We start from the raw sequence: 92,572 nt of genomic DNA, 5'->3' as shown, positions 1-92,572 counted from the left end.
ATTACCCCACCTACTAGCTAATCCCATCTGGGCACATCTGATGGCAAGAGGCCCGAAGGTCCCCCTCTTTGGTCTTGCGACGTTATGCGGTATTAGCTACCGTTTCCAGTAGTTATCCCCCTCCATCAGGCAGTTTCCCAGACATTACTCACCCGTCCGCCGCTCGTCACCCAGGAGCAAGCTCCCTGTGTTACCGCTCGACTTGCATGTGTTAGGCCTGCCGCCAGCGTTCAATCTGAGCCATGATCAAACTCTTCAATTTAAGTTTGATGCTCGTGAATTAAACTTCGTAATGAATTACGTATGTTCACTCAGAGACTTGGTATTCATTTATTGTCCGAAGACATTAAGAATCCATGTCACTTTGAGTGCCCACACAGATTGTCTGATAAATTGTTAAAGAGCAGTGCCGCTTCGCTTTTCGCAGCGGCGCGGGGTGTGCATATTACGCTTTCCCGCTTCAGAGTCAAGCGTTTATTTTCGCTTTTCTCTGCTGGCGTTCATCTCTGAACCCCGCTAACCCGGCGGCCTGTAAGCCGTTGTTCCGTGTCAGTGGAGGCGCATTATAGGGAGTTATTCCGATGTGACAAGAGGAAATTTAAAAAAAGATTCTGTCCGCGTTTTTTTTCACCAATAGAGGTGAAATCAAGCTACAAATTGTTCTATTTGATGTATCTGCAACCACAATCACATTCGAGGTGGCATAATTATCAGCATGAATCTTTAAGGAATAAAAGCGATGCCATTAAGCGCACAACAGCTGGCCGCCCAAAAAAACCTGTCGTACGTGCTGGCAGAAAAGCTGGCTCAGCGGATTTTAGCGGGTAAATATGCCCCCGGTAGCATCCTGCCGGGTGAGATGGAGCTGGGTGAGCAGTTTGGGGTGAGCCGTACCGCCGTGCGCGAAGCGGTGAAAACCCTGACGGCAAAAGGTATGGTGCTTCCACGTCCTCGTATTGGCACACGCGTGATGCCCCAGAGTAACTGGAATTTTCTCGATCAGGAGCTGCTCTCCTGGTGGATGACGGAAGATAACTTTCATCAGGTCGTCGATCACTTCCTGGTGATGCGCAGCAGCCTTGAACCTCAGGCGTGTCTGCTTGCCGCCACGCTAGGAACAGCAGAACAGAAAGCACAGCTTAACGCGCTAATGGAAGAGATGGTGTTCCTGAAAAAGCACTTCAACCGCGAACGCTGGGTTGAGGTCGATATGGCCTGGCATGAACACATCTATATGATGAGCGCCAATCCGTTCCTCACCTCTTTTGCCTCTTTATTTCATTCGGTGTACCACACCTACTTTACCTCTATTACACAAAACGAAGTGGTAAAACTGGATTTGCATCAGGCGATAGTGGATGCCATTCAGGAAAGCGACGGGCAGCGAGCCCTGAGTGCGTGCCAGGCATTGCTGGCCGCGCCAACCCACCAGCAGGTAAATAAATGACAAAGAAAAAAGCGCGCAGCATGGCCGGATTGCCGTGGATTGCAGCCATGGCGTTTTTTATGCAGGCACTGGATGCCACCATCCTCAACACTGCGCTTCCCGCTATTGCACAAAGCCTTAATCGCTCCCCGCTGGCGATGCAGTCCGCCATCATCAGCTACACCCTGACGGTCGCAATGTTAATTCCGGTCAGCGGCTGGCTGGCCGACCGCTTTGGCACCCGCAAAATTTTCATGCTGGCCGTAACGCTCTTTACGCTCGGTTCGCTGGCCTGTGCGCTCTCCTCATCCTTAACAGAGCTGGTTATCTTCCGCGTATTACAGGGCATTGGCGGCGCGATGATGATGCCGGTGGCGCGCCTTGCCTTGCTGCGAGCCTACCCCAGGAGCGAACTGCTTCCCGTGCTCAACTTCGTCACCATGCCAGGCCTGGTCGGCCCGATTCTAGGCCCGGTACTCGGTGGCGTGTTTGTCACCTGGGCAAGCTGGCACTGGATCTTCCTGATTAATATTCCGATTGGCGTTGCGGGGCTGCTGTATGCCCGTAAATATATGCCGAACTTCACCACGCCAAGGCGCAGCTTCGACATGGGCGGCTTTTTCCTGTTTGGCCTGAGCCTGGTTCTGTTCTCCAGCGGGATGGAATTGTTCGGTGAGAAAATCGTGGCGACGTGGCTGGCCCTGTCCGTCATCCTCGCCGGGATTCTGCTGTTCCTTCTTTATATACGTCACGCGCGCCGTCACCCGACGCCGTTAATCTCCCTCAGGCTCTTTAACACCCGAACGTTTTCCGTAGGGATTGCGGGCAACATTGCTTCACGTCTGGGAACAGGCTGCGTACCGTTCCTGATGCCATTGATGCTGCAGGTGGGTTTCGGCTACCCGGCTCTGATTGCCGGCTGCATGATGGCGCCTACGGCGATGGGCTCGATTCTGGCAAAATCGACCGTGACGCAGGTACTACGCTGGTTTGGCTATCGTAAGACGCTGGTCGGCGTGACGGTCTTTATCGGCCTGATGATTGCGCAGTTCTCGCTGCAATCCGCGGCGTTACCCGTCTGGATGCTGATCCTGCCGCTGTTTGTGCTGGGGATGGCGATGTCAACGCAGTTCACGTCGATGAACACCATCACCCTTGCGGACCTGACCGACGAGAACGCCAGTAGCGGCAACAGCGTGCTGGCGGTAACGCAACAGCTGTCGATCAGTTTAGGGGTTGCCGTGAGTGCAGCAGTGCTGAGGTTTTATGAGGGTTTCGACAGCGCAAATACCGTTGAGCAGTTCCACTATACCTTTATAACCATGGGCGCACTTACCGTGGTATCGGCGCTGGTCTTTATGCTGTTAAAACCGAAAGACGGCCGAAACCTGATTAAAGAGCGTCACAAAGAGAAAGCTAAACCGAACCGCGTTCCATCAGAACAGGAGTAAGCTGCAGGCGTTGCTGCTGCAGCGTGGGCTGCGCCATACGGTGGATCAACACATCGATGGCCAGCTCGCCCAGTTCATCCTTCGGCTGATGAATAGTGGTCAGCGGCGGCGTCATGTAACGGGCAAGTTCGATATCATCGTAGCCAATCACCGCCATATCGTCCGGCACGCGTAGTCCCGCCTGGTACAACGCCTGATAGGCACCAAACGCCATTGCATCGTTACCAATAAAGACCGCCTGCGGGCGCTGCGCTTGTGTCAGCAGTTTCTGCATTGCCTCGAAGCCACCGTTAAATTCAAAGTCGCCGGTGATCCGGTAGCCATCAGGAATGGCGAGTCCTGCTCGTTCCATGGCGGAGAGATACCCTTCCAGACGCAAACGCGCCGGGGTTTTATCCAGCGGGCCGGTAATACAGGCGATGCGGGTATAGCCTTTATCAATCAGATGCTGAGTCGCCATATCACCGCCCAGCAGGGAGTTATCCTGAATGAGATCGCTGGTTCCATCGAACGGCGCCCAGTCCATCATCACTGTGGGAATCGAGGGATAGCGCTGGATGATCTCTTTCGAAGGCTGGTGCGTTTCGGTGCAGAGCAGGAGTAGCCCGTCGACGCGTTTTTGCATCAGCGTCTCCAGGTTACGATTCATACGCTGCTCGTCACCCTCGGTATTGCACAGCACCAGGCTGTAGCCACGCTCGAAGCAGCTGCGCTCCACGCCGCGAACCAGTTCTGAATAAAAGGGGTTGGTACTGGCGGTGATCAGCATACCGATGGTGCGCGTCTGGTTGAGCTTAAGGCTGCGCGCCAGCGCAGACGGCGCATAGTTGAGATCTTTTACCGCAGCTTCAACTTTCTCCCGAATCGCCTCGCTGACGAAGCGATCGTTGTTTATAACGTGAGAGACCGTCGAGGTAGAAACGCCCGCCATGCGGGCGACATCTTTCATTGTGGCCAAGCGTTACCCCTGCTGACTTAAGAATTCATCGATCTCTTTACGCCACGGAACGGAAGGCTGGGCCCCCTTGCGCGTCACCGCAATCGCGGCGGCAGCGTGGGCGAAGCGGATAGCGTCATCCATTCTTTTGCCTTCCAGCAGCGCGGTCACCAGTGCACCATTGAAGGTATCTCCCGCCGCGATGGTATCAATCGCTTTGACCTTAAAGCCCGGCACGCGACGGCCTTCGCCATTGACGCTTGCCCACACCCCACGACTCCCCAGGGTGATAATCACGGTGCCGATGCCTTTATCGTGCAGCGCACGCGCGGCTCGCGCGGCATCGTCATCATTTTCTACGCGAATTCCCGTCAGCTTTTCGGCTTCGGTTTCGTTCGGCGTAATGATGTCCACCAGCGCCAGCAGCTCGTCTGATAATACACGCGCTGGGGCCGGGTTAAGTACGACAGTGGTATGATTTTCATGCGCAATTTTGGCAGCGGCCAGCACGCTTTCAACCGGTGACTCCAGCTGCATCAGCAGGGCTTCCGCTCCGGCGATGATTCCACGCTGCGCTTCGACGCGCTCCGTCGTTAACGCGGCATTAGCCCCAGCATGAATACCGATGACATTCTCACCTTCCGCGTTGACGAAAATCAGCGCCACGCCGGTCGATTCCCCTGCAACCACGCTGACCGGTGCGATATCAATGTTGTCGCTCGCCAGCTGCTTGCGTACGCGCTCACCGGTATCGTCATCCCCCGTGCAGGCGATAAAGGCAATGTTCGCCCCGCTGCGACCGGCAGCGACAGCCTGGTTTGCGCCCTTACCGCCGAAGGCCACCTGGTACTGGTTACCCGTGACGGTTTCGCCCGGTGTAGGGAACGATTCAAGGTTAAGAATGTGATCGGCATTGATACTGCCAAGGACGACGAGGTTGCCTGCGGTTTTCATGGTTGGGTTGTCCATCTGAGAGCGCCACCGGTATTACCCGGTGGCGTATGCCACACTTTTCTTTATTGGTGTCCCTCAGGCAGCCAGCGACTGCCTGATTCGCCTTTTTACTGCTTGATGACCAGCTTCAGGTCAACCGGGTATTTGGCCTGAACTTTTTCGCCCTTCAGCACTTTGTCGGCAGTTTCAACGCCAGTGGCGCCAATCTGCTCAGGCAGCTGAGCGATGGTCGCAGCCAGTTTGCCATCGTTTACTGCTTTTTCACCATCCGGCGTGCCGTCAAATCCGACAACCATCACATCAGATTTACCTGCGGTCTGCAGAGCACGCAGCGCGCCGAGCGCCATTTCGTCGTTCTGTGCAAACACGGCCTGCACGTCAGGATGCGCGGTCAGCAGGTTCTGCATAACGTTCAAGCCTTTAGTACGGTCGAAGTCGGCCGGCTGGCTGGCCAGCACGTTGAATTTATGTGCAGCCACAGCCTGCTGGAAGCCTTCACCACGTTCACGGGCCGCGGAAGTCCCGGCAATCCCCTGCAGTTCGATAACTTTCGCGCCTTCACCGGCTTTCTTCGCGATGTAGTCACCGGCGATTTTACCGCCCAGCACGTTATCAGACGCAATATGGCTCACAACTTCGCCTTTGGTTGCCTGACGGTCCAGGGTGATTACCGGGATCTTCGCCTGGTTTGCCATCTTCACGGCGTTGCCTACGGCATCAGAATCGGTTGGGTTGATCAGCAGAATTTTGGTGCCGCGAACGGTTAAGTCCTGAACGTTAGCCAGCTCTTTCGCCGGGTTGTTCTGTGAATCCAGAACCACCAGGTTGTAGCCCAGCTTGTCCGCTTCTTTCTGCGCGCCATCCTTCAGAGAGACGAAGAACGGGTTGTTCAGGGTAGAGACAACCAGCGCGATGGTGTCTTTCGCCATGGCGTTAGCACTTACGGTTGCGCTCAGCGCGACAGCGGAAACCAGGGTAGCCAGTTTTTTCATGTTCATATCTAAGATGTCCTGTAGTGTCGTCAGTTACTGTTTTTTGTTGTCTACCAGTACCGCCAGCAAAATCACCACTGCCTTAACGATCATCTGGTAATAGGAGGAAACACCTAACAAATTCAAACCATTATTCAGGAAACCGAGGATAAGTGCGCCGATCAATGTCCCAACAATGCGACCTTTACCGCCCGCAAGACTCGTACCGCCCAGAACCACTGCCGCGATAGCATCCAGCTCATACCCCGTACCCGCCGTCGGCTGCGCGGAGGAGAGGCGCGCCACTTCGATGATACCTGCCAGTGACGCCAGCAGACCGCACAGGGAGTAAACGATAATTTTGACTTTATTAACGCTGATACCGGACAGGCGCGTTGCCGCTTCGTTACCGCCCAGCGCATAGATATAACGGCCCAGACGGGTGTGGTGCAGCATGTACCACGCCGCCAGGAAGACGATAGCCATGATCCAGACCGGGGTCGGAACACCCAGCGGGCGCCCGATACCGAACCAGCCAAACAGATCCGCGTTATCGGTAAAGCCCGTATTGACCGGGCTGCCGTTGGTGTACACCATGGTCACACCGCGCAGCAGCAGCATCATCACCAGCGTGGCGATGAACGCCTGAACGCGGCCTTTTGCCACAATCACGCCGGTTACGGCACCAATCGCCGCGCCTGCTGCCAGGGCAGCGGCCACGGCTACAAGGGCGTTGACTTCAATGCCGACAATCGAAGCGGCGATCGCACCGGTGAGCGCCAGCAGGGAACCGACGGACAGATCGATACCTGAGGTCAAAATCACCAGCGTCATGCCGACCGCCATAATGGCGTTCACCGATGTTTGCTGCAGAATGTTGAACAGGTTATTAACGGTGAAAAAGTTCGGGCTCATGGTCGACACAATCGCAATCAGCACCAGCAGGGCAATCAGCGATTTTTGTTCCATCAGCCATGCCTTTGTGAAATAGCGGCGACCAGAAACAGCCTGGGTAGTCATCTTCTTACTCCTGATTCACGCGATTAAGCTTGCCCACAGCGGCAGCCATCAGAACTTCCTGGGTGGCCTGCTCGCGAGTGAATTCACCGCCGAGATGCCCTTCATGCATGACGATAATGCGATCGCTCATGCCTAATACTTCTGGCATCTCGGAAGAGACCAGAATGATGCTCAGACCGTCGGCCTTGAACTGGTTAATCAGCTGATAGATCTCTTTCTTCGCGCCCACGTCTACGCCGCGGGTTGGCTCGTCGAGGATCAACACTTTCGGGCGCGTCATCAGCCCGCGCGCAATGGCCACTTTCTGCTGATTACCACCGGACAACAGGCCAATAGCCTGCTCCATCGACGGGGTTTTGACGTTAAAGAGGCGGATAAAATCGCTCACCGCCTGCTGCTCATCTTTATGCTTCAGGCTTCCGCCGCTATGGCTGAAATAGCGCAGCGCGGTCAGGGACATGTTCTCTTTTACCGACATCCCCAGCACCAGGCCGTCGCGTTTGCGGTCTTCAGAGATATAGACGATGCCGTTCGCCAGACCATCCTGCGGAGAACGGGTGACCACTTCATGACCGTCGAGGGTGACATAACCGCTGGTGCGCGGCAGTGCGCCGTACAACACTTTCATCAGCTCGGTACGTCCGGCCCCCATCAGGCCCGCCACGCCCAGGATCTCGCCCTGGCGCAGGGTAAAGGTCACGTCGTTCACGCCCGGACCGCAGAGGTTGTCCACCTTCAGGCGGATCTCACCCGGCGCTTTCTCCAGATGCGGATACTGATCTTCGAGCTTACGTCCCACCATCATTTCGATGAGCGTATCTTCGGTCAGCGTAGCGACTTCGCGCTCGGCAATAAACTGCCCGTCGCGGAAGACGGTGACGTCATCGCAGATTTCGAAGATCTCTTTCATGCGGTGAGAGATATAGACAATCCCGCGCCCCTGCGACTTCAGCTCGCGGATCACGCGGAACAGGGATTCAGTTTCGGTGTCGGTCAGGGCGTCGGTGGGTTCATCCATAATGATGACCTTCGACTCAAAGCTCAGCACCTTGGCGATCTCCACCATCTGCTGATCGCCAATGGAGAGATCGCCCACCAGGCGGTCGCTCTTAAAGCGCAGGTTCAGCTTCGCCAGCAGCTTGTCCGCTTCGGCGTACATGGTTTTCCAGTCGATTTTGCCGAACCGGTTAACAAACTCGCGGCCGAGGAAGATGTTTTCCGCAATGGTGAGCTGCGGGATCAGGTTCAGCTCCTGGTGAATAATACCGATACCCGCTTCCTGAGAGGATTTCGGGCCATTGAAGGTGGTCTCTTTACCCAACCATAAGAGCGAACCGGCATCGCGTTGATAGATACCCGTCAGCACTTTCATCATGGTGGATTTGCCGGCACCGTTTTCGCCCACCAGCGCCATCACGCGCCCGGGGTAGACGTTCAGCGCCGCACCGGAGAGGGCTTTTACGCCCGGGAACGACTTATCGATCCCTTTGAGTTGCAGTAATGCGTCCATGATGGCCTCAGAAGGTGACGCCAGCACAGAGAATGATATTCGCATACGGGGAACACTCCCCGCTGCGAATCACCGCCTGACTGTCTGCGGTTTGTTGTTTGAACTGCTCGTGCGTTGTGTAACGAATTTCTATGGTGTTTCCCTGGTGTTGTTGCAGTTGCTCAATGTGGCTGAGCAACGTTTCGTGGAGTTGCGGATTATGTTGTTTGATTTCCGCCGCGAGAATGGCCGCCTCAACCTGCATCTCCGCCGTCACGACTTCCAGTACCTGCATAAACGAAGGAACACCCTGCGTTAACGCCATATCAATACGGGTTGTGCTGCGCGGAACCGGTAAGCCTGCATCGCAAACCACCAGCGTATCGGTATGCCCAAGACGGGAAATAACCGATGAGATTTCTGAGTTGAGTACAGTGCCTTTCTTCATTTTCTTGCTCCACTAGCGAAACGTTTCGCTAAAAGTAGTGTAGCGCCAGAAATGTTCAGAAAACCATCATGACGTAACGGAATTGTGATCGCCGTCGAAACGTTTCGCTAAGTGAAATGGAGTGGAGGTAAATGCAAAACGGTAACCCTCAGGTTACCGTTTTTTATGTTTGCGCCCTCTCCCACAGGGAGAGGGTTGGGGTGAGGGCATCAGGCCGCACGAAGACTTAAATCTCGACCTGCGTTCCCAGCTCAATCACGCGGTTAGGCGGGATCTCAAACTGGTCAGGCGCGCGCAGGGCGTTACGCTGCAGGATGAGGTAAAGCTTGCCACGCAGGCGCAGATACCACGGGCGCTTGCCGATGATCAGCGACTCGTGCGACATAAAGAACGACGTCTCCATCATCCGGCAGCTCAGCCCTTCCAGGCCGCAGCGGTGGAATACCTCTTCCACGTTAGGCGTTTCACGCCAGCCGTAGCTCGCCACCACGCGCCAGAAGGTCGGCGACAGCTGCTCGATTTGGACGCGACGGACGTTGTGCACATACGGCGCATCTTCGGTGCGCAGCGTCAGCAGGATCACGCGCTCGTGCAGCACTTTGTTGTGCTTGAGGTTATGCATCAGCGCGAACGGAATAACATTCAGCGCGCGAGACATATATACCGCGGTACCCGGCACGCGAACCGGCGGGGATTTCTCCAGAGAGGCGATCATCGCCTCCAGAGAATTCCCGTGCTCATGCATACGACGCAGCAGGCGGAAGCGCTCGCTTTTCCAGGTGGTCATGACAATGAACATCACCAGACCCAGCGTCAGCGGCAGCCAGCCACCGGAGACAATTTTATCGAGGTTCGCAGAGAACAGCGGCACGTCGATGCACAGGAAGCCTACCAGAATCATCGCCACGAGGAATTTATTCCAGTGCCAGTTTCGGTACGCCACCGTGGTGGAGAGAAGCGATGTCAGTACCATCGTACCGGTTACCGCAATACCGTACGCCGCCGCCAGGTTACTGGAGTGCTCGAAGCTGACGATAACAATGACAACAGCGAAATAGAGCAGCCAGTTAACGAACGGGATGTAGATCTGACCCGACTCCATCTCTGAGGTATGGATGATGCGCATCGGTGACAGATAGCCCAGACGCACGGCCTGGCGCGTCAGAGAAAACACGCCGGAAATCACCGCCTGGGAGGCAATGACGGTCGCCAGCGTCGCCAGGATCAGCATCGGCACCAGCGCCCAGTCAGGCGCCAGCAGGAAGAACGGGTTCTTGATCGCTTCCGGGTTTTTAAGCAGCAGCGCTCCCTGACCGAAGTAGTTCAGCACCAGCGAGGGGAGCACCACAATAAACCATGCCACGCGGATAGGCAGTTTCCCGAAGTGGCCCATGTCAGCATACAGCGCTTCCACACCGGTGATGGAGAGCACAACGGCCCCCAGCGCCACAAAGGACACCACTTTGTATTCAAGGAAGAAATGCACGGCCCAGTAAGGGTTCAGCGCATGCAGCACTTCCGGGTTCGCGATAATGCTGCGCAAGCCAAGCGCCGCCAGGATCAGGAACCAGGCCAGCATAATCGGTGCAAACAGTTTACCCACCAGCCCGGTGCCGTGCTTTTGAATAGCGAAAAGCAGCGTCAGGACAATGATAGCGAGCGGAACCACCCACGTATCCAGCTGTGGCGCGATAATCTCCAGCCCCTCTATTGCCGACAGCACCGAGATAGCTGGCGTTATCACCACTTCCCCGTAGAAGAAACTGCCGCCAATCAGGCCGATAATGACCAGCACTGAGGTCATTCTGGCCGAGGTATTACGCCCGGCAAGGGACATCAGGGTCAGGATACCGCCTTCGCCCGCGTTATCAGCGCGCATAACGAAGGAGAGATATTTAACGGAAACCACCAGGATCAGCAGCCAGAAAATGAGGGACAGGAAGCCAAACACGGCATCGCGTTCAACACCAAAGCCAAACTGGCCGGACAGACATTCACGAAGCGTATAAAGCGGGCTGGTGCCGATATCACCGTAGACAACCCCGATCGCCGCAAGCGTTATTGCGGGTAATGATTGCTTATTATCAGTGCTCATAGACTAGTCTTTTCGTTTAAATAACAAATGTGTTCCCGGTCCCTTGGCCCACAAAAAGCGCACAGTATGCACGATTCATTGCAAAATCGTACCCCTAAATGCAACCGCATTAATGTAGCGCAAAGAAAATTGCGCCGCACTTCAGTCTATTACCAGCCCTGACTGAAACGTCTATACTCGCTTCAATTGGCCGCCACGACGGCGAAAGGATGCAAAACTATTATGGCTCACTCACATTTATTAGCAGAAAGAATTTCCCGCCTCAGCAGCGCGCTGGAGAAAGGCCTTTTCGAGCGTAGCCACGCCATCCGCCTCTGTTTACTGGCGGCGTTGAGCGGTGAGAGCGTGTTTTTGCTGGGACCGCCGGGCATTGCCAAAAGCCTGATTGCCCGCAGGCTAAAATTTGCTTTTCAGAACGCCCGCGCCTTCGAATATCTCATGACCCGGTTTTCCACCCCAGAAGAAGTTTTTGGCCCGCTCTCCATTCAGGCATTGAAAGATGAGGGGCGCTATCAGCGTCTTACAGAAGGGTATCTTCCGGAGGCTGAGATTGTTTTTCTCGATGAGATCTGGAAAGCGGGACCGGCTATTCTGAACACCCTGCTCACGGCGATAAACGAACGTCGGTTCCGTAACGGTGCCAGTGAAGAGAAAATCCCGATGCGCCTGCTGGTGGCCGCCTCTAACGAACTGCCTGAAGCCGACAGCAGTCTGGAAGCGCTGTATGACCGTATGCTGATCCGCCTGTGGCTGGACAAAGTGCAGGATAAGGCCAACTTCCGCTCCATGCTGGTCAGCCAGCAGGATGAAAGTGAAAACCCGGTATCCGCTTCGCTGCAGGTGACGGATGAGGAGTATCACCAGTGGCAGCAGGATATTGGCAAAATCAAGCTGCCGGACGCGGTCTTCGAGCTGATCTATCTGCTGCGTCAACAGCTTGATCTCCTCCCTTCTGCGCCCTATGTCTCCGATCGCCGCTGGAAAAAAGCGATCCGCCTGCTGCAGGCCAGCGCCCTGTTCAGCGGACGTGATGCCGTTGCGCCAATCGACCTGATCCTGCTCAAAGACTGCCTCTGGCACGATGCAGAAGGCATGAACCTGATGCAGCAGCAGCTTGACGTTTTGATGACCGGACACGCCTGGGGGCAGCAGGCAATGCTCAACCAGCTAGGGGCGATTGCCCAGCGGCGCATCCAGCTTCAGCAGCAGCAAAGTGATAAAACTGCGCTGAAAGTGAACCGCCTGGGAGGAATGTTCGCCCGCAAACCGCACTATGAATTACCCGCCGAGCTGACCAGCCCGACGCTGACGCTGCTGCTCCAGCAGCCACTCAAACTTCATGACATGCAGGTGGTCCACATTACGATTGAGCGCGAGGCGCTGGCGCAGTGGCTGGATAAGGGCGGTGAGATCCGTGGAAAACTCAACGGCATTGGTTTCGCGCAGCCGCTGACGATGGAAGTGGACAGCAGCCAGCATCTGGTGCTCCGCGACGTCAGCCTGCAGGGATCGCGTCTTGCTCTGCCGGGAACCGCTTCCGATAGCGTTCCGGAAGAGATTAAGCAGCAGCTGGAAGCGCTGGATACCGAATGGCATCAGCAGCACACCCGCTTTAGCGAGCAGCAAAAATGCCTCTTTATTCATAGCGACTGGTTAGGTCGCATCGAAGCCAGCCTGCAGGACGTCAGCGCGCAGATCAAACAGGCGCGTCAATGCTAACGCTGGATACGCTTAACGTCATGTTGGCCGTCAGCGAAGAAGGGTTGATCGAAGAGGTGGTCATTACCCTTCTGGCTTCGCCTCAGCTGGCAGCGTTCTTTGAAAAATTCCCGAAGCTTAAAAAAGCGATGACGGACGATCTGCCGCGCTGGCGGGAAACCCTTCGCCAGCGGTTCAAGGAAACCGAGGTTCCCCCAGAGTTAACGGAAGAAGTAGCTTGCTACCAGCAGTGCCAACGGCTGTCGACACCGCAGTTTATCGTCCAGCTACCGCAAACCCTTACGCTGCTTGATAAAGTCCACTCTCCTTTTGCCAGCCAGGCGCGGGCGCTGGTCACGGATAACGCCACGTTTACCCCGGCGCTGCATACCCTGTTTTTACAGCGCTGGCGGCTGAGCCTGGTCGTTCAGGCCACAACCCTTAACCAGCAGCTGCTGGATGAAGAGCGCGAACAGCTGCTTAGCGAAGTTCAGGAACGGATGACGCTCAGCGGCCAGCTTGAAGAGGTGCTGGTAGAAAATGAAAACGCCGCAGGACGTCTCTGGGATATGAGCGCTGGTCAGTTGAAGCGCGGTGACTACCAGCTGATCGTCAAGTACGGCGACTTTCTAACGCAACAGCCCGAGCTAATGAAGCTTGCAGAACAGCTGGGGCGCTCAAGGGAGGCAAAGTCGGTCCCAAAGAAAGATGCCCCGATGGAAACCTTCCGCACCCTGGTGCGCGAACCGGCCACCGTGCCCGAGCAGGTGGATGGATTGCAGCAAAGCGACGACATCTTACGACTGCTGCCGACCGAGCTAAGCACGCTGGGGATGACCGAACTGGAATATGAGTTCTATCGTCGGCTGGTGGAAAAGCAGCTCCTCACCTACCGGCTGCATGGCGAATCCTGGCGCGAGAAGCTTAGCCAGCGGCCGGTCATTCATCAGGATTTTGATGAACAGCCGCGCGGGCCATTCATTGTTTGCGTGGATACATCCGGATCGATGGGCGGGTTTAACGAGCAGTGTGCGAAGGCGTTCTGTCTGGCACTGATGCGCGTGGCGCTCGCCGATCGGCGCCGCTGCTTCATCATGCTCTTCTCCAGCGAGGTGGTGGGCTATGAATTGACGAACCAGCAGGGTATCGAGCAGGCGATCCGCTTTTTGAGCCAGCGTTTTCGCGGCGGCACGGATCTGGCCAGCTGCTTTCGCAGCATTGTAGAGCGTATGCAGGGCGGCGACTGGTACGACGCTGACGCGGTGGTGATTTCCGATTTTATTGCCCAGCGGCTGCCGGATGACGTGGTGAATAAAGTGAAGGAGTTACAGCGGGTGCATCAGCACCGTTTTCATGCGGTAGCGATGTCCGCCCATGGAAAGCCCGGCATCATGCGCATCTTCGATCATATCTGGCGCTTTGATACCGGGTTGCGTAGCCGCCTGCTCAGACGCTGGCGGCGTTAATTACAGAAGAGAACCGACGCTTTCACGCACCTGCTGCGGCCAGACGCCACACTGAACCTGGCCGATATGGGGTAATTGCAGCAGCAGCATGGTCAGACGGGACTGCCCGATACCGCCGCCGATGGTCTGTGGCATTTCACCGCGCAGCAGCGCCTGGTGCCACTCGAGTTTGAGACGATCTTCATCACCGGTGACCGCCAGCTGGCGCTTCAGCGCATCAGCATCCACGCGGATCCCCATAGAAGAAAGCTCGAATGCGTCTTCCAGTACCGGGTTCCACACCAGAATATCGCCGTTCAGCCCGGCAAATTCACCCTCACTCACCGTGCTCCAGTCATCGTAATCCGGCGCGCGAACGTCGTGACGTTTGCCATCAGTTAGTTTGCCGCCGATACCCATCAGGAAGACCGCGCCCAGCTCTTTGGCGATCGCACGCTCACGGCCTTTGGCATCCAGATCCGGGTAGCGGCTCAGCAGTTCCTGGCTGTGTACAAAGTGGATCGTATCCGGCAGGAACGGTGCCAGACCAAACTCTTTGCTTACGGCTGCTTCGGTCGCTTTAATCCCGGCGTAGATCGCCTCAACGGTAGACTTCAGCGTGCCGACGTGACGCTCACCGTCACCCATTACGCGCTCCCAGTCCCACTGGTCAACGTAAACGGAATGAATCGGAGAAAGGCGATCTTCATCGGGGCGAAGGGCTTTCATATGCGTGTAGAGCCCTTCACCCGCGCTGAAGTCGTGTTGTCCCAGGGTTTGACGCTTCCACTTCGCCAGTGAATGAACCACTTCGAACTGAGCGTCGGGCAGTGTTTTCACTTTCACCTGTACCGCTTTTTCGCATCCAGACAAGTTATCCTGGGTCCCGTCACCCACGCGGCTCAGAATCGGCGCCTGGACTTCAATTAGCCCAAGCTTATCTTCCAGCTGGCGGGAAAAATGGGATTTAACGAAACTGATCTGGCGTTGTTTTGCGATGTAAGCGGTTTTCATTTTTTTATACTCCTGCGTCCTGTTGATATTGATTAAGCAACAGAAACGGCATCGGATTCAATAACCCATCAACAAAAAGCCACCTTCACTTTTGATTCAATAAAATTAAACGCTAGAATAGAGTGATTCATTAATCTTCATAAGAAAAAGCTATGGAAAATTATCAGATCGACAATCTCGACCGCGGCATCCTGGAGGCGTTAATGGCCAATGCCCGTACCGCCTATGCCGAACTGGCGAAACAGTTTGGCGTTAGCCCGGGAACCATTCACGTTCGCGTAGAGAAGATGAAACAGGCGGGGATCATTACCGGCGCACGCATAGACGTCAGCCCTAAACATCTGGGTTATGACGTCTGCTGCTTCATCGGCATCATTCTTAAAAGCGCCAAAGACTATCCTTCCGCCCTGGCGAAGCTGAACGCGCTGGATGAGGTCACCGAGGCGTATTACACCACCGGGCACTACAGCATCTTTATTAAGGTCATGTGCCGATCCATTGACGCCCTCCAGCAGGTACTTATCAACAAGATCCAAACAATCGATGAAATTCAGTCCACCGAGACATTGATCTCCCTGCAAAACCCGATCATGCGTACCATCCGCCCGTGATCGGGCAAATTCATTCCCACATTTTCCACAGGTAGATCCCAGCTCGTTCACAGCGTACAATGGCCGTCTCTTTATCTGGGCGAGCGATCAATGGCGGACATTACCCTTATCAGCGGCAGCACCCTTGGTGGTGCGGAATACGTAGCGGAACACCTGGCTGAAAAGCTGGAAGATGCGGGCTTTTCCACACAAACCCTGCACGGCCCGTTGCTTGAAGATCTCCCGGCTGACGGGGTCTGGCTGCTGATCACCTCCACGCACGGCGCGGGCGATCTGCCGGATAACCTGCAACCTTTATATGACGAACTGCTGGAACAACAGCCCGACCTGTCAAACGTCCGTTTTGGCGCAGTGGGGATCGGCAGTCGCGAATATGACACTTTTTGCGGGGCAATAGAGAAAGTTGAAGCCGCCGTAACCTCCTGCGGAGCAAAACAGCTGGGTGAAACGCTCAAGATCAACATCCTCGATCATGACATTCCGGAGGATCCAGCCGAGATCTGGCTCGCGGAATGGAAAAATTTACTCAAAAACGATTAAAGATCGCGCGAACAGATGTGGATAACTCTGGTTAAAAGCTCGTATTAACCCGTAGTTATCCAAAGAACAACTCTTGTATCGTTTTTGACCTGTGCATAAAGTCGCGATCTGATCCCAGCTTATACTGTTCAGGATCACCGATCATTCACAGCAAACGATCCTTTCTAACTGCATGATCTTCTTTATGAGATCGGACTTATCCACACATGTCCGCGATCCTAATAAGAGATCACAATAGAACAGATCTCTAAATAAAAAGATCTTCTTTTTAATAGCCCAGGATCCCAATGCTTTCTCGAAAGACTAAAGTTGAGTAGAATCCACGGCCCGGGCTTCAATCCATTTTCTTACCGCTTTACGCGAGGCAGACCACCATGTTTTATCAGGATCCTTTTGACGTCATCATCATTGGCGGGGGTCACGCAGGCACTGAGGCCGCAATGGCCGCAGCGCGAATGGGTCAGCAGACCCTGCTTTTGACACACAATATCGACACGCTGGGACAGATGTCCTGTAATCCGGCGATTGGCGGCATTGGGAAAGGACACCTGGTAAAAGAAGTGGATGCACTTGGCGGCCTGATGGCGAAAGCGATCGATCAGGCTGGCATCCAGTTTAGGATACTAAACGCGAGCAAGGGACCGGCTGTTCGGGCGACCCGTGCACAGGCAGACCGCGTGCTTTACCGTCAGGCGGTGCGTACCGCGCTGGAGAACCAGCCGAACCTGATGATCTTCCAGCAGGCGGTTGAAGATCTTATCGTTGAGAACGATCGCGTTGTAGGTGCCGTGACCCAGATGGGCCTCAAATTCCGCGCCAAAGCCGTGGTGTTGACCGTGGGGACATTCCTGGACGGTAAAATTCATATCGGCCTGGATAACTACAGCGGTGGCCGTGCCGGCGATCCGCCGTCTATTCCTCTGTCCCGTCGTCTGCGTGAACTGCCGCTGCGCGTCAGCCGCCTGAAAACCGGCACGCCGCCGCGTATTGATGCGCGCACCATTGATTTCAGCGTGCTGGCGCAACAGCACGGTGATAACCCAATGCCGGTCTTCTCGTTCATGGGCAATGCAGCGCAACATCCGCAGCAGGTGCCGTGCTACATCACGCATACCAACGAGAAAACCCATAACGTGATCCGCAATAACCTCGATCGCAGCCCCATGTATGCTGGCGTGATCGAAGGGATCGGCCCGCGCTACTGTCCGTCGATCGAAGACAAAGTGATGCGCTTTGCCGATCGTAACCAGCACCAGATCTTCCTGGAGCCGGAGGGGCTGACCTCAAACGAAATTTATCCGAACGGCATCTCCACCAGCCTGCCGTTCGATGTGCAGATGCAAATTGTTCGTTCAATGCAGGGGATGGAGAATGCGAAAATCGTTCGCCCTGGCTACGCTATTGAGTACGATTTCTTCGATCCGCGTGACCTGAAGCCAACCCTGGAAAGCAAATTCATCCACGGTCTGTTCTTCGCGGGGCAGATTAACGGCACCACAGGCTACGAAGAAGCGGCTGCACAGGGTCTGCTTGCCGGTCTGAACGCCGCGCGTTTCTCTGCTGAGAAAGAGGGCTGGGCGCCAGGCCGTTCTCAGGCTTATCTGGGCGTGCTGGTTGACGATCTCTGCACGCTGGGAACCAAAGAACCGTACCGTATGTTTACCTCTCGCGCGGAATATCGCCTGATGCTGCGCGAAGATAACGCCGACCTGCGTCTGACCGAAATGGGCCGCGAGCTGGGTCTGGTCGATGACGAGCGCTGGGCGCGCTTTAACGAGAAGCTGGAGCGCATTGAACAGGAACGTCAGCGCCTGAAAACCACCTGGGTCAATCCGCAGGCGGAAACCGCTGCCGAAGTAAACGCTCACTTAACCGCGCCGCTGTCGCGCGAAGCCAGCGGGGAAGATCTGCTGCGCCGTCCTGAAGTCACCTACGAGAACCTGGTCAAACTGACCGCGTTCGCGCCGGGCCTGGAAGACGCTGAAGCGGCAGAGCAGGTTGAGATCCAGGTGAAGTACGAAGGTTACATCGCGCGTCAGCAGGATGAGATCGAAAAGCAGCAGCGTAACGAAAACACGCTGCTGCCGGAAATGCTGGACTACCGCCAGGTGACGGGCCTTTCCAACGAAGTGATCGCCAAGCTGAACGATCACAAACCGGTGTCGATCGGCCAGGCATCACGCATCTCGGGGGTGACCCCTGCGGCGATTTCGATCCTGCTGGTCTGGCTGAAAAAGCAAGGTATGTTGCGCCGCAGCGCGTAATTGACATTGCTTTTGGCGGGTGGCGCTTCGCTTACCCGCCCTACTTATTCGTAGGCCCGGTAAGCGGCAGCGCCACCGGGCGAAAAATCGCTAAACAGGTATTCACCGTGCTCAACAAACTCTCTCGTCTGCTGGATCAGGCAGGTATTTCGCTCACCGATCACCAGAAAAATCAGCTGGTGGCCTATGTCGATATGCTGAACAAATGGAACAAAGCGTACAACCTGACGTCGGTACGTGACCCCAGCGAGATGCTCGTTCGCCATATTCTCGATAGCATTGTGGTTGCGCCATATCTGAAAGGTGAGCGTTTCATCGACGTGGGAACGGGCCCGGGTTTACCGGGCGTTCCGCTGTCGATTGTTCGCCCTGAAAGCCATTTCACGCTGCTGGACAGTCTTGGCAAGCGCGTGCGCTTTTTACGTCAGGTTCAGCATGAGCTGAAGCTTGAGAACATTACGCCCGTACAGAGCAGGGTAGAGGAATTCCCGGCAGAGCCGCCGTTTGATGGGGTTATCAGCCGTGCTTTTGCGTCGCTCAACGATATGGTGAGCTGGTGCAAGCACTTACCGGCAGAGAACGGACGCTTTTATGCGCTGAAAGGGCAGTTGCCAGGCGATGAGATTGAACAGCTTCCGGACGGATTTGCTGTTGAATCCATCGAGAAATTAAACATTCCTCAGCTCGATGGGGAACGTCATCTGGTGATAATTAAGCCAAACAATTTTTAAAAATTTAATAAAAAATGTGGAATTTGTGCTGTTCCTGGCATGTTAAAAAACAGCACAACTACCGGGGATTTACCGGTGAGCCTTTAACCTCTTTTTCACTCAGGGTTTTCTTCCGGTTAACGTAATGTCTATTGTTCACCGTGAAGATAGTCATCTGTGAAAATATAAGTCTGCTAAAAATGGAAGGCAGTAACCAGAACGCAATGTTAATTATTTATTAAGAATGTCAATAAAAGGTTTTTATTGTGTACTGGGCTGTTTTGAAAATAGTTACGACGTTTTGCTTTTAATTTCATAAAGATAAATTTACGCGATTTGCGCCTTTGATAAATACAACCTTATCGCAAATGTGTGTTTTGTGATCTCGTGCACGCTTTATCGTCAACGTTTTCGCGCTGTTTGCAGTTTTGCTCGAAGGTTGACGCTTTCGGCGAAAGTTAAAAAATAGCGGTGGGGAAAAATATTTAAACATTTATTCACCTTTTCGCTACTTAATGTTTGAAATCACGGGTGCGCACCGTATAATTTGACCGCTTTTTGATGCTTGACTCTGAGCCTTAAAGGACGTTTTATACGACACGCGGCATACCTCGAAGGGAGCAGGAGTAAAAACGTGATGTCTGTGTCGCTCTTGAGTAGAAACGTTGCTCGTAAGCTTCTGTTCGTTCAGTTTCTGGCTGTGATAGCAAGTGGACTGCTGTTTAGCCTCAAAGACCCCTTCTGGGGCATCTCCGCCGTGTGCGGGGGTTTGGCGGTTGTGCTGCCAAACGTGTTGTTTATGATTTTTGCCTGGCGTCATCAGGCGCATACACCCGCCAAAGGCCGCGTGGCCTGGTCCTTCGCCCTCGGCGAAGTGTGTAAGGTGTTGCTGACCTTTGCTCTACTGGTGATGGCGCTGGCGGTTTTGAAAGTGGTCTTCATGCCGCTGATAGCAACGTGGGTTTTGGTGCTGGTGGTACAAGTTCTGGCTCCAGCTGTAATCAATAACAAAGGGTAAAAGGCATCATGGCTTCAGAAAATATGACGCCGCAGGATTACATAGGTCACCATCTGAATAACCTTCAGCTGGACCTGCGTACATTCTCGCTGGTGGATCCACATAACCCCCCGGCCACCTTCTGGACGATCAACATCGACTCCATGTTCTTCTCGGTGGTATTGGGTCTTCTGTTCCTGGCCATGTTCCGCGGTGTTGCTAAACGAGCGACCAGCGGTGTACCAGGGAAATTCCAGACCTTCATCGAAATGATCATCGGCTTCGTCCATGGCAGCGTCAAAGACATGTACCATGGTAAGAGCAAGCTGATTGCTCCGCTGGCCCTGACCGTGTTCGTTTGGGTCTTCCTGATGAACCTGATGGACCTGCTGCCAATCGATCTGCTGCCGTTTATCGGCGAGCACATCTTCGGCCTGCCTGCACTGCGCGTGGTTCCGTCTGCTGACGTGAACATCACCCTGTCGATGGCGCTGGGCGTATTTATCCTGATTCTTTTCTACAGCATCAAAATGAAAGGCGTAAGCGGCTTTGTGAAAGAGCTTACCTTGCAGCCGTTCAACCACTGGGCGTTTATTCCGGTCAACCTGATCCTGGAAGGCGTTAGCCTGCTGTCCAAACCTGTTTCACTGGGTCTGCGACTGTTCGGCAACATGTATGCGGGTGAGCTGATTTTCATTCTGATCGCGGGTCTTCTGCCGTGGTGGTCACAGTGGATTCTTAATGTGCCATGGGCCATTTTCCACATCCTGATCATTACGCTGCAAGCCTTTATCTTCATGGTTCTGACGATCGTCTATCTGTCGATGGCGTCTGAAGAGCACTGATTTTTTACCAACACTACTACGTTTTAATTGAAACAAACTGGAGACTGTCATGGAAAACCTGAATATGGATCTGCTGTACATGGCTGCCGCTGTGATGATGGGTCTGGCGGCTATCGGTGCTGCGATCGGTATCGGCATCCTCGGGGGCAAATTCCTGGAAGGCGCAGCGCGTCAACCTGATCTGATTCCTCTGCTGCGTACTCAGTTCTTTATCGTTATGGGTCTGGTGGATGCAATCCCAATGATCGCTGTAGGTCTGGGTCTGTACGTGATGTTTGCTGTCGCGTAGTAGTAGTTTTAAAACCCTAAGCCACAGAAATTAAAGAGGTATTGTGCTGTGAACATGAACGCAACAATCCTCGGCCAGGCCATCGCGTTTATTCTCTTTGTCTGGTTCTGCATGAAGTATGTATGGCCGCCTTTAATGGCTGCCATCGAAAAACGTCAGAAAGAAATTGCTGACGGTCTGGCTTCCGCAGAACGCGCTAAGAAAGATTTGGACCTTGCACAGGCCAACGCGACAGACCAGCTGAAAAAAGCGAAAGCTGAAGCTCAGGTTATCATCGAACAGGCTAACAAACGCCGTTCGCAGATCCTGGACGAAGCCAAAGCTGAAGCAGAACAGGAACGTACTAAGATCGTGACACAGGCTCAGGCAGAAATTGATGCTGAGCGTAAACGTGCTCGTGAAGAACTGCGTAAGCAGGTTGCGATTCTGGCTGTTGCTGGCGCCGAGAAGATCATCGAACGTTCCGTGGATGAAGCTGCTAACAGCGACATCGTGGACAAACTTGTCGCTGAACTGTAAGGAGGGAGGGGCTGATGTCTGAATTTGTTACGGTAGCTCGCCCCTACGCCAAAGCAGCTTTTGACTTTGCTGTCGAACACCAAAATGTCGATCGCTGGCAGGATATGCTGGCGTTTGCCGCTGAGGTGACGAAAAACGAACAAATGGCTGAGTTGCTTTCTGGTGCGTTAGCACCTGAAACTCTCGCCGCGTCGTTTATCGCCGTGTGCGGAGAGCAACTGGATGCCAATGGCCAGAACCTGATTAAGGTGATGGCAGAAAATGGTCGTCTCCGTGTGCTCCCGGATGTTCTCGAGCAGTTTGAGCACTTACGTGCCCTTAGTGAAGCAACCGCTGAAGTCGAAGTGACTTCTGCGACTGAACTGAGTAACGAACAGCTTGCGAAAATCACCGCCGCGATGGAAAAACGTCTGTCACGCAAAGTTAAGCTGAATTGCAAAATCGATAAGTCTGTAATGGCAGGCGTAATCATCCGTTCGGGTGATATGGTCATTGATGGCAGCGTACGCGGCCGTCTTGAGCGCCTTGCAGACGTCTTGCAGTCTTAAGGGGACTGGAGCATGCAACTGAATTCCACCGAAATCAGCGAACTGATCAAGCAGCGCATTGCTCAGTTCAGTGTTGTGAGTGAAGCTCACAACGAAGGTACTATTGTTTCTGTAAGTGACGGTGTTATCCGCATCCACGGCCTTGCCGATTGTATGCAGGGTGAGATGATTTCCCTGCCGGGTAACCGTTACGCTATCGCACTGAACCTGGAGCGCGACTCCGTAGGTGCAGTTGTGATGGGCCCATACGCTGACCTCGCCGAAGGCATGAAGGTTAAGTGTACTGGCCGTATTCTGGAAGTACCGGTTGGCCGTGGCCTGCTGGGCCGCGTTGTTAACACCCTGGGTGCGCCAATCGACGGTAAAGGTCCGGTTGAGCACGATGGCTTCTCCCCAATCGAAGTTATCGCACCAGGCGTTATCGACCGTCAGTCCGTAGATCAGCCAGTGCAGACTGGTTATAAGTCCGTTGATGCCATGATCCCAATCGGTCGTGGCCAGCGTGAACTGATCATCGGTGACCGTCAGACCGGTAAAACCGCGATGGCAATCGACGCCATCATTAACCAGCGTGACTCCGGTATCAAATGCGTGTACGTGGCCATCGGCCAGAAAGCGTCCACCATTTCCAACGTGGTTCGTAAGCTGGAAGAGCACGGCGCACTGTCTAACACCATCGTTGTGGTAGCGACCGCGTCTGAATCTGCTGCACTGCAATACCTGGCGCCATACGCCGGTTGCGCAATGGGCGAATACTTCCGTGATCGCGGTGAAGATGCGCTGATCGTATACGATGACCTGTCTAAACAGGCTGTTGCTTATCGTCAGGTTTCCCTGCTGCTCCGTCGTCCACCTGGACGTGAAGCGTTCCCTGGCGACGTATTCTACCTCCACTCTCGTCTGCTGGAGCGTGCTTCCCGCGTTAACGCGGAATACGTCGAGAACTTCACTAAAGGTGAAGTGAAGGGTAAAACGGGCTCTCTGACCGCTCTGCCGATCATTGAAACCCAGGCGGGTGACGTTTCTGCGTTCGTTCCGACCAACGTAATCTCCATTACCGATGGTCAGATCTTCCTGGAAACTAACCTGTTTAACTCCGGTATTCGTCCGGCGGTTAACCCGGGTATCTCCGTATCCCGTGTTGGTGGTGCTGCTCAGACCAAGATCATCAAGAAACTGTCCGGTGGTATCCGTACCGCGCTGGCACAGTATCGTGAACTGGCTGCGTTCTCTCAGTTCGCATCCGATCTGGACGAAGCAACCCGTAAACAGCTGAGCCACGGCCAGAAAGTGACCGAGCTGCTGAAGCAGAAACAGTACGCACCAATGTCTGTTGCTCAGCAGGGCCTGGTACTGTTCGCGGCTGAACGCGGTTACCTCGAAGATGTGGAACTGGCGAAAATCGGTAGCTTCGAAGCCGCTCTGCTGGCTTACGTCGACCGTGATCACGCTCCGCTGATGCAAGAGATCAACCAGACCGGTGGCTATAACGACGAAATCGAAGGCAAGCTGAAAGCTATCCTCGATTCCTTCAAAGCAACCCAATCCTGGTAATCGTCCGGCGGCTTGTCTCAGGACAAGCCGCCTGGCATTGAGGAGAAGCTCATGGCCGGCGCAAAAGAGATACGTAGTAAGATCGCAAGCGTCCAGAACACGCAAAAGATCACTAAAGCGATGGAGATGGTCGCCGCTTCCAAAATGCGTAAATCGCAGGATCGCATGGCGGCCAGCCGTCCTTATGCAGAAACCATGCGCAAAGTGATTGGTCACCTTGCAAACGGTAATCTGGAATATAAGCACCCTTACCTGGAAGAACGCGACGTTAAGCGCGTGGGCTACCTGGTGGTGTCGACCGACCGTGGTCTGTGTGGCGGCTTGAACATTAACCTGTTCAAAAAACTGCTGGCGGATATGAAAGCATGGTCTGAAAAAGGCGTTCAGTGCGATATCGCAATGATCGGCTCTAAAGGCGTCTCTTTCTTTAACTCCGTTGGTGGCAACATTGTCGCTCAGGTGACCGGTATGGGTGATAACCCGTCCCTGTCCGAACTGATCGGCCCGGTTAAAGTGATGTTGCAGGCCTATGATGAAGGCCGTCTGGACAGACTGTACGTTGTCAGCAACAAATTCATTAACACCATGTCTCAGGTTCCAACGCTCACTCAGATGCTGCCGTTACCGGCATCAGAAGATGACGAGCTGAAGCACAAAGCCTGGGATTACCTGTATGAACCCGATCCGAAACCGCTGCTGGATACCCTGCTGCGTCGTTACGTTGAATCTCAGGTTTATCAGGGCGTTGTAGAAAACCTGGCCAGCGAGCAGGCCGCACGAATGGTGGCGATGAAAGCCGCGACCGATAATGGCGGCAGCCTGATTAAAGAGCTGCAGTTGGTTTACAACAAAGCTCGTCAGGCCAGCATTACTCAGGAACTCACCGAGATCGTCTCGGGGGCCGCCGCGGTTTAACCAGGTTTACGAATTACGTAGAGGATTCAAGATGGCTACTGGAAAGATTGTCCAGGTAATCGGCGCCGTGGTGGACGTCGAGTTCCCTCAGGACGCCGTACCACGCGTGTACGACGCGCTTGAGGTACAGAATGGTAACGAGAGCCTGGTGCTGGAAGTTCAGCAGCAGCTCGGCGGCGGTATCGTGCGTACCATCGCAATGGGTTCTTCCGACGGTCTGCGTCGTGGTCTGGAAGTCAAAGACCTTGAGCACCCGATCGAAGTCCCGGTAGGTAAAGCAACACTGGGTCGTATCATGAACGTATTGGGTCAGCCAATCGACATGAAAGGCGACATCGGTGAAGAAGAGCGTTGGGCTATCCACCGCGCGGCACCTTCCTACGAAGAGCTGTCCAGCTCTCAGGAACTGCTGGAAACCGGTATCAAAGTTATCGACCTGATGTGTCCGTTCGCGAAGGGCGGTAAAGTCGGTCTGTTCGGTGGTGCGGGTGTTGGTAAAACTGTAAACATGATGGAGCTGATCCGTAACATCGCGATCGAGCACTCCGGTTACTCTGTGTTTGCGGGCGTAGGTGAACGTACTCGTGAGGGTAACGACTTCTACCACGAAATGACCGACTCCAATGTTCTGGACAAAGTATCCCTGGTTTACGGCCAGATGAACGAGCCACCAGGAAACCGTCTGCGCGTTGCGCTGACCGGTCTGACTATGGCTGAGAAGTTCCGTGACGAAGGCCGTGACGTTCTGCTGTTCGTTGATAACATCTACCGTTACACCCTGGCCGGTACTGAAGTATCTGCACTGCTGGGTCGTATGCCTTCAGCGGTAGGTTATCAGCCTACGCTGGCGGAAGAGATGGGTGTTCTTCAGGAACGTATCACCTCTACCAAAACCGGTTCTATCACCTCCGTTCAGGCGGTATACGTACCTGCGGATGACTTGACTGACCCATCTCCAGCAACCACCTTTGCTCACTTAGACGCAACCGTGGTACTGAGCCGTCAGATCGCGTCTCTGGGTATCTACCCGGCCGTTGACCCGCTGGACTCCACCAGCCGTCAGCTGGATCCACTGGTAGTTGGTCAGGAACACTACGACACCGCGCGTGGCGTACAGTCCCTGCTGCAGCGTTACCAGGAACTGAAAGACATCATCGCCATCCTGGGTATGGATGAACTGTCTGAAGAAGACAAACTGGTGGTAGCACGTGCGCGTAAGATCCAGCGCTTCCTGTCCCAGCCATTCTTCGTTGCGGAAGTATTCACCGGTTCCCCAGGTAAATACGTTTCCCTGAAAGACACCATCCGTGGCTTTAAAGGCATCATGGAAGGCGAATACGATCACCTGCCGGAGCAGGCGTTCTACATGGTTGGTTCCATCGACGAAGCCGTGGAAAAAGCCAAAAAACTTTAACGCCTTAATCGGAGGGTGATATGGCAATGACTTACCACCTGGACGTCGTCAGCGCAGAGCAACAAATGTTCTCTGGTCTGGTCGAGAAAATCCAGGTAACGGGTAGTGAAGGTGAACTGGGTATTTTCCCAGGTCACGCACCGCTGCTCACCGCCATTAAGCCTGGTATGATCCGCATCGTTAAACAGTTCGGTCACGAAGAGTTTATCTATCTGTCTGGCGGCATTCTTGAAGTGCAGCCTGGCAGTGTGACCGTTCTGGCCGATACCGCTATCCGTGGACAGGATCTCGACGAAGCGCGAGCCCTGGAATCGAAGCGTAAGGCTGAAGAGCACATTAGCAGCTCTCATGGTGACGTGGATTACGCTCAGGCGTCTGCGGAGCTGGCCAAAGCGATCGCGAAACTGCGCGTTATCGAGTTGACCAAAAAAGCGATGTAACACCGGCTTGAAAAGCACAAAAGCCAGTCTGGATACCAGGCTGGCTTTTTTTTTCGGCCTTAATTCATGATTAAAAAGATGTAGAATTTTAAGCATCAAACGTTTTTACTTCACACTCAAACTACCGTCAGGATGCGTATGTCAAACAGTGCGATGAGCGTGGTGATCCTTGCCGCTGGCAAAGGGACCCGCATGTATTCCGATCTGCCTAAGGTGCTCCACACGCTTGCAGGAAAGCCAATGGTGCAGCATGTCATTGATGCAGCGAATGAACTGGGTGCCAGTCAGGTTCATCTGGTCTACGGCCACGGCGGCGATCTGCTTAAAAAGACGCTGAGCGATGACAAGCTCAACTGGGTGCTTCAGGCAGAACAGCTGGGCACAGGCCATGCGATGCAACAGGCTGCGCCCTTCTTTGCGGATGACGAAGACATTTTGATGCTCTACGGCGATGTCCCGCTGATCTCCGTTGAAACACTGACTCGCCTGCGTGAAGCCAAACCGCAGGGTGGCATCGGTTTGTTAACCGTCGTGCTGGACGATCCAACCGGTTATGGCCGCATCACCCGTGAAAACGGCAACGTCACGGGGATTGTTGAGCATAAAGATGCCAGCGACGAGCAGCGCCAGATTCAGGAGATCAACACCGGTATCCTGATTGCCAATGGCGCGGATATGAAGCGCTGGCTGTCCAAACTCAACAACAACAACGCGCAGGGTGAATACTACATCACCGACATCATTGCGATGGCCTACCATGAAGGGCGTGAAATTGCCGCCGTTCATCCGGCGCGCATCAGCGAAACGGACGGCGTCAATAACCGCCTTCAGCTTTCCCGTCTTGAGCGTATTTATCAGTCCGAGCAGGCCGAAAAACTGCTGCTGGCAGGCGTGATGCTGCGCGATCCGGCGCGTTTCGATTTGCGTGGTTCGTTATCTCACGGGCGTGACGTTGAAATTGATACTAACGTTATCCTCGAAGGTCACGTCACGCTGGGCAATCGCGTCAAAATTGGCGCCGGCTGCGTGATTAAAAACAGCGTCATCGGTGACGACTGCGAAATCAGCCCGTACAGCGTGGTAGAAGATGCCCGTCTGGATGCCGCCTGTACCATCGGCCCGTTTGCGCGTCTGCGCCCGGGCGCTGAGCTGCTGGAAGGCGCTCACGTGGGTAACTTCGTGGAAATGAAAAAAGCGCGTCTGGGTAAAGGCTCGAAAGCCGGTCATCTGACCTATCTGGGCGATGCGGAAATTGGTAATAACGTGAATATTGGTGCAGGGACTATTACCTGTAACTATGACGGCGCCAATAAGTTTAAAACCATCATCGGTGATGATGTGTTTGTTGGCTCCGATACGCAGCTGGTGGCGCCTGTTACCGTGGGTAATGGGGTGACCATTGCCGCCGGAACAACCGTGACGCGCGATGTGGCCGAGAACGAGCTGGTGTTAAGCCGCGTTCCGCAGGTCAGCAAGCAGGGCTGGAAACGCCCGGTGAAGAAAAAGTAACAACAAGGCGGGTGGCGCTACGCTTACCCGCCCTACGATTGAGTAGGCCTGATAAGGCGTAGCCGACATCAGGCAAACCCGGGAGAGGAGATAAATATATATCTCCCCCCACAAGCAGTACCCATAAAAATAACCCCACTCTCTACAAGGCTCGGGGTGCCCGGAAAGGGCAAATACAGGTCAGCGACAACGCAGGCGTAATGCCTAAATTCGGAATCTAAAATTATGTGTGGAATTGTTGGCGCAGTTGCGCAGCGTGATATTGCTGAAATCCTTCTCGAAGGTTTACGTCGTCTGGAATACCGTGGTTACGACTCCGCCGGTCTGGCTGTCGTCGATGCAGAAGGTCATATGACCCGTCTGCGTCGTCTCGGTAAAGTGCAGATGCTGGCCCAGGCCGCGGAGGAACATCCGCTGCATGGGGGGACCGGTATTGCGCACACCCGCTGGGCGACGCACGGCGAACCGTCTGAAGGTAACGCGCACCCGCATGTGTCTGAACACATCGTGGTCGTGCACAACGGCATTATCGAAAACCACGAACCGCTGCGCGAAGAACTGAAAGCGCGCGGCTACACCTTCGTCTCTGAAACTGACACCGAAGTGATTGCTCACCTGGTGCACTGGGAGCTGGAGCAGGGCGGCACGCTGCGTGATGCGGTGCTGCGTGCTATCCCTCAGTTGCGCGGTGCGTACGGTACGGTGATCATGGATTCCCGCGACCCGTCCACGCTGCTTGCCGCGCGTTCCGGTAGCCCGATGGTTATCGGTCTGGGCATGGGCGAAAACTTCATCGCTTCTGACCAGCTGGCGCTCCTGCCGGTTACCCGTCGCTTTATCTTCCTCGAAGAGGGGGATATCGCGGAAGTGACTCGCCGCAGCGTGACCGTATTCGATACCAAAGGCGAGCAGGTGAAACGTCAGGAGATCGAATCGAATCTGCAGTACGACGCGGGCGACAAAGGCGCTTACCGTCACTACATGCAGAAAGAGATTTACGAGCAGCCAAACGCCATCAAAAACACCCTGACCGGGCGCATCAGCCACGGTGAAGTGGACCTGAGCGAGCTGGGCGCAAACGCGAACGAACTGCTCGGTAAAGTTGAGCATATTCAGATCGTGGCCTGCGGCACCTCCTACAACTCAGGTATGGTTTCTCGCTACTGGTTTGAATCCCTGGCCGGTGTGCCGTGCGATGTGGAAATCGCGTCTGAATTCCGCTATCGCAAATCTGCGGTGCGTCGTAACAGCCTGATGATCACCCTTTCCCAGTCCGGCGAAACGGCGGATACGCTGGCCGCGCTGCGTCTCTCTAAAGAGCTGGGTTACCTGGGCTCGCTGGCCATCTGTAACGTTCCTGGCTCCTCGCTGGTGCGTGAGTCCGATCTGGCGCTGATGACCAAAGCGGGTACCGAAATCGGCGTGGCCTCCACCAAAGCGTTTACTACTCAGCTGACCGTACTGCTGATGCTGGTGGCGAAGCTGGCGCGTCTGAAAGGCGAAGATGCTTCCGTTGAGCATGACATCGTTCATGGCCTGCAGGCACTGCCGAGCCGTATTGAGCAGATGCTGTCTCAGGACAAACGCATTGAAGCGCTGGCGGAAGATTTCTCTGACAAACATCACGCCCTGTTCCTGGGCCGTGGCGATCAGTATCCGATTGCGCTGGAAGGCGCGCTGAAGCTGAAAGAGATTTCCTACATTCACGCAGAAGCCTATGCGGCAGGCGAGCTGAAGCACGGCCCGCTGGCGCTGATTGACGCGGATATGCCGGTCATCGTTGTGGCACCAAACAACGAACTGCTGGAAAAACTGAAATCTAACATCGAAGAAGTGCGCGCCCGCGGCGGCGTACTGTACGTCTTCGCCGATCAAGATGCCGGTTTTGTCAGCAATGACAACATGCACATCATCGAGATGCCGCACGTTGAAGAGGTGATTGCACCGATCTTCTACACCGTTCCGCTGCAGCTGCTGGCCTATCACGTTGCGCTGATCAAAGGCACCGACGTTGACCAGCCGCGTAACCTGGCAAAATCGGTTACCGTAGAATAATCCCTTCAGGCTCCACCTTCGGGTGGAGCTTTTTTATCCCGCCCGGTTTGTTTTTAATCAATCCTTTCTCGTTTTTAATAATGACAATCTGTCATCTTCAGCTACTTTTTTCAGTGTCACATAAAGAAAATATTTCTGAAAACGCCTTGTCATAAAAGTAGATAACGCAATGAAAATTAATGATTATTTTGCATATTTTTAAGTGAAATTTTCATTGTCATAAAACTGTCATAATTCGTACATTTATCTGTCACCTGTTTGTCCTATTTTGCTCATCGTAGCCACTTAAACAATGATTTACGAAATCCTTGCAGGAGACATTATGAAAGTTATGCGTACCACTGTCGCAACTGTTGTCGCCGCGACCTTATCTCTGAGCGCGTTCTCTGTATTTGCAGAAGCAAGCCTGACTGGCGCTGGTGCAACCTTCCCTGCGCCGGTGTATGCCAAATGGGCGGATACCTACCAGAAAGAAACCGGTAACAAGGTTAACTATCAGGGTATCGGCTCCTCCGGTGGCGTTAAACAAATTACCGCGAACACGGTTGATTTCGGCGCATCAGACGCTCCGCTGTCTGATGACAAACTGGCTCAGGAAGGCCTGTTCCAGTTCCCGACCGTGATCGGTGGCGTGGTTCTGGCCATCAACCTGCCGGGCGTGAAGTCGGGTGAGCTGGTGCTGGACGGCAAAACCCTGGGTGACATCTACCTGGGCAAAATCAAAAAATGGGATGACGAAGCGATCGCTAAACTCAACCCAGGCCTGAAGCTGCCTTCTCAGAACATCGCCGTGGTGCGCCGCGCGGATGGTTCCGGTACCTCTTTCGTGTTCACCAGCTACCTGGCAAAAGTGAACGAAGAGTGGAAATCTAAAGTCGGCTCCGGCTCTACCGTTAACTGGCCAACCGGTCTGGGCGGTAAAGGTAACGACGGTATCGCCGCGTTCGTACAGCGTCTGCCTGGCTCAATTGGTTACGTAGAGTATGCGTACGCTAAGCAGAACAACCTGTCCTACACCAAGCTGGTTTCAGCCGACGGCAAAGCGGTTAGCCCGACCGAAGAGAACTTTGCTAACGCCGCGAAAGGCGCTGACTGGAGCAAATCCTTCGCGCAGGATCTGACTAACCAGAAAGGCGAAGGTGCATGGCCAATCACCTCTACCACCTTCATCCTGGTTCACAAAGAGCAGAAGAAACCTGAGCAGGGCGCTGAAGTGCTGAAGTTCTTCGACTGGGCGTACAAAAACGGCGGTAAACAGGCTAATGCCCTGGATTACGCTACCCTGCCGGACAACGTGGTTGAGCAGATTCGCGCTGCATGGAAAACCAACGTGAAAGACAGCAGCGGTAAAGCGCTGTACTAACAGGATATATTTAACGAAGATGGCGGGTGGCGCTGCGCTTACCCGCCCTACGGTTTAAGCTGTAGGCCCGGTAAGCGTCAGCGCCACCGGGCATATTCGTAAAAACGTCTCAAACAGAAGAGTAATTTATGGCTGCAACCAAGCCTGCATTTAACCCTCCGGGTAAAAAAGGTGACATGATTTTCAGCGCGCTGGTAAAACTGGCTGCGCTGATTGTGCTATTGCTGCTGGGCGGCATTATCGTTTCTCTGATTTTCTCCTCATGGCCGAGCATCCAGAAATTCGGTTTCTCCTTCCTGTGGACCAAAGAGTGGGACGCGCCGAACGACATCTACGGTGCCCTGGTGCCGATTTACGGCACGCTGGTGACCTCGTTCATCGCCCTGCTGATTGCGGTTCCGGTGAGCTTTGGTATTGCCCTGTTCCTGACGGAGCTGGCGCCGGGCTGGCTGCGTCGTCCGCTGGGGATCGCCATCGAACTGCTGGCGGCCATTCCGAGTATCGTTTACGGCATGTGGGGCCTGTTCATCTTTGCTCCGCTGTTCGCCACATACTTCCAGGAACCGGTCGGTAACGTTCTTTCCTCAATTCCGTTTGTGGGGGCGCTGTTCTCCGGCCCGGCTTTCGGTATCGGCATTCTGGCGGCAGGTGTGATCCTCGCCATCATGATTATTCCGTACATTGCGGCGGTTATGCGCGATGTCTTCGAACAAACGCCGGTGATGATGAAAGAGTCGGCCTACGGCATCGGCTGCACCACCTGGGAAGTTATCTGGCGCATTGTCCTTCCGTTCACCAAAAATGGGGTGATCGGGGGCGTGATGCTGGGCTTAGGTCGTGCGCTGGGTGAAACCATGGCGGTCACTTTTATCATCGGTAACACCTACCAGCTCGACAGCGTGTCGCTTTACATGCCGGGTAACAGTATTACTTCGGCGCTGGCGAATGAATTTGCGGAAGCGGAATCGGGTCTGCACGTGGCGGCGCTGATGGAGCTGGGTCTGATTCTGTTCGTTATCACCTTCATTGTTCTGGCGATTTCCAAGCTGATGATTATGCGCCTCGCTAAAAATGAGGGAGCACGCTAATGGCCACTCTCGAAATGCAAGCTACCGCTGAACTGGCGGAATCCCGCCGCAAAATGCAGGCCAGACGCCGCATGAAAAACCGTATTGCCCTGTCGCTCTCTATGGCTACGATGGCATTCGGCCTGTTCTGGCTGGTCTGGATCCTCTTCTCGACGGTCGTTCGCGGGATTGACGGGATGTCACTGTCGCTGTTCACCGAAATGACGCCGCCGCCGAACACGGCGGGTGGTGGCCTGGCGAATGCCCTGGCGGGCAGCGGCCTGCTGATCCTGTGGGCGACGGTCTTCGGCACGCCGCTGGGCATCATGGCGGGCATCTATCTGGCAGAATACGGTCGTAAATCCTGGCTGGCGGAAGTGATTCGCTTCATCAACGACATTCTGCTGTCAGCCCCGTCTATCGTCGTGGGTCTGTTTGTTTACACCGTGGTGGTGGCGCAGATGGAACACTTCTCCGGCTGGGCGGGTGTGATTGCCCTGGCGCTGCTGCAGGTGCCGATTGTTATTCGAACCACCGAGAACATGCTGAAACTGGTGCCGGACAGCCTGCGTGAAGCGGCTTATGCGCTGGGTACGCCGAAATGGAAGATGATCTCTGCGATTACGCTGAAGGCGTCCGTCTCCGGGATCATGACCGGTATCCTGCTGGCGGTTGCGCGTATCGCTGGTGAAACGGCGCCGCTGCTGTTTACGTCTCTCTCCAACCAGTTCTGGAGCACGGACATGATGCAGCCGATCGCCAACCTGCCGGTGACGATCTTTAAATTTGCGATGAGCCCATTCGCGGAATGGCAGCAGCTGGCCTGGGCCGGGGTGCTGATCATTACCCTTTGCGTACTGTTGCTGAACATTCTGGCGCGCGTCATTTTCGCGAAGAAGAAACACGGTTAATTTTTTACGGCGCGGCAGCTCGCGGCGCCGAATGAGGAAATGAGTCAATGAGTATGGTTGATACTGCCCCGGGTAAGATTCAGGTTCGTGATTTGAACTTCTACTACGGCAAATTCCATGCCCTGAAGAATATCAACCTGGATATCGCGAAGAACCAGGTCACGGCATTTATCGGTCCGTCCGGCTGCGGAAAATCCACGCTGCTGCGTACCTTTAACAAAATGTATTCGCTCTATCCGGAGCAGCGCGCTGAAGGTGAAATCATCCTGGACGGCGAAAACATTCTGACCCAGGCTCAGGATATTGCCCTGCTGCGCGCCAAAGTGGGGATGGTGTTCCAGAAACCAACGCCCTTCCCGATGTCCATTTATGACAACATCGCGTTCGGCGTTCGCCTGTTCGAAAAGCTCTCCCGTGCCGATATGGACGAGCGCGTGCAGTGGGCTTTGACCAAGGCCGCATTATGGAACGAAACCAAAGATAAGTTGCACCAGAGCGGTTACTCTCTCTCCGGTGGTCAGCAGCAGCGTCTGTGCATTGCGCGCGGTATCGCTATTCGCCCGGAAGTGTTGCTGCTGGATGAGCCGTGTTCAGCGCTGGACCCGATCTCAACCGGCCGTATTGAAGAGCTGATCACCGAGCTGAAGCAGGATTACACCGTGGTTATCGTGACCCATAACATGCAGCAGGCTGCACGTTGTTCCGATCACACGGCGTTTATGTACCTGGGCGAGTTGATTGAGTTCAGCGATACGGACGCGCTGTTCACCAGGCCCGCGAAGAAACAAACCGAAGATTACATTACTGGCCGCTACGGTTGATTTGCCTTAGTGCATGTGGAGAAACCATGGACAACCTCAATCTTAATAAACACATTTCCGGCCAGTTCAACGCAGAGCTGGAAAGCATCCGCACGCAGGTGATGACCATGGGTGGCATGGTTGAGCAGCAGCTTTCTGATGCGATTACGGCAATGCACAACCAGGACAGCGAGCTGGCGAAGCGCGTCATTGAAGGCGACAAAAACGTCAACATGATGGAAGTGGCTATCGACGAGGCCTGCGTGCGCATTATTGCGAAACGTCAGCCGACGGCGAGCGACCTGCGTCTGGTGATGGCGATCATCAAAACCATCGCCGAACTGGAGCGTATTGGTGACGTTGCGGATAAAATCTGCCGCACCGCACTGGAGAAGTTCTCTCAGCAGCACCAGCCGCTGCTGGTGAGCCTGGAGTCGCTTGGCCGCCACACCGTGCAGATGCTGCACGACGTGCTGGATGCCTTTGCGCGTATGGATCTGGACGAAGCGGTGCGTATTTACCGTGAAGACAAGAAGGTCGACCAGGAGTATGAAGGCATCGTGCGTCAGCTGATGACCTACATGATGGAAGATTCACGTACCATCCCAAGCGTACTGACTGCCCTGTTCTGCGCGCGCTCCATCGAGCGTATCGGCGACCGCTGCCAGAACATTTGCGAATACATTTTTTACTTCGTGAAGGGGCAGGACTTCCGTCACGTGGGCGGCGATGAGCTGGACAAGCTGCTGGCGGGTAAAGATCCGAAAGAGTGATGTTTGTGGCGGGTGGCGCTAGCGCTTACCCGCCCTACGAGCCCTGTAGGCCGGATAAGCGTTAGCGCCATCCGGCTTTGTTTTTTCAGCGTGTAATATCCCACCCGCGCGCCTTCCACAGTTCCGGCAGCTGTGCCAGATCGGTAAAGGTCGTCACGTTGGGATGATCGATCGGCTTGTTGTGCGGATCGGCGCAGAAGTAAAACACCTCCATCCCCGCATCAATCCCCGACTGCGCGCCCGCAGACGAGTCATCCACCAGAATGCAGTTCTCTACGTTGACGTTCATCGCTTTTGCCGCATGGAACATCAGCGCCGGGTCTGGCTTCCAGCGCTGGATATCGTAGCCGCTGAACAGTTTTTCCGGGAAATGGTGCAACATCTCAAGCTTGCCCAGCGAGTGCTGCATTTTGCTAACCGGGCCGTTAGAGACGACGCAGACAGGCACCGTCATCGCATCCAGCAGCGCGTTTGCGCCCGGAATGACCTCCAGCTCCGAATCAAACAGGCGTGCGACCTCGGCGCGGTACACTGGCTCCAGATCCGCTTTCGCCAGATCCACACCGTGTTCTTCGTTAATGATGTCGATGATCTCGTAGAGCTTCACGCCCTTAAAGCGCTTAAACACCTCTTCGAGTTCCAGCGTAATGCCAAATTCCTTGAACATAGTGACATACGCGCGGGAACAAATGACCTCACTGTCGACCAGCGTACCGTCGCAGTCGAAAAATACCGCTTCAATTCCGGACATGCCTTTCCCTTTTAACAAGTTTAACGTTTACGTACGGCAGTTCACCGGGACGCAATCGTTGCCGTATAAGCAAAATCAATGAAAAAAGTATCACGTAACCGCCACTATTGTCGCATTTTGGTATAGGATAGCGACGAATTTTCCCTCCTTGTTCGGAAATTGATGATGAGTCAACAACACACTACCCAGACATCTGGTCAGGGTCTGCTTGAGCGCGTTTTTAAACTGCGCGAGCACGGCACAACGGCACGCACCGAAGTGATCGCTGGTTTCACCACCTTCCTGACGATGGTCTATATCGTTTTTGTGAACCCTCAAATTCTGGGCGTTGCTGGCATGGATACCAGCGCCGTCTTTGTGACCACCTGTCTGATCGCGGCCCTTGGCAGCATTCTGATGGGCGTGTTCGCTAACCTGCCGGTTGCGCTGGCACCGGCAATGGGCCTGAATGCGTTCTTCGCGTTCGTGGTCGTTCAGGCGATGGGTCTGCCGTGGCAGGTTGGTATGGGCGCCATCTTCTGGGGCGCGGTTGGTCTGCTGCTGCTGACCATTTTCCGCGTGCGTTACTGGATGATTGCAAACATTCCAGTGAGCCTGCGCGTGGGCATCACCAGCGGTATCGGTCTGTTCATCGGTATGATGGGGCTGAAAAACGCCGGCGTTATCGTGGCGAACCCGGATACGCTGGTGAGCATCGGTCACCTGACCTCTCATAACGTGCTGCTGGGCGTGCTGGGCTTCTTTATCATCGCGATCCTGGCTTCTCGCAATATTCACGCGGCGGTGCTGGTCTCCATCGTGGTGACCACGCTGCTGGGCTGGATGCTGGGCGACGTTCACTATAACGGTATCGTCTCCGCGCCACCGAGCGTTTCTACCGTGATTGGTCACGTCGATCTGGCGGGTTCCCTGAACCTGGGCCTGGCGGGCGTGATTTTCTCCTTCATGCTGGTCAACCTGTTTGACTCCTCCGGCACGCTGATTGGCGTGACCGACAAAGCGGGTCTGGCGGATGAAAAAGGGAAATTCCCGCGCATGAAGCAGGCGCTGTTTGTGGACAGCGTCTCCTCTGTGACCGGTGCTTTTATCGGAACCTCGTCCGTTACCGCGTACATTGAATCTTCTTCCGGCGTGTCCGTGGGCGGCCGTACCGGCCTGACGGCAGTGGTCGTGGGTATTCTCTTCCTGCTGGTGATCTTCCTCTCTCCGCTGGCGGGTATGGTTCCACCGTATGCGGCAGCCGGCGCGCTGATCTATGTGGGGGTGCTGATGACCTCCAGCCTGTCACGCGTGAAGTGGGATGATTTAACCGAAGCGGTGCCGGCGTTTATTACCGCCGTGATGATGCCGTTCAGCTTCTCGATTACCGAAGGTATCGCGCTGGGCTTTATCTCTTACTGCATAATGAAGATCGGTACCGGCCGCTTCCGCGACCTCAGTCCATGTGTGATTGTTGTTGCGCTGCTGTTTGTGCTGAAGATTGTGTTTATTGACGCGCACTAAGGTGCGGTTTGTGGTGTCAGGTGGCGCTTCGCTTACCTGACCTACTGACGAGTGTAGGCCCGGTAAGCGCTAGCGCCACCGGGCTTTTTTTATCAGGCTTTAACCCGCTTAATATAATCCCCAAACGCCGTCAGCTGGCCAGACAGATGATCGCGCGTGCTCTGATCCACCACTTCACCCGTTTGCGGGTCGACCTTGTTCTGAATCACACCACCCATAAACTCCGGCTTGTTCATGACCATCGCATCCAGGAACACCAGGATCTGGCGAAGATGATACTGGCAGCGCGCGCCGCCAATCGCGCCCATTGAGCTGGTTTGGATCAGCACCGGTTTGCCTGACAGCGGCTGCTCAGGTAAACGGGACAGCCAGTCGATGGCATTCTTCAGGCCACCCGGCACCGAGTAGTTATACTCCGGCGTGACGATGACCACGCCGTCGGCCTGGCGGATCTGCTCTGCCAGCGCCTCAACGCTCTGCGGGAACCCTTCTTCCTGCTGGACATCCGCATCATACAGCGGAATATCGCCAATAGACGGCAGGGCGCTAATTTCCATTCCTGCCGGTGCCAGCTGTGGCAGCGTGCGGGCAACCATCCCGTTAAATGAACCTTTGCGCAGGCTTCCCAGTAACGTAACTACTTTCAACGTATCAGACATGATTACTCCTGTTTCATCATGATGACCCTGATTGGATCAGCTAAGGGTGAATGCTTTTTCTGCTGGTAAACTGGTTAAACGCATCAGACGTGCGGCGGGCTCGTTGGCGCGCTCGGGCACATCAGGAAGGCTACGCCATCCCTGTTGACTGTCAAATTCCCAGATTTTCATGCGTTCGATGGCGGGGGTAACTGCAATGGACCAGATGAGCACATCCTCTGCGTCACTGAGTGCCTCTACCAGCGTGGCCTGAGTGGCACGCAGACGTCCGGAGCCTGGCAGCAGCTGCAGCAGGCTGGCGTCGTCTGAGGCGCATCCACAGAGCTTGCGAATGCTCTGGCGCAAGGTAATGAGCTGGGCTCTGGCTTCGACAGGATCGTTCTGGTTGCGGACCCACAGCTTCTCATTGCTGGAGAGCGGATAGTCTTCATGCGCATTACCGCCATGGAAGCTGCGCGTCGCGCGCTGAAGTTCCATATCGAGCCCACAATCCCCTTCGGTGGTCAGTGCGACGCCAATGATATTGCCCGTGTAGGCAATCGAAAAACGAGGGAGATCCGGGTCGGCAAAGACCGGGCGGCCTTCGGGTTGGGTAATGATGTCCGGCAGCTCGCTGGTGCCGTAAAGCATAAACAGCAGTTCTGCGAGAAGCGCTCTGGACGCTAAAAACCGCGTCCTCCGGTGTTCCGGGAGAGTGAGTGCTTCACTGTGACAGGCTGAAGAAATTCTTGCCGATACGAGACGTCCTTCCGTAAGTATCCCTCTTGCAAAGTGCGTAGCCATTTTTCGCTCCCTGATAATGGTCGTAATCGGTTAAACGGTTACATGATTATCGCTTAACTTGACTCCTGTTTTAATCAGTAAATGGGAGTAAGAGAAGCCTTAGGACCGAACTTTACATTTTCTTAGGCAAAAATTGGATCGCTGGCACCGTACAGCGCCTTGATAGTTTCCCGCAGCCAGAGGATTTTCGGATTATGGCTGTTCCGTTTATGCCAGATCAGCGTGAAGGGAACGGTAAGCTTTTCAGCCTGCGCTTCGTCAATGGGAATAGGAAGCGCGATCAGCTTCCGCTGGTGGAGTTCATTGTAGTGGTGGCAGTAGTGCGGAGCCGTGGCGATATAGTTATGGCCGGGCTGCGCCGCCATAAACATTGCCTGTTCGAACCCCGGCAGGCACATGGCGATATTGCGCTCGCGCCCCATCTCCTTTAGCACCTCATCCAGCGCCCAGGTGTCGCTACGTTCCCAGAAGATACTGATATGCGGGTAGCGCAGGAAGGTCTCGAGGTTCCATTCATCCTGTAGCGCAGGGTGATCCTCGCGCAGATACACGCACGGACGGTCGCTGAACAGGATCTCATAGTCGATGAACCACGGCATTAGCTTCAGCAATTCACGCGATCGCGGGTGTGTTTCGCGTCCGGTGAATCCCAGATCCACCTCTCCACGCGTAATGGCGTCCAGCGAGTCGTAATCCCAGTGACGCATCTTCACCGTCGCCTGCGGATAGCGCTGGTTCACCTGCTCCAGCAGGGTATTAAACCGGATCAGCATCAATGGCGTTTCGGCGGCCAGCACGAACGTTAGCCCGCCTGGGGAATCATGGTGAAATTTATCGAGGATCTGGTTGCCGATTTGCATCCAGTCGGCCAGATCCTGTTCCAGGCTCACCGTCAGCGGGGTGGGCAGCAGCCCTAGCGGCGTTTTCACAAACAGCGGGTCGTCAAACCAGTCGCGCAGCTTGGCCAGCGATTTGCTCACCGCTGACGGCGTCACGTTCATCCGCTTCGCGGCTTTGGTAACGCTGCGCTCCTGCAGCAAAAGCTGCAGGCACAGCAACAGGTTAAGATCGAGACTGCTGATGGGCTTCTTCATAATGCGCCGCGGGCCGGATGACCGTAAGTAAGGTAATGCACAGTATGCTACAGCCAATCAGAACCCCGATCAGCATATTCAGCGCGTTAAGCCCGATGACCGCCGCCAGCCAAATCCACAGTGACGAGCCGCAGACCTGCGCAATGCCCAGCACCGAGCTTGCCACGCCTGCCCGCAGCGAGAAGGGGCCAAGCGCCTGACTCATCGCCACGCCAAAGCCAACCGAGAACCCGGCACAAATGAGGGTAATACCCACCAGCATCACCGCATGCGAGCTGGCGGTCGCCAGGAGCACGCCCGCCGTGAGGAATAAAACCTGTGAGGTCAGCATCAGCGTGCGCTGGCTGAACACATTTAGCGCAAACGGGGTAGAAAACGAGACTGCCATACTGACCATGGCGGTTAGCGCCATTACCGTCGAATACTCACCCCGATCGAAGCCCATGGTTTCCATCAGTAAAACCGGGGAAACGTTTACATAGGTCAGGATCACCGCCACGCTTAACGTGGTCACGGCCAGACGACTGAGGAAAAAGCGGTTAAGCAGCTTCTCGGCCGGGTGAATCGTTGGGGTATGACCGGTATTCTGCGAGCCCGGGTGGGTCTCTTTCAGCACGGTGATGGACAGGACAAACACCAGCGCGCCCATCGCCGCCATGGTCCAGAACAGGCTCTGCCACGGGAATTTCAGCATGATCAGATACCCCACGACCGGGGCCAGCACCGGGATGATGCAGGTAATACCGTTCAGCATCGAAAGTACCTTAGCGCGACGCTGGGCGCTTAAGGTGTCGCGCAAAATGGCAAACGCGACGACGTAGCAGCCACCGGCGCCAATGCCCTGGATAAACCGTCCAGTCAGGAACAAGGCGCTGTTCTGCGCCTGTGAACAGAGAAGAGAGGCCAGGGCAAAAATGATGGCGCCGGTTATGGCGACAGGCTGACGGCCTGCCTTATCCGCGATCTTCCCGGCAAACACCATCGACGACGCCATCCCCGCGAGGTAGGCCGAAAACGCGATGTGCAGCTGCGCTTCGCTGGCACCCAGATCGCGCGCGATGTGCGGTAATCCCACCAGATACATATCAATGCCGGACGGATAAAGCAGAACTAATGCGAAACTACAAAACAGAAAACGCGCCATAAACCCCCCATAGATGCAGGCATGCAGGGTAGGGGGCATGGGGGGATTAAGCGAGTTGCCATTTGGACAATGGTGATTTCCCAGGAGGAAATCACCACCAATCAGGGGGGTTACTTACCAATACAGAAGCTCGAGAAGATCCGTCCCAGCAGATCGTCCGACGTAAACTCTCCGGTGATCTCGCTCAGATTCTGCTGCGCCAGACGCAGCTCTTCCGCCAGCAGCTCGCCCGCCCACGCGCCGATCAGCTGCGCTTTACCCTGAACAAGGTGGTTCGCCGCCTCTTCCAGCGCCTGCAGGTGACGACGACGCGCCAGGAAGCCGCCCTCCATGCTGGTGTCAAAACCCATGCTCTGCTTGAGATGGTTACGCAGGTCGTCAACGCCTTCACCGGTACGCGCCGACAGGCGAATCAGTGAGTGACCGTTCACATCGCTGATGCCCAGCGTTTCGCCGGTGACGTCCGCTTTGTTACGTACCACGGTGATTGGCAGCTTAGTCGGCAGGCGGGCGATAAAGTCCGGCCAGATCTCTGCCGGATCAACGGCATCGGTCGTGGTGCCGTCCACCATAAACAGCACGCGGTCGGCCTGCTCAATCTCCTGCCAGGCGCGTTCGATACCGATGCGTTCCACCTCGTCGCTGGCGTCGCGCAGGCCTGCTGTGTCGATAATATGCAGCGGCATTCCGTCGATGTGGATATGCTCGCGCAGCACGTCGCGGGTGGTACCGGCAATGTCGGTCACGATGGCCGCTTCACGGCCCGCCAGGGCGTTCAGCAGGCTCGATTTCCCGGCGTTAGGGCGTCCGGCAATCACCACTTTCATCCCTTCGCGCAGCAGGCTGCCCTGACGCGCTTCGGCACGCACGGCGTCGAGATCGTTCATCACCTGGTTGAGCTGCGCTTCGATTTTACCGTCAGAGAGGAAATCGATCTCCTCATCCGGGAAGTCGATAGCCGCTTCCACGTAGATCCTAAGGTGAGTAAGTGCTTCCACAAGGTGATTCACACGTGCGGAGAATGCGCCCTGCAACGAGTTCAGGGCGGAGCGGGCCGCCTGTTCCGAGCTGGCGTCGATCAGGTCTGCAATCGCCTCAGCCTGCGCCAGGTCGAGCTTGTCGTTGAGGAAGGCACGCTCGGAGAACTCGCCCGGCTTCGCAATGCGCAGTCCAGGCAGGGTCAGAATACGTTTTAACAGCAGGTCGAGGATAACCGGGCCGCCGTGGCCCTGCAGCTCCAGCACGTCTTCGCCGGTAAAGGAGTTCGGGCCGGGGAACCACAGCGCAATGCCCTGGTCCAGCGGCGTGCCGTCGGTGTCTTTAAACGGCAGGTAATCAGCGTAGCGCGGCTTTGGCAGTTTACCCAGCACCGCTTCGGCCACCTCGCGCGCCTTCAGGCCGGAGATGCGCAGAATGCCTACACCACCGCGTCCCGGTGGGGTTGCCTGGGCGACGATAGTGTCGTTATGGCTCATGGTTGCTCTCGTTCAATACAAATAAAAAAGGCGGTCAATCGACCGCCCTTATTTTAGCGTTAACTTACCGAATCAGGACTTTTTCTTTTCGCGGCTATGCAGGCCACGTTTTTCCAGACCACGGTAAATCAGCTGCTGCTGGATGATGGTCACCAGGTTGCTGACGATATAGTACAGCACCAGACCTGACGGGAACCACAGGAAGAACACCGTGAAGATGACCGGCATAAAGGTCATGATCTTCTGCTGCATCGGGTCGGTCACGGTGGTCGGCGACATCTTCTGGATGAAGAACATCGTCACGCCCATCAGGATCGGCAGGATGTAGTACGGGTCCTGTGCGGACAGGTCATGGATCCACAGGGCGAACGGCGCGTGGCGCAGTTCAACGGAGCCCATCAGCATGTAGTACAGCGCAAGGAAGATTGGCATCTGAATCAGCAGCGGGAAGCAGCCACCCAGCGGGTTCACTTTCTCTGCTTTATACAGGGCCATCATTTCCTGGCTCTGACGCTGTTTGTCATCGCCCAGACGCTCACGCATTGCCTGAATCTTCGGCTGCAGCATGCGCATCTTCGCCATGGAGGTGTACTGCGCTTTAGTCAGCGGGTACATGATGCCACGAACGATGAAGGTGATAACGATGATGGAGAAGCCCCAGTTACCCAGGAAGCTGTGGATGAACTTCAGCAGCTTAAACAGCGGCTGAGAGATGAACCACAACCAGCCGTAATCAACGGTCAGATCCAGGTGCGGCGCAACAGCGGCCATTTTGTCCTGGATTTCCGGGCCGACCCACAGGGTGCTTGCCAGCTTACCGGTTTGACCCGGCTGAACCAGAACCGGCTGTGATTTGTACCCGATGGCTGCAATACCGTTACCCAGGTTCGCGGTGTAGAAGTTATTGGTACCGTCGTTATTTGGGATCCATGCAGTCGCGAAATACTGTTGCAGCATTGCTACCCAACCGCCTTTGGAGCTGACGTTCAGGTTTTCGTTATCGGCAATGGTGTCGAATTTGTATTTCTCATACTTCGCGTCTGGCGTGGAGTACGCCGCGCCACGGAAGGTATGCAGCGCAAAGTTGCTGCTTCCGGTGTCACGGTGAGACGGCAGATTGATGGACTGCTTCAGCTGACCAAAGGTAGAGATTTCCAGCGGTTTCTCGCCGGCGTTCTGTACGCTATAGCCCACGTTCACCGCATATTCACCGCGTTTCAGGGTGAAGGTTTTGGTGAAGGTGTTGCCTGCGGCGTCGGTATACGTCATCGGGATCGCGAGTTCGTTCTGACCATCAGCCAGTACAAAGGTGTCGTTCTCGACGGTATACAGTGGACGCGCACCGTTAGCCGGGTTATCCGGGCCATCACGACCGGTCAGGCCGCTCTGCGCCTGGTAGATAAACTCAGGCGTGGTTTCCAGTAACTGGAACGGTTCGGTAGACTTCAGCTCTTTCGGGTAGGTCAACAGCAGCGCCTGCTCAACATCACCACCACGGGTGTTGATTGTCAGCTCAAGCACATCGGTCTTAACCGTAATCTGTTTCCCCTGGCCACTGGCCGGTACGCCCTGGTCGGCGGCACTCCCCTGGCTGTTCGTCGTCTGCGTGGTCTGCTGCTGGGGTTGAGGATTTTTATCCTGCTCCCATGCCTGCCAGATCATGAAAGACACGAACAACAAAGCGATGATAAGAAGATTGCGTTGCGAATCCATCGTTAGTGTTCTCTGGTATCAAAGGGTCCTGGGGGGACGGGGTCGTCTCCACCTGGGTGTAAAGGGTGGCATTTTAATACGCGTTTCACCGTCAACCAACTGCCTTTTATCACTCCAAACCTGCGCAATGCCTCAATTCCGTAGCTTGAGCATGTTGGTGTGAAACGGCAGTGCGGCCCGAGTAGCGGACTAATCAGGCGTTGATAGACCCGAATGAGGGCTATCAGGACCCGTGAGCCAGGCGACAGTGGCGGCGCCATAATTTTTCCAACGCTTCCGAGAGAGCACGGTTATCGAGGTCGGCAACCCCTTTCTTCGCCACCACCACGAAATCCATTGAAGGCAGTTCGTGCTGACGTAAACGGAAGCTTTCACGCGTCAGACGTTTAATCCGATTGCGTTCATGCGCACGCTTAACATTTTTCTTGGCGACTGTGAGACCGATGCGGGGATGCCCCAGCGAATTTTGGCGGCCGAGGATGGTGATTTGCGGCGTGCCAGCCCGTAGTGGCTGCTGGAAGACGAAAGTGAAATGAGCGGGAGTTAACAAACGTAACTCCCTGGGAAATGCTAGCTTAACCACTCAGGGGTTAGCTTTATTACTTGGAAACGGTCAGACGAGCGCGGCCTTTAGCACGACGACGTGCCAGAACCTGACGACCATTTTTAGTAGCCATACGAGCACGGAAGCCGTGAGAACGGTTGCGCTTCAGTACAGACGGTTGAAAAGTGCGTTTCATGGCGATTTCTACCTAAACTTGAATAAATTCACTGACTTTTGCGTATACCCGAACGAGTTTCGAACGACTAACGCCTCAGCGTGGGTGATTAAAGAGGCCGGATTGTAATAATTGTACACTCCGGAGTCAATTCTCTTTCCTTATTTCCCGCGTATTTCCGCACGTTTTCGCGTGGAAAATGAGCAACGGACGACGCAGGAAGATGAGCATCACGCGCCGGGTCGAGGATTATACGGGCTCAACGATAAAGCGCAAGGATCGTCCCGGATCTTCGTTAGATCATTTAAGCAATAAATTGTCTGTGCTCATTAATTTTTCCAATATGCGGACTAAATCGCGGGGCACTCGCGCCAGGATCGTTTACACTTACCCGGTTTCGGATCTTCCTGTGGATAAATCGGGAAGAATCTGTGAGAAACAGAAGATCTCTGGCTCAGTTTAGGCTATGATCCGCGGTCCCGATCGGGATCCCAGGATCCTGGTCAGGATAAATTGCAGATAGCAATTCGCACGTCCCCCTTTACACAGGGTCATGTCGATGTGCGCCAACAATCATGAATATTCAATAGTTTTCTTTTATTGTTCGAGTGGAGTCCGCCGTGTCACTTTCGCTTTGGCAGCAGTGTCTTGCCCGATTGCAGGATGAGTTACCAGCCACAGAATTCAGTATGTGGATCCGCCCGTTGCAGGCGGAACTGAGCGATAACACGCTGGCTTTGTATGCGCCAAACCGTTTTGTGCTCGATTGGGTAAGGGACAAGTACCTTAATAACATCAATGGACTGCTGAACGATTTCTGCGGGTCAGATGCCCCGCAGCTGCGCTTTGAAGTGGGCACAAAGCCGGTTACCCAAACCGTTCGTGAAACCGTGAACGTCGCAGCGCCTGCTCAGGCCGCGCCCGCACCGGCCCCTCGCGTCGCACCCGCTCGTCAGGGCTGGGATAATGTTCCTGCACCGGCTGAGCCAACCTACCGCTCTAACGTTAACGTGAAACACACGTTTGATAACTTCGTTGAAGGTAAGTCGAACCAGCTGGCGCGCGCGGCGGCTCGCCAGGTTGCTGACAACCCTGGTGGGGCCTACAACCCGCTGTTCCTTTATGGTGGCACGGGTCTGGGTAAAACGCACCTGCTGCATGCGGTGGGTAACGGCATTATGGCGCGCAAGCCCAATGCCAAAGTGGTGTATATGCACTCCGAGCGCTTCGTTCAGGACATGGTAAAAGCCCTGCAAAACAATGCGATCGAAGAGTTTAAACGCTACTATCGTTCCGTTGACGCCCTGCTGATCGATGACATTCAGTTCTTTGCCAATAAAGAACGATCGCAGGAAGAGTTTTTCCACACCTTCAATGCCCTGCTGGAAGGTAATCAGCAGATCATTTTGACCTCGGATCGTTATCCAAAAGAGATCAACGGCGTTGAAGATCGTCTGAAATCCCGCTTCGGCTGGGGCCTGACCGTGGCGATCGAGCCACCGGAGCTGGAAACCCGCGTTGCGATCCTGATGAAGAAAGCCGATGAAAACGACATTCGCCTGCCGGGTGAAGTGGCGTTCTTCATTGCCAAGCGTCTGCGCTCCAACGTGCGTGAGCTCGAAGGGGCACTGAACCGCGTTATCGCCAATGCCAACTTTACCGGTCGTGCGATCACCATCGATTTTGTGCGTGAAGCGCTGCGTGATTTGCTGGCATTGCAGGAAAAACTGGTCACTATCGACAATATTCAAAAGACGGTGGCTGAGTACTACAAGATCAAAGTGGCAGATTTACTGTCTAAACGTCGTTCCCGCTCGGTGGCGCGACCGCGTCAGATGGCGATGGCGCTGGCAAAGGAGTTAACCAACCACAGTCTGCCGGAAATCGGGGACGCGTTTGGTGGCCGTGACCATACGACCGTGCTGCACGCTTGTCGTAAGATTGAGCAGTTACGCGAAGAAAGCCACGACATAAAAGAAGATTTTTCCAATCTAATCAGAACATTATCATCGTGACGCTATGAAATTTACCGTTGAACGTGAACATTTATTAAAACCGCTGCAACAGGTGAGTGGCCCATTAGGCGGCCGCCCAACGCTGCCTATTCTCGGAAACCTGCTGCTTCAGGTCGCGGACGGTACGCTGTCGCTGACCGGTACAGATCTGGAAATGGAAATGATCGCGCGCGTTACGCTGACGCAGCCGCACGACGCGGGCGCGACCACGGTTCCGGCACGTAAATTCTTTGACATCTGCCGCGGGCTGCCGGAAGGCGCTGAAATTGCCGTGCAGCTGGAAGGCGACCGTATGCTGGTGCGCTCTGGCCGCAGCCGTTTCTCGCTCTCCACGCTGCCTGCTGCGGACTTCCCGAATCTGGACGACTGGCAGAGTGAAGTTGAATTTACCCTGCCGCAGGCGACGATGAAGCGTCTGATCGAAGCCACGCAGTTCTCCATGGCGCATCAGGACGTCCGTTACTACTTAAACGGCATGCTGTTCGAAACCGAAGGTGAAGAGTTGCGTACCGTAGCCACCGACGGCCACCGTCTGGCGGTCTGTTCTATGCCGATTGGCGATTCACTGCCAAACCATTCGGTGATCGTACCGCGTAAAGGGGTGATTGAGCTGATGCGTATGCTCGACGGTGGCGACACGCCGCTGCGCGTGCAGATCGGCAGCAACAACATCCGCGCACACGTGGGGGATTTTGTCTTCACGTCTAAGCTGGTTGACGGTCGTTTCCCGGATTATCGCCGCGTTTTGCCGAAGAATCCGGACAAAACGCTGGAAGCAGGCTGCGATAGCCTCAAGCAGGCCTTTGCCCGTGCGGCTATTCTCTCTAACGAGAAATTCCGCGGCGTGCGCCTGTACGTGAGTGAAAACCAGATCAAAATCACCGCTAACAACCCGGAGCAGGAAGAAGCAGAAGAGATTCTGGACGTCACCTATGCCGGGGCTGAGATGGAAATCGGCTTTAACGTCAGCTACGTGCTGGATGTGCTGAACGCGCTGAAATGCGAGAACGTGCGTATCCTGCTTACCGACTCCGTTTCAAGCGTACAGATTGAAGATGCCGCATCACAGTCGGCTGCCTATGTTGTCATGCCAATGAGACTGTAATGTCGCTCACCCGTCTGTTGATCCGCGACTTTCGCAATATCGAAAGCGCGGATCTCGCTTTATCCCCTGGCTTTAACTTCCTGGTTGGCGCAAACGGCAGCGGCAAAACCAGCGTGCTGGAAGCCATCTATACGCTCGGCCACGGCCGGGCGTTTCGCAGTTTGCAGATTGGTCGCGTCATTCGCCACGAGCAGGAATCTTTTGTTCTGCACGGACGTTTGCAGGGCGCAGAGCGGGAAACCGCCATTGGCCTGACCAAAGACAAGCAGGGCGACAGCAAGGTGCGTATCGACGGCACCGACGGCCATAAGGTGGCGGAGCTGGCGCTGCTGATGCCAATGCAGCTGATTACGCCGGAGGGGTTTACTTTACTCAACGGCGGCCCCAAATACAGAAGAGCGTTCCTCGACTGGGGATGCTTTCACAACGAAGCCGGTTTCTTTAACGCCTGGAGCAACCTGAAGCGTCTGCTCAAGCAGCGTAACGCTGCACTGCGCCAGGTGACACGTTACGCCCAGCTGCGTCCGTGGGACATGGAGTTAATCCCTCTCGCGGAACAAATCAGCCGCTGGCGTGCCGAATACAGCGCAGGTATCGCCGAAGACATGGCCGACACCTGCAAACAGTTTTTACCCGAATTCTCTCTCACCTTCTCCTTCCAGCGCGGCTGGGAGAAAGAGACGGATTATGCCGAGGTGTTAGAGAGAAGCTTCGAGCGCGACCGCATGTTGACCTACACCGCACACGGTCCGCACAAGGCGGATTTCCGCATTCGTGCTGACGGTGCACCGGTGGAAGACACGCTGTCGCGCGGGCAGCTCAAGCTCCTGATGTGTGCGCTGCGCCTGGCACAGGGAGAGTTTCTCACCCGCGAGAGCGGAAGACGCTGCCTGTACCTGATAGATGATTTTGCCTCGGAACTTGACGACGCGCGGCGCGGGCTGCTTGCCAGCCGCTTAAAAGCCACGCAGTCGCAGGTTTTCGTCAGCGCCATTAGCGCTGAACACGTTATAGACATGTCGGACGAAAATTCGAAGATGTTTACCGTGGAAAAGGGTAAAATAACGGATTAACCCAAGTTGAAATGAGCGAGAAACGTTGATGTCGAATTCTTATGACTCCTCCAGTATCAAAGTCCTGAAAGGGCTGGATGCGGTGCGTAAGCGCCCGGGTATGTATATTGGCGACACGGATGACGGCACCGGTCTGCACCACATGGTATTCGAGGTGGTAGATAACGCTATCGACGAAGCGCTCGCGGGTCACTGTAAAGACATCGTGGTCACCATCCATGCGGACAACTCCGTCTCCGTCACCGATGATGGTCGTGGCATCCCAACCGGTATTCACCCGGAAGAGGGTGTATCTGCTGCGGAAGTGATCATGACCGTCCTGCACGCAGGCGGTAAATTCGACGATAACTCCTATAAAGTTTCCGGCGGCCTGCACGGCGTAGGTGTCTCCGTGGTTAACGCCCTGTCGCAGAAGCTGGAGCTGGTTATTCAGCGCGAAGGCAAAGTTCACCGTCAGCTGTATACTCACGGCGTGCCGCAGGCCCCGCTGGCCGTCACCGGCGATACCGACAAAACCGGTACCATGGTGCGTTTCTGGCCGAGCCTCGAAACCTTCACCAACGTCACCGAATTCGAGTACGACATCCTGGCGAAACGCCTGCGTGAACTGTCGTTCCTGAACTCCGGCGTCTCTATTCGCCTGCGCGACAAGCGTGACGGCAAAGAAGACCACTTCCATTACGAAGGTGGCATCAAAGCGTTCGTTGAGTATCTGAACAAGAACAAAACGCCAATTCACCCGAATATCTTCTACTTCTCCACTGAAAAAGACGGTATCGGCGTGGAAGTGGCGCTGCAGTGGAACGACGGTTTCCAGGAAAACATCTACTGCTTCACCAACAACATTCCACAGCGTGACGGCGGTACGCACCTTGCAGGCTTCCGTGCGGCGATGACCCGTACCCTGAACGCCTACATGGACAAAGAAGGCTACAGCAAGAAAGCGAAAGTCAGCGCCACCGGTGACGACGCCCGTGAAGGCCTGATTGCCGTTGTCTCCGTGAAGGTGCCGGATCCGAAGTTCTCCTCACAGACCAAAGACAAGCTGGTTTCTTCCGAGGTGAAATCGGCGGTTGAACAGCAGATGAACGAACTGCTGAGCGAATACCTGCTGGAAAACCCGTCCGACGCGAAAATCGTGGTGGGCAAAATTATTGATGCGGCGCGTGCCCGTGAAGCGGCGCGTAAAGCCCGTGAAATGACCCGTCGTAAAGGCGCGCTGGATCTCGCAGGCCTGCCGGGCAAACTGGCTGACTGCCAGGAACGCGACCCGGCGCTGTCCGAACTGTACCTCGTGGAAGGGGACTCCGCGGGCGGTTCTGCGAAGCAGGGCCGTAACCGTAAGAACCAGGCTATCCTGCCGCTGAAGGGTAAAATCCTCAACGTTGAGAAAGCCCGTTTCGACAAGATGCTCTCTTCTCAGGAAGTGGCGACGCTCATCACCGCGCTCGGCTGCGGCATTGGTCGCGACGAGTACAACCCGGACAAACTGCGCTACCACAGCATCATCATCATGACCGATGCGGACGTCGACGGCTCGCACATCCGTACGCTGCTGTTGACCTTCTTCTATCGTCAGATGCCTGAAATCGTTGAGCGTGGCCACGTCTACATTGCACAGCCGCCGCTGTACAAAGTGAAGAAAGGCAAGCAGGAACAGTACATCAAAGACGACGAAGCGATGGATCAGTACCAAATCGCAATCGCCCTTGATGGCGCGACCCTGCACGCGAACTCGCACGCCCCTGCACTGGCCGGTGAGCCGCTGGAGCGTCTGGTGTCCGAGTTCAACGCGACTCAGAAAATGATCACGCGTATGGAACGACGTTATCCGAAAACGCTGCTGAAGGAGCTGGTTTATCAGCCGACCCTGACCGAAGCCGATCTGAGCGACGAGCAGACCGTGACCCGCTGGGTGAACGCCCTGGTGACCGATCTCAACGAGAAAGAGCAGCACGGCAGCATGTGGAAATGTGATATCCAGCAGAACGCCGATAAGCAGTTCGAGCCTATTATTCGCGTGCGTACCCACGGCGTGGATACCGACTACCCGCTGGAGCACGAGTTTGTGACCGGGCCGGAATACCGTCGTATCTGCTCGCTCGGCGAGACGCTGCGCGGGCTGATCGAAGACGATGCGTTCATCGAACGTGGCGAACGTCGTCAGCCGGTAGCCAGCTTCGAGCAGGCGCTTGACTGGCTGGTGAAAGAGTCCCGTCGTGGCCTCGCGATCCAGCGCTATAAAGGTCTGGGCGAAATGAACCCGGACCAGCTGTGGGAAACCACCATGGATCCGGAAAGCCGCCGCATGCTGCGCGTCACCGTTAAGGACGCAATTGCTGCGGACCAGCTGTTCACGACCCTGATGGGCGATGCGGTTGAACCACGTCGTGCCTTCATCGAAGAGAACGCCCTGAAAGCGGCAAATATCGATATTTAATCGTCGTTATACCGCTCGAAAACTGGCCGCGCTTTTAGCGCGGCTTTTTTGTGGGCGCAGGCATATCCAGCGACAGCATTGACGGTAAACGGCTCGCCAGCGTATCTATCGCTATTCTTACCCTCAGCGGCAGATGCGGCGTCTGCTGCCATACGGCATGAACGTTGAAATGCACATCCGGTGCCTGCTTCAGGAGCGGGACGAGTTTACCCTGGTGAATATCGTTGACGACCATCCAGCAGGGCAGCCATGCAATGCCGTGTCCGGCCAGCGCAGCGTCGCAGATCGCCTGCAAATCATCCATATTGAGCGACGATCGGGGCGTAAAGGTGTGCGACGTTCCTTCGTTATCCATCAGCTGCCAGGACAATACTCTGCCTGCGCTCAAATAGTTAATGGCCGTATGCTGGGGTAAATCATTAACGCTTTGTGGCTGGCCTTTCTTCTGCAGATACTCCGGCGCGGCGCACAACACCATGCGGTGTTCTCCCAGCTTTCTGGCGACCAGCACGCTGCTGTCCTGAAGCGTGCCGTTACGCACCGCCATATCAAACCCTTCCTCGACCAGATCCACCACGCGGTCGCTGAATGACATTTCCAGTTCAAGCCCGGGGTGTTCCTGCGCCAGCGCTATCAGCAGCGGGGCGACACACTGGCGACCAAACAGCACCGGCATGGCAACGCGCAGGCGGCCGCTGACCTGCTGTTTCCCGGTTTCAAGCAGCGATTCCGCACCCCGAATCTCCTCCAGCGCGCGCAGGCAGCGTTCATAAAAAAGGGCGCCGTTATCGGTCAGACTCTGGCTGCGGGTGGTGCGTTGAAAAAGACGTACCCCCAGCCGCTCTTCAAGGCGGGCAATGCTTTTTCCAACCGCCGAGCGTGACAAATGCAGACGGATGGCGGCCTGAGCAAAACTTCCCGCCTCAACGGCGGCCACAAAAACAGGAATATCCTTCAGCGTATCGGTCATGGATTGTATCTATTCTGGCGTCAATAAAGAGAAAACTTATCGCCACTGGCGACGCTTAGTCAACGGTAGACTGTCAGGACTAAAGCTCATCTGATGGCAGGAGAAATAAAATGACAGAGACAATGCAACGCTGGTCCATGGACGCCCTCGGGCGCGAGAACCTCAAGCTGACTCAGACACCCGTTCCACAGCCAGGCCCGGGTGAAGTGCGCGTGCGGGTGAATGCCGTTGCGCTTAACTATCGCGATAAAATGGTTGTTGAAGGTACCATGCCGATCCCGCTTTCCTTCCCGTTTACCCCGGCGTCTGACATGGCGGGCGTGGTGGACAGCATTGGTGAAGGCGTTACGCGTTTCAAGCCCGGCGCACGCGTCATCTCAACCTTCTTCCCTGAGTGGATCGACGGTAAGCCGCAGGCGGACGCGCGTAATCTGCCCTATAAAACGTCCGGCGGATACTTCCAGGGCATGCTGTCCGAGTATGTGATTGTAAATGAAGACGCGCTGGCGGCATCGCCGGAAACCCTGGATGACGCCGAGGCAAGTACCTTACCCTGCGCAGGGCTTACCGCCTGGTTTGCGCTGGTGGAACGCGGCCAGCTGCGCGCCGGACAATCGGTGCTGGTACAGGGCACGGGCGGCGTGGCGATTTTCGCCCTGCAAATTGCAAAAGCCCACGGTGCGGAGGTTTTTGTCACCTCGGGGAGTGATGAAAAACTGGCGCTGGCCAAAAAGCTGGGAGCCAGCCAGGGCATCAACCGTCTGAAAGGCGACTGGGCGGAAAATACGCTGGCGCTCACGCAGGATCGCGGCATTGACCATATTATTGAAACCGTCGGTGGAGATAACCTGAAGCATTCCCTGCGCGCCGTTGCCGTTCACGGACGTATCTCCGTCATTGGCGTGCTGGCCGGGACGGAGATTACGCTCTCTGCTGGCGAACTGCTGCTGAAATCACCCGTCATTCAGGGGATTGGCGTGGGGCATCGCCGGGCGCTGGAAGATTTTGTCCGCGCAGTTGACGTCACGGGTCTGAAGCCGGTTATTGAGCATCGCTACCGTTTTAACGAGCTTGAAAAGGCGTTTGAACACCTCGATCGCGGCGCGTTCGGTAAAATTGTGCTCACCCGCGAGTAAGCCTTTGTTCCCCGGGATAAGCGTAAAAGGGGCATTCCTGTTGCGCAATATAGCTCTATTTTTGTGTGCTTAATCGCGTTAGCATGAGGCAGCACTCATTTATTCCGGGGAACTCATGGCTATCAAACTCATTGCAATCGATATGGACGGCACGCTGCTGCTGCCAGACCACACCATCTCTCCAGCCGTTAAGAATGCGATCGCCGCGGCGCGCGCAAAGGGCGTGAATGTGGTCCTGACCACGGGGCGTCCGTATGCGGGCGTACACAGCTATCTGAAAGAGCTGCACATGAATCAACCGGGCGACTACTGCATCACCTATAACGGCGCGCTGGTGCAGAAAGCCGCAGATGGCAGTACGGTTGCGCAAACCGCGCTGAGCTACGATGACTACCTGTTCCTGGAAAAACTGTCCCGCGACGTGGGGTCCCATTTCCACGCGCTCGATCGCAATACGCTCTACACCGCCAACCGTGATATCAGCTACTACACGGTGCATGAATCCTACGTTGCGACCATTCCGCTGGTGTTCTGTGAAGCGGAGAAAATGGACCCGGCGACACAGTTCCTGAAAGTGATGATGATCGACGAGCCGGAGATCCTGGATAAAGCGATTGCGCGCATTCCGGCGGAGGTAAAAGAGAAGTACACCGTGCTGAAAAGTGCGCCGTACTTCCTCGAAATTCTCGATAAACGCGTCAATAAAGGCACCGGCGTGAAATCACTGGCCGATGCGCTGGGTATCAAGCCGGAAGAGATCATGGCGCTGGGCGACCAGGAAAATGACATCGCGATGATTGAGTTCGCAGGCATGGGCGTGGCGATGGATAACGCGATCCCGTCGGTGAAAGAAGTGGCTAATTTTGTGACCAAATCCAACCTCGAAGACGGCGTGGCTTACGCCATTGAGAAGTTTGTGCTGAACTAAAAACCCGCTTGCGATACCCTGATGCGATAACTGCGCATCAGGGTATCCTCATGAAACAAATCACCTTCGCCTCCCGCCATCATCAGCTCACTAACATCAATACCTGGACGCCGGACAGCCAGTGGCTGGTCTACGACGTGCGCCCGTCCGGTGCGTCGTTCACCGGTGAAACCATTGAGCGGGTCAATGTCGTTACGGGTGAGGTAGAGGTGGTTTATCGCGCGACTGACGGTGCGCATGTCGGCGTGGTGACCGTTCATCCTGCAGAAGAGAATTATGTCTTTATCCACGGGCCGAAAAACCCGGATGCAGACTGGCACTACGATTTTCATCATCGCCAGGGGGTGATTGCGCAAAACGGTCAGGTGAGCAACCTGGACGCGATGGATATCACCGCGCCTTACACCGCAGGCGCGCTGCGCGGCGGCAGCCACGTCCATGTCTTCAGCCCGAACGGGCAGCTCGTCAGCTTTACCTATAACGACCATGTCCTGCACGCGCGCGATCCTAAACTTGATTTACGCAACGTCGGCGTGGCTGCGCCTTACGGCCCGGTGAACCCGCAGGGGAACCATCCCCGTGAGTATCCGGGAACCTTCTGGAGCGTGCTGGTTAGCCGCACGACGCCTGACCCACAGCCGGGCAGCGATGAAATCAACCGCGCTTACGAAGAGGGGTGGGTGGGCAACGACAGGCTGGCGTTTATCGGCGACACCCTCTCTGCGCAGGGCGAAAAAGTACCTGAACTGTTTATCGTCGACCTGCCGAAAGACGAGCAGGGCTGGAAGCGTGCGGGCGATGCGCCGCTGCAGGGCACCGCTGAGACCCTGCCAGCTCCGCCTGCCGGGGTGATGCAGCGTCGTTTGACCTTTACGCATCAGAGGGCGTATCCGGGCCTGGTGAACGTGCCGCGCCACTGGGTACGCAGCAACCCGCAGGGGACGCAGATCGCGTTTCTGATGCGGGATGATAACGGCATCGTGCAGCTGTGGCTGATCTCTCCTGAGGGCGGCGAGCCGCGCCAGCTGACGCGCACCGGGAGCGATATTCAGTCTGCATTTAACTGGCATCCTTCCGGCGATAGTCTGGGGTTTGTGCTCGAAAATCGGATCGCCTGCTGCGACGCGCAGACCGGAGAGGTGACGTTTTTGACGTCCGATCACGGCAACCCGCCGTCTGCTGATGCGGTCGTGTTTTCCCCGGACGGGTGCGTTATTGCGTGGATGGAAGAGACAGGCGGTTTCCGTCAGCTTTGGGCAACGGAAACCGCGCAGCGCTAGCGTGGAGGCATCTCTGCGGGCGGGATGACGGCGTTTGTCGCCAGGTTTTCCTGCTCGCTTTTTTCTACCCGTGAGCGCACGGAGCTGTCCTTACGAAACATATCCCACGGTAGCAGAAGCGTATCCGCCACGGCCGTAAACGGCATATCCAGGATAACCAGGGATTTGGTGCCCCAGTTTGTATCGTCATCGGAGATCATCGCCGCGCTGGCGCGCGTCCCCGGATATGTTCCTTCTTTACCGCCGGTGTGAGACATCACGCTCGAACACCCGCAAAGTAAAACAACCCCGCTGAACGTCGTCAGCTTTATCAGAACATTTTTCATCATCACTCAGTCATCGTTAATGGCACTGCATAGACCTGCAACTCAGGGTTATAGCGAGCCTTATCCAAAATGGATAGCCCGATAACCCCGCACTGTGGCAGCCATCGCAATTTAACCCTTTGTGCTGTTGTCCCAGTCTAAGCGAGATGCAGGAAAGTGCAAAAAAAAGTGCAGTTGTCGTGCTTGAAAAGCCCGATTGCAGACCCATTTTAAGAATGTGACCCGATAACGAACTCGCCTGATGGGTGTTCGGGGGCGCAAAGGCCTGTCCATGGTGGAAGGCTACAATTTCTCGCTGATTTCAGGAGTTTTATTTATGCGTAACTTCGATCTTTCTCCCCTATACCGTTCTGCAATTGGTTTTGACCGCCTGTTTAACCATTTAGAAAATAACCAAAGCCAGAGCAACGGCTACCCTCCATACAATGTTGAGCTGGTTGACGAAAACCACTACCGCATCGCCATTGCCGTCGCCGGTTTTGCAGAAAACGAACTGGAGATCACCGCGCAGGACAACCTGCTGGTGGTGAAAGGTTCCCATACGGCCGAGCAGAAAGAACGTACCTACCTTTATCAGGGCATCGCCGAGCGCAACTTTGAACGCAAGTTCCAGTTAGCTGAAAACATTCACGTTAAAGGCGCGAACCTGGTCAACGGCCTGCTGTTTATCGAACTGGAACGTGTGATTCCGGAAGAGAAAAAACCGCGTCGTATCGAAATTAACTAATTACGCGGGTCGCGTGAGCGGCCCACACGAACTTGCTTGCCGTAACGGGAGCATATGCGAATCCATCAGGATTTGCAGGAACAACTGCGCACAAAATTAAACTGTGCCGAACTCGCTTCTCAGAAGGAGATTTAATATGCGTAACTATGATTTATCCCCCCTGCTGCGTCAGTGGATTGGTTTTGACAAACTGGCTAACGCCCTGCAAAGCACCACCGAGCAACAGACGTTTCCGCCGTACAACATCGAAAAAAGCGACGATAACCACTATCGCATTACCCTTGCGCTGGCCGGTTTCCGCCAGGACGATCTGGACATCCAGCTTGAAGGCACTCGCCTGACCGTTAAAGGGTCGCCGGAAAAACAAGAGACCGAGACCAAATGGCTGCATCAGGGGCTGGTTAATCAGCCGTTTAGCCTGAGCTTTACCCTGGCAGACCATATGGAAGTGTCCGGCGCAACGTTTACCAACGGGCTGCTGCATATCGACCTGCTTCGCAACGTGCCGGAAGCCATCGCACCGCAGCGTATCGCCATTAGCGAGCGTCCGGCGTTAAACAGTTAACAAGCCCGCCGAACCTGTAGGTCGGGTAAGGCGCAGCCGCCACCCGACAATACTCACAGACTGCACGAAGCCCTGCCCCGGCAGGGCTTTTTTGTGCGCCATCGCCCATACAACCACCCGCGGCTCTGAGAGAATCCTTAGCATAACTAAGGTTATGCCAAGGAAGTGGATCATGAGTGATATCGCGTTAACCGTCAGCGTGTTGGCCCTGGTCGCTGTTGTTGGCCTGTGGATAGGGAATATTAAAATCCGCGGCGTCGGGTTTGGGATCGGCGGGGTACTGTTTGGCGGCATTTTTGTCGGCCACTTTGCCGACAAGCTCGGGCTGGTCCTCAGCGCCGAAATGCTCCACTTTACTCAGGAGTTCGGCCTGATCCTCTTCGTTTATACCATCGGTATTCAGGTAGGACCGGGGTTTTTCGCCTCGCTTCGGGTCTCCGGATTACGGCTCAACCTGTTTGCCCTCGGCATTGTGGTGATGGGCGGGCTGGTCACCGCGATCCTGCACAAAATCTTCGATATCCCGCTGCCCGTGGTGTTGGGCATTTTCTCCGGGGCGGTCACCAACACGCCTGCGCTCGGCGCCGGGCAGCAAATCCTGCGCGATTTGGGCATTGAACCCGGCATTGTCGACCAGATGGGGATGAGCTACGCCATGGCCTATCCGTTTGGGATTTGCGGCATTCTGCTTTCCATGTGGCTGGTACGCGTCCTGTTTCGCATTAACGTCGACAAAGAGGCGAAGGATCACGAAACCACGCTCACCAACGGCCATATGCCGATCAAAACCATCAACATCCGGGTCGATAACCCCAACCTGAACAATATGGCGATTCAGGACGTGCCGATCCTGAACAGCGCCAACATCATCTGCTCCCGCCTTAAGCGTGACGATATGCTGATGGTGCCCGCGCCCGGCACCGTTATTCAGCAGGGCGATTTGCTGCACCTGGTCGGCCAGCCTGGGGATTTAAACAACGCGCGGCTGGTGATTGGTCAGGAAGTGGATACCTCTCTCTCAACCCGCGGCACAGATATGCGCGTGGAACGGGTTGTGGTGACTAACGAACACGTTCTTGGCAAGAAAATCCGCGATTTGCAGGTAAAAGAGCGCTACGACGTGGTGATCTCCCGCCTTAACCGAGCGGGTGTCGAACTGGTCGCCAGCCCGGAGGCCAGCCTGCAGTTCGGGGATATCCTCAACCTGGTCGGGCGGCCGTCGTCCATTGACGCCGTCGCGGATATGGTGGGTAACGCCCAGCAAAAACTGCAGCAGGTGCAGATGCTGCCGGTGTTTATCGGCATCGGGCTTGGCGTGCTGCTAGGCTCTATTCCGCTGTACGTGCCGGGCTTCCCGGTGGCGCTCAAGCTGGGTCTGGCGGGCGGGCCGCTGATTATGGCGCTGATCCTCGGGCGTATCGGCTGTATCGGTAAGCTTTACTGGTTTATGCCGCCGAGCGCCAACCTGGCGCTGCGCGAGCTGGGTATCGTGCTGTTCCTGGCGGTGGTCGGGCTGAAGTCCGGCGGGGATTTTGTCGATACCCTGGTCAAGGGCGAAGGGATGAGCTGGGTCGGGTATGGCATCTTCATCACGGCGATCCCGCTGTTGACGGTGGGAATACTGGCGCGGATGTTCGCCAAAATGAACTACCTGACCCTGTGCGGCATGCTGGCGGGCTCCATGACCGATCCGCCCGCGCTGGCCTTTGCCAACAACCTGCACGCCACCAGCGGTGCGGCCGCGCTGTCCTATGCCACCGTCTATCCGCTGGTGATGTTCCTGCGCATCATCACCCCGCAGCTACTGGCGGTGCTGTTCTGGGGGATGAGCTAGCAGGTCGTCCGGGTGGATGCGCCGCAGATGGTAGTCCACCTGGTAATCACTGGTATTTCGGAACATCACGGAATAGTTGAGGAACTCGCCGCTGTCGCTGTAGGAAAGGGAGGTGATACGCAGCAGCGGCGTTTGTTCCGGAAGATTCATATAACCCGCCAGCTGTTTATCTGCCAGCACCGGCGTCAGGCTCTCGTAGTTGCCGCTGATGGTGATCCCACACTCCTTTTCGATGTAATCAAACTTAGACCCTTCAAGATGTGCCAGCGACAGGTTGCGGAACAGCTTCACCGGCATAAAGCTGTCCTCGAGCATCAGCGGCTTCCCGTCCACGTAGCGCACACGCCGGGAAAAATAGATCCGCTCATCCACCTGAATCCGCAGCTGGCTGGCGATGGCGGGCGGGGCGGGCATCACTTCGAACTGCAGCACCTTGCTCTTTACCTCTTTTCCCTGCTGACGCAGCACCTCCACCAGCCCGGTCAGGTTGGTGGTTTCGTGGTGAACGTCTTTGCGCGAGACAAAGGTTCCGCTGCCGTGCCGCCGCTCAACCAGCCCCCAGCTCACCAGCAGATCCAGCGCCTTGCGGATGGTCATTCGCGCCACGCCAAACTCCTGCGCCAGCGCTTTTTCGCCCGGCAGCGGGCTGCCGATGTTGTAGTCCGACGAATTCAGCCGCAGCCGCAACCTGTCGGCGATTGATTTGTAGATCATCAGTAGACCTCTCTGCCCTTATCAGGGCGTGGATTGCATCCTGACATGTCCATATTTGCCGCAAAAAGTAGACCTGATTGGTCAAAATAAAACCATGAATGCGATCACGAATCGCAGCGGCACCCCATGTTCGCGCATCAGTAAGTTCTTATGCTCACCTCAGGCCAGCAAAAAACCATAAAGGCCTCTACCCCTACAGGTTGTTTCATGAGGATTTAAAAATGCTCAGTCAAATACAACGTTTTGGCGGTGCCATGTTTACCCCGGTGTTGCTGTTTCCGTTCGCCGGGATCGTGGTGGGAATCGCCATCATGCTTCGCAACCCGCTGTTTGTCGGCGAAGCGCTAACGGCCCCCGATCATCTTTTCGCGCAGATCGTTCACATCATTGAAGAGGGCGGCTGGGCGGTGTTTCGCAATATGCCGCTGATTTTTGCCGTGGGCCTGCCGATTGGCCTGGCGAAGCAGGCGCAGGGCCGCGCCTGTCTGGCGGTGCTGATTAGCTTTCTGACTTGGAACTACTTCATCAACGCGATGGGAATGACCTGGGGCCACTTCTTTGGCGTCGATTTCTCCGCCGAACCGACGGCGGGTAGCGGGCTGGCGATGATTGCCGGGATCAAAACCCTCGATACCAGCATCATCGGGGCCATTGTGATTTCAGGCATCGTCACCGCCATCCACAACCGCTACTTCGACAAGCCGCTGCCGGTCTTCCTGGGGATTTTTCAGGGCAGCTCGTTTGTCGTTATCCTCGCATTCTTCGTCATGATCCCCTGCGCCTGGCTGACGCTGCTGGGCTGGCCGAAAGTGCAGATGGGCATCGAGTCCCTGCAGGCGTTCCTGCGCTCTGCCGGAGCGCTGGGCGTGTGGGTGTATACCTTCCTGGAACGCATTCTGATCCCAACTGGATTGCACCACTTCGTCTACGGTCCGTTCATCTTCGGTCCGGCGGCGGTGGAAGGCGGCATTCAGGTCTACTGGGCGCAGCACCTTCAGGAATTCAGCCAGAGCACCCTGCCGCTGAAAACCCTCTTCCCGGAAGGCGGATTCGCGCTGCACGGCAACTCAAAGGTGTTTGGCTCGGTCGGAATTGCGCTGGCGATCTGGTACACCGCGTCACCGGAAAACCGCGTCAAGGTGGCGGGACTGCTGATCCCGGCCACGCTCACCGCCGTGCTGGTGGGCATTACTGAACCCCTCGAATTCACCTTCCTGTTTATCTCGCCGCTGCTGTTTGCCGTCCACGCGGTGCTGGCGGCGACGATGGCGACGGTGATGTACACCTTCGGCGTCGTGGGGAACATGGGCGGTGGCCTGCTTGACCAGTTTCTGCCGCAAAACTGGATCCCGATGTTCCATAACCACGCCGCGACGGTGTTTACCCAGATCGGCATCGGCGTCTGCTTCACCGGGATTTACTTCGTGGTCTTCAAAACGCTGATTGCGCGTCTGAACCTGAAAACCCCGGGCCGGGAAGAGAGCGAAATCAAGCTCTACAGCAAGGCCGACTATAAGGCGGCGCGCGGGCAAACCACCGCCCCGGCGGCGGCCAGCCAGCAGGTTGGGCAGGCAGCCGGATTCCTGCAGGCGCTCGGCGGCGCGGCCAACGTTGAAAGCATCAACAACTGCGCCACCCGCCTGCGTATCACCCTGGTCGATATGGCGAAAACGCAAAGCGATGACGTCTTCAAAGCCCTCGGCGCCCACGGCGTGGTGCGACGCGGCAACGGCATTCAGGTGATTGTCGGTCTGCACGTTCCTCAGGTGCGCGACCAGCTGGAATCGCTGATGAAAACTCCTTTAACGAATGAACAAACCACCCTGACAGAGGCTATATCATGAAAAAATTCTCAGTTGTCATTGCAGGCGGCGGCAGCACCTTTACGCCTGGTATCGTCCTGATGCTGTTAGCCAACCGCGACCGTTTCCCGCTGCGCGCCCTGAAGTTCTATGACAACGACGGCGCACGTCAGGAGACCATCGCCGAAGCGTGCAAAATCATCCTCAGGGAGCAGGCGCCGGAGATTGAGTTCAGCTATACCACCGATCCTGAAGCGGCGTTTAGCGATGTGGATTTCGTGATGGCGCATATCCGCGTGGGCAAATACCCAATGCGCGAAAAAGATGAAAAAATCCCGCTGCGCCACGGCGTGCTGGGCCAGGAAACCTGCGGACCTGGCGGGATTTCCTACGGCATGCGCTCTATCGGCGGCGTGCTGGAGCTGGTGGATTACATGGAGCAGTACTCGCCGAACGCGTGGATGCTGAACTACTCCAACCCGGCGGCGATTGTCGCGGAAGCCACGCGCCGCCTGCGCCCGAACGCCAAAATCCTCAACATTTGCGATATGCCGATCGGTATTGAAGGGCGCATGGCGCAGATTGTCGGCCTGAAGGACCGCAATGAGATGCGCGTGCGCTACTACGGCCTGAACCACTTCGGCTGGTGGACGTCGATTGAAGACCTGAACGGCAACGATCTGATGCCGAAGCTGCGCGAATACGTGGCGAAAAACGGCTATGTCCCACCTTCGGAAGATGCGCATACCGAAGCGAGCTGGAACGATACCTTTGCCAAAGCAAAAGACGTGCAGGCGCTGGATCCGGACACCATGCCGAACACCTACCTGAAGTATTACCTTTTCCCGGACTACGTGGTCGCGCACTCCAACCCGGAACGGACCCGCGCCAATGAGGTCATGGATCACCGTGAGAAGCACGTATTCAATTCCTGCCGGGCGATTATCGAGGCGGGCAAATCCGCCGCCGGCGAGCTGGAAATTGACGAACATGCGTCGTACATCGTCGATCTGGCCACGGCCATTGCCTTTAACACCCAGGAGCGGATGCTGCTGATTGTGCCAAACAACGGGGCCATCCATAACTTTGATGCTGACGCGATGGTAGAAATTCCGTGCCTGGTCGGCCATAACGGGCCGGAGCCGCTCACGGTGGGTGATATTCCGCACTTCCAGAAAGGGTTGATGAGCCAGCAGGTGGCGGTGGAAAAACTGGTGGTGGATGCCTGGGAGCAGCGCTCGTACCAGAAACTCTGGCAGGCTATCACCCTGTCGAAAACCGTGCCGAGCGCGTCCGTCGCGAAAGCGATTCTGGATGATCTGATCGAGGCCAACAAAGCGTACTGGCCAGAGCTGCATTAATCGTCCTGACCGGCATCGCCCGATGCCGGTCTCCTTGTCCTTGTCGATTTACGCTATGCTGAAGCCTGCCCGTAGCACGACAAGGAACCTTCATGAAAATTTCCCGCCTCGGCGAAGCGCCGGACTACCGCTTCTCGCTGGCTAATGAACGCACTTTTTTAGCGTGGATCCGCACCGCGCTGGGCTTTCTTGCCGCAGGGGTGGGCCTCGATCAGCTCGCGCCCGATTTCGCCACGCCGCTGATCCGTGAAGTGCTGGCGCTGCTGCTGTGCCTGTTCGCGGGCGTGCTGGCGATTTACGGCTATCTGCGCTGGCTGCGCAATGAGAAGGCGATGCGTCTGAAGCAGGATCTGCCCTATACGCGCGGGCTGCTGATTATCAGCACGATTCTGCTGACGGTGGCGGGCGTGGTGATGGTGCTGGTGTTTTATGGCGGATAGCCGCAAAGCGCGACGTGAAGCGGACCCCGGCCTGCAGCCGGAGCGGACGTCACTCGCCTGGCTGCGCACGCTGCTGGGGTATGGCGCGCTGATTGCCCTGGCGATTAAGCACAACTGGCACCGCACGGGGATGCCGTTCTGGATCTCGCTTATCGTGCTGGCGCTGGTGGCGATTATTTTATGGCGCTATACCCGCAGCCGTAACCTGATGGACGTGGCGAAGAGCGATTTTGTGCAACCGAAAGCGGTGCGCGATAAGTTCCTGATCGCGCTCGCTGTTCTCTCGCTGTCATTGTTGTTTGCGGTAACCCACATTCAACAAATTTTGCAGCTGTAGGCCGGGTAAGGCGCAGCCGCCACCCGGCATCATTACTTCCCTTTAGCCAGATACTTTGCCATCTCGTCTTCTGGCACCATGCCGCCACCGGTCGCCCAGACCAGGTGCGTGGAATTGGCATCCGCCTGCACGCGCAGCGGTCCGGCCATCCCTGCCAGCGCCGACGGCTCCAGGCGAATCCCTTCCTCCTGCGCCAGCCAGCCGAGCATGTCGTACATGCTCTGATCGGAAAGCGTATAGAACCCGTCGAGCAGGCGCTCCATCGCGCGGCCCACGAAGCCGGACGCGCGCCCTACCGCCAGACCGTCCGCCGCCGTCACGTTATCAATGCCCAGATCCTGCACCGCAATCTCATCGTGCAGGCCGGTGTAGACGCCGAGCAGCATGCACGGGGAGTGCGTTGGCTCCGCGAAGAAGCAGTGGACGTTATCGCCAAAGGCCAGCTTCAGGCCAAACGCCACGCCGCCAGGGCCGCCGCCAACGCCGCACGGCAGGTAGACGTACAGGGGATGATCGGCATCCACCACGCGGCCCTGTTCGGCAAACTGTGCCTTCAGGCGCTCGCCTGCAACGGCGTAGCCCAGGAAAAGGGTGCGGGAGTTTTCATCGTCAATGAAGAAACAGTTCGGATCGCTTTCCGCCGCTTTTCGTCCCTGCTCCACCGCCACGCCGTAATCCTGCTCATATTCCACGACGATGACGCCGTGGCTGCGTAGTTTGGCTTTCTTCCACTCGCGGGCGTCGGCAGACATATGTACCGTCACCTTAAAGCCGATGCGGGCGCTCATAATGCCGATAGACATCCCGAGGTTGCCTGTAGAGCCTACCGCAATGCTGTACTGGCTGAAGAAGTCCTTAAAGCGCGGTTCCAGCAGAACGCTGTAGTCGTCTTCAACGCTCAGCAACCCGGCTTCCAGCGCCAGTTTTTCCGCATGGGTCAGCACCTCATAGATGCCGCCGCGCGCTTTGATCGAGCCGGAGATCGGCAGATGGCTGTCTTTTTTCAGCAGCAGGGTGCCGGGAATGGATTTGCCAGACTCTTTCTCCAGCCGCTTTTGCATCGCCGGAATGGCGACCAGTTCGGATTCTATAATCCCGCCCGTTGCCGCCGTTTCCGGGAAGGCTTTCGCCAGATACGGCGCGAAGCGGTTGAGGCGCGCGTGGGCGTCGTCCACGTCGGCTTTGGTCAGCCCGACATAGGGCAACCCTTCTGCAAGCGTCGTGGTGCGCGGGTTAAGCCAGGTGATTTCTTTCAGGGCAATCAGATCCTCAACCAGAGGAAACCGTGCGGTTAAAGTAGTGATAGTTGCGTTTTCCATAATACGTCTCTTCGCGCTCAGATAATGAAGGAAAGCAGGAATGTGCCGCCAAGTGCAAGCACCGAGGCGATAAACGTCGCCGTCGTATAGTATTTGAAGGTCTCATTCAGGGTCGCGCCGCAGTATTGTTTCACCAGCCAGAAGAGGGAATCGGTGACGATCGTGCAGCCAATGGCGCCGGAACCGATGGCAATGGTGATGATCTCCGGGCTCACGTTCGGGTAGAGCGGCAGCATCGGCGCGAGGAACGGGTGAAACTTCAGTTTTACGATGGTTAAAAAATCAACATGAAGCTGACCAGCAGCATTATCACAACCCAGACCTGAGATCCTATAACTCATCTTACCCTTATGTCATCTGCGAGTATTGGACGAAAAAACGACGTTAGCTGGCAAACGATATAAATTGGCGTTCAGGTGAGCCAGATTGGATAAACTGAGTGACTGAACTCTAACAGGGGTTTGAGGGCCAATGGAACGAAAACGCACGTTAAGTATATAATTCGTTGTTTTAATTAATATTTAATGCTCTCATTTCTCCCTTCATAATATCCTCCGGTAGCGTAAGCGTATAATGCCCCCAACATAATGATATGCCCGTGCATCAGTGGGGATAACCGGGCGATATCGTCATCCCCGGTTTCTTCTCCATGACTGCGCATCCATTTCTATGCTTCCTGCATGTAAAGCGAGTTCCACAGTACCACTGCGTTATTGACGAAGCCCAGTGCACCCGGTTGATCTTCCTGTCCTTCACGATATCCCTTTCTGATCCCAGCGCGTTGCCCGTAGCAGATCGCCCGCGCCACAGCATGGCGGAACGGTGGCTACGGCGATAGCCCGGCAACTCGGCATTGCCCGTTCCACGGTGTATAAAATTCTTGAGAAAGGGAAGTCCGCTTAGAACACCAGAAAGTCGCCATTAAATTTTGGTTAAAAGCTACCGTCTGGTTACTATAAGCACAAAAGCCATATGGAAAAGAGGGGTTTTATATGTCACAGCAATACACCAACGAACTGACCCCGGAATTAGCCGCCTCACTGGCGCGTCCGCCATTTTCAGCTGAGAAGAAGGCCGCGATGTCTGAGGGGGCCCATCAGGTTGTTGAAGAACAGGAGGTATTCATGCGTGAACATCCGGTGGTGGCGATTTACCGGATCGCGGTTGACGGGGCGCTGACCCGGCGAGGCGGGGTGGTTCGGGCTGTGTGGAATGGAGCGGAAATCGAGCTTGATGGCGGGCAGAAGGTTAATATTGCGCTGGTTGGTGATGAGGTGGTTTACCCGGACGGGACCACTGCCCGGATTGTCACCGGCAGTGGTTCGAAATTTCGGAAAGGTGAGCAGAGTATTGCACTGGTCGGCAGCAGGCTAAGTAACGGCGATGTGATTATCAGTACCCCACAGGCGGGATGTATGCTGAATGAGCTGAAAGGTTTGCCGATGGATGACGATTTTTTACCGGCAGAGGGCTGAATTATGTCCATCATGAGAGGGTGTAGCGTTCACGGCAAGAATGTCGGATTACACGGAGATAAAACCACCTCTGGGGCACAATGTATCGCGGCCCGGCCCGGTATGTCGGTCATGGGGTTGTTAAAACTCTATATTGGCGACAAGACCACACCCTGCCCGAAATGTGGGAAAGTGGGGATCATTGTGGATGGCGATCACCGGTGCTCAAACAGTGTCGCTGTTGCGGTGGACGGCGCGGAGATCCGTTGCGGGTGTCCGCAGGGGACCAATTTTCTGATTGCACCGGGTACGATCCCGCAGCTGTCAGCGGCAAGCGCCAGGATGGCACCGATTGCAGCCCCGGAGCCGGAACAGCACGCACAGGCGGCGAAAAAGCCCCGCCCTGAATCTCTTCCGTTGCCGGCGCGGATTTACCAGACAGTGCGGCAGATGGATGATTACCGGGCTAAAGACATGCGCTATGGCGATCTGGATACGCTGGCACTGCGTAATCAGTTTTATATCGACGTGGACAATGTGTCCGCGAAGGTGAACCCCAGAACGCTGAAACTGCAGCCGACAGCGAGCACCGCCACCCAGTATTCCCCTTATGCGATGCAGAGCCTTGAGCAGCAGACGCCGTCTGTCAGCAAGGGCGAGGCGACGCGGCTGATGTTTGATGAGTTTCGGGAGCTGGCGAAGCTGTACTCCTTCCACGGTCCGTACAAGAGCATCATCACCGAGATGATTACGCATATGCAGGAGAACTACGGCACGCCGTACAGCAGCCCGTTGTTGGATCAGGCACTGAAAGAGCAGATCCTGAATGACCATTCAGATAAAAGCTCGTTGTTGAAAATAAAAAAAGCCATGAAGTCTGCCATTGATTATGAATATGGATTTATCCCTTTATCTAATGAGAACGTTTTTTATAGAGAAATCAGTGAGGCAATACTTCCTAAGTTTGATCGTAAGATAGATAACACCAACGGGCTGGTTATCACTGTCCATGATACCTGGTCGACACATATCACGCTGGTATCACTGCAGGTGAGCGGTAACAGTTACAGGGCAATGGTTCATTACCGGGTTCAGGATCACTTTGGCCTTGATGACGATGATGTTCTTAACCCTGTGTACCGTGAGTTCCGAATTTTCCGTCTGTGGTTCGCACTCCAGCGCTGGGATCAATACGGGTATAAGCCATTTATCACTGAGATGAATGCCACCGTGGAGATAACGGGAGATGTGGAGTGAATAAGCGACAGATCGGCGGTGCGATTGTAGTGGCTGTCTGCGGCTATGTACTCTGGCAGTTTCTTACGCCGGTTGAAATATCTGCTGTTCATGGGGAGAACGTGTGCAGCAAAATGTATGACTGCCATGGAGATATTTTGCTGGTCAAACATTTTCCATATCTGAAAAGCCGTCAGATCGCTTGGTGGGAAGCTAATAAGACCATGATTCAGGGAAAGTACGGTATTCCGCATAAAAATGATGATGGTTATTACAATGTAACCATTATGGACTTTGGCGATGGGTATCAGATCGACCACGGTACAGATCAAGACTCTGACCTGCTTTGTTTTTATGAAATGTCTGTAGATGCGCGGTGTATTGAGAAAAAACCTCTTATGTCGGTAGGAAGTGCTCCCAATGCTGCACTGTATTACGATTAGATATTAAACAATCAAAAGGATCTTCTTGAGACCCTTTTTTCGCGCGTAATCACTTGTCCTGTAAACGAAAAAACCATATGGGGGAGGTGATTCGATCGAAGGTTAAGTCAGTTGGGGAATTGCTTAACCGGGTGACTGGGTATACGAGACCGCAGATACCAAAATATTGTTCTTTCAATGTAGTCGCACCCAGGTACCTACTTAAAGACCCCTTGATATGTGGATCATTTTTAACAATCTTATTACCAAAAGCTCTTAACGTGAGTTTTCGACTCACTCAAAGATACACAACTAAAATAATTATAAACAATGAATTATCTTCTAAGTGTACGTTATCGTTCTATTGGCCCTCAAACCCCATCCACTGCGCATTACTCCACGACCGCCAGGCCTGGAGCAATGATTCCGGTACGGACGAGTGGCTGAGCTGGGCGCAGCACTTTGCGATGAATATGCCGCCATCGTCGGGAATTGGTTTCGATCGTTCCGATTTGGCGATTATTGCGGCCATTAACCACGTAGGCGTCGCGATGGGGAGAAAGCGGCTGGTGCAGAAACGGCTGGAACGTGGCGAGCTGATCGCCCCGTTTGGTGAAAAGACCCTGAAATGCCATCAGCACTATTATGTCTCGACGCTTTCTGGCCGCCAGTGGCCGAAAATAGACGCCTTTATCGGCTGGCTGAGAGAACTGGCAGGTTGAAGAATTATTACGCTTTCGCTCTACACCAAATGTGAAAAAGCGTGCTAAATACAGGTAATGCTTTCGATTTATCCAGGGTAAACCGTGTTAAAGCCTTTTATTGCCTCTGCATTACTGATCTTTTCCGGCTGGGCGATTGCCGCTGAGCCGCCGCTGACGGCTGCCCATTATGCGCAGCAGCTGGGCGTCGGGATGGATGTGGACTGGGCGCGCACCGAGCGCGGCATACGCGAATTCGACCCGCTGGTGGTACGCGATTTTCGTGCAAAAGGTATTACCCACGTGCGCATTCGCGTGGCCGATGAGCCGACGGAAGCGCGGCTGATCCACCTGCGCAAGCTGGTAGAAGCCTGCGAGCAGTATGGCGTGATCCCGATAATCGCTTATCAGGCCGATGAATATAAAAACGACCCTAAAGCCGATAACGAGAAAGAGACGATCAACTGGTGGATTGCCGTGGCGCACTATTTCGGTCAGAGCTACCCGCTGCTGGGTTTTGATCTCATTTATGAGCCAGCCGACAAGCTTAACCACAACCTCGCGTCGCTAAACCGCGTGTATGAAAAAACCATTAAAGCGATCCACGACATGGACCCGCAGCGCATGATCTTTATTGCGCCGCGCCTGCGTGCCGTGCCGGAGGATTTATCCAGCCTGAAGCTGCCCGCGCACAGTCAAAACTACCTGCTGGCGGAGTGGCATATTTTCCCGTGGGGGCCGCTGAAAAATAGCGGTAAATACCCGTGGACGTCCGGCACGGTGGCGGAGAAAGAGGCTATCCATAATCGCATCAATACCGCGCTGCGCTGGCAGCAAAAAACCGGACACGTTAGCTGGGTCGGAGGCTGGGGCGTAGGGGAGTCAAACCACCTCACGCCAACCGCTTCGCAAATGGCCTTCGCTACCTTTATGGCCTGCGAGCTGCAAAAGGCGAAAATCCCCTATGCGCTTAACGCGGATTTTCAGTTTTACGACGGGGAAGAGGGCGCCTGGCGGCCAGCGCCAGAGCCGTTATTGCAGGCGATGATTGCGCCCGTCTGTGAAAAGCCCGGCGAGAAGCCGGGCCATCATGCGGTTAAACCGGCTGCTCGTGATGCGGGACGCGCGACGCCAGCGGCAGCCAGCACAGTAAAATCAGCAGCCCCATCAGCGTCATCAGCAGGCCCAAACTAGCCTGCCCGGTCTGCGGCATCATCGCCGAAAGCCAGGCCAGCGCGCCGGAACCGATGTTCTGCAAACCGCCCACCAGCGCGCCCGCCGTGCCTGCGAGGAACGGGAACGGCTCCATCGCGCCGCTGGTCGCCAGCGGGAACAGCATCCCCGCGCCAAAGAAGAACAGCGCCGCCGGGATGAGCAGCGTCCAGACCGACATCACGTCAAATAGCCCCGGGATCCACATCATCAGACCCGCCAGCAGACAGCTGATCACCGACTGCCACATCAGGGTGGAGAAGCGTTTGTTCGGACGTCCGGCAAACCACGCGCCGAAGAACGCCGCCGGGATCGGCAGAATAAACAGAATACTCACCACCATACTGCTCAGCCCAAGACCTGCGCCCAGCAGCACGCCGGAGCAGGCTTCGAACACCGCAATGCCCGCCAGGCCGCCAATCAGCATCAGCAGATAGCAGGTAAACGCGCCGTTACCGAACAGCGTCTTATAGCTGGTAATGAGCTTCGTGCGCGGCGCGTCCTGCGGGCGCGTTTCCGGCATCCAGCGCGCCATGCTGAAGGTGACAATGATGCACAGCACCAGCAGGAAGGCGTAGCAGGCGCGCCAGGACCAAACCGTGTCCAGCAGGCCGCCAATCAGCGGGGCCAGCAGCGGGCTGACCAGAATACCCATATTCAACAGGCTGTTGGCATGGCGGAGCTGCGTACCCTGATACATATCGCGCGGTAAGGTACGCGCCATCACCCCGCCGACGCCGGTCCCAACGCCCTGCAGGGCGCTGGCGGCAATCAGTACGGTCAGACTGTGGGTGGTAATGGCAATTACCGTCGCCGCCATGAAAATACTCATGCCCACCAGGATCACCGGGCGACGCCCGACGCGGTCGGACAGCGGGCCGTAGAAGAGTTGCGAAACGCCATAGGTCAGCAGGTAGGCTGCCATTACGCTCTGCACCGCGCCCTCACGGACGTTTAATTCCTTTGCCATGTCGGCAATCGCCGGAATGTAGATGGTTTGCGCCATCTGACCGACGGCCACCAGTAACACCAGCATCAACAATAAGTTAACGTTCCTTTGTTTTTTCATGTCGCTGAATACTTTTGCCAAAAGAGAAAAATGAAGAATAAGTGACTGCGCATTCCCATAAATGCGCGAGGAATCTACCACAGAGAGATGACAATTTAAGCATTGTCGTGGTGAATGAAAAAAATGGGGAAGGCAGGATTTGTAAACAAGAACGGCAACTAATGTTGCCAGTGATTTACGCCAGGCGCAGCAGAATAGCGCCGCCAGCAATGCCCAGCGCCGCCACGATGCGTAGGCCCGCAACCTTCTCTTTTAAAAGGACAAACGCGATCAGTGCCCCAAAGAGAATTGAGGTTTCACGCAGTGCCGCGACCACTGCCAGCGGGGCCTGCGTCATTGCCCACAGCGCCAGACCGTAAGATCCCATGGTGCCAACGCCGCCGAGCAGCCCCTTTTTCCAGTGCAGGCGCAGGTAGCCGGACGCCTCACGTCGACGCGCCACCATCGCCCAGCCGAGCAGGCAGAAGCCGTTCATAAAGAAGGTCCACAGCGTATAGCCCAGCGCGGTGTCTGACAGCCGCACGCCGGTGCCGTCCACCAGCGTGTAGCCGGCGATAAAACAGGCATTCAGCAGCGCCAGCCAGATCCCTTTGCGCGACTGCATGCGCCCGTTCATCGCCATCGCCAGAATCGACAGGCAAATTACCCCAATGCCGGACCAGGCGAGCCAGGAGAGACGATCGCCGAGCGCCAGCACGCTGATCAGCGCCACCAGCAGCGGGGCGGTGCCGCGCATCAGCGGATAGGTTTGGCTCATATCGGAGACCTGATAGGTCTTCGCTACCAGCACGGTGTACACCACCTGTAAGGCACAGGAGACGATCAAAAACGGCCAGCTTTCAGCAGATGGCTGTGGGGAGAACGGCAGTAAAACCAGAGCGATAACCGTGGCGGAGCCGCTGACGCTTATGGCGGAATAGAGCTTGTCCGTTCCGGCTTTGACGATGGCGTTCCAGCTGGCATGCAGCAGCGCGGCGAAGAGCAAAATGCAGAATACGGTGATGGTCATGGCGTATCGGATGATGAATTGTCACTCAACTGTAACATTCACATCCTGATGCTGCCAGCCGGCTACACGGCACAAAAAAGGCGGTGCGTCACCCGCGGTTCGTCTGAGACCAGCGTAAAACCCGCTTGATGATAAAATCCGTAGGCGCTGTCCGGCGCGTGGGTATTCAGAAAATCAAACCAGATGCTGGCATCGGCCATTACCACGGTCAAAAGCTGCTTGCCAATGCCCAGCCCGCGGCACTTCTCGCTGACGTAGAGATGGCGAATACGTCCGGCGCGCGGCTGCTGGCTGAACGGATCGCGGTTGAGGCCGCACACGCCGACCAGCCTGCCGTTGAGAAACGCGCCCAGCAGCTTTTCACCCGGTGCGTTAAAGCGGTTCTCACCACGCTGCCAGTTCTCTTCCAGCCTGCGCAGCATGTTAAAATTCAATGCGATACTTTCCGCCTTCAGGGCAATATACCCCGGCTCATCCGGTGTGACAGGCTCAATTAACAGACGCGACATAGCATTCCCTCGTTATTAAAGAGGGGCGGTTACCCGCCCCTCTCAGGTGCGACTTGAATCTGAATTACCGAAGGAATTTCAGGACAGCATCAAGCAGTTGCAGTACAGCAACAATGAGTTTGAGGATAAGTATCACCATATCCACTACGCTCATACGCGTCTCCTTTTGGTTAAAAGGAGCACGATGCTGGCGTACCTTTCCGCCGCCTGTTGCCAGCACCTGGATTGACGTAACACAGTGTGCTCACTTCAGGGGTTAAGGCACTGACGGCACCACCCGTTTCAGCCAGGACTTCGTTGCGCCGGTAGAACTGCGGCCCCCTCGCTCACTGCGAACACCCTCAGTATAGATAAATACTGTATGCATGAACAGTATTTTATGGACAAAATTTGGAAGGCGATCCATACTCAAAAACGTCAAAATCCGTGCCGGAATTGCGCGTTCGTCTTCGATCGCGTATACTTTTTGCGTTGACGTAACACAGTGTGTTCTGCGGCGACCAACCGCAAAACCCTGATAAAAACCTCGCTTAGGCGGGGTTTTTTGTTTTCTGGTCTGCCCATAAAAAGATGTCTGTTGACTTATTGGCAACGGATGTCATTATTGCCATAATGGCAACGGACGCGGCAGGCATGCAGTATGCATTTAATCTCTATGAAAGCTATTTTGGATGCGGTAACCCAGTTTCCCCAGCATAAGGAATATGACCGTTTTACGGAGAAACATCGCACTAAGGGGAAGAAATGATGATCGTCGCTGATGCAATAAAAGCTACGCATGCCCTTGTTGCGGCCGTTCCTTTACTGGGTGAACAGCCGAGCGAGAGGGATTACAAGGATGCGCTTGAGCTGGTTGAGTATCTCCTTATGAACGAGCCCGATAGCCCCTTGCTGGATATTGTGTGCGCCAGGATTAGCCGTTACGAAGCCAGTCGGCCAGAGATAGTCGCATTACGTAAGGAGATGGAGTCCGTCCCCGTCGGTATTGCGGTTTTAAGAACCTTGATGGATCAGTACAACCTGACGATATCGGATTTTCAGGATGAAATTGGCAGTAAATCGATGGTTTCACGGGTTCTGAATGGCCAGAGACAGCTTACTCTGAACCATATTAAAAAGCTGGCGGCCAGATTTGGGGTATCACCTGCTCTGTTTATTGAGTGAGTAAAAACCGACTTTTTGAGTGTCATCACTCAACAAACGAAACGTGATCCCTGACGCATTTTTGCGCAGATGAAAATATTTCCATTGTCACGCCCGAAAACCTGTGTTTGTATAAATTCAATCAATGAATCCAAACACAGGTCCCCAATGACTTCATCCATCTTCACTTCGACCCTACTAAAAACTGCGCAACCTGCCGCAGTGGTCGTCGTGCGTGTGGTGGTGGTCGTCGGCAATGCGCCGTAGGGACTGGATCAACACACGAATCCAAAACCCCGCCGGCGCAAACCGGGCGGGGTTTTTTGTTTAGGACCCTCCCCGGAAGGCTGGCTCAGAAGAAAAGGACTGGAGCATGGCAAGTTCGGGCACGACATCCACAAAGACGCGTTTTACTGGCGCGCAGCTGATTGTTCATTTACTGGAACGGCAGGGCATCACTACGGTTGCGGGTATCCCGGGCGGCACGGTGCTGCCGCTGTACGATGCGTTAAGCCAAAGCACGAAGATCCGCCACGTGCTGGCGCGCCACGAGCAGGGGGCAGGCTTTATTGCTCAGGGCATGGCGCGTACGCAGGGCAAACCGGCGGTCTGTATGGCCTGCAGCGGCCCGGGTGCAACCAACCTGGTCACCGCCATTGCCGACGCGCGTCTCGACTCGATTCCGCTGATCTGCATTACCGGCCAGGTACCGTCCTCGATGATCGGCACCGATGCGTTCCAGGAAGTGGATACCTACGGCATCTCTATCCCCATCACCAAACATAACTATTTAGTTCGCGATATCAGCGAGCTGCCTCAGGTTATCAGCGATGCGTTCCGCATTGCACAGTCTGGCCGCCCGGGCCCGGTGTGGATAGACATTCCTAAGGATGTCCAGACCGCAGAGATCGAGATAGACGTTCTGCCGGAGCCGGGCGACCGTGCCCCCGCGCCAGAATTCAGCGCTGAGAGCGTGCGCGATGCTGCCGCCATGATTAACGCCGCCAAACGTCCGGTACTCTATCTGGGCGGCGGGGCGATTAACGCCGCGGATGAAATTCGTCAGTTCGCCGAAAAAGCCAACCTGCCGACCACCATGACCCTGATGGCGCTGGGCATGCTGCCTAAAGCGCACCCATTGTCATTAGGCATGCTGGGCATGCACGGCGCGCGCAGCACCAACTACATCCTGCAAGAGGCGGATTTGCTGATCGTTATGGGCGCGCGTTTTGATGACCGGGCGATTGGCAAAACCGAACAGTTCTGCCCGAACGCGCAGATCATTCACGTGGATATCGACCGCGCCGAGCTGGGTAAAATCAAGCAGCCGCACGTGGCGATTCAGGGCGACGTGGCCGAAGTGCTGGCGCAGCTGATCCCACAAACCGACGCAACCGACCGCGCCGACTGGCGTCAGCTGGTGGCCGATCTGCAGCGCGAGTTCCCGGGCGCCATCCCAACCGAAGGCGACCCGCTGAGCCACTATGGTCTTATCAACGCCGTGGCCGCCTGCGTGGACGACAGCGCGATTATCACCACCGACGTGGGCCAGCATCAGATGTGGACCGCTCAGGCCTACCCGCTGAACCGTCCGCGCCAGTGGCTGACTTCCGGCGGTCTCGGCACCATGGGCTTCGGCCTGCCGGCGGCAGTCGGGGCGGCGCTGGCGAATCCGGACCGCAAGGTGATCTGCTTCTCCGGCGACGGTAGCCTGATGATGAACATTCAGGAAATGGCGACCGCGGCCGAAAACCAGTTAGACGTGAAAATCATCCTGATGAACAACGAGGCGCTGGGGCTGGTACACCAGCAGCAGAGCCTGTTCTACAAGCAGGGCGTGTTTGCCGCGACCTATCCGGGGATGATTAACTTTATGCAGATTGCCGCCGGCTTTGGCCTGCACACCTGCGATCTGAACGCCGAAGAGGATGCCCACGCGGCGCTGCAGGCGGCGATTTCTCGCCCCGGCCCGGCGCTGATCCACGTCCGTATCGACCCTGAACAAAAAGTGTATCCGATGGTGCCGCCGGGTGCGGCAAATACTGAGATGGTGGGAGAATAAGCCATGCAGAAACAACATGATAACGTCATTCTGGAACTCACCGTCCGCAACCATCCTGGCGTCATGACGCACGTCTGCGGGCTATTTGCCCGCCGCGCGTTTAACGTGGAAGGCATTCTCTGTCTGCCGATTCAGGGCAGCGAGCACAGCCGCATCTGGCTACTGGTTAACGATGACCAGCGTCTGGAGCAAATGATGGCGCAGATCGACAAGCTGGAAGATGTCACTAAAGTGGCGCGCAACCAGTCCGATCCCACCATGTTTAACAAAATTGCGGTGTTTTTCGAGTAAATCACTTAAGGTAAGAGGCTTTTGCCGGATGGCGCTGCGCTTATCCGGCCTACAAGGACTTTACACGTAGGCCGGATAAGGCGTTTACGCCGCCATCCGGCGTGTTCACGCATCAGGATCAACCCATGACCACCATCGCTCTCATCGACGACCACCTTATCGTCCGCTCCGGCTTTGCCCAGCTTCTGAACCTCGAACCGGATTTTCAGGTCGTGGCCGAGTTTGGCTCCGGTCGCGAGGCGCTGGCGGGCCTGCCGGGGCGCGGAGTGCAGGTCTGTATCTGCGACATCTCGATGCCGGATCTCTCCGGACTGGAGCTGCTAAGCCAGCTGCCGAAAGGGATGGCGACGATTATGCTGTCGGTTCACGATAGCCCGGCGCTGGTCGAGCAGGCGCTCAACGCGGGCGCGCGCGGTTTCCTCTCTAAACGCTGTAGCCCGGACGAGCTGATCGCCGCCGTCCGCACCGTTTCCACCGGCGGCTGCTATCTGACGCCGGATATCGCCATCAAGCTGGCGGCCGGACGTCAGGATCCGCTCACCAAACGCGAGCGTCAGGTTGCAGAAAAACTCGCGCAGGGAATGTCGGTAAAAGAGATTGCCGCCGAGCTGGATCTGTCCCCGAAAACCGTACACGTTCATCGCGCCAACCTGATGGAAAAACTTAACGTCAGCAACGACGTCGAGCTGGCGCGCCGCATGTTCGACAGCTGGCAATGAGTTCCGCTTTTTCACGGCTGATCGCCGTTGTCGCCAGCTTTTTTATCTTCTCCGCCGCCTGGTTCTGCCTGTGGAGCATCAGCCTGCACCTGGTGGAACGCCCGGAGCTGGCGGTGCTGCTGTTTCCCTTCGGCCTGCGTCTGGGCTTAATGCTCCAGTGCCCGCGAGGCTACTGGCCGGTTTTGCTCGGCGCAGAGTGGCTGATGCTGGTCTGGCTGGCGCAGGAAGTGGCCCTGGCGCACCTGCCCTTATTGATGACCGGAAGCCTGCTCACGCTTCTCCCGGTTGCGCTGATTTCCCGCTACCGTCACCAGCGCGACTGGCGCACGCTGCTGCGGCAGGGGGCGGCGCTGATTGCCGCCGCGCTGCTGCAGTCGCTTCCGTGGGTCGGCGAGAAGGAGATGCTCAACGCCCTGCTGCTGACCCTCACCGGCGGCCTGACGCTGGCCCCGACCTGTCTCGTGATCTGGCACTACCTCACCAGCACCGTCTGGCAGCCGCTTGGCCCGGCGCTGGTTTCCCAACCGGTGAACTGGCGCGCCCGGCACCTCATCTGGTATCTGCTGCTGTTTGTGGTGAGCCTGTGGCTACAGCTTGGCCTGCCCGCAGAGCTTTCACGCTTCACGCCGTTTTGTCTGGCGCTTCCAATCATCGCCCTTGCCTGGCACTACGGCTGGCAGGGGGCGCTGATCGCCACGCTGATGAACGCCATCGCGCTGATCGCCAGCCAGACCTGGCACGATCATCCTGTGGATTTACTGCTTTCCCTGCTGGCCCAGAGCCTGACCGGGCTGCTTCTCGGCGCGGGCATTCAGCGCCTGCGCGAGCTGAACCAGTCCCTGCAGACCGAGCTGGCGCGCAACCGCCGTCTGGCGGAGCGTCTGCTGGAAACCGAAGAGAGCGTGCGGCAGGAAGTCGCCCGCGAGCTGCACGACGATATCGGCCAGACCATCACCGCGATCCGCACCCAGGCGGGCATTGTCCAGCGTCTGGCGGCAGAAAACGCGGGCGTTAAGCAGGGCGGGGCGCATATCGAACAGCTTTCGCTGGGCGTCTATGACTCCGTTCGCCGCCTGTTAGGACGGCTGCGCCCGCGGCAGCTCGACGACCTGTCGCTTGAGCAGGCGGTGCGTTCCCTGATGCGTGAGATGGAACTGGAAAGCCGCGGCATTGTTAGCCATCTCGACTGGCGCATTAACGAGCCTGCGCTGAGCGAAGGCCAGCGCGTGACGCTGTTTCGCGTCTGTCAGGAAGGGCTGAACAATATCGTCAAACACGCCAGCGCCAGCGCGGTCACGATCCAGGGCTGGCAGCAGGACGACAGCCTCAAGCTGGTGATTGAAGACGACGGCTGCGGCCTGCCGCCGGGCTCCGGGCAGCAGGGCTTTGGCCTGGCTGGCATGCGCGAGCGCGTGAAGGCGCTGGGCGGCACGCTGAACATCTCCTGCACCCACGGGACGCGCGTCAGCGTCAGCCTGCCGCTAAGGAGCCACCATGTTTAAAACCCCCGTGAACGCCGCGCCGATAGGCAATAAAGCGGAAATCGACGCCCGCTACCGCTACTGGCGTCGCCATATCCTGATTACCATCTGGCTCGGCTACGCGCTGTTCTACTTCACCCGCAAAAGCTTCAACGCCGCCGCGCCGGAAATCCTCGCCAGCGGCGTGATGACGCGTACCGATATCGGCCTGCTGGCGACGCTGTTTTACATCACCTACGGCCTGTCGAAGTTCGTCTCCGGCATCGTCAGCGACCGCTCCAACGCCCGCTATTTCATGGGCGTTGGGCTGATCGCCACCGGCGTGGTGAACATTCTGTTTGGCTTCTCGACGTCGCTTTGGGCCTTTGCCCTGCTGTGGGCGCTGAACGCCTTTTTCCAGGGCTGGGGGGCGCCGGTCTGCGCCCGCCTGCTCACCGCCTGGTATTCGCGCAACGAGCGCGGCGGCTGGTGGGCAATCTGGAATACCGCGCATAACGTCGGCGGGGCGCTGATCCCGATGGTGGTGGGGGCGGCAGCGCTGCACTACGGCTGGCGCGCGGGGATGATGATTGCCGGTGGCCTCGCGATTGTCGCCGGGCTGTTCCTCTGCTGGCGCCTGCGCGACAGGCCGCAAACCGTCGGCCTGCCTCCGGTGGGCGACTGGCGGCACGACGAGATGGAGATTGCCCAGCAGCAGGAAGGCGCGGGGCTGACCCGCAGGGAGATCCTCACCAAATACGTGCTGAAAAACCCGTACATCTGGCTGCTGTCGCTCTGCTACGTGCTGGTCTACGTGGTGCGCGCGGCCATCAACGACTGGGGCAATCTGTACATGTCCGAGACGCTCGGCGTGGACCTGGTGACCGCCAACTCAGCGGTGACGATGTTTGAGCTGGGCGGGTTTATCGGCGCGCTGGTGGCGGGCTGGGGGTCGGACAAACTGTTCAACGGCAACCGTGGCCCAATGAACCTGATTTTCGCCGCCGGGATTTTGCTCTCCGTCGGCTCGCTGTGGCTGATGCCGTTCGCCAGCTACGTGATGCAGGCGGCGTGCTTCTTCACCATCGGCTTCTTCGTATTTGGCCCGCAGATGCTGATCGGCATGGCGGCGGCGGAGTGTTCCCACAAAGAGGCGGCTGGCGCGGCGACGGGCTTTGTCGGGCTGTTTGCCTACCTCGGCGCGTCGCTCTCCGGCTGGCCGCTGGCACGGGTGATCGACGTCTGGCACTGGAGCGGGTTCTTCGCGGTGATCGCCATCGCGGCGGGGATTTCCGCCCTGCTGCTGCTGCCGTTTTTGCACGCGCAGGCCCCGCGCGAGGTGAGTGAAGCGTGATGCGTCTCACCTTTTCACCCCGAATGGCGCAAAACTAGGAAATTTTCCCGGTTTTACCTGGACGCTGTCTCAGGCATCTCTCCCGGCTGATTTTTACAATGCTGCAAAAATCAGCTCAGGAGTAACTCAGTCATGCTGGCCTTCTTAAATCAGGTGCGCAAGCCGACCCTGGATCTGCCGCTCGACGTGCGGCGCAAGATGTGGTTCAAACCGTTCATGCAGTCTTATCTGGTGGTCTTCATCGGCTACCTGACCATGTACCTGATCCGCAAAAACTTCAACATCGCGCAGAACGACATGATCTCAACCTACGGGCTGAGCATGACGCAGCTGGGGATGATTGGCCTGGGCTTCTCCATCACCTACGGCGTGGGGAAAACCGTCGTTTCCTACTACGCGGACGGCAAAAACACCAAGCAGTTCCTGCCGTTTATGCTGATCCTCTCCGCCATCTGTATGCTCGGCTTCAGCGCCAGCATGGGCGCGGGCTCCGTCAGCCTGTTCATGATGATCGCCTTCTACGCCCTGAGCGGTTTCTTCCAGAGCACCGGCGGGTCGTGCAGCTACTCCACCATCACCAAATGGACCCCGCGCCGCAAGCGTGGTTCCTACCTCGGCATGTGGAACATCTCCCACAACCTCGGCGGGGCGGGTGCGGCTGGCGTGGCGCTGTTCGGCGCAAACTACCTGTTCGACGGCCACGTGATCGGGATGTTTATCTTCCCGTCGATTATCGCCCTGATTGTCGGCTTTATCGGCCTGCGCTACGGCAGCGACTCCCCGGAGTCTTACGGCCTCGGCAAAGCCGAAGAGCTGTTCGGGGAGGAGATCAGCGAAGAGGACAAAGAGACCGAAGAAAACGAGATGTCCAAATGGCAGATCTTTGTTGAGTACGTGCTGAAAAACAAAGTGATCTGGCTGCTGTGCTTCTCAAACATCTTCCTCTACGTGGTGCGTATCGGCATCGACCAGTGGTCGACCGTGTATGCCTTCCAGGAGCTGAAGCTTTCTAAAGAAGTGGCGATTCAGGGCTTCACCCTGTTCGAAGTGGGCGCGCTGGTCGGCACGCTGCTGTGGGGCTGGCTCTCTGACCTCGCCAACGGCCGTCGTGCGCTGGTGGCCTGCGTCGCGCTGGCGCTGATTATCGCCACCCTCGGCGTCTACCAGCACGCCAGCAACCAGTACGTTTATCTGGCGTCCCTGTTCGCGCTCGGCTTCCTGGTGTTTGGTCCGCAATTACTGATCGGCGTGGCGGCAGTGGGCTTCGTCCCGAAAAAAGCGATCGGCGCCGCCGATGGGATTAAAGGCACCTTCGCCTACCTGATCGGCGACAGCTTCGCCAAGCTCGGCTTAGGTATGATTGCCGACGGCACGCCGATTTTCGGCCTCACCGGCTGGGCGGGCACCTTCGCGGCGCTGGATGCGGCAGCGATTGGCTGTATCGTCCTGATGGCGATGGTTGCGGTGCTGGAAGAACGTAAAATTCGCCGTGAGAATCGTGCGCAGAAATTAAAAACAGCCTGAGTGTGCAGGTAACTTCTTTGCCCGGTGTGTGATGCCGGGCTTTTTTACATTTTCGCCGACGGCGTTAATTCCTCCTCTCCCAATTCTTCAACATCTTTTCCGTTCACTATTATGGTCCTGCCCGCTGTTGAGGCGCTGCGTTTCCCGCTATGATGAGCGGCTATTCATAGGAGAACGCATGGTCTGGATAATGCTGGCAACGCTTGCCGTGGTGTTTGTGGTGGGATTTCGCGTCCTGACCTCAGATTCCCGCCGCGCCATCAAACGCTTGAGCGAACGGCTGGGGATCACCCCGATGCCGGTTGAGTCGATGATCGACCAGTTCGGAAAAACGCCGGGCAATGAGTTTATCCGCTACCTTGAGCGGCCGGACGAGGCGCATTTGCAAAACGCCGCGCAGGTGCTGCTTATCTGGCAGGTCTGCATCGTTGACGGTAGCGAAGAGAACCTGCACGCCTGGCACCGCATGCTGCGTAAAGCCCGCCTGGCAGCACCCATTACCGATGCGCAAATTCGTCTGGCGCTTGGCTTTATGCGCGAGATGGAGCCCGATCCGCAGGAGCTGAATGCCTTCCAGCTACGCTACAACCAGCTTTTCCTGCCGGAAGAGGGTGTGTTTTATCTGCATTAAGGCATTTTCCCGCATAACACATTCTGAGCGTTCAGAATCTCCTCTCTATTTTCATTGAGGCGGGTGGCGGCATAGATATCTATGTTTAACCTTTTTGCCTCCGCGTCCGTGAGTTCACGGTAGCAAAGTCCTTCCTGATTAAAGGTGCATTTCGACTGCGGCAGCAGGGCAAATCCTTTCCCTCTTGCGATACGGCTCAGCATCACGAGGGTATCATCCGGCTCTTTTATCCGCTTCAGCGGCGTTTTCAGCGTATCAAAGTAGCTTTCGCATTTGTCATAGAATGACGGGTTAGCGCTTCGCGAAAACCAAAAAATCGGGAGATCGCTAATGTCTTCCAGCGCGACTTTCTCTTTCAGGCTGGCAGGATGCAAAGAGGGCATTGCGATGAGCAACGGCTCCTGGCAGACCCAGCGGTATTGAACAATGTCTTCATGACCCGTTCCTTTTTCACCGGTCAGCACCAGGTCCAGCATATTTTTAGACAAGCTTTGCAGCAGTTGCGCTGACGTCAGATCCGGCGTTTCGACATCATCTCCCGCGTTCATTTTTTGAAGCTGGGTGTTCACGGGTTCAATATATTCAAAATTAAGCGTTCGCGTGAGTCCGATACGCAGGCTCGTTTCAGAAGAGAGAGGATCTTCTTTTAGATTGCTGATGTCTTTCAGTATTTTTTCTGCCTGAACAACCAGCGCACGACCTGCTTCAGTGAGGCTAACGTCATGCGTGCTGCGGCTGAACAACTGACGTTTCAGAACCGCTTCCAGGCACTTTATCTGGCGCGTCAATGGCGGTTGAGTCATGCGTAGACGTTCGGCAGCCTTACGGAAATTCAGTTCATGTGCAACAGCAAGAAAGCATTGTAATTGTTTGATACTTGGCAGGTTATTGCTGATTAAATGTTCTGCTGTGGCCATACGTGAGTCCTGAATGCGAAAAGGTATTTAGTCTTTTTTCGATTTCGATATTACACGCTAAATGCGGGCAGCAAAACCGGTTTTAACAGTAATACCAAAAATATATTACAAATTTAACAATTCCAATTGTTTCCTGTATTGATAAATTTCTATGCGAATCCTCACTCAATCAATATTCGGAGTAATTATGTCGTCTAAATATGTACTGGTATCACGCTTCCCATTAAAAAATACTTTTTCTGAAAAAGAATTCACTTCATTAAAAAGCAATGAAAACGTTCGCTACTATTCCTGTGAAGAAAACGGCATTAATGAATTGCTGGAGCTGCGCGCGTTCAATGACATTAAAGAAATTGCGTGGGTTGAGAGTGAAATGGAATCTATGTTCCATCGTTTCTCGGATGTTCTTTCTGCCGATATTCGTCGCGAATTACTTAAATTTGTTGAATCCCCGATCGATAATAAAAAGCACTTACCAGAATCAAATTATATCCAGCTTCGTCACGTTGAAGTGCCTGCGCATAACTATCAGCAGTACCGTCAGTGGCGCGATGAAACCATTTTTAATGTGGTAAGAGATAACAAAGATAAGATTGAAAGTTTCGAAGCATTTCATTCTCTGATCAGCGGCGTTCCGGGCGTAATGTTTATCTCCTCATTCAACGGTGATAAAGCAGCATATAAAGAAGCATTTACCAATGCACGTTACCAGGAAATCATTCAGCAGGCCGGCGACAACTTTATCACTGGCGGCAATGACGGCCTTTATACGCGCATCTACCGTGCTTGCTGTTGTTGAGGAACACTGAATGAACTGTAAAAAGTTGGTTGTTGTTGGCGATAAATTTAATGAATTTGCCAACGGTAAAGATGTATTGACTATATCTCAGCTTGAATTATTGACTCAGATCCCTGCGAATATCATTGATAAAGAACACGAAATTATTGTTGGTCAGGGCGTGCGCAAGGATTTTGCCGGAAAAGTAATTTCAAACCAGGCAAGAAATGCAGTTCATGGTAATAAACTTAAAATGTGCTCTCTGGAAAAACTGGTTAGCGACAAAAAAAATGTACATTGCCATAAAAAGCTGGAGCAGAACGTACTTATAGGGCCTGCGGAACAGATTGAGCATAATCCCGATCGGTATGCTATGCCTTTGTTGATCGACGAGCGTTGCGAATTGATGGCGGATCATCAGACTGGCCAGCATATTCAGGGCATGCTGCTGGTTGAAGCCAGCCGACAGGCCTTTATCGGCGTCACCGAAGAATTTATTTACCAGCAGGAAAGCGGGCGCTATTACGTCATTAATAGCATGGCAATCAATTTTGCCAGTTTCCTGTTCCCTTTACCGGCGCTGGTCCACTTTGAATTTCTGGAAAAAGATATTAATGACCGCCGGGGGCGTTTCAAGGCTCAGGTGCGCGTCACGCAGCACCAAACGCTCTGCGCGACAATGGATGTGTCGTTCACCGTCTATCCTTCCGCCCTGATTACAGAGAAAGAAAAATCGCTGGCTGAGGTTGCCATGCAGGCGACCATCGTTCAGCAGCAAGGGGTGGCTCAGGGGGTAACGCATGCCTGAATTACGTAGCCAGAAATACCGTCTGGCTGCGACCACGCAGGGGCCGCTTTACCCCCCTGCGGAGGTCATGGACGGGAAGGGTAATTTTGTCGTGGTTGGCATGGTGCCCGGGGATAACGGCCTGCAGTGGCGAAGCGTCATTGTCTCACCGGACAGCGCGCTCCCGGCATTTGGGGAAATCGCACCCTATAACATTCTGTGTGATATAGAAAAAATGCCTCAGGATGCCTTGAAGGAGATCATTCTTCATACGCTTCCTTTACCCATTCCGATGAACAACTATCGGATGATTTTCGCACCGGAACAGCGGCCGCAGGCCAATAATGAAATGCGGCCGAGCGTGCCGCTTCATGACGGCTATATCGCGGATTATCGCAGCAGCGATGGAAAGCGAGACATCCAGCCTGTCACCCTCGCAGCCTGGCTGGAGGCAGAGGGCATTTTTGACGTCACGTTGTCCGAAGATAAAAAACGAGCGCGGTTCACGTTTTCGTTCCGGAGTCTTGTTCCGGATAGCGTTTATACCGTGATGAGTCTCAGGGAAAACGATTTAGCCTCTGAGGCGCCGAGCAGGCCTGGCCCGCTCGGCATACCCAACGTATTTATAACCGATAGCGAAGGTAATGCCGAATATTGGGCTGAGTTAACCGATCCTTTTCCGGCGCCGGAGAGGAAAGGAAACAGAATTATTAACGTGGTCGTACTTTATATGAGCTCGCGCCAGAGCTACGGCGGTGCAATTGGTTTTTACGGTCTTGGAGGCGATATCCATGCCCATTTAAAACTTAAAGGCCGTTCCTTCGATGAATTTACAACTATAGAGTGAGAAAAATATGCCGTTTGTTCATGTGATGACCTGGCCGACGAAAGATGAAAATCAAATCATCAGGCTTCAGGAAGATATTACGTTTGCCGTACACAAAAATACAGGTGCACCGCTGGATAAAATCTCCGTGGTGGTTTCTGAAATTTCGCCTTCCCGCTGGGCGGATGCAGGTGTGTCTGGTACGGATAAAGATTTCCCGGTTAAGAGCCGAAGAAAAAACTACGAGGAATAGGCTTTGCGTAAACACGCCGCATTTTTTGACGTTGATGAGACGCTTATAAATATTAAAAGTATGTTTGATTTCTATGATTTCTGGTGCAGGGAAAATAATCAACTCGATCGTCTTCAACGCTTTATGTCTCGCTTTCGCGCAGACGTAAAAAACGGTGTACCAAGGGAGACGCTGAACCGAGAGTACTATCGCCAGTTTAAAGGTGTATCTTGTCGTTATCTGGACGAAATGGGCGAGGAATGGTTCAGGCGTAAACTGGAAAACGTGTTTTTTATTGAGAGTGCCGTTGCAGCACTTAAAAAACATCAGAGTCAGAACATGTACACCGTATTTATATCGGGCTCTATGCTTCCGATTCTTTCACCCATTGCGAAATACCTTGGGGTAACGGATGTACTCTGTGCACCGGTCATAATAAATGAAGCAGGTGAGTTAACGGGTGAAATCGGCCTGCCGCAAACCATTGGCGCGGGTAAAAAAGATGCGCTTATAACGTTTTGCCGGGATAAGGAGATTAACCCGGCGGATTGTTATGCCTACGGTGACGATGTTTCGGATATTCCAATGCTCGAAGCTATCGGGCATCCCGTGTGTGTGGGAGAGCATTCTGCGCTTACCAGATATGCAACGGAAAAAAATTGGCACATTATTTAAACCATCATTGAGGTAAGTAGTATGACTTCAGAACTCTCTTTGCAAAATATGACGTTAAGGTCATGGCTTGCTTTATTCATTCTGGCTATTTCAACGTTTACTATTGTCACTACTGAACTGGCGCCCGTCGGATTATTAACGCCAATCGCAGAGGGGCTACAGTCTTCAGAATCCGCGGTGGGCATGACCGTGTCGCTTTATGCCTGGGTGGGGGCGTTGAGTGCGCTGTTTGCCTCCGTTTTTTTAGGCAATGTGGCCAAGAAGCGGCTTTTACTCGTGCTCACCGTGGTGCTTCTGATCTCCAACATCATGGCCGCGACGGTAAACACCTACAGCATGCTGCTTAGCGCCCGAGTGCTGGGTGCGCTTGCTCACGGTGCATTCTGGGCGATGATCGGCGCAACGGCGGTTGCTATCGTTCCTGCCAGATATATTGGGGCGGCGACGTCAATCGTATTTGGTGGCGTCTCTGCAGCAAGCGTTTTTGGCGTGCCGGTATCCAACTACATTGGTATTCACTTCGGCTGGCGGCAGGCATTTTGGCTGATGGCCGCGCTGAGCGTAATTGCCTTTGTGGGTATTAGCGTGCTTGTTCCCCAGATCACCAGCAAAAGTGCGCTAGGCCTGGATGCGCTTAAAGGCGTGCTGAAATCATCTACCTTGTGGAAAATTTACTCCGCTACCCTGCTGGCCGTTACGGCCCACTTTGCCGCCTTTACGTACATTGAACCCTGGCTACACACGCAGAGTTTACTGTCCACCGCGTTTATTCCCGCTGTACTTTTTGTTTACGGCATCGCGGGTCTTGCCGGTAATTTTCTGACCGGCGTGTTGATTGATAAGTATCTCAAGCTGACGGTCTCTTTGTCTGTACTGCTGATCTGTGCAGTGCTGCTGTTCCTGGGCCTGTCAGGTGCTTCGCTCTCTGCTGCGCTGATATTTATCAGCATGATTGTCTGGGGCGTTGCCGTGTCAGGAATATTTGTCGGCTTCCAGACCTGGGTTTTACGTATGGCTGAGGATAAAGCTTTCCCGGCCTCCGCAATCTACGTTTCGTTTTTCAATACCGCCATTGGTATCGGCGCGTCGGTCGGTGCCTGGATGGTTTCAGCATTTTCAATGCCGCTTCTGTATATCGTCGCCGGCACGGCCATCGGCCTGTCCGTTCTGCTTGTTGCGGTTATTCCTGCAACGTTGACCGCAAAACAGTCCCCTCTGGAGAAGTCTTATGAGTCAAATTAATGACCGCACGCGCTACGGCAGAGAAATTATGGACCGTCTTGAAGCGGGACTTGCGGATAAAGTCACCCGCCGCCTGAGCGAGCTGGACCCGGGGCTGCCCGCCCTGATTACCGACTATGCGTTCGGGGATGTGGTGGGGCGTCCGGGACTGGATCTCAAAACGCGCGAAATGCTGACCGTCGCCTCGCTTGTGACGCTGGGTAATGCCATGCCGCAGCTGGAACTGCATATGAGAGGCGCGCTCAACACAGGCGTGACGCCGGAAGAGCTGCTTGAAATCGTGATACAGATGGCGGTGTATGCTGGCGTTCCCGCCTGTATGAATGGTCTTACTGCATACCGGGCGGCAATGGCCGCGACGGGTCATACCTTGCCAGGACTGAAAGGGGGTGACGCATGAGAGAGGTTGTCATTATAGCAGCCCGCCGCACGGCGACGGGCGCATTTCAGGGCGCACTTGCGGAGCATTCCGCCTCTGACCTGGGAAGCAGGGTCATTCAGGCGCTCCTGAAAGAATCTGGCGTAGAGGCCGGTGATATCTCTCAGGTCATTATGGGGCAGGTACTTACTGCGGGTTGCGGTCAGAATCCGGCCCGGCAGTCGGCCCTGAATGCCGGATTACCGGTGGAAACGCAATGTCTCACAATCAATAAAGTGTGTGGTTCCGGGCTAAAGGCGGTCCATCTGGGCATGCAGGCGCTTCAGACGGGGGAGGCTGAGTTTGTTATCGCCGGCGGTCAGGAGAGTATGTCCAACGCGCCGCATATCGCCATGACGTCACGTAGCGGAACGCGGCTGGGTGATATCACTCTCAAAGATAGCCTGGTTTCTGACGGGCTCTGGGATGCCTTCAACGATTATCATATGGGTATCACCGCTGAGAATGTCGCGACGGAGTTTGGTATCAGCCGCGAAATGCAGGATGAGTATGCCCTTATCTCTCACCACAATGCGCTTGAAGCGCAGGCGCGCGGCATTTTTGAGCGCGAAATTGTTCCGGTTGAGTGGCTGACGCGAAAAGGCGAAACGATTAGCGTGGAAAGGGATGAAGGGCCGCGTGCAACCAGTATTGAAAAATTGACGAAGCTGAGGCCTGTCTTCCGAAAAGAGGGAACGGTGACGGCGGGAAATGCATCATCGCTGAATGACGGTGCCGCTGCGGTACTGCTTTGTACACGTGATACCGCCGAAGCGCGTGGCTTGCCGGTTCTGGCGTCGCTGGGCGCGTTTACCAATTCCGGTATCCAGCCGGCATTAATGGGCGCAGCCCCGATTCAAGCCATTGCCGACTGTCTTTCCCGCTCGGGATGGAAGCCTGAAGATGTCGATCACCTTGAATCGAACGAAGCGTTTGCCGCCCAGGCGCTGGCGGTGATTCAGCGGGCTGGGATTTCCCCGGATCGTATCAATCCTTACGGCGGGGCCATCGCGCTTGGGCATGCGATAGGCGCATCTGGCTGCCGGATTTTGGTGACGCTGGTTCATTCCCTGGTCCGTAACGACGGCAGGCGTGGCGTCGCCGCACTGTGCGTAGGCGGTGGGGAAGGTGTCGCGTTGAGCGTTTATCGCTAACGGCACGGCGTATCTGTAGAAATAAAAAAACCGGGTAAACCCGGTTTTTTATTTCATGATGAGGTATCAGGCGTTCACACCCTTCATTCCCTCTGCAGAATATCGTTCACCTTTAATCTCTATCTTTCGATGAATATCGTTCAGTGATTGAATATCGCTTTTTTCCAGAACAATGTCGGCTGCGTGTGCATTCTCAGCCAGATAACGGGTGTGCTTAGTGCCCGGAATGGGGACCAGCTTATCGTATTGCGCCAGTAACCACGCCAGTGCAATTTGACCTGAAGTGCAACCGTATTTCTGCGCAAGCGGCGTAATCGCATCAAGCAACTGGCGATTATGATCGAGGCTGGACTGAACAAAACGTTCGTTATTCTTGCGGAAATCACCCTCTGCAAAATCACTGTTGTTCAGGTATTTTCCGGTAAGGAAGCCTCTACCGAGAGGTGAGTAAGGCACCAGGCCGATATCCAACTCTTTCACGACCGGCAGAACGGTATCTTCAATGTCACGCGTCCACAGAGAATATTCCGTTTGCAGCGCGGTGACAGGATGGACTTCATGGGCCCGTCGTAGCGTTGACGCTGACACTTCACAAAGACCAATATGGTTAATTTTACCTTCTTTAACGAGCGCACTCAGGCAATCCATGCTTTCTTCGACCGGTGTTTCGTTGCTCACTCTGTGAAGGTAAAAGAGATCGATGCGTTCAACGCCAAGGCGCTTAAGGGATTCGTTACAGCAGCGGATGATATAGTCGGGTGTGTTATTAATGGAGCGGGCATAGGACTCGTCGGGAGAGCGATCGATACCGCACTTCGTGGCAATTTTAAACTGCTCGCGTGTGCTTTTATCCAGCCCGGCAAGAAAGTGACCGATCAGCCTTTCATTGTGACCGCGGCCATACAGATTTGCGGTATCAATGAACGTCACGTTCAGTTCGATGAGCTTATGCAGCACCTCAAGTGATGCATTGTCATTCGTCTGCCCGTAAAATTCACTCAGCCCCATCGCACCAAAGCCAATAGCACTAACACTAAGATTTTGAGATAAGTTACGTGTTTTCATAGTTTCTCCTTTTCAGACGCTATGATTGTTTCACCTCAAATGTGGATACTGAATTTTCATTTTCGTTATGCTGAAAAGGTATCAGTCGATGACGCTCTCCCTCCTGGCTCATTAAAAACGACAAAAGTTGTCAAATCGTTAAATTCGTCACACTTTTGATGATAAACTGCGCGACTTTTCCGCACGTTTTTATCTTCAGGTGACGCCATGACAGAACATATCCAGCCCACGACCAGACCGCAGACCAAAGAGGTTTCTCGCCCCAACTGGTCGGCCGTTTTCGCCGTGGCGTTCTGCGTCGCCTGCCTGATTACCGTTGAGTTTCTGCCAGTGAGCCTGCTGACGCCGATGGCGCAGGATCTGGGGATTTCCGAGGGCGTGGCGGGACAGTCCGTTACCGTCACCGCGTTTGTGGCAATGTTCGCCAGCCTGTTTATTACCCAGGTGATTGGCACCATCGACCGCCGCAAGGTGGTCATCCTGTTCAGCGTGCTGCTGACGCTCTCCTGCCTGCTGGTCTCCTTTGCTGAAAGCTTTACCCTGCTGCTGCTGGGGCGCGCCTGTCTGGGGCTGGGGCTCGGCGGCTTCTGGGCGATGTCCGCTTCGCTGACCATGCGACTGGTGCCCGCGCGCACGGTGCCAAAAGCGCTTTCCGTTATCTTCGGTGCGGTCTCTATCGCGCTGGTGATTGCCGCGCCGCTCGGCAGCTTCCTCGGTGGAATTATCGGCTGGCGTAACGTCTTCAACGCTGCGGCGGTGATGGGCCTGCTCTGCATCATTTGGGTGTGGAAAGCGCTGCCGTCGCTGCCGGGCGAAGCGGCGCACCATAAGCAGAACATGTTCGCGCTGCTGAAGCGCCCCGGCGTGCTGGCGGGGATGACCGCCATCTTTATGTCCTTCGCCGGGCAGTTTGCCTTCTTTACCTATATCCGCCCGGTGTTTATGACCATGGCGGGCTTTGACGTGGACGGCCTGACGCTGGTGCTGCTGAGCTTTGGTATCGCGAGTTTTGTCGGCACCTCGCTGTCGTCCCAGTTCCTGAAACGCTCCCTGAAGGTCGCGCTGGCGGGCGCGCCGCTGGTGCTGGCGGCGAGTGCGGCGGTGCTGGTGCTGTGGGGCAGCGATAAGTGGGTGGCGTCTGCCATTGCGATTATCTGGGGCTTTGCCTTTGCGCTGGTGCCGGTGGGCTGGTCGACGTGGATCACCCGCTCGCTTGCCGATCAGGCGGAAAAAGCCGGGTCGATTCAGGTGGCGGTGATCCAGCTGGCAAACACCTGCGGCGCGGCCATTGGCGGCGTGGCGCTCGACCATCTGGGGCTGACGTCACCGCTGGTGATTTCCGGTACGCTGATGCTGCTGACGGCACTGCTGGTGGCAGGGAAGGTTAAAGCGAAGTAGTGCTTTTCTCCCTCTCCCGTGGGAGAGGGTTGGGGTGAGGGCATCAGGCTACGCCGATGCCTTAACCCTTCTACGCGAATCCATTGAAATCAGCACCACCGACGACACGATCAGCAGCGTCCCCAGCCAGTCCGGCAGGGTAAACGCCACGCCCAGCAAAATCACGGACAGCAACGCGCTGCTCAAGGGTTCGGCGCAGCTCAGGATGCTCGCCTTCGGCCCGCCGATCATCTGCGCACCTTTCAGGTACAGGCTGAACGTCAGCGCGGTGCCGATCACCACCAGGTAGAAAAACGCCAGCAGCAGGCTGCCGTCGATCACGAAGGTGGTCCCGCGTCCGGCGTAGAACGGCGTCAGCATTAACCCGGCAATCAACATGCTCCAGCCCACAATCGGCAGCGTGCCGTAGCGGGCGATCAGCGTCGACGGGTACGTGGTATAAAACGCGGCGGCAAACGCCGAGGCGATGCCGAAGAACAGTGCGGCAGGCGAGATGGAGAGCGACGTCGGATCGCCGTGGGTGACCAGCAGGAAGGTACCGATAAGCGACGTTAAAATGGCCGACAGGACAAACACGCCGGGACGCTTTTTCCGCGCCAGGGCGAACCACGCCACGATGATGGTCGGGGACAGGAACTGCAGCACGGTAGCGGTCGCGGCGTTGGATTTTTCAATCGTCAGCAGGAAGGTGAGCTGCACGGTGAGCGCGCCGACGAGTGAGAAAATCAGCAGGCTGAGGGCGTCTTTGCGATGTTTGATGACCGAGAAAATCTTGTCGCCGTGAACGAAAGAGAGCGTCAGCAGGATCACGCCGGTAAACAGCAGGCGAACCATGGTCAGGTAAGGCGAAGAAATGTGGCTTTTCTCCATGATGTACTGCGCGCAAACGCCGGAACTGCCCCATAAAACGGCGGCGATCAGGACGTTCAGCATCCCTTTACGTGTGGAACCCATTTTCTCCCCTGCTATGTTGGTTTTTTTGTAGCATAACATGGGAGC

General features: G+C 55.5%; 91 protein-coding genes, 1 rRNA gene, 3 pseudogenes and 1 other annotated feature. Of the genes and pseudogenes, 63 read left to right on the top strand and 32 right to left on the bottom strand.

Annotated elements, in window-relative coordinates:
• Window positions 1-262, bottom strand: a 16S ribosomal RNA gene (locus N037_RS08720); the annotation flags it as partial.
• A 477-nt stretch (window positions 263-739) separates the two neighbouring features.
• On the opposite strand from N037_RS08720, the gene N037_RS08715 reads away from it, so the two are divergent.
• Entirely contained in the window at window positions 740-1,447 is a 708-nt protein-coding gene (locus N037_RS08715) for a FadR/GntR family transcriptional regulator (protein ID WP_023309775.1), read from the top strand.
• Window positions 1,444-2,877, top strand: coding sequence for a multidrug transporter subunit MdtD (mdtD, locus tag N037_RS08710; protein ID WP_032640332.1), 1,434 nt, complete (start codon window positions 1,444-1,446; stop codon window positions 2,875-2,877). Before N037_RS08715 ends, mdtD begins: the two co-directional genes overlap by 4 nt.
• On the opposite strand, the gene rbsR is transcribed toward mdtD, so the two are convergent.
• The 7 genes from rbsR to kup form a co-directional block, all read right to left on the bottom strand.
• Window positions 2,843-3,835: a ribose operon transcriptional repressor RbsR gene (gene rbsR, locus N037_RS08705; RefSeq protein ID WP_072163920.1), complete on the bottom strand. Its 993-nt coding sequence runs from the start codon at window positions 3,833-3,835 to the stop codon at window positions 2,843-2,845. The genes mdtD and rbsR overlap by 35 nt on opposite strands.
• Window positions 3,836-3,838: 3 nt before the next feature.
• On the bottom strand, window positions 3,839-4,768 hold the full coding sequence (gene rbsK, locus N037_RS08700; RefSeq protein WP_023333910.1) for a ribokinase: 930 nt from the start codon (window positions 4,766-4,768) through the stop codon (window positions 3,839-3,841).
• Between the two features lie 107 nt (window positions 4,769-4,875).
• Window positions 4,876-5,766, bottom strand: a complete 891-nt coding sequence (gene rbsB / locus N037_RS08695) for a ribose ABC transporter substrate-binding protein RbsB (protein ID WP_010426610.1) — start codon at window positions 5,764-5,766, stop codon at window positions 4,876-4,878.
• Between the two features lie 27 nt (window positions 5,767-5,793).
• Window positions 5,794-6,759 (bottom strand): ribose ABC transporter permease, encoded by a 966-nt coding sequence (gene rbsC / locus N037_RS08690; protein WP_006808742.1) that lies wholly within the window; start codon window positions 6,757-6,759, stop codon window positions 5,794-5,796.
• A 4-nt stretch (window positions 6,760-6,763) separates the two neighbouring features.
• On the bottom strand, window positions 6,764-8,269 hold the full coding sequence (gene rbsA / locus N037_RS08685; protein ID WP_032640329.1) for a ribose ABC transporter ATP-binding protein RbsA: 1,506 nt from the start codon (window positions 8,267-8,269) through the stop codon (window positions 6,764-6,766).
• A 7-nt stretch (window positions 8,270-8,276) separates the two neighbouring features.
• The gene (gene rbsD / locus N037_RS08680) at window positions 8,277-8,696 is read right to left on the bottom strand and encodes a D-ribose pyranase (RefSeq protein ID WP_003862392.1); all 420 of its coding nucleotides are present in this window, start codon (window positions 8,694-8,696) and stop codon (window positions 8,277-8,279) included.
• Window positions 8,697-8,922: 226 nt separating this feature from the next.
• Entirely contained in the window at window positions 8,923-10,791 is a 1,869-nt protein-coding gene (gene kup / locus N037_RS08675; protein WP_014881875.1) for a low affinity potassium transporter Kup, read from the bottom strand.
• A gap of 222 nt (window positions 10,792-11,013) precedes the next feature.
• Here kup and ravA point away from each other — a divergent pair, with 222 nt between their 5' ends.
• Both ravA and viaA read left to right on the top strand, forming a co-directional pair.
• Entirely contained in the window at window positions 11,014-12,510 is a 1,497-nt protein-coding gene (ravA, locus tag N037_RS08670) for an ATPase RavA (protein ID WP_032640326.1), read from the top strand.
• Complete coding sequence (viaA, locus tag N037_RS08665; protein ID WP_023333914.1) at window positions 12,504-13,955, top strand: ATPase RavA stimulator ViaA; 1,452 nt, start codon at window positions 12,504-12,506, stop codon at window positions 13,953-13,955. The genes ravA and viaA overlap by 7 nt, the downstream gene beginning before the upstream one ends.
• On the opposite strand, the gene asnA is transcribed toward viaA, so the two are convergent.
• A complete protein-coding gene (gene asnA, locus N037_RS08660; protein WP_032640324.1) occupies window positions 13,956-14,948 on the bottom strand; it encodes an aspartate--ammonia ligase in 993 nt (330 codons plus the stop codon).
• A 152-nt stretch (window positions 14,949-15,100) separates the two neighbouring features.
• On the opposite strand from asnA, the gene asnC reads away from it, so the two are divergent.
• The 20 genes from asnC (at window position 15,101) to phoU (ending at window position 35,072) form a co-directional block, all read left to right on the top strand.
• Window positions 15,101-15,559 carry a transcriptional regulator AsnC gene (gene asnC, locus N037_RS08655; protein WP_023333916.1) on the top strand — a complete coding sequence of 153 codons (459 nt, stop codon included), beginning with the start codon at window positions 15,101-15,103 and terminating at the stop codon, window positions 15,557-15,559.
• 90 nt (window positions 15,560-15,649) lie between these two features.
• A complete protein-coding gene (gene mioC / locus N037_RS08650; RefSeq protein WP_023333917.1) occupies window positions 15,650-16,099 on the top strand; it encodes an FMN-binding protein MioC in 450 nt (149 codons plus the stop codon).
• 374 nt (window positions 16,100-16,473) lie between these two features.
• Window positions 16,474-18,363 (top strand): tRNA uridine-5-carboxymethylaminomethyl(34) synthesis enzyme MnmG, encoded by a 1,890-nt coding sequence (gene mnmG / locus N037_RS08645; protein ID WP_032640322.1) that lies wholly within the window; start codon window positions 16,474-16,476, stop codon window positions 18,361-18,363.
• A gap of 107 nt (window positions 18,364-18,470) precedes the next feature.
• Entirely contained in the window at window positions 18,471-19,094 is a 624-nt protein-coding gene (rsmG, locus tag N037_RS08640; protein WP_032640320.1) for a 16S rRNA (guanine(527)-N(7))-methyltransferase RsmG, read from the top strand.
• A gap of 616 nt (window positions 19,095-19,710) precedes the next feature.
• Entirely contained in the window at window positions 19,711-20,091 is a 381-nt protein-coding gene (atpI, locus tag N037_RS08635) for a F0F1 ATP synthase subunit I (RefSeq protein WP_023333920.1), read from the top strand.
• Window positions 20,092-20,099: 8 nt separating this feature from the next.
• Entirely contained in the window at window positions 20,100-20,915 is an 816-nt protein-coding gene (gene atpB / locus N037_RS08630) for a F0F1 ATP synthase subunit A (protein ID WP_023309789.1), read from the top strand.
• A 49-nt stretch (window positions 20,916-20,964) separates the two neighbouring features.
• On the top strand, window positions 20,965-21,204 hold the full coding sequence (gene atpE / locus N037_RS08625) for a F0F1 ATP synthase subunit C (protein ID WP_000429386.1): 240 nt from the start codon (window positions 20,965-20,967) through the stop codon (window positions 21,202-21,204).
• Between the two features lie 48 nt (window positions 21,205-21,252).
• Window positions 21,253-21,723, top strand: coding sequence for a F0F1 ATP synthase subunit B (atpF, locus tag N037_RS08620; RefSeq protein ID WP_014072436.1), 471 nt, complete (start codon window positions 21,253-21,255; stop codon window positions 21,721-21,723).
• Between the two features lie 14 nt (window positions 21,724-21,737).
• A complete protein-coding gene (atpH, locus tag N037_RS08615; RefSeq protein ID WP_023309790.1) occupies window positions 21,738-22,271 on the top strand; it encodes a F0F1 ATP synthase subunit delta in 534 nt (177 codons plus the stop codon).
• 12 nt (window positions 22,272-22,283) lie between these two features.
• Window positions 22,284-23,825 carry a F0F1 ATP synthase subunit alpha gene (atpA, locus tag N037_RS08610; RefSeq protein WP_006808751.1) on the top strand — a complete coding sequence of 514 codons (1,542 nt, stop codon included), beginning with the start codon at window positions 22,284-22,286 and terminating at the stop codon, window positions 23,823-23,825.
• A gap of 51 nt (window positions 23,826-23,876) precedes the next feature.
• Window positions 23,877-24,740, top strand: a complete 864-nt coding sequence (gene atpG, locus N037_RS08605) for a F0F1 ATP synthase subunit gamma (protein WP_023333921.1) — start codon at window positions 23,877-23,879, stop codon at window positions 24,738-24,740.
• Between the two features lie 31 nt (window positions 24,741-24,771).
• Window positions 24,772-26,154: a F0F1 ATP synthase subunit beta gene (gene atpD, locus N037_RS08600; protein WP_006177559.1), complete on the top strand. Its 1,383-nt coding sequence runs from the start codon at window positions 24,772-24,774 to the stop codon at window positions 26,152-26,154.
• Between the two features lie 20 nt (window positions 26,155-26,174).
• The gene (locus N037_RS08595) at window positions 26,175-26,594 is read left to right on the top strand and encodes a F0F1 ATP synthase subunit epsilon (RefSeq protein WP_006177560.1); all 420 of its coding nucleotides are present in this window, start codon (window positions 26,175-26,177) and stop codon (window positions 26,592-26,594) included.
• A gap of 138 nt (window positions 26,595-26,732) precedes the next feature.
• Entirely contained in the window at window positions 26,733-28,103 is a 1,371-nt protein-coding gene (glmU, locus tag N037_RS08590) for a bifunctional UDP-N-acetylglucosamine diphosphorylase/glucosamine-1-phosphate N-acetyltransferase GlmU (protein ID WP_023333922.1), read from the top strand.
• A 225-nt stretch (window positions 28,104-28,328) separates the two neighbouring features.
• Window positions 28,329-30,158 (top strand): glutamine--fructose-6-phosphate transaminase (isomerizing), encoded by a 1,830-nt coding sequence (gene glmS / locus N037_RS08585; protein WP_023333923.1) that lies wholly within the window; start codon window positions 28,329-28,331, stop codon window positions 30,156-30,158.
• A gap of 322 nt (window positions 30,159-30,480) precedes the next feature.
• On the top strand, window positions 30,481-31,521 hold the full coding sequence (gene pstS, locus N037_RS08580) for a phosphate ABC transporter substrate-binding protein PstS (protein ID WP_032640318.1): 1,041 nt from the start codon (window positions 30,481-30,483) through the stop codon (window positions 31,519-31,521).
• A gap of 128 nt (window positions 31,522-31,649) precedes the next feature.
• A complete protein-coding gene (gene pstC / locus N037_RS08575; RefSeq protein ID WP_032640314.1) occupies window positions 31,650-32,609 on the top strand; it encodes a phosphate ABC transporter permease PstC in 960 nt (319 codons plus the stop codon).
• Complete coding sequence (pstA, locus tag N037_RS08570) at window positions 32,609-33,499, top strand: phosphate ABC transporter permease PstA (RefSeq protein ID WP_023309794.1); 891 nt, start codon at window positions 32,609-32,611, stop codon at window positions 33,497-33,499. Before pstC ends, pstA begins: the two co-directional genes overlap by 1 nt.
• Before the next feature lie 47 nt (window positions 33,500-33,546).
• Window positions 33,547-34,320 carry a phosphate ABC transporter ATP-binding protein PstB gene (gene pstB, locus N037_RS08565; protein ID WP_010426574.1) on the top strand — a complete coding sequence of 258 codons (774 nt, stop codon included), beginning with the start codon at window positions 33,547-33,549 and terminating at the stop codon, window positions 34,318-34,320.
• A 26-nt stretch (window positions 34,321-34,346) separates the two neighbouring features.
• The gene (phoU, locus tag N037_RS08560; RefSeq protein WP_008500182.1) at window positions 34,347-35,072 is read left to right on the top strand and encodes a phosphate signaling complex protein PhoU; all 726 of its coding nucleotides are present in this window, start codon (window positions 34,347-34,349) and stop codon (window positions 35,070-35,072) included.
• Window positions 35,073-35,157: 85 nt separating this feature from the next.
• Here phoU and yieH read toward each other — a convergent pair whose 3' ends face one another.
• Entirely contained in the window at window positions 35,158-35,823 is a 666-nt protein-coding gene (gene yieH / locus N037_RS08555; RefSeq protein ID WP_032640310.1) for a 6-phosphogluconate phosphatase, read from the bottom strand.
• Between the two features lie 165 nt (window positions 35,824-35,988).
• Between yieH and adeP the strand changes: the two genes are divergently transcribed.
• Window positions 35,989-37,326: an adenine permease AdeP gene (gene adeP, locus N037_RS08550; protein WP_148243918.1), complete on the top strand. Its 1,338-nt coding sequence runs from the start codon at window positions 35,989-35,991 to the stop codon at window positions 37,324-37,326.
• A 92-nt stretch (window positions 37,327-37,418) separates the two neighbouring features.
• Here adeP and N037_RS08545 read toward each other — a convergent pair whose 3' ends face one another.
• From N037_RS08545 to rpmH, 9 genes are all read right to left on the bottom strand, one after another.
• Window positions 37,419-37,985 (bottom strand): NADPH-dependent FMN reductase, encoded by a 567-nt coding sequence (locus N037_RS08545; RefSeq protein WP_014833835.1) that lies wholly within the window; start codon window positions 37,983-37,985, stop codon window positions 37,419-37,421.
• 36 nt (window positions 37,986-38,021) lie between these two features.
• Window positions 38,022-38,768 carry a 4'-phosphopantetheinyl transferase family protein gene (locus N037_RS08540; RefSeq protein ID WP_023333927.1) on the bottom strand — a complete coding sequence of 249 codons (747 nt, stop codon included), beginning with the start codon at window positions 38,766-38,768 and terminating at the stop codon, window positions 38,022-38,024.
• 122 nt (window positions 38,769-38,890) lie between these two features.
• Entirely contained in the window at window positions 38,891-39,862 is a 972-nt protein-coding gene (gene yidZ, locus N037_RS08535) for an HTH-type transcriptional regulator YidZ (protein ID WP_023333928.1), read from the bottom strand.
• A complete protein-coding gene (locus N037_RS08530; protein ID WP_032640308.1) occupies window positions 39,831-41,006 on the bottom strand; it encodes an MFS transporter in 1,176 nt (391 codons plus the stop codon). Before N037_RS08530 ends, yidZ begins: the two co-directional genes overlap by 32 nt.
• A 110-nt stretch (window positions 41,007-41,116) precedes the next feature.
• Window positions 41,117-42,481 (bottom strand): tRNA uridine-5-carboxymethylaminomethyl(34) synthesis GTPase MnmE, encoded by a 1,365-nt coding sequence (gene mnmE / locus N037_RS08525; protein WP_032640306.1) that lies wholly within the window; start codon window positions 42,479-42,481, stop codon window positions 41,117-41,119.
• Window positions 42,482-42,553: 72 nt separating this feature from the next.
• Window positions 42,554-44,194, bottom strand: coding sequence for a membrane protein insertase YidC (gene yidC, locus N037_RS08520; RefSeq protein ID WP_023333931.1), 1,641 nt, complete (start codon window positions 44,192-44,194; stop codon window positions 42,554-42,556).
• Between the two features lie 2 nt (window positions 44,195-44,196).
• On the bottom strand, window positions 44,197-44,454 hold the full coding sequence (gene yidD, locus N037_RS23715) for a membrane protein insertion efficiency factor YidD (protein WP_001307474.1): 258 nt from the start codon (window positions 44,452-44,454) through the stop codon (window positions 44,197-44,199).
• Window positions 44,418-44,777 (bottom strand): ribonuclease P protein component, encoded by a 360-nt coding sequence (rnpA, locus tag N037_RS08515; RefSeq protein ID WP_032640303.1) that lies wholly within the window; start codon window positions 44,775-44,777, stop codon window positions 44,418-44,420. The genes yidD and rnpA overlap by 37 nt, the downstream gene beginning before the upstream one ends.
• Before the next feature lie 16 nt (window positions 44,778-44,793).
• Window positions 44,794-44,934 carry a 50S ribosomal protein L34 gene (gene rpmH / locus N037_RS23710; RefSeq protein WP_000831330.1) on the bottom strand — a complete coding sequence of 47 codons (141 nt, stop codon included), beginning with the start codon at window positions 44,932-44,934 and terminating at the stop codon, window positions 44,794-44,796.
• A 599-nt stretch (window positions 44,935-45,533) separates the two neighbouring features.
• Here rpmH and dnaA point away from each other — a divergent pair.
• From dnaA to gyrB, 4 genes are read left to right on the top strand one after another with little or no spacing between them, the layout of a single operon-like run.
• Window positions 45,534-46,928 carry a chromosomal replication initiator protein DnaA gene (gene dnaA, locus N037_RS08510; RefSeq protein WP_010426558.1) on the top strand — a complete coding sequence of 465 codons (1,395 nt, stop codon included), beginning with the start codon at window positions 45,534-45,536 and terminating at the stop codon, window positions 46,926-46,928.
• Between the two features lie 4 nt (window positions 46,929-46,932).
• On the top strand, window positions 46,933-48,033 hold the full coding sequence (gene dnaN, locus N037_RS08505) for a DNA polymerase III subunit beta (protein ID WP_008500170.1): 1,101 nt from the start codon (window positions 46,933-46,935) through the stop codon (window positions 48,031-48,033).
• Entirely contained in the window at window positions 48,033-49,106 is a 1,074-nt protein-coding gene (gene recF / locus N037_RS08500) for a DNA replication/repair protein RecF (RefSeq protein WP_000060091.1), read from the top strand. Before dnaN ends, recF begins: the two co-directional genes overlap by 1 nt.
• A 28-nt stretch (window positions 49,107-49,134) precedes the next feature.
• Complete coding sequence (gene gyrB, locus N037_RS08495; protein ID WP_032640301.1) at window positions 49,135-51,546, top strand: DNA topoisomerase (ATP-hydrolyzing) subunit B; 2,412 nt, start codon at window positions 49,135-49,137, stop codon at window positions 51,544-51,546.
• A 34-nt stretch (window positions 51,547-51,580) separates the two neighbouring features.
• Here gyrB and N037_RS08490 read toward each other — a convergent pair whose 3' ends face one another.
• Entirely contained in the window at window positions 51,581-52,516 is a 936-nt protein-coding gene (locus N037_RS08490) for a LysR family transcriptional regulator (protein WP_032640298.1), read from the bottom strand.
• Window positions 52,517-52,626: 110 nt separating this feature from the next.
• Between N037_RS08490 and N037_RS08485 the strand changes: the two genes are divergently transcribed.
• From N037_RS08485 to N037_RS08475, 3 genes are all read left to right on the top strand, one after another.
• On the top strand, window positions 52,627-53,652 hold the full coding sequence (locus N037_RS08485) for a zinc-dependent alcohol dehydrogenase family protein (protein WP_032640296.1): 1,026 nt from the start codon (window positions 52,627-52,629) through the stop codon (window positions 53,650-53,652).
• 115 nt (window positions 53,653-53,767) lie between these two features.
• Window positions 53,768-54,580: a sugar-phosphatase gene (gene yidA / locus N037_RS08480; RefSeq protein WP_023333936.1), complete on the top strand. Its 813-nt coding sequence runs from the start codon at window positions 53,768-53,770 to the stop codon at window positions 54,578-54,580.
• Window positions 54,581-54,630: 50 nt separating this feature from the next.
• Entirely contained in the window at window positions 54,631-55,860 is a 1,230-nt protein-coding gene (locus N037_RS08475) for a DUF3748 domain-containing protein (protein ID WP_032640294.1), read from the top strand.
• Here N037_RS08475 and N037_RS08470 read toward each other — a convergent pair.
• Entirely contained in the window at window positions 55,857-56,189 is a 333-nt protein-coding gene (locus N037_RS08470; RefSeq protein WP_032640291.1) for a YceK/YidQ family lipoprotein, read from the bottom strand. The two genes, N037_RS08475 and N037_RS08470, sit on opposite strands and share 4 nt — an antisense overlap.
• A gap of 248 nt (window positions 56,190-56,437) precedes the next feature.
• Window positions 56,438-56,509: a sequence feature (ROSE (Repression Of Heat Shock gene Expression) occurs in the 5'-region of heat shock genes and acts as an RNA thermometer to modulate expression.), on the top strand.
• Between N037_RS08470 and ibpA the strand changes: the two genes are divergently transcribed.
• From ibpA to N037_RS08455, 3 genes are all read left to right on the top strand, one after another.
• Entirely contained in the window at window positions 56,503-56,913 is a 411-nt protein-coding gene (gene ibpA / locus N037_RS08465; RefSeq protein WP_008500162.1) for a small heat shock chaperone IbpA, read from the top strand. (Overlaps the previous feature by 7 nt.)
• 136 nt (window positions 56,914-57,049) lie before the next feature.
• A complete protein-coding gene (ibpB, locus tag N037_RS08460; RefSeq protein ID WP_023333939.1) occupies window positions 57,050-57,478 on the top strand; it encodes a small heat shock chaperone IbpB in 429 nt (142 codons plus the stop codon).
• Window positions 57,479-57,650: 172 nt separating this feature from the next.
• Window positions 57,651-59,312: a putative transporter gene (locus N037_RS08455; RefSeq protein WP_032640289.1), complete on the top strand. Its 1,662-nt coding sequence runs from the start codon at window positions 57,651-57,653 to the stop codon at window positions 59,310-59,312.
• Here the strand turns inward: N037_RS08455 and N037_RS08450 are convergent.
• A complete protein-coding gene (locus N037_RS08450) occupies window positions 59,280-60,026 on the bottom strand; it encodes a GntR family transcriptional regulator (RefSeq protein WP_032640287.1) in 747 nt (248 codons plus the stop codon). The genes N037_RS08455 and N037_RS08450 overlap by 33 nt on opposite strands.
• A 221-nt stretch (window positions 60,027-60,247) precedes the next feature.
• Here N037_RS08450 and N037_RS08445 point away from each other — a divergent pair, with 221 nt between their 5' ends.
• From N037_RS08445 to N037_RS08430, 4 genes are all read left to right on the top strand, one after another.
• Entirely contained in the window at window positions 60,248-61,870 is a 1,623-nt protein-coding gene (locus tag N037_RS08445; RefSeq protein ID WP_023333942.1) for an alpha-glucoside-specific PTS transporter subunit IIBC, read from the top strand.
• A complete protein-coding gene (locus tag N037_RS08440; RefSeq protein WP_032640285.1) occupies window positions 61,867-63,189 on the top strand; it encodes a 6-phospho-alpha-glucosidase in 1,323 nt (440 codons plus the stop codon). Before N037_RS08445 ends, N037_RS08440 begins: the two co-directional genes overlap by 4 nt.
• A 92-nt stretch (window positions 63,190-63,281) precedes the next feature.
• Window positions 63,282-63,629, top strand: coding sequence for a YidH family protein (locus N037_RS08435; protein WP_023309821.1), 348 nt, complete (start codon window positions 63,282-63,284; stop codon window positions 63,627-63,629).
• A complete protein-coding gene (locus tag N037_RS08430) occupies window positions 63,619-63,966 on the top strand; it encodes a DUF202 domain-containing protein (RefSeq protein WP_023333945.1) in 348 nt (115 codons plus the stop codon). Before N037_RS08435 ends, N037_RS08430 begins: the two co-directional genes overlap by 11 nt.
• Before the next feature lie 32 nt (window positions 63,967-63,998).
• On the opposite strand, the gene dsdA is transcribed toward N037_RS08430, so the two are convergent.
• From dsdA to N037_RS23700, 3 genes and pseudogenes are all read right to left on the bottom strand, one after another.
• Window positions 63,999-65,285 (bottom strand): D-serine ammonia-lyase, encoded by a 1,287-nt coding sequence (dsdA, locus tag N037_RS08425; RefSeq protein ID WP_032640283.1) that lies wholly within the window; start codon window positions 65,283-65,285, stop codon window positions 63,999-64,001.
• A gap of 17 nt (window positions 65,286-65,302) precedes the next feature.
• A pseudogene (locus N037_RS08420) lies at window positions 65,303-65,530 on the bottom strand (GntT/GntP/DsdX family permease); the annotation flags it as partial.
• A gap of 265 nt (window positions 65,531-65,795) precedes the next feature.
• Window positions 65,796-66,102, bottom strand: a pseudogene (locus N037_RS23700) (Tn3 family transposase); the annotation flags it as partial.
• 5 nt (window positions 66,103-66,107) lie between these two features.
• On the opposite strand from N037_RS23700, the gene N037_RS25400 reads away from it, so the two are divergent.
• The 6 genes and pseudogenes from N037_RS25400 (at window position 66,108) to N037_RS08390 (ending at window position 70,292) form a co-directional block, all read left to right on the top strand.
• Window positions 66,108-66,188 (top strand): helix-turn-helix domain-containing protein, encoded by an 81-nt coding sequence (locus N037_RS25400; protein ID WP_072163917.1) that lies wholly within the window; start codon window positions 66,108-66,110, stop codon window positions 66,186-66,188.
• An 89-nt stretch (window positions 66,189-66,277) separates the two neighbouring features.
• Complete coding sequence (locus tag N037_RS08410; RefSeq protein ID WP_032640282.1) at window positions 66,278-66,760, top strand: PAAR domain-containing protein; 483 nt, start codon at window positions 66,278-66,280, stop codon at window positions 66,758-66,760.
• 3 nt (window positions 66,761-66,763) lie between these two features.
• Window positions 66,764-67,996, top strand: a complete 1,233-nt coding sequence (locus N037_RS08405; protein WP_231686680.1) for a PAAR domain-containing protein — start codon at window positions 66,764-66,766, stop codon at window positions 67,994-67,996.
• Window positions 67,993-68,418, top strand: a complete 426-nt coding sequence (locus N037_RS08400; protein WP_032640279.1) for a DUF943 family protein — start codon at window positions 67,993-67,995, stop codon at window positions 68,416-68,418. Before N037_RS08405 ends, N037_RS08400 begins: the two co-directional genes overlap by 4 nt.
• A 347-nt stretch (window positions 68,419-68,765) precedes the next feature.
• A pseudogene (locus tag N037_RS08395) lies at window positions 68,766-69,119 on the top strand (LysR substrate-binding domain-containing protein); the annotation flags it as partial.
• A gap of 84 nt (window positions 69,120-69,203) precedes the next feature.
• Window positions 69,204-70,292: a cellulase family glycosylhydrolase gene (locus tag N037_RS08390; protein ID WP_032640277.1), complete on the top strand. Its 1,089-nt coding sequence runs from the start codon at window positions 69,204-69,206 to the stop codon at window positions 70,290-70,292.
• Here N037_RS08390 and emrD read toward each other — a convergent pair.
• The 4 genes from emrD to tisB form a co-directional block, all read right to left on the bottom strand.
• The gene (gene emrD, locus N037_RS08385; protein WP_032640336.1) at window positions 70,195-71,379 is read right to left on the bottom strand and encodes a multidrug efflux MFS transporter EmrD; all 1,185 of its coding nucleotides are present in this window, start codon (window positions 71,377-71,379) and stop codon (window positions 70,195-70,197) included. The two genes, N037_RS08390 and emrD, sit on opposite strands and share 98 nt — an antisense overlap.
• Window positions 71,380-71,554: 175 nt before the next feature.
• A complete protein-coding gene (locus N037_RS08380) occupies window positions 71,555-72,388 on the bottom strand; it encodes an EamA family transporter (protein WP_032640276.1) in 834 nt (277 codons plus the stop codon).
• Window positions 72,389-72,450: 62 nt separating this feature from the next.
• A complete protein-coding gene (locus N037_RS08375; protein ID WP_032640274.1) occupies window positions 72,451-72,897 on the bottom strand; it encodes a GNAT family N-acetyltransferase in 447 nt (148 codons plus the stop codon).
• A gap of 64 nt (window positions 72,898-72,961) precedes the next feature.
• On the bottom strand, window positions 72,962-73,051 hold the full coding sequence (gene tisB, locus N037_RS08370) for a type I toxin-antitoxin system toxin TisB (RefSeq protein ID WP_023309830.1): 90 nt from the start codon (window positions 73,049-73,051) through the stop codon (window positions 72,962-72,964).
• A gap of 590 nt (window positions 73,052-73,641) precedes the next feature.
• Here tisB and N037_RS08365 point away from each other — a divergent pair.
• From N037_RS08365 to N037_RS08330, 9 genes are all read left to right on the top strand, one after another.
• A complete protein-coding gene (locus N037_RS08365) occupies window positions 73,642-74,061 on the top strand; it encodes a helix-turn-helix domain-containing protein (protein WP_023333953.1) in 420 nt (139 codons plus the stop codon).
• Window positions 74,062-74,208: 147 nt separating this feature from the next.
• Window positions 74,209-74,307 (top strand): ilvB operon leader peptide IvbL, encoded by a 99-nt coding sequence (ivbL, locus tag N037_RS24835; protein WP_057979964.1) that lies wholly within the window; start codon window positions 74,209-74,211, stop codon window positions 74,305-74,307.
• A 106-nt stretch (window positions 74,308-74,413) separates the two neighbouring features.
• Window positions 74,414-76,102 (top strand): acetolactate synthase large subunit, encoded by a 1,689-nt coding sequence (ilvB, locus tag N037_RS08360; protein ID WP_032640268.1) that lies wholly within the window; start codon window positions 74,414-74,416, stop codon window positions 76,100-76,102.
• A 3-nt stretch (window positions 76,103-76,105) separates the two neighbouring features.
• Window positions 76,106-76,393, top strand: coding sequence for an acetolactate synthase small subunit (ilvN, locus tag N037_RS08355; protein WP_010426528.1), 288 nt, complete (start codon window positions 76,106-76,108; stop codon window positions 76,391-76,393).
• Window positions 76,394-76,518: 125 nt separating this feature from the next.
• Window positions 76,519-77,112 (top strand): transcriptional regulator UhpA, encoded by a 594-nt coding sequence (uhpA, locus tag N037_RS08350; protein WP_014881931.1) that lies wholly within the window; start codon window positions 76,519-76,521, stop codon window positions 77,110-77,112.
• Window positions 77,109-78,614, top strand: a complete 1,506-nt coding sequence (gene uhpB, locus N037_RS08345) for a signal transduction histidine-protein kinase/phosphatase UhpB (RefSeq protein ID WP_023333955.1) — start codon at window positions 77,109-77,111, stop codon at window positions 78,612-78,614. The genes uhpA and uhpB overlap by 4 nt, the downstream gene beginning before the upstream one ends.
• The gene (locus N037_RS08340) at window positions 78,607-79,926 is read left to right on the top strand and encodes an MFS transporter (protein WP_032640266.1); all 1,320 of its coding nucleotides are present in this window, start codon (window positions 78,607-78,609) and stop codon (window positions 79,924-79,926) included. The genes uhpB and N037_RS08340 overlap by 8 nt, the downstream gene beginning before the upstream one ends.
• A 132-nt stretch (window positions 79,927-80,058) precedes the next feature.
• Window positions 80,059-81,450 (top strand): hexose-6-phosphate:phosphate antiporter, encoded by a 1,392-nt coding sequence (uhpT, locus tag N037_RS08335; RefSeq protein ID WP_023333957.1) that lies wholly within the window; start codon window positions 80,059-80,061, stop codon window positions 81,448-81,450.
• 178 nt (window positions 81,451-81,628) lie between these two features.
• The gene (locus tag N037_RS08330) at window positions 81,629-82,081 is read left to right on the top strand and encodes a DUF1198 domain-containing protein (RefSeq protein WP_021242696.1); all 453 of its coding nucleotides are present in this window, start codon (window positions 81,629-81,631) and stop codon (window positions 82,079-82,081) included.
• Here N037_RS08330 and N037_RS08325 read toward each other — a convergent pair.
• On the bottom strand, window positions 82,078-82,998 hold the full coding sequence (locus N037_RS08325) for a LysR family transcriptional regulator (RefSeq protein WP_023333958.1): 921 nt from the start codon (window positions 82,996-82,998) through the stop codon (window positions 82,078-82,080). The genes N037_RS08330 and N037_RS08325 overlap by 4 nt on opposite strands.
• A 187-nt stretch (window positions 82,999-83,185) precedes the next feature.
• On the opposite strand from N037_RS08325, the gene N037_RS08320 reads away from it, so the two are divergent.
• The 8 genes from N037_RS08320 to N037_RS08285 are packed head-to-tail and all read left to right on the top strand — an operon-like array spanning window position 83,186 to window position 89,110.
• A complete protein-coding gene (locus N037_RS08320; RefSeq protein ID WP_032640257.1) occupies window positions 83,186-83,797 on the top strand; it encodes a hypothetical protein in 612 nt (203 codons plus the stop codon).
• 10 nt (window positions 83,798-83,807) lie between these two features.
• Window positions 83,808-84,584 (top strand): AfsA-related hotdog domain-containing protein, encoded by a 777-nt coding sequence (locus tag N037_RS08315; RefSeq protein WP_023333960.1) that lies wholly within the window; start codon window positions 83,808-83,810, stop codon window positions 84,582-84,584.
• Window positions 84,577-85,410 (top strand): hypothetical protein, encoded by an 834-nt coding sequence (locus N037_RS08310; protein ID WP_023333961.1) that lies wholly within the window; start codon window positions 84,577-84,579, stop codon window positions 85,408-85,410. Before N037_RS08315 ends, N037_RS08310 begins: the two co-directional genes overlap by 8 nt.
• A 7-nt stretch (window positions 85,411-85,417) precedes the next feature.
• A complete protein-coding gene (locus N037_RS08305) occupies window positions 85,418-85,642 on the top strand; it encodes a 2-hydroxymuconate tautomerase (protein ID WP_023333962.1) in 225 nt (74 codons plus the stop codon).
• Window positions 85,643-85,645: 3 nt separating this feature from the next.
• The gene (locus tag N037_RS08300) at window positions 85,646-86,296 is read left to right on the top strand and encodes an HAD family hydrolase (RefSeq protein ID WP_023333963.1); all 651 of its coding nucleotides are present in this window, start codon (window positions 85,646-85,648) and stop codon (window positions 86,294-86,296) included.
• Window positions 86,297-86,317: 21 nt separating this feature from the next.
• Window positions 86,318-87,538 (top strand): MFS transporter, encoded by a 1,221-nt coding sequence (locus N037_RS08295; protein ID WP_023333964.1) that lies wholly within the window; start codon window positions 86,318-86,320, stop codon window positions 87,536-87,538.
• Entirely contained in the window at window positions 87,525-87,938 is a 414-nt protein-coding gene (locus N037_RS08290) for a carboxymuconolactone decarboxylase family protein (protein WP_023333965.1), read from the top strand. Before N037_RS08295 ends, N037_RS08290 begins: the two co-directional genes overlap by 14 nt.
• Window positions 87,935-89,110, top strand: a complete 1,176-nt coding sequence (locus tag N037_RS08285) for an acetyl-CoA C-acetyltransferase (protein ID WP_023333966.1) — start codon at window positions 87,935-87,937, stop codon at window positions 89,108-89,110. The genes N037_RS08290 and N037_RS08285 overlap by 4 nt, the downstream gene beginning before the upstream one ends.
• 66 nt (window positions 89,111-89,176) lie before the next feature.
• Here N037_RS08285 and N037_RS08280 read toward each other — a convergent pair whose 3' ends face one another.
• A complete protein-coding gene (locus tag N037_RS08280) occupies window positions 89,177-90,175 on the bottom strand; it encodes an aldo/keto reductase (RefSeq protein WP_023333967.1) in 999 nt (332 codons plus the stop codon).
• A gap of 207 nt (window positions 90,176-90,382) precedes the next feature.
• Here N037_RS08280 and nepI point away from each other — a divergent pair, with 207 nt between their 5' ends.
• Window positions 90,383-91,573 carry a purine ribonucleoside efflux pump NepI gene (gene nepI / locus N037_RS08275; protein WP_032640253.1) on the top strand — a complete coding sequence of 397 codons (1,191 nt, stop codon included), beginning with the start codon at window positions 90,383-90,385 and terminating at the stop codon, window positions 91,571-91,573.
• 48 nt (window positions 91,574-91,621) lie between these two features.
• On the opposite strand, the gene N037_RS08270 is transcribed toward nepI, so the two are convergent.
• Window positions 91,622-92,527, bottom strand: coding sequence for a DMT family transporter (locus N037_RS08270; RefSeq protein WP_032640251.1), 906 nt, complete (start codon window positions 92,525-92,527; stop codon window positions 91,622-91,624).
• Between the last annotated feature and the right edge of the window lie 45 nt (window positions 92,528-92,572).

Origin of the sequence: Enterobacter sp. EGD-HP1 (assembly GCF_000733275.2) — a bacterium.
Classification (GTDB): Bacteria; Pseudomonadota; Gammaproteobacteria; order Enterobacterales; family Enterobacteriaceae; genus Enterobacter.
The sequence above is the reverse complement of the archived record's forward strand: the minus strand, read 5'-3'. Positions and strand labels throughout refer to the sequence as shown.

What these genes read in the sequence shown, in the direction of transcription:
- N037_RS08715 (WP_023309775.1), top strand. Translation starts at nt 740, where the DNA reads ATGCCATTAAGCGCACAACAGCTGGCCGCCCAAAAAAACCTGTCGTAC.
- mdtD (WP_032640332.1), top strand. Translation starts at nt 1,444, where the DNA reads ATGACAAAGAAAAAAGCGCGCAGCATGGCCGGATTGCCGTGGATTGCA.
- rbsK (WP_023333910.1), bottom strand. Translation starts at nt 4,768, where the DNA reads ATGAAAACCGCAGGCAACCTCGTCGTCCTTGGCAGTATCAATGCCGAT.
- rbsB (WP_010426610.1), bottom strand. Translation starts at nt 5,766, where the DNA reads ATGAACATGAAAAAACTGGCTACCCTGGTTTCCGCTGTCGCGCTGAGC.
- rbsC (WP_006808742.1), bottom strand. Translation starts at nt 6,759, where the DNA reads ATGACTACCCAGGCTGTTTCTGGTCGCCGCTATTTCACAAAGGCATGG.
- rbsA (WP_032640329.1), bottom strand. Translation starts at nt 8,269, where the DNA reads ATGGACGCATTACTGCAACTCAAAGGGATCGATAAGTCGTTCCCGGGC.
- rbsD (WP_003862392.1), bottom strand. Translation starts at nt 8,696, where the DNA reads ATGAAGAAAGGCACTGTACTCAACTCAGAAATCTCATCGGTTATTTCC.
- kup (WP_014881875.1), bottom strand. Translation starts at nt 10,791, where the DNA reads ATGAGCACTGATAATAAGCAATCATTACCCGCAATAACGCTTGCGGCG.
- ravA (WP_032640326.1), top strand. Translation starts at nt 11,014, where the DNA reads ATGGCTCACTCACATTTATTAGCAGAAAGAATTTCCCGCCTCAGCAGC.
- viaA (WP_023333914.1), top strand. Translation starts at nt 12,504, where the DNA reads ATGCTAACGCTGGATACGCTTAACGTCATGTTGGCCGTCAGCGAAGAA.
- asnA (WP_032640324.1), bottom strand. Translation starts at nt 14,948, where the DNA reads ATGAAAACCGCTTACATCGCAAAACAACGCCAGATCAGTTTCGTTAAA.
- asnC (WP_023333916.1), top strand. Translation starts at nt 15,101, where the DNA reads ATGGAAAATTATCAGATCGACAATCTCGACCGCGGCATCCTGGAGGCG.
- mioC (WP_023333917.1), top strand. Translation starts at nt 15,650, where the DNA reads ATGGCGGACATTACCCTTATCAGCGGCAGCACCCTTGGTGGTGCGGAA.
- mnmG (WP_032640322.1), top strand. Translation starts at nt 16,474, where the DNA reads ATGTTTTATCAGGATCCTTTTGACGTCATCATCATTGGCGGGGGTCAC.
- atpI (WP_023333920.1), top strand. Translation starts at nt 19,711, where the DNA reads ATGTCTGTGTCGCTCTTGAGTAGAAACGTTGCTCGTAAGCTTCTGTTC.
- atpB (WP_023309789.1), top strand. Translation starts at nt 20,100, where the DNA reads ATGGCTTCAGAAAATATGACGCCGCAGGATTACATAGGTCACCATCTG.
- atpE (WP_000429386.1), top strand. Translation starts at nt 20,965, where the DNA reads ATGGAAAACCTGAATATGGATCTGCTGTACATGGCTGCCGCTGTGATG.
- atpH (WP_023309790.1), top strand. Translation starts at nt 21,738, where the DNA reads ATGTCTGAATTTGTTACGGTAGCTCGCCCCTACGCCAAAGCAGCTTTT.
- atpA (WP_006808751.1), top strand. Translation starts at nt 22,284, where the DNA reads ATGCAACTGAATTCCACCGAAATCAGCGAACTGATCAAGCAGCGCATT.
- atpG (WP_023333921.1), top strand. Translation starts at nt 23,877, where the DNA reads ATGGCCGGCGCAAAAGAGATACGTAGTAAGATCGCAAGCGTCCAGAAC.
- atpD (WP_006177559.1), top strand. Translation starts at nt 24,772, where the DNA reads ATGGCTACTGGAAAGATTGTCCAGGTAATCGGCGCCGTGGTGGACGTC.
- N037_RS08595 (WP_006177560.1), top strand. Translation starts at nt 26,175, where the DNA reads ATGGCAATGACTTACCACCTGGACGTCGTCAGCGCAGAGCAACAAATG.
- glmU (WP_023333922.1), top strand. Translation starts at nt 26,733, where the DNA reads ATGTCAAACAGTGCGATGAGCGTGGTGATCCTTGCCGCTGGCAAAGGG.
- glmS (WP_023333923.1), top strand. Translation starts at nt 28,329, where the DNA reads ATGTGTGGAATTGTTGGCGCAGTTGCGCAGCGTGATATTGCTGAAATC.
- pstS (WP_032640318.1), top strand. Translation starts at nt 30,481, where the DNA reads ATGAAAGTTATGCGTACCACTGTCGCAACTGTTGTCGCCGCGACCTTA.
- pstC (WP_032640314.1), top strand. Translation starts at nt 31,650, where the DNA reads ATGGCTGCAACCAAGCCTGCATTTAACCCTCCGGGTAAAAAAGGTGAC.
- pstA (WP_023309794.1), top strand. Translation starts at nt 32,609, where the DNA reads ATGGCCACTCTCGAAATGCAAGCTACCGCTGAACTGGCGGAATCCCGC.
- pstB (WP_010426574.1), top strand. Translation starts at nt 33,547, where the DNA reads ATGAGTATGGTTGATACTGCCCCGGGTAAGATTCAGGTTCGTGATTTG.
- phoU (WP_008500182.1), top strand. Translation starts at nt 34,347, where the DNA reads ATGGACAACCTCAATCTTAATAAACACATTTCCGGCCAGTTCAACGCA.
- yieH (WP_032640310.1), bottom strand. Translation starts at nt 35,823, where the DNA reads ATGTCCGGAATTGAAGCGGTATTTTTCGACTGCGACGGTACGCTGGTC.
- adeP (WP_148243918.1), top strand. Translation starts at nt 35,989, where the DNA reads ATGAGTCAACAACACACTACCCAGACATCTGGTCAGGGTCTGCTTGAG.
- N037_RS08545 (WP_014833835.1), bottom strand. Translation starts at nt 37,985, where the DNA reads ATGTCTGATACGTTGAAAGTAGTTACGTTACTGGGAAGCCTGCGCAAA.
- N037_RS08540 (WP_023333927.1), bottom strand. Translation starts at nt 38,768, where the DNA reads ATGGCTACGCACTTTGCAAGAGGGATACTTACGGAAGGACGTCTCGTA.
- yidZ (WP_023333928.1), bottom strand. Translation starts at nt 39,862, where the DNA reads ATGAAGAAGCCCATCAGCAGTCTCGATCTTAACCTGTTGCTGTGCCTG.
- N037_RS08530 (WP_032640308.1), bottom strand. Translation starts at nt 41,006, where the DNA reads ATGGCGCGTTTTCTGTTTTGTAGTTTCGCATTAGTTCTGCTTTATCCG.
- mnmE (WP_032640306.1), bottom strand. Translation starts at nt 42,481, where the DNA reads ATGAGCCATAACGACACTATCGTCGCCCAGGCAACCCCACCGGGACGC.
- yidC (WP_023333931.1), bottom strand. Translation starts at nt 44,194, where the DNA reads ATGGATTCGCAACGCAATCTTCTTATCATCGCTTTGTTGTTCGTGTCT.
- yidD (WP_001307474.1), bottom strand. Translation starts at nt 44,454, where the DNA reads ATGGCGCCGCCACTGTCGCCTGGCTCACGGGTCCTGATAGCCCTCATT.
- rpmH (WP_000831330.1), bottom strand. Translation starts at nt 44,934, where the DNA reads ATGAAACGCACTTTTCAACCGTCTGTACTGAAGCGCAACCGTTCTCAC.
- dnaN (WP_008500170.1), top strand. Translation starts at nt 46,933, where the DNA reads ATGAAATTTACCGTTGAACGTGAACATTTATTAAAACCGCTGCAACAG.
- recF (WP_000060091.1), top strand. Translation starts at nt 48,033, where the DNA reads ATGTCGCTCACCCGTCTGTTGATCCGCGACTTTCGCAATATCGAAAGC.
- gyrB (WP_032640301.1), top strand. Translation starts at nt 49,135, where the DNA reads ATGTCGAATTCTTATGACTCCTCCAGTATCAAAGTCCTGAAAGGGCTG.
- N037_RS08490 (WP_032640298.1), bottom strand. Translation starts at nt 52,516, where the DNA reads ATGACCGATACGCTGAAGGATATTCCTGTTTTTGTGGCCGCCGTTGAG.
- N037_RS08485 (WP_032640296.1), top strand. Translation starts at nt 52,627, where the DNA reads ATGACAGAGACAATGCAACGCTGGTCCATGGACGCCCTCGGGCGCGAG.
- yidA (WP_023333936.1), top strand. Translation starts at nt 53,768, where the DNA reads ATGGCTATCAAACTCATTGCAATCGATATGGACGGCACGCTGCTGCTG.
- N037_RS08475 (WP_032640294.1), top strand. Translation starts at nt 54,631, where the DNA reads ATGAAACAAATCACCTTCGCCTCCCGCCATCATCAGCTCACTAACATC.
- N037_RS08470 (WP_032640291.1), bottom strand. Translation starts at nt 56,189, where the DNA reads ATGATGAAAAATGTTCTGATAAAGCTGACGACGTTCAGCGGGGTTGTT.
- ibpA (WP_008500162.1), top strand. Translation starts at nt 56,503, where the DNA reads ATGCGTAACTTCGATCTTTCTCCCCTATACCGTTCTGCAATTGGTTTT.
- ibpB (WP_023333939.1), top strand. Translation starts at nt 57,050, where the DNA reads ATGCGTAACTATGATTTATCCCCCCTGCTGCGTCAGTGGATTGGTTTT.
- N037_RS08455 (WP_032640289.1), top strand. Translation starts at nt 57,651, where the DNA reads ATGAGTGATATCGCGTTAACCGTCAGCGTGTTGGCCCTGGTCGCTGTT.
- N037_RS08450 (WP_032640287.1), bottom strand. Translation starts at nt 60,026, where the DNA reads ATGATCTACAAATCAATCGCCGACAGGTTGCGGCTGCGGCTGAATTCG.
- N037_RS08445 (WP_023333942.1), top strand. Translation starts at nt 60,248, where the DNA reads ATGCTCAGTCAAATACAACGTTTTGGCGGTGCCATGTTTACCCCGGTG.
- N037_RS08440 (WP_032640285.1), top strand. Translation starts at nt 61,867, where the DNA reads ATGAAAAAATTCTCAGTTGTCATTGCAGGCGGCGGCAGCACCTTTACG.
- N037_RS08435 (WP_023309821.1), top strand. Translation starts at nt 63,282, where the DNA reads ATGAAAATTTCCCGCCTCGGCGAAGCGCCGGACTACCGCTTCTCGCTG.
- N037_RS08430 (WP_023333945.1), top strand. Translation starts at nt 63,619, where the DNA reads ATGGCGGATAGCCGCAAAGCGCGACGTGAAGCGGACCCCGGCCTGCAG.
- dsdA (WP_032640283.1), bottom strand. Translation starts at nt 65,285, where the DNA reads ATGGAAAACGCAACTATCACTACTTTAACCGCACGGTTTCCTCTGGTT.
- N037_RS08410 (WP_032640282.1), top strand. Translation starts at nt 66,278, where the DNA reads ATGTCACAGCAATACACCAACGAACTGACCCCGGAATTAGCCGCCTCA.
- N037_RS08405 (WP_231686680.1), top strand. Translation starts at nt 66,764, where the DNA reads ATGTCCATCATGAGAGGGTGTAGCGTTCACGGCAAGAATGTCGGATTA.
- emrD (WP_032640336.1), bottom strand. Translation starts at nt 71,379, where the DNA reads ATGAAAAAACAAAGGAACGTTAACTTATTGTTGATGCTGGTGTTACTG.
- N037_RS08380 (WP_032640276.1), bottom strand. Translation starts at nt 72,388, where the DNA reads ATGACCATCACCGTATTCTGCATTTTGCTCTTCGCCGCGCTGCTGCAT.
- N037_RS08375 (WP_032640274.1), bottom strand. Translation starts at nt 72,897, where the DNA reads ATGTCGCGTCTGTTAATTGAGCCTGTCACACCGGATGAGCCGGGGTAT.
- tisB (WP_023309830.1), bottom strand. Translation starts at nt 73,051, where the DNA reads ATGAGCGTAGTGGATATGGTGATACTTATCCTCAAACTCATTGTTGCT.
- N037_RS08365 (WP_023333953.1), top strand. Translation starts at nt 73,642, where the DNA reads ATGATGATCGTCGCTGATGCAATAAAAGCTACGCATGCCCTTGTTGCG.
- ivbL (WP_057979964.1), top strand. Translation starts at nt 74,209, where the DNA reads ATGACTTCATCCATCTTCACTTCGACCCTACTAAAAACTGCGCAACCT.
- ilvB (WP_032640268.1), top strand. Translation starts at nt 74,414, where the DNA reads ATGGCAAGTTCGGGCACGACATCCACAAAGACGCGTTTTACTGGCGCG.
- ilvN (WP_010426528.1), top strand. Translation starts at nt 76,106, where the DNA reads ATGCAGAAACAACATGATAACGTCATTCTGGAACTCACCGTCCGCAAC.
- uhpA (WP_014881931.1), top strand. Translation starts at nt 76,519, where the DNA reads ATGACCACCATCGCTCTCATCGACGACCACCTTATCGTCCGCTCCGGC.
- uhpB (WP_023333955.1), top strand. Translation starts at nt 77,109, where the DNA reads ATGAGTTCCGCTTTTTCACGGCTGATCGCCGTTGTCGCCAGCTTTTTT.
- N037_RS08340 (WP_032640266.1), top strand. Translation starts at nt 78,607, where the DNA reads ATGTTTAAAACCCCCGTGAACGCCGCGCCGATAGGCAATAAAGCGGAA.
- uhpT (WP_023333957.1), top strand. Translation starts at nt 80,059, where the DNA reads ATGCTGGCCTTCTTAAATCAGGTGCGCAAGCCGACCCTGGATCTGCCG.
- N037_RS08330 (WP_021242696.1), top strand. Translation starts at nt 81,629, where the DNA reads ATGGTCTGGATAATGCTGGCAACGCTTGCCGTGGTGTTTGTGGTGGGA.
- N037_RS08325 (WP_023333958.1), bottom strand. Translation starts at nt 82,998, where the DNA reads ATGGCCACAGCAGAACATTTAATCAGCAATAACCTGCCAAGTATCAAA.
- N037_RS08320 (WP_032640257.1), top strand. Translation starts at nt 83,186, where the DNA reads ATGTCGTCTAAATATGTACTGGTATCACGCTTCCCATTAAAAAATACT.
- N037_RS08315 (WP_023333960.1), top strand. Translation starts at nt 83,808, where the DNA reads ATGAACTGTAAAAAGTTGGTTGTTGTTGGCGATAAATTTAATGAATTT.
- N037_RS08310 (WP_023333961.1), top strand. Translation starts at nt 84,577, where the DNA reads ATGCCTGAATTACGTAGCCAGAAATACCGTCTGGCTGCGACCACGCAG.
- N037_RS08305 (WP_023333962.1), top strand. Translation starts at nt 85,418, where the DNA reads ATGCCGTTTGTTCATGTGATGACCTGGCCGACGAAAGATGAAAATCAA.
- N037_RS08295 (WP_023333964.1), top strand. Translation starts at nt 86,318, where the DNA reads ATGACTTCAGAACTCTCTTTGCAAAATATGACGTTAAGGTCATGGCTT.
- N037_RS08290 (WP_023333965.1), top strand. Translation starts at nt 87,525, where the DNA reads ATGAGTCAAATTAATGACCGCACGCGCTACGGCAGAGAAATTATGGAC.
- N037_RS08285 (WP_023333966.1), top strand. Translation starts at nt 87,935, where the DNA reads ATGAGAGAGGTTGTCATTATAGCAGCCCGCCGCACGGCGACGGGCGCA.
- N037_RS08280 (WP_023333967.1), bottom strand. Translation starts at nt 90,175, where the DNA reads ATGAAAACACGTAACTTATCTCAAAATCTTAGTGTTAGTGCTATTGGC.
- nepI (WP_032640253.1), top strand. Translation starts at nt 90,383, where the DNA reads ATGACAGAACATATCCAGCCCACGACCAGACCGCAGACCAAAGAGGTT.
- N037_RS08270 (WP_032640251.1), bottom strand. Translation starts at nt 92,527, where the DNA reads ATGGGTTCCACACGTAAAGGGATGCTGAACGTCCTGATCGCCGCCGTT.